The organism is Streptomyces actinomycinicus, assembly GCF_016741775.1.
Taxonomy (GTDB): Bacteria; Actinomycetota; Actinomycetes; order Streptomycetales; family Streptomycetaceae; genus Streptomyces; species Streptomyces actinomycinicus.
Map to the genome: position 1 here is coordinate 451,026 of NZ_JAERRK010000003.1, position 115,343 is coordinate 566,368.

At 71.9% G+C, this 115,343-nt stretch carries 92 protein-coding genes, 1 tRNA gene, 3 pseudogenes and 1 riboswitch (2 of these 97 cut by a window edge); of the genes and pseudogenes, 65 read left to right on the top strand and 31 right to left on the bottom strand.

The genetic code is table 11. From position 1 onward, the window contains the following. The 12 genes from JK359_RS09025 to JK359_RS09080 form a co-directional block, all read left to right on the top strand. Positions 1-258: the 3' portion of a SurA N-terminal domain-containing protein gene (locus tag JK359_RS09025; protein WP_201833726.1), read on the top strand. The gene continues 393 nt to the left of window position 1, outside the view; the window shows 258 of its 651 coding nt (coding positions 394-651); its start codon lies beyond the left edge, outside the window; its stop codon occupies positions 256-258. A 159-nt stretch (positions 259-417) separates the two neighbouring features. Beyond that, the gene (locus tag JK359_RS09030) at positions 418-1,425 is read left to right on the top strand and encodes a nucleoside triphosphate pyrophosphohydrolase (protein ID WP_201833728.1); all 1,008 of its coding nucleotides are present in this window, start codon (positions 418-420) and stop codon (positions 1,423-1,425) included. A gap of 42 nt (positions 1,426-1,467) precedes the next feature. Further along, positions 1,468-4,179: a tetratricopeptide repeat protein gene (locus tag JK359_RS09035; RefSeq protein WP_201833730.1), complete on the top strand. Its 2,712-nt coding sequence runs from the start codon at positions 1,468-1,470 to the stop codon at positions 4,177-4,179. Next, positions 4,176-5,456: a cytochrome P450 family protein gene (locus JK359_RS09040; protein WP_201833732.1), complete on the top strand. Its 1,281-nt coding sequence runs from the start codon at positions 4,176-4,178 to the stop codon at positions 5,454-5,456. Before JK359_RS09035 ends, JK359_RS09040 begins: the two co-directional genes overlap by 4 nt. A 167-nt stretch (positions 5,457-5,623) precedes the next feature. Further along, positions 5,624-6,694 carry a LysM peptidoglycan-binding domain-containing protein gene (locus JK359_RS09045; protein WP_201833734.1) on the top strand — a complete coding sequence of 357 codons (1,071 nt, stop codon included), beginning with the start codon at positions 5,624-5,626 and terminating at the stop codon, positions 6,692-6,694. Positions 6,695-6,877: 183 nt separating this feature from the next. After that, positions 6,878-7,053, top strand: a riboswitch (cyclic di-AMP (ydaO/yuaA leader). A gap of 4 nt (positions 7,054-7,057) precedes the next feature. Beyond that, positions 7,058-7,753 (top strand): LysM peptidoglycan-binding domain-containing protein, encoded by a 696-nt coding sequence (locus JK359_RS09050; protein ID WP_201833736.1) that lies wholly within the window; start codon positions 7,058-7,060, stop codon positions 7,751-7,753. 308 nt (positions 7,754-8,061) lie between these two features. Beyond that, positions 8,062-9,369: a phosphopyruvate hydratase gene (gene eno / locus JK359_RS09055; protein WP_201833738.1), complete on the top strand. Its 1,308-nt coding sequence runs from the start codon at positions 8,062-8,064 to the stop codon at positions 9,367-9,369. Between the two features lie 193 nt (positions 9,370-9,562). Further along, positions 9,563-10,033, top strand: a complete 471-nt coding sequence (locus JK359_RS09060) for an FtsB family cell division protein (protein WP_201833740.1) — start codon at positions 9,563-9,565, stop codon at positions 10,031-10,033. A gap of 29 nt (positions 10,034-10,062) precedes the next feature. Continuing rightward, a complete protein-coding gene (locus tag JK359_RS09065; RefSeq protein ID WP_201833741.1) occupies positions 10,063-10,599 on the top strand; it encodes a DUF501 domain-containing protein in 537 nt (178 codons plus the stop codon). Beyond that, positions 10,596-11,537, top strand: coding sequence for a Ppx/GppA phosphatase family protein (locus tag JK359_RS09070; RefSeq protein WP_201833743.1), 942 nt, complete (start codon positions 10,596-10,598; stop codon positions 11,535-11,537). The genes JK359_RS09065 and JK359_RS09070 overlap by 4 nt, the downstream gene beginning before the upstream one ends. Before the next feature lie 445 nt (positions 11,538-11,982). Then, positions 11,983-13,365 carry an NAD(P)/FAD-dependent oxidoreductase gene (locus tag JK359_RS09075; protein ID WP_201833745.1) on the top strand — a complete coding sequence of 461 codons (1,383 nt, stop codon included), beginning with the start codon at positions 11,983-11,985 and terminating at the stop codon, positions 13,363-13,365. 215 nt (positions 13,366-13,580) lie between these two features. Beyond that, complete coding sequence (locus tag JK359_RS09080; protein ID WP_201833748.1) at positions 13,581-14,351, top strand: hypothetical protein; 771 nt, start codon at positions 13,581-13,583, stop codon at positions 14,349-14,351. 53 nt (positions 14,352-14,404) lie between these two features. Here JK359_RS09080 and JK359_RS09085 read toward each other — a convergent pair whose 3' ends face one another. Next, entirely contained in the window at positions 14,405-15,265 is an 861-nt protein-coding gene (locus tag JK359_RS09085; RefSeq protein ID WP_201833750.1) for a hypothetical protein, read from the bottom strand. 287 nt (positions 15,266-15,552) lie between these two features. Here JK359_RS09085 and JK359_RS09090 point away from each other — a divergent pair, with 287 nt between their 5' ends. Continuing rightward, on the top strand, positions 15,553-16,845 hold the full coding sequence (locus JK359_RS09090; protein ID WP_201833752.1) for an SAM-dependent methyltransferase: 1,293 nt from the start codon (positions 15,553-15,555) through the stop codon (positions 16,843-16,845). A 55-nt stretch (positions 16,846-16,900) separates the two neighbouring features. Here the strand turns inward: JK359_RS09090 and JK359_RS09095 are convergent, their stop codons facing one another. Together JK359_RS09095 and JK359_RS09100 are read right to left on the bottom strand one after the other, a co-directional pair. Next, positions 16,901-19,429, bottom strand: a complete 2,529-nt coding sequence (locus JK359_RS09095; RefSeq protein WP_201833754.1) for an ABC transporter permease — start codon at positions 19,427-19,429, stop codon at positions 16,901-16,903. Beyond that, positions 19,429-20,256, bottom strand: a complete 828-nt coding sequence (locus tag JK359_RS09100; RefSeq protein ID WP_372445371.1) for an ABC transporter ATP-binding protein — start codon at positions 20,254-20,256, stop codon at positions 19,429-19,431. The genes JK359_RS09095 and JK359_RS09100 overlap by 1 nt, the downstream gene beginning before the upstream one ends. 380 nt (positions 20,257-20,636) lie before the next feature. Here JK359_RS09100 and JK359_RS09105 point away from each other — a divergent pair. The 3 genes and pseudogenes from JK359_RS09105 to JK359_RS09115 all read left to right on the top strand — a co-directional run bounded on the left by JK359_RS09105 (position 20,637) and on the right by JK359_RS09115 (position 22,437). Next, positions 20,637-20,720 (top strand) — tRNA-Leu (locus JK359_RS09105). Between the two features lie 233 nt (positions 20,721-20,953). Continuing rightward, a pseudogene (locus tag JK359_RS09110) lies at positions 20,954-21,425 on the top strand (FAD-dependent monooxygenase); the annotation flags it as partial. Between the two features lie 151 nt (positions 21,426-21,576). Next, a complete protein-coding gene (locus tag JK359_RS09115) occupies positions 21,577-22,437 on the top strand; it encodes a Bax inhibitor-1/YccA family protein (RefSeq protein WP_201833756.1) in 861 nt (286 codons plus the stop codon). Between the two features lie 80 nt (positions 22,438-22,517). Here the strand turns inward: JK359_RS09115 and JK359_RS09120 are convergent, their stop codons facing one another. After that, positions 22,518-22,748 (bottom strand): DUF4287 domain-containing protein, encoded by a 231-nt coding sequence (locus tag JK359_RS09120; protein WP_201833758.1) that lies wholly within the window; start codon positions 22,746-22,748, stop codon positions 22,518-22,520. 99 nt (positions 22,749-22,847) lie between these two features. On the opposite strand from JK359_RS09120, the gene JK359_RS09125 reads away from it, so the two are divergent. Then, positions 22,848-23,159, top strand: a complete 312-nt coding sequence (locus JK359_RS09125; protein ID WP_201833760.1) for a hypothetical protein — start codon at positions 22,848-22,850, stop codon at positions 23,157-23,159. Between the two features lie 13 nt (positions 23,160-23,172). Here the strand turns inward: JK359_RS09125 and JK359_RS09130 are convergent, their stop codons facing one another. The 3 genes from JK359_RS09130 to JK359_RS09140 form a co-directional block, all read right to left on the bottom strand. Beyond that, positions 23,173-23,985: a hypothetical protein gene (locus tag JK359_RS09130; RefSeq protein ID WP_201833993.1), complete on the bottom strand. Its 813-nt coding sequence runs from the start codon at positions 23,983-23,985 to the stop codon at positions 23,173-23,175. A gap of 292 nt (positions 23,986-24,277) precedes the next feature. Continuing rightward, complete coding sequence (locus JK359_RS09135) at positions 24,278-25,498, bottom strand: acetyl-CoA C-acetyltransferase (protein WP_201833762.1); 1,221 nt, start codon at positions 25,496-25,498, stop codon at positions 24,278-24,280. A 257-nt stretch (positions 25,499-25,755) separates the two neighbouring features. Continuing rightward, on the bottom strand, positions 25,756-26,775 hold the full coding sequence (locus JK359_RS09140; RefSeq protein WP_201833764.1) for an SGNH/GDSL hydrolase family protein: 1,020 nt from the start codon (positions 26,773-26,775) through the stop codon (positions 25,756-25,758). Between the two features lie 159 nt (positions 26,776-26,934). Between JK359_RS09140 and JK359_RS09145 the strand changes: the two genes are divergently transcribed. Then, positions 26,935-28,326: a cystathionine beta-synthase gene (locus JK359_RS09145; RefSeq protein ID WP_201833766.1), complete on the top strand. Its 1,392-nt coding sequence runs from the start codon at positions 26,935-26,937 to the stop codon at positions 28,324-28,326. Positions 28,327-28,814: 488 nt separating this feature from the next. On the opposite strand, the gene JK359_RS09150 is transcribed toward JK359_RS09145, so the two are convergent. After that, positions 28,815-29,246 carry a hypothetical protein gene (locus JK359_RS09150; protein ID WP_201833768.1) on the bottom strand — a complete coding sequence of 144 codons (432 nt, stop codon included), beginning with the start codon at positions 29,244-29,246 and terminating at the stop codon, positions 28,815-28,817. Between the two features lie 237 nt (positions 29,247-29,483). Here JK359_RS09150 and JK359_RS09155 point away from each other — a divergent pair, with 237 nt between their 5' ends. Further along, positions 29,484-29,636, top strand: coding sequence for a hypothetical protein (locus JK359_RS09155; protein WP_201833770.1), 153 nt, complete (start codon positions 29,484-29,486; stop codon positions 29,634-29,636). An 8-nt stretch (positions 29,637-29,644) separates the two neighbouring features. On the opposite strand, the gene JK359_RS09160 is transcribed toward JK359_RS09155, so the two are convergent. After that, positions 29,645-32,746, bottom strand: coding sequence for an AfsR/SARP family transcriptional regulator (locus JK359_RS09160; protein WP_201833772.1), 3,102 nt, complete (start codon positions 32,744-32,746; stop codon positions 29,645-29,647). 281 nt (positions 32,747-33,027) lie between these two features. On the opposite strand from JK359_RS09160, the gene JK359_RS09165 reads away from it, so the two are divergent. The 17 genes from JK359_RS09165 to JK359_RS09245 all read left to right on the top strand — a co-directional run bounded on the left by JK359_RS09165 (position 33,028) and on the right by JK359_RS09245 (position 65,726). Beyond that, entirely contained in the window at positions 33,028-33,216 is a 189-nt protein-coding gene (locus JK359_RS09165) for a lysine biosynthesis protein LysW (RefSeq protein WP_372445372.1), read from the top strand. Beyond that, positions 33,213-34,082, top strand: coding sequence for a RimK family alpha-L-glutamate ligase (locus JK359_RS09170; RefSeq protein WP_201833776.1), 870 nt, complete (start codon positions 33,213-33,215; stop codon positions 34,080-34,082). Before JK359_RS09165 ends, JK359_RS09170 begins: the two co-directional genes overlap by 4 nt. Before the next feature lie 14 nt (positions 34,083-34,096). Continuing rightward, positions 34,097-34,726 (top strand): degT/DnrJ/EryC1/StrS aminotransferase, encoded by a 630-nt coding sequence (locus JK359_RS09175; protein ID WP_201833778.1) that lies wholly within the window; start codon positions 34,097-34,099, stop codon positions 34,724-34,726. Beyond that, complete coding sequence (locus JK359_RS09180; RefSeq protein ID WP_201833780.1) at positions 34,723-36,042, top strand: DegT/DnrJ/EryC1/StrS aminotransferase family protein; 1,320 nt, start codon at positions 34,723-34,725, stop codon at positions 36,040-36,042. The genes JK359_RS09175 and JK359_RS09180 overlap by 4 nt, the downstream gene beginning before the upstream one ends. After that, complete coding sequence (gene argC / locus JK359_RS09185; protein ID WP_236677483.1) at positions 36,035-37,102, top strand: N-acetyl-gamma-glutamyl-phosphate reductase; 1,068 nt, start codon at positions 36,035-36,037, stop codon at positions 37,100-37,102. Before JK359_RS09180 ends, argC begins: the two co-directional genes overlap by 8 nt. After that, positions 37,099-38,955, top strand: a complete 1,857-nt coding sequence (locus JK359_RS09190; RefSeq protein WP_201833782.1) for a M20/M25/M40 family metallo-hydrolase — start codon at positions 37,099-37,101, stop codon at positions 38,953-38,955. The genes argC and JK359_RS09190 overlap by 4 nt, the downstream gene beginning before the upstream one ends. Continuing rightward, entirely contained in the window at positions 38,952-39,770 is an 819-nt protein-coding gene (locus tag JK359_RS09195) for a thiamine pyrophosphate-binding protein (RefSeq protein ID WP_201833784.1), read from the top strand. Before JK359_RS09190 ends, JK359_RS09195 begins: the two co-directional genes overlap by 4 nt. Beyond that, positions 39,767-40,720, top strand: coding sequence for a transketolase family protein (locus tag JK359_RS09200; protein ID WP_201833786.1), 954 nt, complete (start codon positions 39,767-39,769; stop codon positions 40,718-40,720). The genes JK359_RS09195 and JK359_RS09200 overlap by 4 nt, the downstream gene beginning before the upstream one ends. A gap of 54 nt (positions 40,721-40,774) precedes the next feature. Beyond that, positions 40,775-42,028: an ATP-grasp domain-containing protein gene (locus JK359_RS09205; RefSeq protein WP_201833788.1), complete on the top strand. Its 1,254-nt coding sequence runs from the start codon at positions 40,775-40,777 to the stop codon at positions 42,026-42,028. Next, a complete protein-coding gene (locus JK359_RS09210) occupies positions 42,025-43,338 on the top strand; it encodes an amidohydrolase family protein (RefSeq protein WP_307788021.1) in 1,314 nt (437 codons plus the stop codon). The genes JK359_RS09205 and JK359_RS09210 overlap by 4 nt, the downstream gene beginning before the upstream one ends. Continuing rightward, complete coding sequence (locus tag JK359_RS09215) at positions 43,335-44,594, top strand: MFS transporter (RefSeq protein ID WP_201833790.1); 1,260 nt, start codon at positions 43,335-43,337, stop codon at positions 44,592-44,594. The genes JK359_RS09210 and JK359_RS09215 overlap by 4 nt, the downstream gene beginning before the upstream one ends. Then, positions 44,587-45,555, top strand: a complete 969-nt coding sequence (locus JK359_RS09220; protein WP_201833792.1) for an NAD-dependent epimerase/dehydratase family protein — start codon at positions 44,587-44,589, stop codon at positions 45,553-45,555. The genes JK359_RS09215 and JK359_RS09220 overlap by 8 nt, the downstream gene beginning before the upstream one ends. Further along, a complete protein-coding gene (locus tag JK359_RS09225; RefSeq protein WP_201833794.1) occupies positions 45,555-45,851 on the top strand; it encodes a putative quinol monooxygenase in 297 nt (98 codons plus the stop codon). The genes JK359_RS09220 and JK359_RS09225 overlap by 1 nt, the downstream gene beginning before the upstream one ends. A gap of 119 nt (positions 45,852-45,970) precedes the next feature. Then, positions 45,971-55,867, top strand: a complete 9,897-nt coding sequence (locus JK359_RS09230) for a type I polyketide synthase (protein WP_201833796.1) — start codon at positions 45,971-45,973, stop codon at positions 55,865-55,867. Between the two features lie 25 nt (positions 55,868-55,892). Then, on the top strand, positions 55,893-63,338 hold the full coding sequence (locus JK359_RS09235; protein WP_201833798.1) for a non-ribosomal peptide synthetase/type I polyketide synthase: 7,446 nt from the start codon (positions 55,893-55,895) through the stop codon (positions 63,336-63,338). A 217-nt stretch (positions 63,339-63,555) separates the two neighbouring features. After that, on the top strand, positions 63,556-64,686 hold the full coding sequence (locus JK359_RS09240; RefSeq protein WP_201833800.1) for an acyl-CoA dehydrogenase family protein: 1,131 nt from the start codon (positions 63,556-63,558) through the stop codon (positions 64,684-64,686). A 197-nt stretch (positions 64,687-64,883) separates the two neighbouring features. Continuing rightward, entirely contained in the window at positions 64,884-65,726 is an 843-nt protein-coding gene (locus JK359_RS09245; protein ID WP_201833802.1) for a MurR/RpiR family transcriptional regulator, read from the top strand. Positions 65,727-65,844: 118 nt separating this feature from the next. Here the strand turns inward: JK359_RS09245 and JK359_RS09250 are convergent, their stop codons facing one another. From JK359_RS09250 to JK359_RS09270, 5 genes are all read right to left on the bottom strand, one after another. Next, positions 65,845-66,219 carry a roadblock/LC7 domain-containing protein gene (locus tag JK359_RS09250; RefSeq protein ID WP_201833804.1) on the bottom strand — a complete coding sequence of 125 codons (375 nt, stop codon included), beginning with the start codon at positions 66,217-66,219 and terminating at the stop codon, positions 65,845-65,847. Positions 66,220-66,229: 10 nt separating this feature from the next. After that, a complete protein-coding gene (locus tag JK359_RS09255) occupies positions 66,230-66,733 on the bottom strand; it encodes a roadblock/LC7 domain-containing protein (RefSeq protein WP_201833806.1) in 504 nt (167 codons plus the stop codon). 31 nt (positions 66,734-66,764) lie between these two features. Then, positions 66,765-67,571, bottom strand: a complete 807-nt coding sequence (locus tag JK359_RS09260; protein ID WP_201833808.1) for a transcriptional regulator — start codon at positions 67,569-67,571, stop codon at positions 66,765-66,767. Then, on the bottom strand, positions 67,568-67,951 hold the full coding sequence (locus JK359_RS09265; protein WP_201833810.1) for a hypothetical protein: 384 nt from the start codon (positions 67,949-67,951) through the stop codon (positions 67,568-67,570). The genes JK359_RS09260 and JK359_RS09265 overlap by 4 nt, the downstream gene beginning before the upstream one ends. Before the next feature lie 181 nt (positions 67,952-68,132). Then, positions 68,133-69,506: a type III PLP-dependent enzyme domain-containing protein gene (locus JK359_RS09270; RefSeq protein ID WP_201833812.1), complete on the bottom strand. Its 1,374-nt coding sequence runs from the start codon at positions 69,504-69,506 to the stop codon at positions 68,133-68,135. 139 nt (positions 69,507-69,645) lie between these two features. On the opposite strand from JK359_RS09270, the gene hutU reads away from it, so the two are divergent. The 4 genes from hutU to hutI are packed head-to-tail and all read left to right on the top strand — an operon-like array spanning position 69,646 to position 75,063. Then, the gene (hutU, locus tag JK359_RS09275) at positions 69,646-71,310 is read left to right on the top strand and encodes a urocanate hydratase (protein WP_201833814.1); all 1,665 of its coding nucleotides are present in this window, start codon (positions 69,646-69,648) and stop codon (positions 71,308-71,310) included. Further along, positions 71,307-72,524 (top strand): allantoate amidohydrolase, encoded by a 1,218-nt coding sequence (locus JK359_RS09280; RefSeq protein WP_201833816.1) that lies wholly within the window; start codon positions 71,307-71,309, stop codon positions 72,522-72,524. The genes hutU and JK359_RS09280 overlap by 4 nt, the downstream gene beginning before the upstream one ends. Then, positions 72,521-73,858 (top strand): formimidoylglutamate deiminase, encoded by a 1,338-nt coding sequence (locus tag JK359_RS09285; RefSeq protein ID WP_201833818.1) that lies wholly within the window; start codon positions 72,521-72,523, stop codon positions 73,856-73,858. Before JK359_RS09280 ends, JK359_RS09285 begins: the two co-directional genes overlap by 4 nt. A 29-nt stretch (positions 73,859-73,887) precedes the next feature. Further along, positions 73,888-75,063 (top strand): imidazolonepropionase, encoded by a 1,176-nt coding sequence (hutI, locus tag JK359_RS09290; RefSeq protein WP_201833819.1) that lies wholly within the window; start codon positions 73,888-73,890, stop codon positions 75,061-75,063. 237 nt (positions 75,064-75,300) lie between these two features. Here hutI and JK359_RS09295 read toward each other — a convergent pair whose 3' ends face one another. Beyond that, positions 75,301-76,317, bottom strand: coding sequence for a hypothetical protein (locus JK359_RS09295; RefSeq protein WP_201833821.1), 1,017 nt, complete (start codon positions 76,315-76,317; stop codon positions 75,301-75,303). A 5-nt stretch (positions 76,318-76,322) separates the two neighbouring features. Next, positions 76,323-76,658, bottom strand: a complete 336-nt coding sequence (locus tag JK359_RS09300; protein WP_201833823.1) for a hypothetical protein — start codon at positions 76,656-76,658, stop codon at positions 76,323-76,325. A gap of 248 nt (positions 76,659-76,906) precedes the next feature. On the opposite strand from JK359_RS09300, the gene JK359_RS09305 reads away from it, so the two are divergent. Further along, a complete protein-coding gene (locus JK359_RS09305; protein WP_201833825.1) occupies positions 76,907-77,896 on the top strand; it encodes a helix-turn-helix transcriptional regulator in 990 nt (329 codons plus the stop codon). Between the two features lie 243 nt (positions 77,897-78,139). Here the strand turns inward: JK359_RS09305 and JK359_RS09310 are convergent. The 5 genes and pseudogenes from JK359_RS09310 to JK359_RS09330 all read right to left on the bottom strand — a co-directional run. Then, positions 78,140-79,027, bottom strand: a pseudogene (locus tag JK359_RS09310) (DMT family transporter); the annotation flags it as partial. A gap of 130 nt (positions 79,028-79,157) precedes the next feature. Next, positions 79,158-79,886 carry a 2OG-Fe dioxygenase family protein gene (locus tag JK359_RS09315; protein WP_201833827.1) on the bottom strand — a complete coding sequence of 243 codons (729 nt, stop codon included), beginning with the start codon at positions 79,884-79,886 and terminating at the stop codon, positions 79,158-79,160. Between the two features lie 33 nt (positions 79,887-79,919). Then, positions 79,920-81,161, bottom strand: coding sequence for an argininosuccinate synthase-related protein (locus JK359_RS09320; protein WP_201833829.1), 1,242 nt, complete (start codon positions 81,159-81,161; stop codon positions 79,920-79,922). Positions 81,162-81,380: 219 nt separating this feature from the next. Further along, the gene (locus JK359_RS09325; protein ID WP_201833831.1) at positions 81,381-82,940 is read right to left on the bottom strand and encodes an RICIN domain-containing protein; all 1,560 of its coding nucleotides are present in this window, start codon (positions 82,938-82,940) and stop codon (positions 81,381-81,383) included. Positions 82,941-83,152: 212 nt separating this feature from the next. Beyond that, complete coding sequence (locus tag JK359_RS09330) at positions 83,153-84,049, bottom strand: RNA polymerase sigma factor SigF (protein WP_201833832.1); 897 nt, start codon at positions 84,047-84,049, stop codon at positions 83,153-83,155. Positions 84,050-84,295: 246 nt separating this feature from the next. Between JK359_RS09330 and JK359_RS09335 the strand changes: the two genes are divergently transcribed. The 6 genes from JK359_RS09335 (at position 84,296) to JK359_RS09360 (ending at position 90,508) form a co-directional block, all read left to right on the top strand. Beyond that, positions 84,296-84,673: an STAS domain-containing protein gene (locus JK359_RS09335; RefSeq protein WP_201833834.1), complete on the top strand. Its 378-nt coding sequence runs from the start codon at positions 84,296-84,298 to the stop codon at positions 84,671-84,673. A gap of 324 nt (positions 84,674-84,997) precedes the next feature. Then, complete coding sequence (locus tag JK359_RS09340; protein ID WP_201833836.1) at positions 84,998-85,576, top strand: ATP-binding protein; 579 nt, start codon at positions 84,998-85,000, stop codon at positions 85,574-85,576. 400 nt (positions 85,577-85,976) lie between these two features. Beyond that, positions 85,977-86,723, top strand: coding sequence for an LPXTG cell wall anchor domain-containing protein (locus JK359_RS09345; RefSeq protein WP_201833838.1), 747 nt, complete (start codon positions 85,977-85,979; stop codon positions 86,721-86,723). A gap of 37 nt (positions 86,724-86,760) precedes the next feature. Then, entirely contained in the window at positions 86,761-88,086 is a 1,326-nt protein-coding gene (locus JK359_RS40345) for a COG1470 family protein (protein ID WP_201833840.1), read from the top strand. Positions 88,087-88,094: 8 nt separating this feature from the next. Next, complete coding sequence (locus JK359_RS09355; protein WP_372445376.1) at positions 88,095-89,207, top strand: hypothetical protein; 1,113 nt, start codon at positions 88,095-88,097, stop codon at positions 89,205-89,207. 2 nt (positions 89,208-89,209) lie between these two features. Then, the gene (locus JK359_RS09360) at positions 89,210-90,508 is read left to right on the top strand and encodes a hypothetical protein (protein WP_201833844.1); all 1,299 of its coding nucleotides are present in this window, start codon (positions 89,210-89,212) and stop codon (positions 90,506-90,508) included. 288 nt (positions 90,509-90,796) lie between these two features. On the opposite strand, the gene JK359_RS09365 is transcribed toward JK359_RS09360, so the two are convergent. Continuing rightward, positions 90,797-92,335 (bottom strand): peptide MFS transporter, encoded by a 1,539-nt coding sequence (locus JK359_RS09365; protein WP_201833846.1) that lies wholly within the window; start codon positions 92,333-92,335, stop codon positions 90,797-90,799. A 490-nt stretch (positions 92,336-92,825) separates the two neighbouring features. Here JK359_RS09365 and JK359_RS09370 point away from each other — a divergent pair, with 490 nt between their 5' ends. After that, complete coding sequence (locus tag JK359_RS09370) at positions 92,826-93,503, top strand: response regulator transcription factor (RefSeq protein WP_030653180.1); 678 nt, start codon at positions 92,826-92,828, stop codon at positions 93,501-93,503. 35 nt (positions 93,504-93,538) lie between these two features. Further along, the gene (locus JK359_RS09375) at positions 93,539-94,810 is read left to right on the top strand and encodes a sensor histidine kinase (RefSeq protein WP_201833848.1); all 1,272 of its coding nucleotides are present in this window, start codon (positions 93,539-93,541) and stop codon (positions 94,808-94,810) included. 143 nt (positions 94,811-94,953) lie between these two features. Here JK359_RS09375 and JK359_RS09380 read toward each other — a convergent pair whose 3' ends face one another. Then, on the bottom strand, positions 94,954-95,475 hold the full coding sequence (locus JK359_RS09380) for a GtrA family protein (protein WP_201833850.1): 522 nt from the start codon (positions 95,473-95,475) through the stop codon (positions 94,954-94,956). A gap of 183 nt (positions 95,476-95,658) precedes the next feature. Between JK359_RS09380 and JK359_RS09385 the strand changes: the two genes are divergently transcribed. From JK359_RS09385 to JK359_RS09405, 5 genes are all read left to right on the top strand, one after another. Next, the gene (locus JK359_RS09385) at positions 95,659-96,798 is read left to right on the top strand and encodes a 5-(carboxyamino)imidazole ribonucleotide synthase (RefSeq protein ID WP_201833852.1); all 1,140 of its coding nucleotides are present in this window, start codon (positions 95,659-95,661) and stop codon (positions 96,796-96,798) included. Then, positions 96,795-97,319: a 5-(carboxyamino)imidazole ribonucleotide mutase gene (gene purE / locus JK359_RS09390; RefSeq protein WP_201833854.1), complete on the top strand. Its 525-nt coding sequence runs from the start codon at positions 96,795-96,797 to the stop codon at positions 97,317-97,319. Before JK359_RS09385 ends, purE begins: the two co-directional genes overlap by 4 nt. Before the next feature lie 5 nt (positions 97,320-97,324). Continuing rightward, on the top strand, positions 97,325-98,503 hold the full coding sequence (locus JK359_RS09395; RefSeq protein ID WP_372445377.1) for a dipeptidase: 1,179 nt from the start codon (positions 97,325-97,327) through the stop codon (positions 98,501-98,503). A gap of 272 nt (positions 98,504-98,775) precedes the next feature. Next, a complete protein-coding gene (locus JK359_RS09400) occupies positions 98,776-99,135 on the top strand; it encodes a MerR family transcriptional regulator (protein WP_201833858.1) in 360 nt (119 codons plus the stop codon). A 128-nt stretch (positions 99,136-99,263) separates the two neighbouring features. Continuing rightward, positions 99,264-100,388, top strand: coding sequence for a dipeptidase (locus JK359_RS09405; protein ID WP_201833860.1), 1,125 nt, complete (start codon positions 99,264-99,266; stop codon positions 100,386-100,388). A 146-nt stretch (positions 100,389-100,534) separates the two neighbouring features. Here the strand turns inward: JK359_RS09405 and JK359_RS09410 are convergent, their stop codons facing one another. From JK359_RS09410 to JK359_RS09415, 3 genes and pseudogenes are all read right to left on the bottom strand, one after another. After that, entirely contained in the window at positions 100,535-100,927 is a 393-nt protein-coding gene (locus JK359_RS09410; RefSeq protein WP_201833862.1) for a VOC family protein, read from the bottom strand. 26 nt (positions 100,928-100,953) lie between these two features. Next, a pseudogene (locus JK359_RS38855) lies at positions 100,954-101,040 on the bottom strand (VOC family protein); the annotation flags it as partial. A 289-nt stretch (positions 101,041-101,329) separates the two neighbouring features. Continuing rightward, positions 101,330-102,673, bottom strand: a complete 1,344-nt coding sequence (locus JK359_RS09415) for a UDP-glucose dehydrogenase family protein (protein ID WP_201833864.1) — start codon at positions 102,671-102,673, stop codon at positions 101,330-101,332. A 192-nt stretch (positions 102,674-102,865) separates the two neighbouring features. Here JK359_RS09415 and JK359_RS09420 point away from each other — a divergent pair, with 192 nt between their 5' ends. Beyond that, the gene (locus JK359_RS09420; protein WP_201833866.1) at positions 102,866-104,023 is read left to right on the top strand and encodes an acyl-CoA dehydrogenase family protein; all 1,158 of its coding nucleotides are present in this window, start codon (positions 102,866-102,868) and stop codon (positions 104,021-104,023) included. Between the two features lie 199 nt (positions 104,024-104,222). Here JK359_RS09420 and JK359_RS09425 read toward each other — a convergent pair whose 3' ends face one another. Beyond that, positions 104,223-105,398 carry a tyrosine-type recombinase/integrase gene (locus tag JK359_RS09425; protein WP_201833868.1) on the bottom strand — a complete coding sequence of 392 codons (1,176 nt, stop codon included), beginning with the start codon at positions 105,396-105,398 and terminating at the stop codon, positions 104,223-104,225. A 145-nt stretch (positions 105,399-105,543) separates the two neighbouring features. Here JK359_RS09425 and JK359_RS09430 point away from each other — a divergent pair, with 145 nt between their 5' ends. The 9 genes from JK359_RS09430 (at position 105,544) to JK359_RS09470 (ending at position 112,714) form a co-directional block, all read left to right on the top strand. Next, complete coding sequence (locus tag JK359_RS09430) at positions 105,544-106,095, top strand: hypothetical protein (RefSeq protein ID WP_201833870.1); 552 nt, start codon at positions 105,544-105,546, stop codon at positions 106,093-106,095. Between the two features lie 69 nt (positions 106,096-106,164). Then, a complete protein-coding gene (locus JK359_RS09435) occupies positions 106,165-106,335 on the top strand; it encodes a helix-turn-helix domain-containing protein (protein ID WP_201833872.1) in 171 nt (56 codons plus the stop codon). 1,163 nt (positions 106,336-107,498) lie between these two features. Further along, a complete protein-coding gene (locus JK359_RS09440; RefSeq protein ID WP_201833874.1) occupies positions 107,499-107,774 on the top strand; it encodes a helix-turn-helix domain-containing protein in 276 nt (91 codons plus the stop codon). After that, positions 107,764-107,934, top strand: a complete 171-nt coding sequence (locus tag JK359_RS09445; protein WP_201833876.1) for a hypothetical protein — start codon at positions 107,764-107,766, stop codon at positions 107,932-107,934. The genes JK359_RS09440 and JK359_RS09445 overlap by 11 nt, the downstream gene beginning before the upstream one ends. Positions 107,935-107,950: 16 nt before the next feature. Further along, positions 107,951-108,661 carry a hypothetical protein gene (locus JK359_RS09450; protein WP_201833877.1) on the top strand — a complete coding sequence of 237 codons (711 nt, stop codon included), beginning with the start codon at positions 107,951-107,953 and terminating at the stop codon, positions 108,659-108,661. Between the two features lie 117 nt (positions 108,662-108,778). Further along, positions 108,779-109,072: a phage terminase small subunit gene (locus JK359_RS09455; RefSeq protein WP_201833879.1), complete on the top strand. Its 294-nt coding sequence runs from the start codon at positions 108,779-108,781 to the stop codon at positions 109,070-109,072. 306 nt (positions 109,073-109,378) lie between these two features. Next, positions 109,379-110,059 carry an HNH endonuclease gene (locus JK359_RS40350; RefSeq protein ID WP_372445378.1) on the top strand — a complete coding sequence of 227 codons (681 nt, stop codon included), beginning with the start codon at positions 109,379-109,381 and terminating at the stop codon, positions 110,057-110,059. A 77-nt stretch (positions 110,060-110,136) separates the two neighbouring features. Next, on the top strand, positions 110,137-110,877 hold the full coding sequence (locus tag JK359_RS09465; RefSeq protein ID WP_201833883.1) for an Lsr2 family DNA-binding protein: 741 nt from the start codon (positions 110,137-110,139) through the stop codon (positions 110,875-110,877). 397 nt (positions 110,878-111,274) lie between these two features. Continuing rightward, on the top strand, positions 111,275-112,714 hold the full coding sequence (locus tag JK359_RS09470; RefSeq protein WP_201833885.1) for a DUF3987 domain-containing protein: 1,440 nt from the start codon (positions 111,275-111,277) through the stop codon (positions 112,712-112,714). Between the two features lie 331 nt (positions 112,715-113,045). Here the strand turns inward: JK359_RS09470 and JK359_RS38860 are convergent, their stop codons facing one another. The 4 genes from JK359_RS38860 to JK359_RS09490 form a co-directional block, all read right to left on the bottom strand. Next, positions 113,046-113,282: a hypothetical protein gene (locus JK359_RS38860; protein ID WP_236677484.1), complete on the bottom strand. Its 237-nt coding sequence runs from the start codon at positions 113,280-113,282 to the stop codon at positions 113,046-113,048. 269 nt (positions 113,283-113,551) lie between these two features. Then, positions 113,552-113,989 (bottom strand): glycine-rich domain-containing protein, encoded by a 438-nt coding sequence (locus JK359_RS09480; protein ID WP_201833889.1) that lies wholly within the window; start codon positions 113,987-113,989, stop codon positions 113,552-113,554. A 325-nt stretch (positions 113,990-114,314) separates the two neighbouring features. Then, positions 114,315-114,554 (bottom strand): DUF7848 domain-containing protein, encoded by a 240-nt coding sequence (locus JK359_RS09485; RefSeq protein WP_201833891.1) that lies wholly within the window; start codon positions 114,552-114,554, stop codon positions 114,315-114,317. Further along, on the bottom strand, positions 114,551-114,913 hold the full coding sequence (locus JK359_RS09490) for a hypothetical protein (RefSeq protein ID WP_201833892.1): 363 nt from the start codon (positions 114,911-114,913) through the stop codon (positions 114,551-114,553). Before JK359_RS09490 ends, JK359_RS09485 begins: the two co-directional genes overlap by 4 nt. 182 nt (positions 114,914-115,095) lie before the next feature. Between JK359_RS09490 and JK359_RS09495 the strand changes: the two genes are divergently transcribed. Next, positions 115,096-115,343, top strand: the 5' portion of a protein-coding gene (locus tag JK359_RS09495; RefSeq protein ID WP_201833894.1) for a hypothetical protein. The gene runs 160 nt beyond the window's last position; the window shows 248 of its 408 coding nt (coding positions 1-248); the start codon lies at positions 115,096-115,098; the stop codon falls past the right edge of the window.

Genomic DNA, 115,343 nt, shown 5'->3' on the forward strand with positions numbered 1-115,343 from the left:
AAGTACGGCATCGCGCCGGCCCACCTGGACGACAACCTCCGGCTGCAGCTGGAGGCACAGAAGCTCGCCGAGAAGCTGGGCACCGACACCAGCCAGCCCGCCTTCTGGAAGGCCCTGTCCAAGGCCTCGGAGGAACTCCACGTCGACCTCAACCCGCGCTACGGAGCCTGGGACGTGCAGAAGAGCAGCCGGGTGGACGCCGGCACACCGTGGGTGCGGGAAGTCACGGCGGCGGGCGGACAGCCGGCGACGGCGTAGCGCGGCCGAGGGCGCGGGCCGAGAGACGGGGCGCGGGCCGACGGTGCGTGGCGGTGGCGGAACGGTACGGCAACGACCTATCGGTCATACGATCACACGACCACCTCGTCCTGTGGACAACGGAATCCGCTCTCTCGCGCCGTGGGTTACGTTCGGATCGTGAACGAAACCAGTCCCGAGTCCCGTCCCGGAACCGGCCCCGAGGCCGGTGCCGCGCCCGGCCGCATCGTCCTGCTCACCACCAGCCACCGCGTCGCCCCCGGCCTGCTCTCCTGGCCCGCCTGGCAGGCCCTGCGTGCCGCCGACGCCGTGCTGTGCGCGGACGGCGCGCATCCGCAGCTGCCCTATCTGCGGGAGGCCGGCATAACGGTGGCGGAGGCGTCCCCCACCGCGCAGGACCTGGTCGACGCCTGCGCCGGCGGACGGACGGTGGTGGTCGTCGCCACCGGTGAGGGCGAGCCCGCCCTCACCGACGGCCTGGCCCGGCTGGCCGGCTCCGGCCGGGTGGCCATGCCCGAACTGGAACTGCTGCCCGCCTCCTACGACCTGCCCGGGGCCCGCCTGCTGGACCTGGTGCAGGTCATGGACCGCATCCGCGCCGAGTGCCCGTGGTCCTCCCGGCAGACCCACGAGGGTCTCGCGAAGTACGGCATCGAGGAGGCCTACGAACTGGTCGAGGCGATCGAGGCCGGCGACCGCACGGAACTGCGCGAGGAACTGGGCGACGTCCTCCTCCAGGTCGTGTTCCACTCCCGGATCGCCGAGGAGGACCCGGAGGAGCCGTTCTCCGTCGACGACGTGGCCGGCGGCATCGTCGCCAAGCTCATCCACCGGCACCCGCACGTCTTCGGCGACGAGCGGGCCGAGACCCCGGAGGACGTCAAGGAGCACTGGCTGCGCACCAAGGCTGAGGAGAAGCGGCGCACGTCGGTCACGGAGGGCGTCCCGCTCGGCCAGCCCGGCCTGGCCCTCGCCGCCAAGCTCGCCTCCCGCACCCGCACGGCCGGTCTGGACGTACCCCTGCCGCAGGGCGAGGGCATCGGGTACGAGCTGCTGGCGCTGGCGGCCCGCGCCGAGGCGGACGGCGTCGACCCGGAGGCGGCGCTGCGCGCAGCGGCCCGGGTGTACCGGGACGCGATACGGGCTGCTGAGGGCCTGTCCGCTTAGTACCGTTGCCCCGACGGGCGGGTGCGAGGCGTGGGGGCCGACGTGGCAAGGGAGTTGGAGGAGCTGCGGGAAGCGCTGCTGCGGGCGATCCACAGCTCGCCGACCGCGGCACAGCGGGTGGCGGAGGTGCTGTCGCGGACGGGCATGCCGTACGCGGCGCTGGCTTGGACCAAGTTGAACGGCAACCGCTCCACGAGCGATCACCAGCTCGCTTCCCTGGTGCTGTTACGGGTCGAACACCCGGCGGAGTTCGCCGACCTCGAGCGGGTCGCCGCGACCACGTGGACACCCCGCCGGGCCGACACCAGTCCCGCCCCGACCGGCCACGGCGCCACCGCCTCCGCCGGCACGAGCCCCGGCGACCGAGGCCGGGTCGGCACGGGTCGCGCGGCCGGCGGTCCGGGCTCCGCGAAGGCGGGCGGCCCGGGCGGCACCGAACCGGGCCACCACCCTGCTCGCCCCACGGAACCTCCTGCCGCCGAACCCCGTGCCGGCGAACCGGGTGTCGCCGAAGCGGGTGTCGCCAAAGCCCGTACCACCGAACCTCCTGCCGCCGAAGCAGGTGTCGCCGAACCCCCTGCCGCTGAACCGGGTGTCGCCGAAGCCCTTGCCACCGAACTCCCTGTCGCCGAGGCCCCTGCCGCTGAACCCTCTGCCGCCGAACCCCCTGCCGCTGAACCCCGGGTCGCCGGTGACCATGTCGACCTGCGGGACGGCACCTTCCTCGACCAGGTGGTGGCGGTGCAGCACCTCCACTACGGCAACGTTCCCGCGCCCGCGGACTGGCGGCCGGCCGGTTCCGTACGGCCGCTGGAGTTCGGCGTGCAGCCGACCCGGCCCGTGCCAGGGCTGCCCGACGTGCCGCCGTACGTGCCGCGTGACTGCGACGCCGACCTGAGCGCCAGGCTGGCCCGCACCAGCCTTGTCCTGATCCTGGGCGAACGGCTCGCGGGGACGTCGTACACCGCGTGGCACGCCGTGCACTGCCTGGACGGCCACCGGGTGTACATCCCGGTGCCGGGCGAGGACCTGCGGCCCCTGGCCGCCGCGCTCAGGGGCAACCGGGGCCGGTACGTCGTATGGCTGGACGACCTGACCGGCCACCTCGGTCCGGGCGGGCTCGACCTGCCGCTGCTGGGACGGCTGGCCGACCTCGGTGCCGTCGTGCTGGCCACGATGAGTCCCGCCGAGTACTACCGGCGCCGTACCGGGACCGCTCCGGGCGACCGGGTCGTCGCCGCCGCCCGCACGGTGACGCTGCCGCGGGACTGGAGCAAGGCCGAGCTGGCCCGGCTGTCGGCGTGCGACGACCCACGGGCCTACCCGGCCTACATGTGGAGCGGCACCGAGGGGGTGGCCTCGTACTTCGCGGTCGGACACCTGCTGTTCGACGAGTGGCGCCGGCCGGGGACGCGGCAGGACCATCCGCTCGGGGGGTTGCTGGTGCGGACGGCGGTCGACGTGGCGCGTTCCGGGGTCACGGCGGGGATACCGGACGAACTGTTCGTGAAGGTGCTGGACCAGTACGGGCAAGAGCGCGACGAGGCGCTGCGCACGGAGTCGTACGAGGAGGCGATCACCTGGGCCACCGCGCCCATGTTCGGCGTCTCGGGGCTGCTCGTGGAGGGGGAGGAAAGGGGCACCTGGCGGGCGTACGGCGCGCTGGTCGCCGAGGCGCTGGCGTCGGAGGACCTGGAACCGGTGCCGGACGGGGTGTGGTGGACGCTGCTGGACGCGGCGGAGTCCGCGGCGCTGGACCACGGGGCGATTCTCGGCGCGGCCCGTGCGGCGCTGAGCGCACGCGTCGAGGCGGGGGACACCGAGCTGATGTTCGGTCTCGCACTGCGCACGGAAGGCGAGGAGAGCGAGGCCCTGCTGCGCCGCGCGGCCGACGCGGGGCACGCGGGGGCGACGGCCGCGATGGCCCTGACGTTGTCGAGGAAGGGGAACGAGGAGGAGGCGCTGCCGTACCTGGAGGCGGCTGCGGAACAGGGGTACGCCTGGGCGGCGCGGGAACTCGGCCGTGTGCACCGGGCCCACGCCGAACGCTGGCTGCGCAAGGCCGCGGAGGCGGGGGACGGCGCGGCGGCGCACGAGCTGGGCGACATGCTGGTGGGACCCGGACGGGACGGGGAGGCGTTGCGGTGGTACCGCAAGGCCGCGGCCGCGGGCCACCGCGAGGTCGCGGGCAGCCTCGGCACCCTCCTGGCCAACTGGAACGAGGCGGAGGCGGAGGAGTGGCTGCGTTACGGGACCGCATGGGGTGACCCGCGCGCCACGAACGAGTTCGGCCTCTTCCTGGAGCAGGCGAGGAAAGCCACCGAGGCCGAGACGGAGGCCCTGTACCGGCGGGCGGCGGAGGGTGGCGACACCTCGGCGATGATCAACCTCGGCATCACGCTGGAGCACCTCGGCCGTAACGAGGAGGCGCGTTCCTGGTACCTCAAGGGGCACGAGTGCGCGGCCCCCTACGCGGAGCGGCACCTGGCCCGGCTGCTGCGCAAGCAGGGCGAGGTGGCGGAGGCCGAGGAATGGGAGCGCAAGGCGGCCGTCGCGGACCCGCGCGGCCTCCCCGGAACGCTCCCGCCACCCCCTCCCGTCACGTCCCCTGCGGACACGTCCCCTGCGGACACGTCCCCTGCGGACACGTCCCCTGCGGCCACGCCGCCCCCGGCCGCGGCTGCCCGCCCCGCGCCCGGGACGCCCCCGCCCCACGTCACGCCCCCCACCCCTCCGGATACCGTCGAGGAGTGACCGACCAGCCCCACCCCCCGACGGCCCCGGCCCCCGCTCCCGCACTCTTCACCTGGGAGTTCGCCACCGACCCCTACCCCGCCTACGCCTGGCTGCGCGAGCACGCGCCCGTGCACCGGACACGGTTGCCGAGCGGGGTCGAGGCCTGGCTGGTCACCCGGTACGCCGATGCCCGGCAGGCCCTGGCCGACCAGCGGCTGAGCAAGAACCCGGCGCATCACGACGAGCCCGCGCACGCCAAGGGCAAGACCGGCATCCCGGGCGAACGCAAGGCCGATCTGATGACGCACCTGCTCAACATCGACCCGCCGGACCACACCCGGCTGCGCCGCCTGGTGAGCAAGGCCTTCACACCGCGCCGGGTCGCCGAGTTCGCGCCCCGGGTGCAGGAGCTGACCGACCGGCTCATCGACCGGTTCGCCGAGCGCGGATCCGCCGACCTCATCCACGAGTTCGCGTTCCCGCTGCCCATCTACGCCATCTGCGACCTGCTCGGTGTCCCGCGCGAGGACCAGGACGACTTCCGGGACTGGGCGGGCATGATGATCCGGCACGGCGGAGGCCCCCGCGGCGGGGTCGCCCGGTCGGTGAAGAAGATGCGCGGCTACCTCGCCGAGCTGATCCACAAGAAGCGCGAGGCGCTGCCCGCCGCGCCCGAGCCCGGCGAGGACCTGATCTCGGGCCTGATCCGCGCCTCCGACCACGGCGAGCACCTCACCGAGAACGAGGCCGCCGCAATGGCCTTCATCCTCCTCTTCGCCGGTTTCGAGACGACGGTCAACCTCATCGGCAACGGCATCTACGCCCTGCTGACCCACCCCGAGCAGCGCCGGCGGCTGCAGGAGTCCGTGGCGCGCGGGGAGCGGGACCTCCTGGGGACGGGTGTGGAGGAACTCCTCCGCTACGACGGCCCCGTGGAGCTGGCCACCTGGCGGTTCGCCACCGAGCCGCTCACCATCGGCGGGCAGGACATCGCGCCGGGCGATCCGGTGCTCGTCGTGCTCGCCGCGGCGGACCGGGACCCGGAGCGGTTCGCCGAGCCGGACGTCCTCGACCTCACCCGCCGGGACAACCAGCACCTCGGCTACGGCCACGGCATCCACTACTGCCTCGGCGCGCCGCTCGCCCGGCTGGAGGGCCAGACCGCGCTCGCCACGCTGCTCACCCGCCTGCCCGACCTGAGGCTGGCCGCGGACCCGGCCGAGCTGCGCTGGCGCGGCGGACTCATCATGCGAGGCCTGCGCACCCTGCCCGTGGAGTTCACGCCCACGGCCTGAACACACTTCCGGCAGCGGGACCTGACGGACCTTCATTCTGTGATCTTCACGTGATCTGCGCGGCATGAACTTGTGACAAGTGATCGTCTGCCTATACGTTCACCCATCAGCGTGGCGAAGGGTTTCCTGTGCCGCGCCGGTACTGCTGTCGCTCGAAAGGCTTCTGCATGCTCTCCGGGAACGGTCGACACCGTCGCCCCCGTCAGGCTCCGGCTCTCCTCGTAGCGGCCGGAGTGACCGGCTCGGCCATCGCCATCCCGCTCCTCGGGGCCGCGAGCGCCAACGCGGCGGACGGCACCACTTGGGACAAGGTGGCCGAGTGCGAGAGCGGGGGTTCCTGGAGCGCCGACCCCGGCAACGGCTACTACGGCGGCCTGCAGATCTCGCAGGCGGACTGGGCCGCGTACGGCGGGACCCAGTACGCGGCCAGCGCCGACCAGGCCAGCCGCTCCCAGCAGATCGCCGTCGCCGAGAAGATCCTCGCGGACAAGGGCACCGCCCCCTGGGCCACCTGTGCCCTGCTGTCCGGGCTGACCTCGGACTCGGGCTCGGCGGACGTCGACACGGGTGTCGGCGGGTCCGGGGACACCGATGGCTCGGGCGACACGTCCGGTTCGACCGGGAGTTCCGATGATTCCGGAAACTCCGACAGCTCCGACTCGTCCGGTCTGCCGGATTCGTCGCACTCGGATGACGCCGGCTCCGACGGCAACTCCGGCTCCGGCGCCGGCTCCTCCTCCGGCAAGGACGCCGGGCCGGCCGGGAAGCCGGGCGCGGGCCACGGCGAGCACGACGGCGAGGCGGCCGGCTCCGGCGGGACCGACACTCCCAAGTCCGACAAGTCCGTCTCGCCGGAGCCGGGGAGCACGCAGGGCGCCGACGACTCCGCCACGGTCGCCCCGGAGCCCGGCCGTGAGGACAACCCCCAGCAGGCCGCGGGTTCTTGGAGTCTGGTCGACACCGGCACCCTCGGCGGTGGCGGACGTCACCGCGGGGCGAGTGCGGACGAGAGCGCGGCGAGCGGTCAGGGTGCCGCCTCCGGCCGGCACGCCTCCCGGGAGCCGGGCACCTACACCGTCCGCGACGGCGACTCCCTCGCCTCCATCGCCGACTCCCTTGAGGTCGACGGCGGATGGCGTGCGCTCTACGCCGGCAACAAGAAGGCGATCGGGGCCGACCCGAACCACATCACTGCCGGTCAGACCCTGGAAGTCGGGGACGAAACGGACGTCGACTAGCGGGAGTTGGCGCCCCACTTAACGCCCTAATGTCCGGTTTGGCGAAAGTGTGGGATGAGTCTCAGAAGCCCTGATCGTCTTTGAAATTCCGCCGGCCGCGTGTCTACGGTCGAGGCCGCTCGTCACCACGAGCCCCGGCAGTCGCAACGCCGAATCCTGCCAGCGGTTGCCCGGGAACAGTCGTCGCGTCAAGCGCCGTAGGCAGGAGCGGGGGACCCAAGGTAAGTGCCGGGCCCGGCAGTTGATGCCGGACCTGGCTTGGGGTGGAGCCGCGTCTCGCGCACAGCGGGAGATGCGGCCGGGCAACTCAACCGGCCCGAACCCGACAGCTCACCTCGCAGGCGTCGGTGAGGGGATCGATCCATGCTGTTTACCGGCAAGGGCAAGCACCGCCGTCCGTCCAAGGCCGTCCGCGCCATCACGCTCGCCGGTGTCACCGGCGCCGCCGTCGCCGCCCCGCTGATGGCGGCCGGCAACGCCTCCGCCGCCACCGCCTCCGAGTGGGACGCGGTCGCCCAGTGCGAGTCCGGCGGCAACTGGTCCATCAACACCGGCAACGGCTACTACGGCGGCCTGCAGTTCTCCGCCTCCACCTGGGCCGCGTACGGCGGCACCGCCTACGCCCCGCAGGCCAACCAGGCCGGCAAGGCGCAGCAGATCGCCGTCGCCGAGAAGGTCCTCGCCGCGCAGGGCAAGGGCGCCTGGCCGGTCTGCGGCACGGGCCTGTCCAGCACCCCCTACGGCGGCGCCGCCCCGAGCACCCCCTCGGACTCGGGCAGCACCACCACCCGCTCCACCGACCAGCAGGCCGCCTCCCGCTCCGCCGAGCGCCCGGCCGCGTCCACGAGCAAGAGCACGAGCAAGACCGTCACCACCCCGACCGGCAAGAAGGTCAAGAAGGGCGACGGCGAGTACAAGGTCGTCGCGGGCGACACCCTCAGCACCATCGCCGAGAAGCACAAGGTCGCGGGTGGCTGGCAGAAGCTGTTCGAGCTGAACAAGGACGTCGTCGAGGACGCGAACCTCATCTACCCGGGCCAGCAGCTCCACCTGAAGTGACGTCCGGCCCCGAGCAGGACCACAGCGCCCTCGCATCCCCAGGGGTCGTACCCACGACCTCGTGAGGGCCACCCCCCGTCCCCACGGGCTCCCCGCCCCGGTGCGTGTTCCCCCGTACGCACCGGGGCGGGGTTTTTTCCGTGCGGTCACCACCGGTCTTTGTTTCGGTCGAAAACAAAAGGTACCGTCGGCGTGTCCACGGGACGGTCGGTCGGTGGCCGACGCCCCCGGGACGGTTAGGCTCTAGTCGCAAGGCACAGCCGTAAGGCACACCGCCCCGCACTTCCAGCGTCACATCCAAGAAGGAGATGCTCGTGCCGTCCATCGACGTCGTCGTAGCCCGGGAAATCCTGGACTCCCGAGGCAACCCCACGGTCGAGGTCGAGGTCGGCCTCGACGACGGCAGCACGGGTCGTGCCGCCGTTCCGTCCGGCGCCTCGACCGGCGCCTTCGAGGCCATCGAGCTGCGTGACGGCGACCCGAACCGCTACCAGGGCAAGGGTGTCGAGAAGGCCGTCCTCGCCGTCATCGAGCAGATCGGCCCGGAGCTGGTCGGCTACGACGCCACCGAGCAGCGCCTGATCGACCAGGCCATGTTCGACCTGGACGCCACCGACAACAAGGGCTCCCTCGGCGCCAACGCCATCCTCGGTGTCTCGCTCGCCGTCGCCCACGCCGCCTCCGAGGCCAGCGACCTCCCCCTCTTCCGCTACCTGGGCGGCCCCAACGCGCACCTGCTGCCGGTGCCGATGATGAACATCCTGAACGGCGGCTCGCACGCCGACTCCAACGTGGACATCCAGGAGTTCATGATCGCCCCGATCGGCGCGGAGTCCTTCTCCGAGGCCCTGCGCTGGGGCACCGAGGTCTACCACACGCTGAAGAAGGTCCTGAAGAACAAGGGCCTGTCCACCGGCCTCGGCGACGAGGGCGGCTTCGCCCCGAACCTCGGCTCCAACCGTGAGGCCCTCGACCTCATCCTGGAAGCGATCAAGGAAGCCGGCTACACGCCCGGCGAGCAGATCGCCCTCGCGCTCGACGTCGCCGCCTCCGAGTTCTACAAGGACGGCAAGTACCTCTTCGAGGGCAAGGAGCGCTCCGCCGCCGAGATGACGGAGTACTACGAGGAGCTGGTCGCGGCCTACCCGCTCGTCTCCATCGAGGACCCGCTGTTCGAGGACGACTGGGCCGGCTGGAAGGTCATCACCGACAAGCTCGGCGACAAGGTCCAGCTGGTCGGCGACGACCTGTTCGTCACCAACCCCGAGCGCCTGGCCCGCGGCATCGAGGACGGCGCCGCCAACGCCCTGCTGGTCAAGGTCAACCAGATCGGCTCGCTGACCGAGACCCTGGACGCCGTCGAGCTGGCCCAGCGCAGCGGCTTCAAGTGCATGATGTCCCACCGCTCCGGCGAGACCGAGGACGTCACCATCGCCGACCTGGCCGTCGCCACCAACTGCGGCCAGATCAAGACCGGCGCCCCGGCCCGCTCCGAGCGCGTCGCCAAGTACAACCAGCTGCTGCGCATCGAGGAGATCCTCGACGACGCGGCGGTGTACGCCGGCCGCAGCGCCTTCCCGCGCTTCCGCGGCCACGGCGAGGTCTCCAAGGGCTGAGCCTTCCCGGGCTAAGTCCTAGCCAGTCGTACGTACGTCCCCGTACTCGGTCCCGTACCGTGTCCGGGGACGTACGCACGTTGAAAGGGGAGGCGGAGAGCCAGATGGCCGTGCTGTGCTTTCCCGGGGGGCGCCCCCCGGACCCCCGGCCGGCGGGACGGCTGACCGGAACTGCGAGGCGAGGTGGGATGCCGTGAGCGGCCGGGACCGTTTCTCCACCGCGACCAGGCTGCGGCTGCTCGGCGAGCAGACGGCGGCCCGGGTCTACCGTTCCCAGACCAGACGGCAGGCCCGCCGCTCCCGGCTCACCGGCCGGGCGGCGCTGCTCGCGCTGGTGCTGTGCTCGCTCGTGGTGGCCCTCGCCTATCCCATGCGGCAGTACGTGTCCCAGCGCGCGGAGATCGCCGACGTCCAGCGCCGGCAGAAGCAGGCCCGCGAACGCGTCGAACAGCTGCGTGACCTCAAGGCGCGCTGGCAGGACGACGCCTACGCCGAGCAGCAGATCCGCCGCCGGCTGCACTACGTCAAGCCCGGCGAGACGGGGTACGTCGTCGTCGACCCGGGCGCGGCCAAGCAGGCCCGCGCCGATGTCAGGGCCGCCCACCGGCCCTGGTACGCGAACGTCTGGGACGGCGTCGACAAGTCCGACGCCTCCGACCAGTGAACCCAGAGAAAGCCACCCTGAAAGCAGTCATGGAAACCCCTCCGCCGCACACTCCGCGCACCGAGCCCACCGACGCGGACGTCGAGGCCTTCAAGCAACAGCTGGGCCGCCCGCCGCGGGGCCTGAGGGCCATCGCGCACCGCTGCCCGTGCGGTCAGCCGGATGTCGTGGAGACGGCACCGCGCCTGCCCGACGGCACGCCCTTCCCGACGCTGTACTACCTGACGTGCCCGAAGGCGTCCTCGGCCATCGGCACGCTGGAGGCGAACGGCGTGATGAAGGAGATGACCGAGCGGCTGCAGAGCGACCCCGAACTGGCCGCCGCCTACCGGGCCGCGCACGAGGACTACGTCCGGCGCCGGGACGAGATCGAGGTCCTGCAGGGCTTCCCGAGCGCGGGCGGCATGCCGGACCGGGTGAAGTGCCTGCACGTGCTGGTCGCCCACTCCCTGGCCGCCGGACCGGGCGTGAACCCGCTCGGCGACGAGGCCCTGGCGATGCTGCCGGAGTGGTGGCGCAAGGGCGCCTGCGTGACGCTCGACGACAGCGAGGGGGAGGAGCAGTGACCCGGGTCGCCGCCATCGACTGCGGTACCAACTCCATCCGTCTGCTGGTCGCCGACGCCGACCCGGACACCGGCGAACTCACCGATCTGGACCGGCGGATGACGATCGTGCGGCTCGGCCAGGGCGTCGACCGGACCGGCCGGCTCGCCCCCGAGGCGCTGGAGCGCACCTTCGCCGCCTGCCGTGAGTACGCGGAGATCATCAAGAGGCACGGCGCCGAGCGGCTCCGCTTCGTGGCCACCTCCGCCTCCCGCGACGCGGAGAACCGGGACGACTTCGTCCGGGGCGTCCTGGACATCCTCGGCGTCGAGCCGGAGGTCATCACCGGCGACCAGGAGGCCGAGTTCTCCTTCACCGGCGCCACCAGGGAGCTGACCGGCCGGGACGACCTCACCGGGCCCTACCTGGTGGTGGACATCGGCGGCGGCTCCACCGAGTTCGTCGTCGGCGACGACCACGTGCGCGCGGCGCGGTCCGTGGACGTCGGCTGCGTGCGGATGACCGAGCGGCACCTGGTGCACGACGGCACGGTGAGCGACCCGCCCACCGAGGAGCAGATCGCCGCCATACGGGCCGACGTCGAGGCCGCCCTGGACCTCGCCGAGCAGACGGTCCCGCTGCGGGAGGCGCACACCCTGGTGGGCCTGGCCGGGTCCGTCACCACGGTCTCCGCGATCGCCCAGGAGCTGCCCGAGTACGACTCCGCGCGCATCCACCACTCGGTGATCTCGCACGACCGCGTCCGCGAGATCACCGACTGGCTGCTGCGCTCCACGCACGCCGAGCGGGCGGCGGTGCCCTCCATGCACCCGGGCCGGGTCGACGTCATCGGCGCGGGCGCCCTCGTGCTGCTGGCGATCATGGAGCGGATCGGCGCCGAGGAGGTCGTGGTGAGCGAGCACGACATCCTCGACGGCATCGCGTGGTCGGTGGCGTAGCTCTCTTTGGTTACTCATCGGTAGCCATCTGCTGAGCAGGTTGGATAACGTCTGAGCGTGCTTCGAGGGCCCCTTGAGGGGCCCTCGTTCGCGAGCGGGTGGAAAAGTTCGTGAAGTTCTTCACAAGGAATTGCCCCGCGAGGGCACTCTGAAGGGGACCGGTTGGCCCTTCCCGGGGCCCAAGGGCCGTTTGAACATGTTCAGATGGGGAGTGCAAAGGGCCCCTGAAGCGGGGTGTTCCGGGGGTGTCACGGCGCCCTCACCGACGCCCCGCCGACCCGGAGAGGCAGCTCACGCGGCCTTGACAACGGGTCGTACCGCCTCGGGGTTCCGTCCCGGTTCCATGACCTGCGTCACGCGGGCCGCGGAGTTTAACACAGGCCCTGCCGGAGCTTGTGAAGGGGCGCACGAGCAGCCCCCCTGCGGCAGGTGGATACTCGATGGCATGAGCACCACGGAGCGTCCCAGGATCCTCGTAGTAGGCGGTGGGTACGTAGGCCTGTACGCAGCTCGGCGCATTCTCAAGAAGATGCGCTACGGCGAGGCGACCGTCACGGTCGTCGACCCCCGGTCGTACATGACCTACCAGCCCTTCCTCCCCGAAGCCGCCGCCGGCAGCATCTCCCCTCGCCACGTCGTCGTCCCGCTGCGACGCGTGCTGCCGAAGGCGGAGGTTCTCACCGGTCGGGTCACCACCATCGACCAGGACCGCAAGGTCGCCACGATCGCCCCGCTGGTCGGCGAGGCGTACGAGCTGCCCTTCGACTACCTGGTCATCGCCATGGGCGCGGTCTCCCGCACCTTCCCGATCCCCGGCCTCGCCGAGCAGGGCATCGGCATGAAGGGCATCGAGGAGTCCATCGGCCTGCGCAACCACGTCCTGGAGCAGCTGGACAAGGCCGACTCCACGACCGACGAGGAGATCCGCCGCAGGGCGCTCACCTTCGTCTTCATCGGCGGTGGCTTCGCGGGTGCGGAGACCATCGGCGAGGTCGAGGACATGGCCCGTGACGCGGCGAAGTACTACAAGAACGTGTCCCGCGAGGACATGCGCTTCGTCCTCGTCGACGCCGCCGACAAGATCCTCCCCGAGGTCGGCCCGAAGCTCGGCCAGTACGGCAAGGAGCACCTGGAGAGCCGGGGCGTGGAGATCTACCTCTCCACCTCCATGGACTCCTGCGTCGACGGCCACGTCGTGCTGAAGAACGGCCTCGAGGTCGACTCCAACACCATCGTGTGGACCGCCGGCGTCAAGCCGAACCCGGCCCTCGCCCGCTTCGGCCTGCCGCTCGGCCCCCGCGGTCACGTCGACTGCGAGCCGACCCTCCAGGTCAAGGGCACGGACTACATCTGGGCCGCCGGCGACAACGCCCAGGTCCCGGACCTCGTCGGCCGCAAGGCGGGCAACGAGAACGCCTGGTGCCCGCCGAACGCCCAGCACGCGCTGCGCCAGGCCAAGGTCCTCGGCGACAACGTCATCTCCGGCATGCGGGGCTTCCCGCAGAAGGAGTACGAGCACGCCAACAAGGGTGCGGTCGCCGGTCTCGGCCTGCACAAGGGCGTGGCGATGATCGTCATGGGCAAGATGAAGATCAAGCTCAAGGGCCGCCTCGCCTGGTACATGCACCGTGGCTACCACGGCATGGCGATGCCGACCTGGAACCGCAAGATCCGCGTCTTCGCCGACTGGACCCTCGCCATGTTCCTCAAGCGCGAGGTCGTCTCCCTCGGCGCCATGGAGAACCCGCGCGACGAGTTCTACGAGGCCGCCAAGCCGGCGCCGGTCGCCGCCGCGCCGAAGACCGAGGAGAAGGCCAAGGCCTCCTGACCCGAGTCGCCTCAGCACAGCCCGAAGGGGCCGCCTGCCATCCGTGGTGCGGGCGGCCCCTTCGGCGTGTGCGGGCGCCCGGCCGGACGGATCGTGGGCGGTCCCCGTGCGGACGGATCCCGGCCGGGCGCCCGAGCAGACGGATTTCGCCGTCGTGAGGGTGATCTCCGTGCCCGCCGCCATGGCGGTGCGACGCCGGGTGGTAGACGACGCACGTGAGCATCCCACCGCCACCCGGCCAGCCGTCCGGTCCGCCGTCCGGCCCGCTCGGACCGCCCACCGTCGTCTCGCCGTCCCCCCGGCGCCCCTGGTGGCGCAGGCCCGGCGTGCTCATCGGCGCGGCAGCGGCGGCGGTCGTGGCGGCGGTGGTGGTCGCGCTGGTGCTGACGCGGCGCGGCGGGGAGAGCACCCCGGCCGTCGACACGGCCTCCCAGGCCCGTGAGGTCGCCAAGCGGGTGGCGCTGACGCCCCCGGACTGGGGGACCGACTACGTCCGCAGCAGCCCGTACGAGGACGACGACAAGTCGGTGCTGTTCGCCGACGCCGACTGCCAGCTGGTACGTCAGCCGGGCGTCAACATGCTGGCCTACCTGGACCGCACCGTCCACACCCCGGAGAAGTCGGTGTACGCCACCTCCACGGTCATCGTCTACCGCAACGACGGCTCCGCCCAGGCCGACGCCGCCCGGTTCCAGTCGGACGCGCAACGGTGCGAGAAGGAGACCAAGGCGAACAGCAAAGTGCAGTGGGAGGACATCCGGCAGACCGACATCACGTCGGTGAAGGGCTTCGACGACACGGTGTCCGCCGAGGAGGGGCACACGGTCACCAGTACGACCGGGCAGAAGGCGGACAGCTACTACACGACCGTCATGGGCCGCAAAGGACAGTTCGTGCTGCTGGCGTCCGTGCAGCGCAAGTCGTCCGCGGGGCAGAACCGGGAGGACGCGCTGAACGCCCTCTCCCTCATGCTGAGCCGCCTGTAGACAGCGGTCGGGCCCGGTCCACCGCGTGGACCGGGCCCCGGATCGCTCCTGGGTCAGGTGGCCTGCTCGCCGTAGGCCGGGGCCGCGTCGGCGGACTGGCTGTCGCCGGACTGGCCGTCGGCGGACTGGCTGTCGCCGGCCTGGCTGTCGCCGGACTGGGTGTCGCCGCTCCCGGTCGTGGAGCCGCCCGGCACCTGGATGCTCTCCATGAGCTGATCGAAGTCGGCCTGCATGGCGTCCGTCTGGTCCTCCGTGCCGAACAGCGCGATCATGAGCAGGTGACCGTCGACGGTGGCGTACAGGACGTGACCGTAGGTCCCGTCGTCCGCCGTCAGGTCCGCCTCGAGCTGGGCGCCGTCGTTCGTGCGGGTCTGATTGACGTTGCTGGTGCTGAACTGCTGGTCGGCGGACTGGGCGTTCTCGTTCAGGAGCTGCAGGTGCTGCTGGAGCATCTCCTCGGGATCGAGGTCGTCGCCGTCGTAGACCGCGAAGCCGATGCTCCCGTAGTCGGTCTCCACCCAGTGGTCGCGGCCGTCGAGCTGGTCGACCTGCGTCTCGGCCTGCCCGGGCAGGTCCATCGAGATGCCGCTCTCCTCATCGGTGGCCGTGGTCCACTGCGCCGTGGAGCCCACGGAGTCGGTGCCCGAGGTGTCCGTGTTGCTGGTGTTGCTGCTGTTGCTGGTGCTGGTATCAGCGCCGCCGGGGTCGATGCCGTTGGAGTCGGCGCCGCCGTCGTCGCCGCCGGCATCGGCGCCACCGGTGTCGGCGCCGTTGGGGTCTATCGCGGAGGCGGCCGCGGCGGCCGCGGCGGGCGGGGCCGGCGGGGCGGCGAAGGCGGCCGTGGGAAGCAGCGCGCCTCCGGTGATCACGGTGGTCGAGGCGGCGAGCAGGGCCAGGCGCTGGAGACGGGTCATGGTGATGCACATCCTGAGAAGTAGGAAGTAGGGGGTGTGGGCGAGTGCCTTGCATCCATTAGGGCCCGGCCCAGGTATCAGGTCATGCCAGGAGATTTCGGGACTTGACCGGCGGCAGTGCCTCGCGCACACTGCGCCGGTTCCGGCGGGTCCCTCGTTCGGGTGGGGTGCCGGCTGCGTGTCGGGCGGGCCGCGTGGCGGGGAATGACGTCGGTGTGCGCGATCGTTTTCCCGCAAGCACGGAAGCAGACGGTTCGGGCCGATCTACCTTCACGGAGGTGTGCGCCATGGCCGACGCCGCGTCGCGGCTGAGGAGTCTTGCCGAGCAGATGCTGGGAGCCCCGCTCACGCTACGGGTGCGGGCCTGGGACGGTTCGACGGCCGGGCCGCCGGGCGCGCCGGCGCTCGTCGTGCACAACCGCCGGGCCCTGCGCCGCATGCTGTTCAAGCCGGGCGAGCTGGGCCTCGCCCGCGCCTGGGTCTCCGGCGACCTGGGCATCGAGGGGGACCTGTACACCGCGCTCGACGCGATGGCGGGCCTCGTCTGGGAGCGCGGCGAGGACGGCCGGGGCCTCGCCGAGGCCCTGCGCGACCCGAAGGTCCGGGCCGCCGCGGTGGACCTGCTGAAACTGGCGGGCCCGCCGATCCCGCCCGCCCCGCCGCGCGAGGAGGTCCGCCGACCGCGCCGGCGCCTGCACACCCGGCACACCGACAGGCGCGCCATCAGCCACCACTACGACGTCGGCAACGACTTCTACGAGATCGTCCTCGGCCCCTCCATGGTGTACTCCTGCGCCTACTGGGAGGAGGGCGGCACCCTGGAGTCCGCGCAGCGCGACAAGCTCGAACTCGTCTGCGTCAAACTGGGCCTGAGGGAGGGTCAGCGGCTGCTGGACGTCGGCTGCGGCTGGGGCTCCCTGGCCATCCACGCGGCCCGCGAGCACGGGGTGGGCGTCGTCGGCGTCACGCTGTCGCAGGAGCAGGCGGCGTACACCCGCAAGCGGGTCGCCGAGGAGGGCCTGACCGACCGGGTGGAGATCAGGGTCCAGGACTACCGGGACGTCACGGACGGTCCCTTCGACGCGGTCTCCTCCATCGGCATGGCCGAGCACGTCGGTGCCGAGCGGTACCTGGAGTACGCCCGTCAGCTGCACGCCCTGCTCAAGCCCGGCGGCCGGCTGCTCAACCACCAGATCGCCCGCCGCCCGCACCGGGACGAGTCGGAATACCGGGTGGACGAGTTCATCGACGCCTACGTCTTCCCCGACGGCGAGCTGGCCCCCCTCGGCACCACCGTCACCCAGCTGGAGCGGGCCGGTTTCGAGGTCCGGGACGTGGAGTCGATCCGCGAGCACTACGCCCGCACCCTGCGCCGCTGGGTCACGAACCTGGAGGCCGACTGGGACCGGGCGGTCCGGCTCACCAGCCCGGGCCGTGCCCGCGTCTGGCAGCTGTACATGGCCGCCTCCGCGCTCGCCTTCGAACGCAACCGCATCGGCGTGAACCAGGTCCTGGCCGTCCGCACCCCCGAGTCCGGCACGTCCGGGCTCCCGCTGCGCGCCCGCACCTGGCACGGCTGACACGGCGAGGGCCCCGCCCTGCACCAGGCAGAGCGGGGCCCTTCGCGGCGCGGCGCTACTCGGCCTTGATGGCCGACAGCATGTTCAGCCGGGCCGCGCGGCGGGCCGGCCACAGGGCGGCCAGGACGCCGACGGTGCCAGCCAGCAGCAGGAAGACCGTCATCCGGCCCCAGGGCAGGACCAGTTCGTAGGTCGGCATCTTCGTGCCGAGCAGCTCGCCGGCCGCCCAGCCGAAGAACACGCCCAGGCCGATGCCGAGCACCCCGCCGAACAGCGAGATCACCAGCGACTCCAGGCGGACCATCCGCTTGACCGCCCTGCGGTCCAGGCCGATCGCCCGGAGCATGCCGATCTCCTGCGCCCGCTCGAAGACGGACATGGCCAGCGTGTTGATGACACCGAGCACGGCGACGATCACCGCCATGCCGAGCAGGCCGTAGACCATGTTCAGCACCTGCGTGAACATCTTCCCGATCTCGTCGGAGACGTCCTGCTTGTCCTGGATCTTGATCGCGGGGTTGGTGCCGAGCGCCTTCTCCAGCGTGTGCTTGGCCGTCTCGGACGCGCCGTCCGCGGTCTTGACCATGACCTGCATGTCGGCGGGGTCGGACAGGTGCGGGGTGAGGACCTTGTCGTCGAGGATGATCCCGTTGAGCATGTCGTTGCCCTCGTACACCCCGGCGACCGTCAGCCGCTGCGCCTTGCCGTCCTCGAAGTGCGCGGTGAACTGCGAGCCGGCCTTCCAGCCGTGCTCCTCGGCCCGGTCCTCGTCCACGACGATCCGCGTGCCGTCCACCGTGAAGGAGCCGTCGGTCACCTTGAGGTCGGTCAGCTCGCCGATCGCGGAGCCGTCGACGCCGGTCAGGAACTCGGTGTCGCCGTCGATGCGGGACTCGCCGTTGCGCAGCGGGCTGCTGAGCGTGACCCCGTCGGCGGACGCGACCTTCCGCGCCACATCGGGGGAGAGCGGGCCGCGGTTGGCCATCGAGACGACGTAGTCCGCGCGGATCGCCGCGCTGGCCATCTTGTCGATGGACATCTGCAGGCTGGCCGCCATCACGGTCATGCCGGTGATCAGGGTCAGGCCGATCATCAGCGCCGAGGCGGTGGCCGCCGTACGGCGCGGGTTGCGCAGCGAGTTCTGGCGGGCCAGCTTGCCCGACACACCGAAGACGCGCAGCACCGGGGAGGCGGCGGCGATCAGCGGGCGGGACAGCAGCGGGGTCAGGACGAACACACCGACGATGAGCAGGACCGCGCCGATGCCCATCAGACCCTGGCCGGTGTCGGCGTTCATCCTCGTGGCCGCGAGGATCACCGTGATGCCGGCCGCCGTGAGCAGGGCGCCGAGCGTGTTGCGCAGGACCAGGGACCTGGTGGTGGCCTTGGCGTGGACGCTGCTCATCGCGGCCACCGGCGGGATCTTCGCGGCCCGGCGGCCGGGCAGCCAGGCGGCCAGCATGGTGATGACGATGCCCACGGCCAGGGCGGTCGCCACCGTGCCGGGGCTGATCACGAGCGGCCCGCCGGGCAGGGTCGCGCCGAAGGAGCTGAGCAGGGAGCGCAGGCCCGCACCGATGCCGATGCCGGCGGCCAGACCGGTGACGCCGGCGACCGTGCCGACCGCGAACGCCTCGATGAGCACCGAGCGGGTGACCTGGCGGCGGGAGGCGCCGACCGCACGCAGCAGGGCGAGTTCCCTGGTGCGCTGGGCGACCAGCATGGTGAAGGTGTTGGCGATGATGAAGGTGCCGACGAAGAGCGCGATGCCGGCGAAGACCAGCAGGCCCTGCTTCAGGCCGCTCATCGACGCGGAGATCATCCTCGCCTGGTCGTCGGCGAGCTGCTTGCCGGTGGTGGTCTCGACGAGCTTCGCGGGCAGGGCCTTGTCGAGCGCGGCCTTGAGCGTGCTCTGGCCGGTGCCGGCCTCGGCCTGCACGTCGATCTCGTCGTACGTGCCCTTCTTGCCGAACAGGGCCTGCGCGGTGGGCGTGTCGAACAGGGTGAGGCTGCCGCCCGCGGCGACGTTGCCGTCGTCGGTGGTGAAGATGCCGCTGACGGTCGGCGTGAGGACCGGGCCGTCGACGGAGAGGCGCACGGTGTCGCCGACCCGGTAGCCGGCGCGCTTCGCGGTCCCGGAGTCGATCAGCACCTCGCCCTTGCCGCGCGGTGCGTGGCCGCTGACCAGCGGGTAGCGGGGGTCCTTGGTGCCCCAGTAGTTGCCGCCGGCGGACTGCCAGTCGCCGCCGACGAGCTTGCCGTCCTTGTCGGCGACGGCGGTGAAGCCGGAGAGGACACCGGTGGCGGAGGCGGCCCCGGGGACCCGGGCGGCCTTGTCGAGCAGGGCCTGGGTCAGCTCGGGGGTCTTGCCGACCTCGTTCCCCTCGGAGTCCTGGTACTCGGGCCGTACGGCGACGTCGACCCGTTCGAAGCCCTTGGCGGAACTCTTCTGGAGGGCGTCGGAGACGGTGTTGGTGAAGACCAGGGTGCCGGAGACGAACGCCACGCCGAGCATGACGGCGAGCACGGTCATCAGGAGCCGGGCCTTGTGCGCGAGGACGTTACGCAGGGCTGTGCGGAACATCAGCTGGTACGACCCTTCGCGTCGAACCCGGGGGTCTGGGGGTTGCCCCCGGGGAAACTGCGCATGAGGTCGAGCACGGAGTCGGCGGTGGGGTCGTACATCTCGTCGACGATCCGGCCGTCGGCGAGGAAGATCACCCGGTCCGCGTAGGCGGCGGCCACCGGGTCGTGGGTCACCATGACCACCGTCTGGCCCAGCTCGCGCACGGAGTTGCGCAGGAAGCCGAGGACCTCGGCGCCGGAGCGCGAGTCCAGGTTGCCGGTCGGTTCGTCGCCGAAGATGATCTCGGGCTTGGAGGCGAGGGCACGGGCGACGGCCACGCGCTGCTGCTGGCCGCCGGAGAGCTGGGAGGGCCGGTGGCTCAGCCGCTCGGACAGCCCGACCATCCGGATGACGTGGTCCACCCACGTCCTGTCGGCCTTCCGGCCCGCGATGTCCATCGGGAGGGTGATGTTCTCCAGCGCGGTCAGCGTCGGCAGCAGGTTGAACGCCTGGAAGATGAAGCCGATCTTGTCCCGGCGCAACCGGGTGAGCTGCCTGTCCTTGAGGGAGCCCAGCTCGGTGTCGCCGATGCGCACCGACCCGGAGGAGAAGGTGTCCAGCCCGGCCACGCAGTGCATCAGAGTGGACTTGCCGGAGCCGGACGGCCCCATGATCGCGGTGAACTCGGCCTGCCGGAAGTCGACCGAGACCCGGTCCAGGGCGACCACCCGGGTCTCGCCCTGCCCGTAGATCTTCGACAACTCCGTGGCGCGTGCGGCCACGGCGGTGGTCCGGCCGGCCGGGGGCACTCCCGGACGAAGTTCGGGGGAGGGTGTGGTGGTCACGGGGCGGTGCTCCTGTCGGGACGACGTGTCTTCGGGGGACTGCTCCATCGTCTCGGCGCGGGGCGCGCGTGTAGTCAGTCGCTGCTCCGGTTCCGGGGGCCGACTCGGGTCGGACGGACGGCCGTCATGTCATACCTGGGGTGGACGGGCGACCCTGAGTCGAGAACAGGTGGAACGCCCTCGTTCAGACGGTGAAATTCCGTCATTTCGCGGACGCGCGCACACGTGTCACGTCACGCTGATGGCAAGTGCGGATGGCGTGTTCCGTGGGCTGATGCACCCTCAGACGTCAATAAAATAAGACAACATCAGTCCGCCGTTCCGCTGTTCGGGGGATGGGTCCCGATAGGCTCGGATCCTCGAAGCGGAGCCCATGGCCTGCCCGGATGGTGGAATGCAGACACGGCGAGCTTAAACCTCGCTGCCCCTTCGCGGGCGTGCCGGTTCAAGTCCGGCTCCGGGCACCTCTTCGTCTCTGACGCCCCCTCGGCTCCGCCGTGCGACCGTCGACAGCGGGTCCGTGCGGTCGGAGACTCGCGCGCAGCTCGTGGTGAAGGAAACTTCACCGCGAGAACAGCGGCACCATCGCCGGGAGCCGCGTGCCACCGCCGCGGAGCCAGGGGAGGGGGCCGCCGATGCGGACCACCGCCGGGGTCGTCGGAGCCGGGCCGGCCGGCTGCTCGCCCGGCTGCTGCCCATCGCCCTCCAGCTGAAGGAGGGCGGGCCGCTGCTGTTCGGGGTGCGGGCGCTGGCCGTGGAGGGAGCCGAGAGCGACCGCCCGCGCATCACCTTCCGGCACCAGGGGCGTACGGACCTGCTGGAGTGCGACTACGTCGTGGGCTGCGACGGCTTCCGGGGCATGACCCGAACGGCCTTCCCGGCCGCGTCCTCGCGCGTGTTCGAGCGGTCGTACCCGTACGACCGGCGACGGCTGGCGGCTGGAGCGCGGGCCGGTCACCCAGAAGTCGGTCACGCCGAGGCGTTCCTTCGTGCACGAGCCGATGCGGCACCGCGCCCCGGACGCCACCCCCTTCGATGCCCGCCTCCAGCGGGCCCGGCTGGAACGCATCGCCTCCTCGCGCGCGGCCGGGACCGGCCTGGCGGAGGCGCACACCGGGTTTCCTCCGGGTGAGGACCAGGTCTCGACCCTGTACCGGCTTCGTCAGTGAAGGCGTTCCTCCGTGGCCGGGAATGAGTGCTGCGCGTAGCGTGTTGCGCAGCACGGCAGGGGAAAGATCCTCCTCAAGTAGCATGGTCGATCCTTTGCCAATCCATTACCCTTGAGGCCAAGGCTGCGCACGGCAGCCATGGAGGAGTGAAATGAGGAGCAGCAACCCGGTCTTCTCGCGACGGGGGTTCAGCCGCGACAACGGCTACGCCGGCTTCAACACCGCACCGCAGGCCGGGTACGCACAGGGCAACCCCTACGCGCAGAATCCGTACGCCCAGAACCCGTACGCGCAGGGCGACCTGCAGTACGGCGCACCGCCCCAGGCCCCGGCCACCACCGACCGGATGACCATGGACGACGTCGTCGTCCGTTCGGCCCTCACGCTCGGCACCGTCGCCGTCGGCGCCGTCCTCGCCTGGGCGTTGCTGCCGGTCTCGGGTACCAGCTACGGCCTGGCGGTCGGCTCCGCGCTGATCGCGTTCGTCCTCGCGATGGTCCAGAGCTTCAAGCGGACCCCGTCGCCCGCGCTGATCCTCGGGTACGCGGCCTTCGAGGGCGTCTTCCTCGGCGTCTTCAGCGAGATGTTCAACGCCAGGTGGAGCGGCGCCCCGTTCCAGGCGGTGCTCGGCACCATGGCGGTCTCGGGCGCGACCCTGCTGGTCTACAAGGCCGGCTGGATCCGCGTCACCGCCCGCTACGCCCGCATCGGTCTCGCCATCGCGATGGCCTTCCTCGTCGTCACGGCGGTCAACCTGCTGCTGGTCGTCTTCGGCGTCGCCGAGAACGGCGGACTGCGCAGCTTCGGCCCGCTCGGCGCGATCGTCGGTATCTTCGCGATCCTGCTCGGCGCGTTCTTCCTGACCCTCGACTTCAAGCAGATCGAGGACGGCATCGCCTACGGCGCCCCGCGCAACGAGTCCTGGCTCGCCGCGTTCGGCCTCACCATGACCCTGGTGTGGATCTACGTGGAGATGCTGCGGCTGGTGGCGATCTTCAGCAGCAACGACTAGCACGACGCCTGATCGCACGAAGGGTCCCGGATGCGTTCCGGGGCCCTTCGTCGTCTTCTTCGCCGGGTGCTGCACACCGGCTAGAGCAGCTTGCGGGCCGCCCTGCGCAGGTCGTACTCGTGCACGAGCGCCTTGGCGTGGCCGTACGCCAGGTCGTACTCGTGCCGGAGCCAGCTGACCTTCTCCTCGAAGCGGAAGAGGGCGGGACCGTCCTCGACGGTGCGCAGCCAGTCGGAGACTTCACGACCGGTGCACTGCGGAATGCGGGCGAGCAGATTGCGGTGGGTCTCCTCGGAGAAGACGTGGGACATCGGCGCCTCCGAACGCAAAGGGGATGTAAGCCGGTCCTTCACGTCACCGTGCCTGAGCGTTCGCGTATTGGCAACAGTGCGGCACGTTACGCTCGGCGCGTGGTTGATACGACGCCCTTGACCCGAGCAGTGGATCACTTCGCCGACCGGTTGCGGGCCGCTCCGCAGAGCCGGCTCCAACGAGGCGCTGCCGCGGAGGCCTTGGCCGTGGCGCGGGAACTCTCCCGGCGGGCCCAGCTGATGGAGGAACCCGCGGGCGAGCCCCGGGAGATGCCGGACGCGGGGATGTTCGCCGCGGCCGACCAGATCCTCGTGGCCGCGCACGACCTCGCCGTGGTGCTGCAGAGCGACGATCAGGTCGCCGAGGCCGTGCGGTTGGTGGAGGAGGCGCGGGCGCGGGCGGGGGTGTGAGGCGGGCGCCGCGCTACAGGGACGCGATGACCCGGTCGGCCAGGATGTAGACCATGTCGTCGCCGCAGGCGAAGGTCAGGGTGTACGCGCCGGAGACACCCGAACCGCCCAGCAGGTACGCGGTCTCACCGGACTCCAGGGCCGCGGCAAGGCGTTCCGCCGTCTCGCGGTGGCCCGGGGTCATGCACAGGGTGGTGCCGTCGGCGAAGACGTAGACGTCGAGCGTGCCGAGCGGACCCGGGCGGACGTCGGAGAGTGCCACGCGCTCGGCGGTCAGCTGCTCCAGGGCGTCGACCGTACGCTCGTGGTCGTTCACGGCCGGGGACTGCACCGGGACGAAGTCGGGGTGCGAGGGATGCCGGCGGCGGGCCGCGGCCAGCTCCGGCGACTCCGTGGGGGCGCTGCCCTGGACGAAGTCCTTCGCGGAGAACTCCTCGGCCTCGGCGGCCGGCTCGGACACCGGCTCCAGCGGCTCCAGACCCACGAAGTCGGTCTGCCGGGGCAGGAACAGATCGGCCTCCGGCAGGCCCAGCAGGGTCGGTGCGTCGGAGGCGTCACGGGCCTCCTGCGCGGCCCAGAAGGCACGGGCCTCGGCCAGCTCCCGCTCCCGCTCCTCGGCGAGCGCCTCGGCCACGGCCGCACGTATCTGCTCGGCGTCCGCGTGGGTGCGGGCGTGGGGCAGCAGGGCGCGCGTGGTCGCCGCCTGGTTCTCGCCGAGCTGGCGCTGCAACTCGGTGAGCTGGCGGCGCAGCTTGAGGACGGTGCGCAGGACGGCGACGCCCACGGCGCCCGTGGCAGCCGTGGTGAGCAGCAGGGCGATCGGCATGGCGCTCACTGACATACTCCCGGTTCAAAGTCGACCCCCGACTTCCTACATCAGCTTGAAGGGCGGACTAACCAGCTGTCAGTGCGTAACGTCACGAAACGGACAGGACTTTGTCCTTGCGCTTTCGTGTCGCACCGTGCTGACCTGGGCTGACCTGCGCCGATGTGTCCGGCGAGCGAGATAGGTCACATCCTGGGGGAGATTGGATCACGGAAAGGCCCAGAACCTTGGATTCCCCTCGGTTCCGGGCCTTCGTGCGACGTACCGTGTGTGGCTCGCTACGGACGGTGGCTCAGCTGAGGCGCTCGATGACCATCGCCATGCCCTGGCCGCCGCCGACGCACATGGTCTCCAGGCCGAACTGCTTGTCGTGCCACTGCAGGGAGTTGATCAGCGTGCCGGTGATGCGGGCGCCGGTCATGCCGAAGGGGTGGCCGACGGCGATGGCGCCGCCGTTGACGTTCAGCTTGTCGATGTCGATGCCGAGGTCCCGGTAGGAGGGGATCACCTGGGCGGCGAAGGCCTCGTTGATCTCGACCAGGTCGATGTCGTCGATGGTCAGACCCGCGCGCCGCAGCGCCTGCCTGCTCGCCTCGACCGGGCCGAGACCCATGATCTCGGGGGAGAGCCCGGAGACGCCGGTGGACACGATCCGGGCGAGCGGGGTGAGGCCCAGCTCGCGGGCCTTGGTGTCGGACATGATGACGAGTGCGGCGGCGCCGTCGTTGAGCGGGCAGCAGTTGCCGGCGGTGACGAGACCGTCGGGGCGGAAGACCGGCTTGAGGCCCTGGACGCCCTCCAGGGTGACGCCGGCGCGCGGGCCGTCGTCCTTGCTGACCACCGTGCCGTCGGGGAGGGTCACCGGGGTGATCTCGCGCTCCCAGAAGCCGTTCTTGATGGCTTCCTCGGCGAGGTTCTGGGAGCGGACGCCGAACTCGTCCATCGCCTGGCGGGTGACGCCCTTCCAGCGGGCCAGGTTCTCGGCGGTCTGGCCCATCGCGATGTACGCGTCCGGGACCAGGCCGTCCTCACGCGGGTCGTGCCACGTGGTGCCCTCCTGCTGGGCGACGGCGGCGGTGCGGGCCTCGGCCTCGGCGAAGAGGGGGTTGTGCGTGTCCGGGAGACCGTCGGAGCTGCCCTTGCTGAAACGGGAGACCGTCTCGACGCCGGCCGAGATGAAGACGTCGCCCTCGCCGGCCTTGATGGCGTGCAGGGCCATGCGGGAGGTCTGCAGGGAGGAGGAGCAGTACCGGGTGACCGTGCAGCCCGGCAGGTGGTCCATTCCCATCTGCACGGCGACGATCCGGCCGAGGTTGTGGCCCTGCTCGCCGCCGGGGAGGCCGCAGCCGAGCATCAGGTCGTCGATGTCCTTGGGGTCCAGCTCGGGGACCTTGGCGAGTGCGGCCTGGACGATCGTGGCGGTCAGGTCGTCGGGGCGCAGGTCCTTGAGGGAACCCTTGCCGGCGCGTCCGATGGGGGAGCGGGCGGTCGAGACGATGACGGCTTCGGGCATCACGGCTCCAGTGGCGGAAGTTTTCGGGCAGGGCACGACGGAAGTTACCCGGCCGTAGTGGAGAGGTCACCGGTGTCGGGGTGTGACACTGACCGCAATTGTCTAAGCGCTTGCTTGGCCCGCGCCGGCCGGCTCACCCACCTCCGACCCGGTAGGCCGAAAAGCCCGGTCCGAAACCACGGCCTCTCGCAGGCGCGCGCGTCCTCCGCCCCCTCTCCCGTCTCTCGTCCGGGGGCGGCGGGCGGCCGGTGGGGTCGTCAGAGGGCGGGGGTTGCCGGTTCCGCTTCCGGGACCCGGCGGCGGCGCCGGCGTTTCAGCAGGGCCCACGGTCCCCGCGGCCCCGTCGGCATCGCCGCCGTGACCTCCGTGCCCGCCTCGGACGCGGCCTCCGCGGCAGCCCGCGCCACCGGCAGGAAACCCTCGCGCCGTGACACGTCCGGCCGTTCCTCCTCCGCCGGCCACAGGCCCAGCGCCGCGCACACCGTGGGCAGCACGGCCATGGCCGCCGTGGCGTACCCCTCCGCCGAGGGGTGGTAGTTGTCCGGGCCGAACAGCTCCCGCGGATTCGCCTCGAACTCCGGCCCCAGCAGGTCGCCCAGCGACACCGTGCGCCCGCCCTGCTCCACCACCCCGATCGTCTGCGCCGCCGCCAGCTGCCGCGAGGCCCGCCGGGCCAGCCAGCGCAGCGGCTGCTGCACCGGCTCGATGGTGCCGAGGTCGGGACACGTGCCGACCACCACCTCGGCACCGGCCGTGCGCAACCGCCGTACCGCCGCGGACAGATGCCGTACGGAGCGCGTCGGCGGCATCCGGTGCGTCACGTCGTTCGCGCCGATCATGATCACGCACACGTCGGGCACGGGGGCCGCCCCGGACAGCACCAGGGCCACCTGGCGGTCCAGGTCGTCGGACTGGGCCCCGGGCAGCGCCACGTTCCGCAGCTCCACCGGCCGTTCCGCCACCGCGGCCAGCCCCGACGCCAGCAGGGCGCCCGGTGTCTGGCCCGCCCGGTGCACGCCCTGCCCCGCGGCCGTGGAGTCGCCGAGCATGGTCAGGCGCAGGGGCGGCTCCCCGGGGATGTCGTACGCGTGGCCGTACACCCCGTCGGCCATCGGCACCCGGCCGCCGCTGCCGTTGCCCACGTGGCGCCTCGCCAGCCGTACCTCCGCCAGCAGCAGACCCACGGCGGCGGCGCCGACCAGCCCGGCCCCGCCACCCCCGTACGCCGCTCCGGCCGCGATGCGCCGGGCCACTCTCGCCCTCGACATGCTCGTCATGCGTCGCCGCCACCTCCTCGTAGCCGTACACCCACTCATTGCCCCGTACAGCCCGTGCGTCAATCTCAACGGGGAGTGAACGGCCACGCCGGTCGCACGGGTGGCCTTAGGCTGGCGGCACCACTACGAACACACCTTTTGCAGCGACCGGAGACAACGGTGCAATTCCACGACTCGATGATCAGCCTCGTCGGCAACACCCCGCTGGTGAGGCTCAACAGCGTGACCAAGGGCATCCAGGCCACCGTCCTGGCCAAGGTCGAGTACTTCAACCCGGGCGGCTCCGTCAAGGACCGCATCGCCCTGCGCATGATCGAGGCCGCCGAGGAGAGCGGCGCGCTGAAGCCGGGCGGCACGATCGTCGAGCCGACCAGTGGGAACACCGGTGTGGGTCTGGCCATCGTCGCCCAGCAGAAGGGCTACAAGTGCATCTTCGTCTGCCCTGACAAGGTGAGCACGGACAAGATCAACGTGCTGCGGGCGTACGGCGCTGAGGTCGTGGTCTGCCCGACCGCCGTGGATCCGGAGCACCCGGACTCCTACTACAACGTCTCCGACCGGCTCGTCCGCGAGACCCCCGGCGCCTGGAAGCCCGACCAGTACTCCAACCCCAACAACCCGCTCTCGCACTATCACTCGACCGGCCCCGAGCTGTGGGAGCAGACCGAGGGGAAGATCACCCACTTCGTGGCGGGCGTCGGCACCGGCGGAACCATCTCCGGCACCGGCCGCTACCTGAAGGACGCCAGCAAGGGCCAGGTCAAGGTCATCGGCGCCGACCCCGAGGGCTCGGTGTACTCCGGCGGTTCCGGGCGGCCGTACCTGATCGAGGGCGTCGGCGAGGACTTCTGGCCGACCGCCTACGACCGCACCGTGGCGGACGAGATCGTGGCCGTCTCCGACAAGGACGCCTTCCAGATGACCCGCCGGCTGGCCAAGGAGGAGGGCCTGCTGGTGGGCGGCTCCTGCGGCATGGCCGTCGTCGCCGCCCTGGAGGTCGCCGAACGGCTCGGCCCGGACGACGTCGTGGTGGTCCTGCTGCCGGACAGCGGCCGCGGCTACCTCAGCAAGATCTTCAACGACGAGTGGATGGCCGACTACGGCTTCCTCGAGGACGAGGGCCCCAGCGCCCGCGTCGGTGACGTCCTCGAGGACAAGGCGGGCGGCTCCATCCCGTCCCTGGTGCACATGCACCCCGAGGAGACCGTCGGCCAGGCCATCGAGGTGCTGCGCGAGTACGGCGTCTCGCAGATGCCCGTCGTCAAGCCGGGCGCCGGTCACCCGGACGTCATGGCCGCCGAGGTCGTCGGGTCCGTGGTGGAACGCGAGCTGCTGGACGCCCTGTTCAGCAAGCGCGCCTCGCTGGAGGACCCGCTGGAGAAGCACATGTGCGCCCCGCTGCCCCAGGTCGGCTCCGGCGAGCCCGTCGGCGACCTGATGCAGGTGCTGGGCACCGCCGACGCGGCGATCGTCCTGGTCGAGGGCAAGCCGACCGGTGTGGTCAGCCGGCAGGACCTGCTGGCCTTCCTGGCCAAGGGCGGCAACAAGTAGCGAACGCCGGGTGAACCGCCCGTGACCGCAGCGAACTTGAGGTGGGACGGGGTTCGCGGAAGTGGTACGAGCGTGTCACGTGCGCGCAGCACCCGCTTAACACGGGTCCGGCAGATTGGTGGGTGTCGGCAGGGCGATGGAGGCACCTCCCGGGCGTCACGCACGCAGGGAGGCTCCCCGCCCAGGCCGGCCCCGATCGGCGCCAAGGACCTCCGGAGCGGCTCCCGGACCTCCATGGACGCCACGGACGCGCCAGCCCGGCCCTGACCCGGCCCGCGTCCCTCGCGGGGACCGCCGTCGTCCCGCCCCCCGGTCTCCGGGGGTGCGGCGGTCCCCGCGCATTCTTCCCCGCCGGTACGGGCGCCCACGAACGCCGCACGACCGCCCGAGGGGTGGCGAGAACCTGTCCGGCCGGCACGGCCGTCCTGTCGGCCGCGGAGGGCCGGGCGGTCGTCGCGGCGCTCGGGCCGGTCGTCGTGGTGGTCGCGTCAGCCGTCGGAGGTGGGCCGGTCACGGCCGCGGCGGCCGGCGAGCAGCTCCGGGTTGAGCCTGATCGCCTGCATCGCGTTGACGCCGACGATGCCGAGCCAGGTGACCACCATCCCGGACAGTCCGGTGAGGGCCGCGGCGATCGAGGACAGCGGGATCGCCAGCACCAGCGTGATCAGGGCGAAGCCGTAGCGCTCGGCCCAGGAGTCGGCCGGCTTCGGCTGCCGGGACCCGCGCACGGCCGCCATCTGCTGCTCGGCCAGCCGGCGCCGCACCCCGCGGTCCACCGCGTCGTCGATCCGCCGCTCGACCTTCTCCAGGAAGGAGTCCACGAGGGCGGAGTCGTAGTCCTCGCCCAGCTCCCTGCGGGCCCGCACCGTGGCGTCCAGGTCCTTCCCGAGGTCGGCGTCACGTGGATCGAGTGTGTTCATGCCGGTCAGCCTAGAAAGTACCCGGCCCCGGTGCACTGGGGCTAACCCCCCGGTCAGAGCCCTGGACCCCGCGAGCGGCGCAGGAGCCGCGCACCGCCGTGGCCTTCCCCCGAGACGGTCCTCTCCTGAGGCCGGCGGCCTGAGGTAACGCACAGGTATCCAGACGGAACAGAAACGGACCAAGCCTGCTCGAAGATCGCTCGTGTCTGAGAAGATCTTGCGGATTGAGGGGGAATCATGCGCAGTAAGCTGGCAGGCCTGATCGGTATTGTCGCTCTGGCCATTGCTTTCGGTACCGGAGTGGCGGTGCACAACCTCGGGGCCGACGGGCCCGGGAAGGGTGTGCACACGCTGGCCACCAATGAAGGGCCGGGTTTCAGCCACGTATAACGGTCCGGCTACCGGCCAATGTCCGGAGTCTGTGTGCTGCAGCAGAAGGAACCGAGGGTGCAGCACACGGACGCACGGTCGGGCGAGTTGAGAATGGCCCGGGGGATGTTCATCGCGGTGAACAGTTCTTCCGCATTGCGCAAGTGCTCCCGGGCGGCTTCCTGCTTTCCCAGTGACTGCTCGGCTTTTGCCATGCCGTGCAGTCCGTGCGCCATACCCATGCGGTATCCGATGCCCAGTGCCCGTTGATGGGCACTGCGGTGCAGCTCGAGCGCCTTGTCGTGATTACCGCCGTGCCGGTGGACCAGTCCCGCGATGTTCTCGACCTCGCACTGCCAGGTCACGGTACCCAGCGGGCTGACCAGCGCGAGTGCCTGGTCGATGTACGTCATCACCTCGTCGCTCTGTCCGTTCCGCTGGTGGACGACGGCTCGCAGAGCCAGCGACACGGCCCGGTTCCTTGGCATCGCCGAGTCCTCGCCGAGCGCCAGCGCCCGGTCGAGGTACCTCTGCGCCGACGCGTCGTCGCCGGCGTCCAGGTGCGCGATGACCAGGTCGTTGAGGGCGGCCACCTCGTGCTCCTGCTCCCCGACCTCCCGGCAGAGCATGACGGCCCGTTCGGCGGCGGCGATCGCCTCCGTGGTCCGGCCCTGCCACAGGTGCAGGGTGCTGAGGTTGCACAGCGCGATGGATTCCCGCCTGAGGTTCCCGAACTCGCGGTGCAGCCCGATGCCGCGCAGCAGGAGGTCGTATCCCTCGGACAGGCTGCCGAGCACGATGTGGGCCCAGCCGAGCAGGTCGAGGAAGGCCGCCTCGCTGACGGAGTCCCCGTGCGAGCGGGACACCCTCAGGCCTTCCTCCGCCGCCTCCGTCGCCGACCGGAACTCGCCGAGTATCTGGTGGGCGGAGGCCAGGTTGGCCAGGCTCAGGCACAGGGCCTGGGTGTCCGCCGCCCGGCGGGCCGCGGTCACGGCGACCTCCGCCAGCTCCCGGAAGTCCCGGATGGCTCCCTGCGCATGCAGGTGGAGCACCGTGTTCCTGGCCAGATAGCTGGCCAGGCGGTGGAAGTCGTGTCTCTGGGCCAGCCGGACGGTGGCCTGGAGAGCCCTGCTCTCCCGGTCGTACCAGCGGCGGGCGGTCTGGGCGTCGCCGAACGCGGGCAGCCCCGTGGCGTTGCCGGTCGGAGCGGACGCCCACTGGCGCAGTCCGGGAAACAGGATCCGGCACGCCTCGTTGGTCGCACCCAGGTAGTGGTTGAGCAGTCTGCCGACCGCCGTGTCCTTCTGGTGCCTGACGGAGTCGTCCCAGAGGCTGCGGGCGAAGCTGCGGATGAGGTCGTGGAAGGAGTACCGCCCCGCCTCGTGCTGCTGCAGCAGCTGCGAGTCGAGCAGGTCCTCCAGCATCTGCTCGGCGTTCCTGGGCGTCATGTCCGTGAGCGCCGCGGCCGCGTGCGGGTCGAAGTTCGGCCCGGGGTGCACGCCGAGGAGCATGAACGCCCGGCGGTGCTCCTCGCCCAGGGCCTCGTAGGAGAGCTGGATGGTCGTGGCGACGCTGCGTTCGGTGGAGCGCAGCTCCGTGAGCAGGGCGTCCTCCTCGCGGAGCCGGTCGACGAAGTACTGCAGCGTCCAGCGGGGGCGGTTGTGGAGCCGGGCGGTGGCGATGCGCAGGGCGAGCGGCAGGTGCCCGCAGAGCGTGGCCAGTGACCTGGCGGCTTCGGGGTCGGCGGCCACGCGGTCTTCGCCGAGGGTCCGGGCGAGCAGTGCCGCGCTCTCCTGCGGCGCCAGGGTGCCCAGTGATATCCAGTGCGCCCCGTCGAGGTCGAGCAGCCGGCCACGGCTCGCCACGAGGACCAGGCACTCGGACGTAACGGGCAGGAGCGGGCGGATCTGAGCGGCGTCGGCCGCGTTGTCGAGGACGAGGAGCAGTCGCCGCGAGGCGGAGGCGGCCCCCCACATCGCGAGCCGGCTCTCGGTGTCGTCGGGGATGGCGTTGTCGGGTGTCCCGAGGGCGCGCAGCAGGATGCGCGTCGCCTCCTCGGGTGCGAGCGGGTGTTCCCCCGGGGTGAAGCCGCGCAGGTCGAGGTAGAGCTGACCGTCCGGGTACGAGGCGGCCAGGCGGTGTGCCGCGCGCACGATGAGGGTGGTCTTGCCGGCGCCGCCCATCCCGTCGACGGCGATGATCCGCACGCCGTCGCCCGGCTGCCCCCGGTCGAGCAGGTAGCCGAGTTCCTGGTGACGGCCGGTGAAGTCCGGAAGTTCGTACGGCAGGGTGCACGGGGCGTTCTCGGCGGCCCGCGCCCCTTCGGACGGCCGCAGGGCGGGGGCCGCGGGCGCCGGCGCGGGCGCGTCCAGTTCCGGGCTGGCCCGGAGGATCTTCTCGAACAGGTTGGTCAGGTCGGGGCAGGGGCTGATCCCGAGTTCCTCCGCCAGCAACTCGCGCACGGCGGCGTACTCGTGGAGTGCCTCGGCCTGCCGGCCGGCGCGGTACAGGGCGAGCATCAGCTGGGCCCGCAGCCCTTCGCGCAGCGGGTAGGCGTCGGCGAACTCGCGTATCTCGCTGACGATGTCGCTGTCCTCGCCCAACTGGAGCCGCAGCGCGAAGAGTTCCTCCACCGCGGCCAGGCGCCGTTCCTCCAGCACGGTGGAGGCCGCGTCGAGGACCGGCCCGCCGGTTCCGTTCAGCACCGGGCCCCGCCACAGCGCGAGGGCCTTGCGCAGTTCCCCGGCCGCCGCCGAGAGCTGACCCGCGGAGCGGCCGGACGCGGCCGCCTGGACGTGGTGCGAGAAGAGGTGCAGGTCGACCTGGAGCGGCTGCACGGACACGCGGTACCCGGCGTCCTCGGTCACGATCAGCGCCGGACCGTCGGGTATGCGCCGCCGGAGGTCGGCAATGGCTTTGCGTACTTGCTGCTTGGCGGTATCCGGCGAGGATTCCCCCCAGGCCGTCTCGATGAGGCGCTCGATGGGCACCGTCCGCCCGGACTCCAGGAGCAGTGACGTCAGAATGCGGTCCTGAAGCGGTCCCCCGAGCTTGATCCGATCGCCGTCGGCCAGGCATTCCAGAGAACCAAGAACGTTGAACCGCAGCCCGCGATTTTCTGTACCCGTCATGCGCACCCCCCCGTGTGCTCCCCGCAAAATACCAGGTCAAACGCGTAAGGGCACAGCCTAGGCGACTACCGCGGCGAGCGGTACCGGACCGGTAGGTGAGTGGTATCACCGCCAGGCAGGCTCCTTCCAGCCACCGAAAGGGGGCCGCGGTTCCGTTTCCCCCGGGGCATCCACAGGTGCCCGCAGGAGGCGGACCCGGAATGCGCTCGGGCCGAAATCCCGGCGCACGTAACGGTGTCGGCAAATCCCGCGACGCCATTCCACGTAAAGGAGCCATGATCATGACACTTGCGGCAACTGTCGCCAGCTGTCTCGTATGCGACACCGAATTCGAGGTGCGCGAGGACTGGGAGAAGGGCGAGATCACCGAGTGCGGGGCCTGCGGCCAGGAGCACGAGGTCGTCGAGAAGTCCGCTGCCGGCGTACGCCTGGACCTCGCCCCCGAGGTGGAAGAGGACTGGGGCGAGTGACGGCCTCCGACCAGGTCCTGCTCTCGGTCACGATGCTGCGCCCCGAGGAGAAGCTGCTCCTCGGCGCACTGCGTGACGAGGGTCTGACGGCGCGACCGCTGCTCATGGAGGATCTGGCCGAGATCGTGGCGGGCCACTCCGGCCCGCCCGCTCTCGCCCTGATCAGGAACCTCTCCCACCGGGACGCGATCAACGTCTCCCGTCGCCTGGAACACGCCGGAGTCCCCACCCTCAACCGTGCGGCGACGATCGAGACCTGCAACGACAAGGGACTGCAGGCGCTGCTCTTCGCGCGGCACGGCATCCCCCACCCCACCACCCGGCACGCCTTCAGCTTCGACCAGGTCCGCAGGACCGTCGCCGACCTGGGCATGCCCGCCGTGGTCAAGCCGGTCAGCGGCTCCTGGGGACGCGGGGTCAGCAAGATGACCCACGCCGACTGCGTGGAGGCGTGGGCCGCGGGCCGCGAGTCCGCCGACGTGACGGGCAAGCAGTTCCCCGTCGTCGTGCAGGAGTACATCGACAAGCCCGGTCACGATCTGCGGGTCGTGGTCGTCGGCCGGACCCCGGTGGTGGCCATCCAGCGGGTGTCGGACGACTGGCGCACCAACACCCACCTGGGTGCCGAGGTGCGGCGCGTCGAGGTCTCCACGGAGATGGAGAAGCTCTGCGGGCAGGTCGTCGACGTCCTCGGCCCCGGCTTCTACGGGGTGGACCTGGTCGAGGACCGGTCCACGGGCGAGCTGCTCGTGCTCGAAGTGAACGCCAACCCGGAATTCGCCCGTTCCTCCGCCCAGCACGGAGTGAACGTGGCCGGCCACCTCGCCGCCTACGTCGCGGAGACCCTCACGGCCTCGGCCGTGTGACACGGAGAAGATCCATGGAACTGTTCGACACCGCAACGGTGCTCGCCCGCGTCCTCACCACGGGCGTGGTCATGAGCATCGAGAAGAGCGACCGGGAACTGCCCGGCCTCGAACGACTGCTCACCAAGCAGACCGGACGCGCGCGGGCCGTCCTCGTCAACAGCCGTACCGCCGCCGTCCACGCGGCGCTCGCCGGCCAGGGCATCGGGCACGGCGACACCATCGCCCTGTCCGAGCCGGACGCGGCGACCGGCCGCTTCCTCGACTGGCTCGGCGTCGGCGTCGAGGAGCAGGGCCGGGCCGCGTACGACTACGTGTCCCTGGACTCCGCCAACGCCGACCGGCTGGGCGAGCTGACCCGGACCGCCACCGCCCCCGCCCTCGTCGTGGACCTCACCGGACTCGGCTTCGGGCCGGCCGCCGCCGTCCTCACCGACGACGACGCCGTCTGGGCCCGTGCCGAGCGACTGAAGATCTTCGGCGCCTACGACCTGCGCACCATGTGGACGCAGGAGGAGGCCGACGCCTCCCTGGTGCCCGGGGTCCAGTTCAACTACCGGCTCAGCCCCCTCGTGGCCGCCTGCGTGCGGATGGCCCTGACCCAGGCGGCACGTCCCGCCACTCCCACCGGAGCGCGCTCATGATCACCGATTTCCCGGCAACCCCGCTGCCCCTGCCCGACCCCGCCGAACTCGACTCCGAACTCGCCGCGCTCGGCGGCGGGGCCATGATTCCCAAGGCGGCGCGTCGCACGCTCTTCCCGGTCATCACCAAGGAAGACGTCTTCAACCTGATGCTCGCCCAGCGTCAGGCGCCCGAGAAGGTCGTCGCCGACTTCGCCGAGGCCTACCGCTCCTACGTCGGTGCGGCGCACGCGCTGCCCACCGCCAGCGGCACCTCCAGCCTGCACATGGCCCTCGTCGGCGCCGGTGTGCGGCCCGGTGACGAGGTCATCGTGCCGGCGTTCACCTTCATCGCGACCGCGCAGGCCGTCGTCGCCGCGCACGCGATCCCCGTGTTCGTCGACATCGACCCGGTCACGTACTGCATGGACCCCCAGGCCGCGGCCGCCGCGATCACCGATCGCACCCGCGCGCTGATGCCCGTGCACGTGCACGGCCTGCCCGCCGACGTGTCCGCCCTGCGCGCCCTCGCCGACCGGCACGGCATCGCCCTCGTCGAGGACGCCTCGCACGCCCATTCCGCGAAGGTCGGCGAGCAGGTGGCCGGCTCCCTCGGGGACGCCGCCGGCCAGAGCCTGATGGCCGACAAGAACTTCCCCCTCGGCGGCGAGGGCGGCATCGCGTTCTTCGCCACCGAGGAGAGCTACGACCGGGCCCGCGCCTACCTGGAGCGGCACGCCATCGACTACGGCATGTCCTGGGTCGCGGCGGCCTTCGGCGCCAGCCAGCTCAAGCGGCTGCCGTACTACGACGAGATCCGGGCCCGCAATGCCGCGCTGCTCGGCGAGGCCCTGCACGGCACCGGCCTGTTCACCCCGCCGCACGTCCCCGACGGGCACGTCCACGCGTACAACATGTACCGCATCACCCTGCACCCCGAGGCCGTCGGCCTGGGCGACATCCCGGTGTTCGCGGTCAAGGAAGCCGTGCACGAGCTGCTGGTCGCCGAGGGCGTCCCGGCCCGCGAGTGGCAGAACACCCCGATCCCGTGCCACCTGCCCTTCCAGCACCGGGACGGCTTCGGGAACGGCTACCCGTTCACCCTCAACCCCGGTGCCGTGCGCGACCACCGGCCCGAGGACTTCCCGGTCACCCTCGGCATGCTCGACAGCACCCTCGTCCTCTGCCGCGAGCTGCGCTCCCCGGTGGAGTACGAGCGCATCCTGCGCTACGCCGACGCCTTCCGGAAGGTCGCCCGCCGGCCGGACGCCATCCGCAAGCTCGTCGAGACCCGCGACTACCGCCGTCCCTACGACAAGGCGGCCCGCCTTGGCTGACGCAGTGAACGAGAAGATACGCGTCGCCGTCCTCGGAGCCAGCGGCTACACCGGCGGCGAGGTGATCCGGCTGCTCCTGGAGCACCCGCAGGTGGAACTCGCGTTCCTCTCGGCGGAGCGCGCCGCGGGCACCGCCGTCGGCAACAGCCACCCCTGGCTGCGCAACCACCCCAAGGCGTCCGGCCTCACGTTCCGGCCGCTGGCCGAACTCGCCGACGCCGACACCGTCGACGTCGCCTTCGGCTGCCTGCCCACCGGAGCCCTGCCCGAGCAGCTGCCGCTGGTCGCCGACCGGGCCAAGCGCGTGCTGAACCTGGGCGGCGACTTCCGGCTGCGCGACGAGAAGGAGGTCAGCCGGCACTACCCGGGGACCGCGGCCCACCCGCCGCTGGACGAGTTCGCCTACTACGTCCCGGAGCTGAGCCCCAACATCCCCGACAGCCGGTTCGTCAGCCTGCCCGGGTGCATGGCCGTCACCACGATCTACGCCCTGTACCCGCTGTTCGCCGGCGACGGCCCGCTGGTCGCCGACCGGGTGGTCGTCGACGCCAAGACCGGCTCCACCGGCGGCGGCCGCGGCAGCGACGAGCAGCCGGCCGAGCGCAGCGGCAACTTCCGGGTGCACAAGCTGCACGGCCACCGGCACGCGCCGGAGGTCCAGCAGGCCATCGCCGACTTCACGGGCGCCGCCGTCGACCTGCGGTTCTCCACGCACAGCCTGGACGTGTCGCGCGGCATCATGGTGACCGCCTACTCCGAGCTGCGGCCCGGGGTCACCGCCCTCGACGTCAAGCGCGCCTACGCCAAGGCGTACGTCGGCAAGCCCTTCGTACGGGTCCGCCCGGCGCCCAAGGCGCCGCAGGACTTCCCCATGCTCAAGGCCGTCACCGGCTCCAACGTCGCCGAGGTGGCGGTGTCCGTCCGCGACGGCCAGTGCGTCACGGTGGCCGCCCTCGACAACCTGATCAAGGGTGCGGCGGGCCAGGCCATCCAGGCCATGAACCTCATCCACGGCTTCGACGAGGCGGCCGGGCTGCCGATCACGGCGGTGTCCCCATGAGCCGACCGCTGTACGTCATCAAGGTCGGCAGCGCGACGCTCGACCGCGAGGCCATCCACAAGGAGATCGCAGACGTCGTCGCCCGCGGCGCCCGGGTGCTCCTGGTGGCGGGCGGGGCCACCGGCATCGAACGCCACTACGCGGCGATCGACCGCCCGGTCCCCACGCTCCGGCTGGCCAACGGCGACGTGGTGCGCTACTGCCCTCCCGAGGAGATGGACCACCTCGTCGACGCCTACGAGCGGGTCACCCTGCCCGCCGTGGAACACGGCCTGCGCGCCCAGGGCCTGCGGACGTTCACGGCCGTCGCCGCGCGCAGCGGCCTGGTCGTCGGCCGGGCCAACCGCCCGCTGAAGGCGCTGTCGGCCGAAGGCCGCCCCGTCGTGGTACGCGACCACCGGGCGGGCGTGCCCGCCGACGCCGACACCGAGGCGCTGAACGCCCTGCTCGACGCGTACGACGTGGTCTGCCTGTCCCCGCCGGTCGCGGACCGGGACGGCGGCGCCCCGCTGAACGTGGACGCCGACGTACTGGCCGCGGTCCTCGCGGTCGCCCTGGACGCCGACCACCTCCGGCTGGTCACCGGCACCGCGGGACTGCTGACCGATCCGGCCGACCCGGACTCGACGCTGCGCGACGCCTACCCGGGCGACGGTGCGCGCTACGCCGGCGGACGCATGCGCCAGAAGGTGCGCGCGGCCGAGATCGCCCTGGCGGGCAGCGGCGCCGACGTGGCCATCACCGGCCCGCACACCATGAGCGAGCCCTCGGGATGGACCCGGTTCTGGCGCACCAGGGGCCCCGCCGAGGACCTCGACCTGCTGACCCGCGCCGTCTCGGTGTCCTCGGTCTCCGGCGACGAGGCGGAACTCGCCTCCTGCCTCGCCGAATGGTGCCGGGAACGGGGCATCGAGGCCCGCATCGACCCGGCCGGCAACCTCGTGGCCTCCCGCGGCACCGGTTCCCGCCGGCTGCTGCTCCTGGGCCACCTCGACACGGTCCCGCACCGCTGGCCCGTCGAGTGGCGCGGAGGCGAGCTGTGGGGACGCGGCAGCGTGGACGCCAAGGGCAGCCTCGCCGCCTTCCTCGAGGTGCTGGCGGACGCGGCGGTACCGGAGGACGGCCAACTGGTCGTGGTCGGCGCGGTCGAGGAGGAGATCTCCTCCTCGAAGGGCGCGTTCCACGTACGGGACAACTACCCGGCCGACGCCGTCGTCATCGGCGAACCCAGCGGCTCGGGGAAGCTGACCCTCGGCTACTTCGGTCTCTTCAAGCTCGCGGTGACCGCCTCGGTGCCCACCGGCCACTCGGCCGGCATGGACGCGGTGTCGGCCCCGGACCGGCTGATCCGGGTCCTCGGCGAGATCCGCGCGTCGGTGCTCGAGCAGGCGCCCGAGGCGCTCAGCGCGGTCATCGACATCCGGTGCGAGCGCGGCCGGGAGCGCGACCGGGCGCACGGGACCCTCAACTTCCGGGTGCCGCCGGGCGCCGACCTGGAGGCGCTGCGCACCGCCGCGCTCCGGCACGCCGGTGACGGTGTCGGCATCGAGGCGCTGCGCGCCACCCCGGGCCACCAGGGCGGCCGTTCGGGCCCGCTGGCCACGGCCTTCGTCCGCGCCTTCGCCGGGGCCGGGATCAGGCCCCGCTTCGTGGTGAAGAAGGGGACGTCGGACATGAACACCCTGGCGACCACCTGGCACGACGTGCCGATGGTGGCGTACGGGCCGGGCGACTCCGCCCTCGACCACACCGACGAGGAGCGCATCGGGGGCGAGGAGTACCGCGCCGCCCGCGCGCTGCTCGCCGACGCGGTGAACCGCTGGTTCGCCCTCGCGGAAGGGAGCCGCCGATGACCGCCGTGCTCGAAGGTCCCACGAGCGCCGAGGCACCGGCGTCCCCGCTGGCCGAGCGGGCCGTGCAGGCCCGCCGGCTGGTGGTCGACATGGCGGCGTCGGAACGCGGCTGCCACCTGGGCGGCAGCCTGTCGGTGCTCGACATCCTGATCGCCGCGCTGGACCGGGCCTCCGCCGGGGACGGCACGGAGGTCGTGCTGAGCAAGGGGCACGCCGCAGCGGGCCTGTACGCCGCGCTGTACGTCAGCGGCATGCTGCCGCAGAACCCCGCGCCGCTGTACGGCCGGGCGGGCCAGCCCTACACCGGTCACCCGGGCCCCAAGGTGCCCGGGGTCCGGTTCCCCACCGGCAGCCTCGGGCACGGCGTCCCGTACGCGGCGGGCTGGGCCCTGTCCCGCCGGATCGGCGGGCAGAGCGGTCTGGGCATCGCGGTCGCGGGCGACGGCGAACTCCAGGAAGGGCTGGTCTGGGAGACCTGCCAGGTGGCTGCGGCGCAGGAACTGGGCAACTTCGTGCTCGTCGTGGACCGCAACGGCGGCCAGAACGACGGGCTCGTCGCGGACATCTCGCCGCTGCCCGCTCTCACCGAGCGGTTCGCCGCCTTCGGGTTCGAGGTCGCGGAGACCGACGGGCACGATCTGGCCGCGCTCACCGGGCTGTTCGCCAGGGACCGGTCGGCCGCACGCCGTCCGCTCGCCGTCGTCGCCCACACCGTCAAGGGCAAGGGGGTGCCGGCCGTGGAAGGCAAGGCGGGTTCCCACTACGTGACCATCGACGCCACGCGCGCCGCGAAGTGGAAGCGAGCGATCCGATGACTCTCTCCGGCCGTGACGCCTACCGCGACGAGCTGACCTCCCTCGCCGCGGAGGACCCCACCCTCGTCTGCCTCGAGGCGGACCTGGGCGGCAAGAACCACCCGTTCCAGACCGCGCACCCGGACCGGTTCTTCAACGTCGGCATCGCCGAGGGCGCCATGGTCGACATGGCGGCCGGACTGGCCGCCGGCGGCTACAAGCCCTTCGTCAGCACCTTCGCCCCCTTCGCGGCGCTGCGGGCCGCGGAGAGCCTGAAGCTGACACTGGGCTACCTCAACGCCGGGGTCACCGTCGTGGCTCCGTACGCGGGGGTGTCCGGCGCCTGGTTCGGCACCACCCACCACTGCCTGGAGGACCTCGCGGTGCTCCGCAGCGTCCCCGGCGTGACCATCGCGGCCCCCTACGGCGAGGCCGAGATGCGTGCCGTGGTCCGCAACGCGGCACGCAGCGGCAGGCCGCACTACATCCGCACCGGCCGGAACGCCACCTACGAGTCGCTCCCGCTGCCGGACGGCGAACTGCCCCTGGTGAACTGGGAGTACCAGGCGGACCCCGAGGACGTCTGCCTGGTCTCGGTGGGCGAGGAGGGCACCCGCCTGGCGCTGGCCGCCCGCGCCGCCACCGGCGCCTCGCACGCGCACCTGGTCCACCTGGACCACGAGCACCTCTCCGCGGCGGCCGCGGAACTGGCGGGGCGGCACACCCGGTTCGTCGTCGTCGAGGAGCACCGCAGCCAGGGCGGAGTGGCCGAGGCGCTCGCGCTGCTGCTGCCCCGGTGCGAGGTCACGGGCGTGGGGGCCGGCCAGGAATGGCCCTCCACCGGTGGCGACCACCAGGAGGTCATGGCGGCGCTCGGCCTCGATCTGCCCGCCGTGCTCGCGGCCGTGGCCAGGGCGCGCGACGGCCGGCCCACGGCCGCGGCCGGGCACGCCCACGCCTGCGTCCGCTGAGACCACCGTCCCGGGCACCTTCTCATCCAACTCCAGGAAGACGGAGCGCTGAACATGCACATCCTGATGATCGAATGCAACCCCAACGGCATCGCCGGCATCGCCAATGCCCTGGACCTGGGCCACGACGTCACGCTGGTGTCGGTGGACCCCGACTTCTACCTCGCCGCCTCGCCGCTGGCCGAGGCGGCCTACGCCCACCCGAACTGCCAGGTGGTCAAGAGCGCCCAGGCCTTCTTCATCGACGAGCTGACCGCCCTGGCCCGCAAGCTGCACTCCGAGAAGCCGATCCACGGCGTGACCACCTACAGCGAGTACCACACCGTGCACACGGCGGCGGTCGCGGAGGCACTGGGGCTGCCGGGCATGAGCGTGGACGGCGCCCGCAACGCCCGCCACAAGCACCTGACCCGGCTCACCCTGGACGGCAAGGGCGTCCGCCAGCCCCGCTTCGTCCACGTGGCCGACCCGAAGGACGTCGAGGCGGCCGTGCGCGAGATCGGCTTCCCCTGCGTGGTCAAGCCGTCCGACGGCACGGCCAGCCTGCACGTCCTGCACCTCAAGGACGAGGAGGACCTGCGCGCCTACCTCGCGGAACTCGCCGACGTGGCCGACTACGGCCGCGGCGTGGTCCGCGTGCCGGACCTGCTGATCGAGGAGTTCGTCACCGGCGAGCTGATCTCGGTGGAGTCCTGCGTCCTCGGCAAGGGCGAGGTGGTCAACCTCGGCCTCACCGACCGCCCGCTGAGCGGCTTCCCGTACTTCATCGAGATGGGCGCCACCTACTTCAGCGGACACCCGCTCCAGGACGAGCTGTTCGACCTGACCACGCGCCTGCTGAACGAACTGGGCGTGGACTTCGGCTTCATCCACACCGAGTTCCTCCTCGGCCCCGACGGCCCGGTGCTGTGCGAGGTCAACGGCCGGCTGGTCGGCGGCATCGTGCCGAGCCTGATGGAGCTGTCCTCCGGCGTCGACCCGTACCTGGAGGTCATCCGGCAGGCGCTCGGCGAGCGCCCCGAGCTGCCCCGCCCCGGCGAGACCACCGCCGGCGGCCGCTGGTTCGGCGCCCCGATCGGCGGGACCGTCGAGTCCATCGGCTTCGACGGCCTGAAGGAGCTGCCCGGCTTCCACAGCGCCCTCGCCTACAAGAAGCCCGGCACCGAGGTGAACCGGCTCTCCAAGAGCAACTTCGACTGGATCGGGCACACCATCTTCACCGGCGCCGACCGCACCGAGGTCAACAAGCGCTGCGTGGAGGCCCTGGACCGGATCGACCTGCGGATGAAGGTCGAGGTGGCCCGGTGACCGCGGATCCGCGGCGTCAGCACCTGCACGGGGTGGCGATCCCCTCCCTCGACGCCGGGACCGTGTTCGACGTCACCGTCGAGGACGGCGTCTTCTCCCGCATCGAGCCCTCGGGCGGCCGCAGCGGCGGCGAGACGGAGCTGTGGCCCGGCTACACCGAGACCCACGCCCACGTCTCACTGCCCGCCAACTGGGACGACACCGCCGACGACCCGCGGATCGTCGCGCTGCAGTACGTCTACCACGGCGTCACCCATGTGGTGGACATGTTCGGCTTCCCGCTGGTGGCCGATGCCTGGGCGGCCGGCCGCGAGGCCTCCACGGTGCCGTACCCCGAGATCGTCCACTGCGGCTACGCGGTCACCGCGATGACGAACGCGGCCGGCCTGACCGGCCACGGAGTCGAGTTCCCGGCCCCGGTGCACATGATCGCCACCGAGACCGACCTGGAACACGCGATCCGTTCCAACGTCGAGCGCGGCGGCACCTTCCTCAAGGTGATGTTCACCGACGGCACCGAACAGCCGGACAGCCCGGTGAAGTTCTCCCGGCTGTCCCGCCGGGTGCTCGAGTTCTCCGCCCGGATCGCCGCCGAGCGCGGCATCACCGCGGTCATCGACTGCAACACCCTCCAGGAGACCCGCTGGGCGTACGAGTGCGGCTTCCGCCTCTTCGCCCACAGCGTGCGCGACCGGACGCTCGACGCGGCCGACTGGAAGGAGTTCGAGGGTGCCCGCTTCGTCTCCACACTGGCCGGCCTGCGCCCCATGATCATGACGGGGGAGGAGTTCCGGGCCGAGTACGGGCGCGAGGGCTTCGCCGAGACCCAGGACATCCGCAACCTGGAGTTCGCCCAGGGCATCGAGAAGCCGTACGGCATCGAGTTCGGCTGCCAGGAGACCCGCACGGCGGCGCTGGCCGACATGCGCCGCAACGCGCTGGCCACCCTGCGCGAGGGCAAGCTGCTGATCGGAACCGACTCGGGCAACACGGGCGCTTACCACGGCTACTCGTTCCTGAGCGAACTCGACCTGCTGCGCGGCGACGACGCCTCGCTGGAGGAGCGGCTGCGCCACCAGGCGACGATCGGGGGCCGCCGCTACTTCGACGAACTGAGCGGCGACACCCGGGACGCCCATCCGCTGAGCGCCGGCGAGACCGCCACCTACAACCTGCACGCCCCGGGCCGGCCGCTGTCCGCCCTTCCGCTGCAGACCGTCGTCCGGGGCGTGCCGATCGACCGGCAGGCCGTCGCGCGCACCATCGCCGGGCTGCGTGCCGCGGGGACGGACCCGGAGGGGGAACTTTGATCAGGGAGCGCAAGCGCGCACTCGTCGGCGTGGTCGGCGGCATCCTCCTCGCCAACACGGGCAGTTACATCTGGTTCCCCGTGCTCGTCGCCACCCTGGGCGGGTCCGACAGCGGGTTCTGGGCGGGCGTCGTCATGTGTATGACGTACGTCGGCCGGCTGCTGGCCACCTTCTGCTACGAGGGGGTCGCGGCACGCGCCGGGGTCCGCGGCGGCGTGTTCCTCGGCACCGCTCTGGAGGCCGTGGCGCTCGGGCTCATGGGCTTCACCGACGGCGTGCTCGCCTACAGCGTGCTCGCGTTCTTCATCGGCTTCGGCTCGGGAACCTCCTTCCCGGGGCTGAAGAACGTCCTGGTCTCCTTCCCGGAGGACGAACGGCCCAAGGCGTTCTCGGCGTTCCAGATGGCGGGCCAGGTCGGTCTCTTCGGCGGCGCACTGCTGGGCGCCGTACTGGCGGACGTGGAGCTGCGGACCCTCTTCACCGTGGTGTTCGTGTTCTTCACCGGCTTCTGCCTGATCACCTCGGCGCTGATCCCCCGAGGCGGTTTTGGCGGCGCGCCGGACGCGGCGGACGGCCGTGTGCCGCTGTTCAGCCTGACGGCGTTCAAGGGCATCGAGGTGCGCGGAGCCACCCGCTACTTCCTGCTGTCCGCGGCGTTCTGGTTCCTGTCCCTGGGCTTCGTGGTCGGCATCCCGCTGCACATGGACGAGTACGTCCCGGGGTGGGCGCCGTCCGCGCCGTTCTGGATCACCGGCCTCAGCATCCTGGTGCTCCAGTACCCGCTGTTCAAGCTGTTCAACAAGCGGTTCAGCCCGGGCGCGGTCATGGCCGTCGGCCTGGCCGGGATGACCGTCGCGTTCCTCGCCTTCGGGGCCGGGCGCACCGCCCCCTGGGTGGTGGTCGGCTGTCTGACGGTGGTGCTCGGCGAGATCCTCTTCGTGCCGTCGTTCGACCTCTGGATCGCCCGCAGGGTCCCCGAGGACCGGCTGGCCCGGGCCATGGGCGCGATGCACTTCTTCCGCAGCGCCGGGAACATGGCCGGCTCCCTGGCCGCGGGAATCCTGTTCGACCTGTCGCGCTCCCTCGGTGTGGCGGGCGGCAACTGGTACGTCGCGGCCCTGCTGGCGGCGGGCTGCGCACTCGCCTGCCTGAGCGGCCGGCACTCCGGCACGGCCACCGGGACCGACGCCGCCGGGGTCGACGTCACCGAGAACGATGTCACGCAGAGTGAAGAAGCAGTGAGGGAAAATGTCTGACATTTGCGTCATCGGGGGCACCCGGTTCTTCGGCAAGGTGCTGGTGCAACGGCTCCTGGGCGACGGTCACCGGGTCACCCTGGTCAACCGCGGGCAGACCCCCGACCCGTTCGGTGACGCGGTGCGGCGGTTGCGCGCCGACGTCCACGTCCCCGGAGAGCTGGCCGCCGCGGTCGCGGGGGAACGGTTCGACGCGGTGATCCACCAGATGTGCTACACGCCGAACGCCGCCGTGGAGGCCTGCGAGGCGTTCGGCGAGCGGGCCGGGAAGATCATCATGACCAGCACCATCGAGGTGTACAACAAGGACACCTTCCGCTGGCGGTTCCCGGCCCCGGAGTTCAGCACCCGCGCCCGCGAGGAGGAACTCGACCCGGCGGACTACGACTTCGACACCACCCTGCCCTGGTACGCGGACGGCTACCTGGACGCCCACTACGGCGAGGGGAAGCGCCAGGCCGAGGCCGCGCTGACCCGCTGCGCGAAGGTGCCGGTGCTGCTGGCCCGGGTCGCCCACGTCCTGGCCGCGCAGGGCGACTTCACCGGCCGGCTCCAGTTCCACCTCGACCGTGTCACGGCCGGACAGCCCGTCGTCGCCCACGCGGCGCCCGGCCGGACGTCGCTGGTACAGGCCGAGGAGGCCGCCGGCTTCCTCGCCTGGGCGGCCCAGTCCGACGCCACCGGAGCGGTCAACGTCGCCTCTCCGGACACCGCAGACGTCTACGACGTCTGCGCCGCCGTGGAGAGCGCCACCGGGTTCACGGCCGACGTGATCGAGAAGGAAGACCCCGCCGGCGACCCCGGCCTGTCCCCGTTCTCCTGCCCGGCCGACTTCGGCATGGCGAACGACCGGGCGGCTGCCCTGGGTTACCGCTTCACCCCGATCGCCCAGTGGCTTCCCGCGGTCGCCCGTGCCGCCGCGGCCGGCCCCACCGACACCCCCCACCCCAAGGAGCAGTGATGTTCGACCTCATCGTCATCGTCCGGGTCCCCGAGTCCGACGACATCGCGCCGGTGGCCGACGCCCTGGCCCGGATGCGACCCCTGTGTCTCACCGAGGACGGCTGCGTCAGCTGGGAGGCGTACCAGTCGCAGGACGACCCGGGCCGCTTCGTCCTCGTCGAGCGCTGGGCGAGCCGCGCCCACTGGGAGGCGCACGACTCCGGCGACGCCATCCAGAAGATCTACCTGCGGGAGATCATGCCGCGCATCGAGCGCGAGGTGCACCCGAGCAGCCCGGTGAGCAGCGCGCGGTAGCCGGCGAGCGGCGCGCAGCGGCAGACGACAGGGCGCCGGGACGGGGGCCGCATACGGCGACGGCCCCCACCCCGTCGCGGGAACCACCGATTCGGCACGGACACTGGGGTGCATCAACGATGGAAAATGCTGGTCACGGCAGGCGTGATCTCCCTTCGCACGCGGTCGCGGTCGTCGGGATCGGCTGCCGGTTCCCGCAGGCCGACGGACCGGGCGCGTTCTGGCGGCTGCTGCGCGGCGGCGGTGAGGCGATCACCGGCCGGCAGGGCGGCCGGGGCCCGGCGCGCGGCGGGTTCCTCGACCGGGTCGACGCCTTCGACCCCGACTTCTTCGGCATCTCACAGCGTGAAGCCACGGCCATGGACCCGCAGCAGCGGCTGGCCCTCGAACTGGCCTGGGAGGCCCTCGAGGACGCCAGGACCCTGCCGGGCGGCCTCGCCGGCAGCCGGACGGGTGTGTTCCTCGGTGCGATCGCCGACGACTTCGCGACGCTGCTGCACCGCCTCGGTCCCGACGCGGTGACCGGGCACACGCTGACCGGACTGCAGCGCGGTGTGATCGCCAACCGGATCTCCTACGCGCTGGGCCTGAACGGGCCGAGTCTCGTGGTGGACTGCGGGCAGTCGTCTTCGCTGGCCGCCGTGCACCTGGCGTGCGCGAGCCTGCGGTCCGGCGAGTCCGACCTGGCCCTGGCCGGCGGTGTGAACCTGATCCTCGCCCCGGAGAGCACCCTGGCGCTGGAGCGGGCCGGGACCCTGTCGGCCGCGGGGCGCTGCTTCACCTTCGACGCCCGGGCCGACGGTTACGTCCGGGGCGAGGGCGGCGGGGTCGTCGTACTCAAACTCCTGGAAGCCGCCGTACGGGACGGCGACCGCATCCATGCCGTGATCCGCGGCAGTGCCCTGAACAACGACGGCGCGACCGCGACGCTGCCGACACCCGGCCGTGCGTCGCAGGAGCGGGTGCTTCTCGCCGCCTGTGCCGACGCGGGCGTCGAGCCGGGCGAGGTCCGGTACGTCGAGCTGCACGGGTCGGGGACCCGGGTCGGGGACCCGGTCGAGGCCGCCGCGCTCGGGGCGACGCTGGGCGCGGCCCGCACGGCGGAGGCACCGCTCCTGGTCGGTTCGGTGAAGACGAACATCGGTCATCTGGAGGGCGCGGCCGGCATCGCCGGGTTCATCAAGGCCGTCCTGTGCGTCGCCGCACGCGAACTCGTTCCGAGCCTGAACCACGCCGGTCCCGGTGACCGGATCCCGCTCGACGAACTCCGTCTGCGGGTGAACACCGAGACCCGGTCCTGGCCGGCGCCGGACGGGCTGCTGGTCGCCGGAGTCAGCTCGTTCGGGATCGGCGGCACCAACTGCCACGTCGTCCTCTCGGACTGGCAGGACGCGGAGATCGCCGGCGGTGCGGGTGAAGCCGGGTTGTTCTCCCGGGGCGTGGAGTGTGCTGGTGGTGCGGGTGGAGGCGGGGCGCTGCCCTGGATTCTGTCGGGGCGTGACGAACCCGCGCTGCGGGACCAGGCCGCCCGGCTGCGCGCCCACGTCCAGGCGCGTCCCGGACTCGGTGTGGCCTCGGTGGCCCGGTCGCTGGCCGTCACGCGCACCACTTTCGAACACCGTGCCGTCGTAGTCGCGGACGACCGGGACGGCCTCCTCGCCGGACTCGCCGCACGGTCGGCCGGGCAGCCGTCGGCGGCCGTGGTGGAGGGCCGGCACGAAGGGCCGCCGGTCCAGCCGGTCTTCGTCTTCCCCGGCCAGGGCTCGCAGTGGACGGGCATGGCGGCGGAGCTGCTCGACACCTCCCCTGTCTTCGCCGGGCGGATCGGCGACTGCGCCGACGCGCTGCGCCCGCACGTCGACTGGTCGCTGCCCGATGTCCTGCGCGGTGTCCCCGGTGCGCCGCCGCTGGAGACCGACGAGGTGATCCAGCCCGCGCTGTGGGCGGTGATGGTGTCACTGGCCGCGCTGTGGCGCTCGGCCGGGGTCGAGCCCGCCGCCGTGGTGGCCCACTCGCAGGGCGAGATCGCCGCCGCCACCGCCACGGGCGCCCTCTCGCTCGAGGACGGCGCGCGGATCGTGGCCCTGCGCAGCAGCGTGCTGAACCGGATCGCGGGCCGCGGCGGACTGCTGTCGGTGGAACTACCGGCCGGACAGGTGCGGCGGGACCTCGCGACGGTGGCGGACTCGCTGTCGGTCGCGGCGGTCAACGGCCCCGCGCACACGGTGGTCGCGGGTCCGGGCGCCGCGCTCGAGGCGCTCGCCGCCCACTACGGGCAGGCCGTGCGGACCCGGCGTCTCCGGATCGACTACGCCTCGCACAGCGCGGGGGTCGAGGAACTGCGAGAGGAGCTGCTCACCGCCTTCGCGGGGATCACCCCGCGCTCCGTCGACGTGCCGTTCCACTCGACCGTCACCGCCGGACCGTTCGACACCGCCGGGCTGGACGCCGGCTACTGGTTCCGCAACCTGCGCGAGCCGGTGCGGTTCCACCCGGCCGTCGAGGAGCTGCTGAACTCGGGCCACTCGACGTTCCTCGAGGTCAGCCCCCATCCGGTGCTGACGATGGGCATCCGGCAGACGATCGAGAGCCGCGGCGGTGACGGCACCGCGCTGAGCACGCTGCGGCGCGGCCACGGCGACCGCCGGCGGTTCCTCACGGCGGCGGCCGAGGCCTTCGTGCACGGCGTCGCGGTGGACTGGGCGGCGCTGCTGCCCGGCCACGCACCGCTGACCGACCTGCCGACGTACCCGTTCCAACGCCGCTCCTGCTGGCCGCCCGGGATGCCCGGAGCCCCCGAGCAGCACCCTGACACGACATCAACCCCGCCCCCACCCGAGACCACGACCCCCGCCCCGGCCCCCACCCTGACCCAGGCCGAGACCCCGCCCCCGTCCGAGACCACGGCCTCCGCCCCGGCCCCCGCCCCGACTCCGTCCGAGACCCCGATCCCGGCCCTGGGCGCCGCCATGACTCCGACCCCGGCCCCGCCCGAGACTGCGGCCCCCACCCCCGCCCCGGCCTCCACCGCGGCCCCCACCCCCGCCCCGGCCTCCACCGCGGCCCCCACCCCCGCCCCGGCCTCCACCGCGGCTTCCGCCCCCGCCGCGGCCTCCACCGCGGCTTCCGCCCCCGCCGCGGGTCGGGGAGCGGTGCTGGAGTTGGTGCGGAGTCACACGGCGGTCGTGCTGGGCGTCGGGGCGGCCGGCGACGTCCGGCCCGGCCGGACCTTCCGCGAGATGGGCCTGGACTCGGCCATGACCCTCGAATTGCGCGACCGGCTGTCGGCCGCCACGGGTCTGAACCTGGAGAGCACCCTCCTGTACGACCGTCCGAGCCCGGCCGCCCTGGCCGCCGCGATCGCCGAACTCCAGGCGGGCATGGCCACCGGCGGCTCCCCGACGGCCGTGCGGGAGCCTGCGCGGCCCGACGACGCCGACGACGCCGCCGACGACGCCGACGACGACCCCGTGGTCATCGTCGGCATGGCCTGCCGGTACCCCGGCGGAGTGCGCTCGCCCGAGGACCTGTGGCGCCTGGTCGACAGCCGAACCGACGCCACCGGTGACTTCCCCGACGACCGCGGCTGGGACCTGGCGACGCTCCACCACCCGGATCCGGAACGGACCGGCACCTCCTACGTCCGCCGCGGCGGCTTCGTGCGGGACGTGACGGACTTCGACGCGGAGTTCTTCGGGATCAGCCCACGCGAATCCCTCGCCATGGACCCGCAGCAACGGCTCCTCCTGGAAGTCGCATGGGAGGCGCTGGAGCACGCTGGGATCGACCCGGTCACCCTGGAGGGCAGCCGGACCGGCGTGTTCGCCGGGGCGATGCACTCCGGCTACGGGCCGACCATGGAGGCCGCCGGACACGGCGTCGCCGGACACCTGCTGACCGGCACCAGCGCGAGCGTCATCTCCGGGCGGATCGCCTACGTCCTCGGCCTGAACGGGCCCGCGCTGACCGTCGACACCGCCTGCTCGGCCTCGCTCGTCGCGCTGCACCAGGCGGTGCGGTCCGTGCGGGCCGGAGAATGCTCCCTCGCCCTGGCCGGCGGGGTCACGGTCATGGCGACCCCGGGCATGTTCGTGGAACTCTCCCGGCAGCGGGTGCTGGCCGCCGACGGCCGCTGCAAGGCCTTCTCCGCCCAGGCGGACGGCACCGGATGGGGCGAGGGCGCGGGCATGCTCGTCGTCGAACGGCTCTCGGACGCCCGCCGCCACGGCCACGGCGTACTGGCGGTCGTCGCCGGCAGCGCCATCAACTCCGACGGCGCCTCCAACGGGCTGTCCGCGCCGAGCGGTCAGGCCCAGCAGCGCGTCATCGCGGACGCACTCGCCGACGCCGGGCTCACCCCGCGGCAGGTCGACGCCGTGGAGGCGCACGGGACGGGCACCGCACTCGGCGACCCGATCGAGGCGGGCGCCCTGCTGGCCGCCTACGGGCAGGACCGGGACCGGCCGCTGTGGCTGGGGTCCCTCAAGTCCAACATCGGACACGCGCAGGCTGCGGCGGGCGTCGGCGGCGTCATCAAGATGGTCCAGGCCATCCGCTACGCGACCCTGCCCGCCACGCTGCACGCCGACGAGCCGTCCCCGCACGTGGACTGGGCGGCCGGGTCGGTGGCCCTGCTGCAGGAGGCACGTCCCTGGCCGCGAACCGGCGAGCCCCGGCGTGGTGGCGTCTCCTCGTTCGGGATCAGCGGCACCAACGCGCACGTGATCCTCGCGGAGCCGCCGGCCGGGACCGGACCCGCGGAGGAGCCGGTACGGCCGCCCGTGGTGCCGGTCGTCCTGTCGGCCCGTTGCCCCGAGGCGCTGCGGGAACGGGCCCGGGCACTGGCCGCCGGACCACTCGACCCGGTCGTCGCGGCACCGGCCCTGACCGCCAGGGCGTCCCTCGACGAGCGGGCCGTGGTGATCGCCCGGGACGGGCAGGAGGCCGGCCGGGCCCTGGACGCGCTGTCCCGTACCGAGGACGCCCCCGACGTCGTCACCGGCCGCGCGGGCGAACCCGGCCGGACCGTTCTGGTCTTCCCCGGACAGGGCGGCCAGTGGCGGGGCATGGCATCGGCGCTCGCCGCCGAGAGCCCCGTCTTCGCCGCCCGCCTGGCCGAGTGCGAGCGCGCGCTCGCGCCCCACATCGACTGGTCGCTGGCCGACGTCCTCGACGGGGCGCCCCTGCTCGACCGGATCGACGTCGTACAGCCCGCCCTGTGGGCCGTGATGGTGTCGCTGGCCGAGCTGTGGCGGTACGCCGGGGTCGTCCCGGACGCCGTGGTCGGCCACTCCCAGGGCGAGATCGCCGCCGCCGTCGTGGCCGGGGCGCTCTCCCTCGACGACGGCGCCCGTGCCATCGCGTCGCGCAGCAGGATGGCCCTCGACCTGATGGGCACGGGGGCGATGGCCGTGATCCCGCTCCCCGCGGAGCGGATACGGGAACGGCTCGGCACGCTGAGCGTCGCCGCGGTGAACGGACCGGCCACCACCGTCGTGGCCGGCGCAGCGGACACGATCGCCGAACTCGTCGCCGCCTACCAGGCCGAGGGCGTCAACGCCCGCGTGGTCCCGGCCGCCTTCGCCTCGCACTCCCCGTCCGTCGAACCCCTCCGCGAGCGGATACTGGCCGGGCTGGCATCCCTGACCCCGCGCGCCGGCGCGATACCGCTGATGTCCTCGGTGACCGCCGACTGGCAGGACGGCGGCGAACTGGACGCCTCCTACTGGTACCGGAACCTGCGGCACACGGTGCGCTTCCAGGAGGCGGTCGAAGCGCTCGTCGCGTCCGGCCACACCACGTTCGTCGAGGTCGGCCCGCATCCGGTGCTGACCGGCAGCATCGGCCAGATCCTCGAGGGAATCGGCGCCGACGGGATCGTGACCGGCTCCCTGCGCCGCGACGAGGGAGGCCTGCGGCGGTTCCTCACCTCCGCCGCCGAGGCATACGTACGGGGCCTGCCCCTCGCGTGGGACCGGCTCACCGGCACGGCCACCGGCCATGTCGACCTGCCCACGTACCCCTTCCGCCGGCAGCGCTACTGGCTCACGGGCACGGCCGGGCCGTCCGGCACGGCCGACCTCGGCCAGGCCCCGGCCGGGCACCCCCTGCTCGGCGCGGCCGTCGATCTCGGCGACGGCGAGACGGTCTTCACCGGGCGGCTCTCCACCCGTACCCACCCCTGGCTGGCCGACCACGCCCTCTCGGGGACGGTCGTCGTACCTGGCACCGCGTTCCTGGAGATCGCACTGCACGCGGGTACGAAGGCCGGTACGGCACGGATCGAGGAACTGACGGTCTCCACGCCGATGGAACTCCCGGAGGACGGCGCCGTCGACCTGCGCGTCCGGGTCTCGGGCGAGGACGGCAACGGGCAGCGGACCTGCCGGATATCGGGCCGGGCGACCGGCGGGGAGTGGATCGAGCACGCCACCGGCACCCTCGGCCCCGACCCGGCCCCGGCCGCCGCGCCCCGGCCGCCGGCCGCCCTGACGCCGGCTGCCCGGCCGCCGGCCGGCCTTCTGCCGGCCGGCCCGACGCCAGCTGCCTCGGACCGGCTGTCGGCCGACGTGGTGCCGGCCGCCCCGGTCCGGTCGTCGGCCGATGCCGGGCCGGTCCCCTCGGACTGGCCGCCGGCCGGCGCGACGCCGGTGTCGCCGGCCCGCACGTACGAGGACCTCGGTCTGCACGGATACGAGCACGGGCCGGTGTTCCAGGGGCTGCGCGCCGCCTGGCGACGCGACTCCGAGCAGTTCACCGAGGCCGCCCTGCCCGAACCGGAGGCCGCGAACGCCGGGGCCTACCACCTGCACCCCGCCCTGCTCGACGCGTCCCTGCACGGTCTGATCGCCGACGCCAGCGGCCGTGGCGGGCAGCGCGTGCAGCCGCTGCGCTGGCGCGGCGTGTCCCTTTCCGGCACGGGCGGCCGGGCAGCCCTGCGCCTGCACGCGGCGCCCGCCGTGGACGGAGGTCTCGCCCTGACCCTGCTCGACTCCTCGGGAGCCCCGGCGGGGCTCGTCGAGTCGCTGGAGCTGTGCCCGGTCGGGGCGGGCCGCCCGGCCGATCCCGCGGTCGCGGCACGCGGTTCCCTGTTCGCGCTGGACTGGGAACCACTGTCCGAGCCGCCGACTGGAGCGCTGACCGGATCGCCGGCCGGGGCGCCGACCGGATCGCCGGCCGGACAGGTGCCCGTGCCGTGGGACGCCTTCCGCCCGGACACGCTGCTCACGGCGGCCGAGGCACCCACGCACACCGTCGTCTCCGACCCCACCGTTGTCTCCGACCCCGCCGTCGTCTCCGACCCCGCCGTCGTCTCTGGTCCTGCCGTCGTCTCTGGTCCTGCCGTCGTCTCCGGCCCCGCCGTCGTCTTCTGCCCGGCCGGTGAGGACGGAACCGATGCGGCGACGGCGGCCAGGAGCGCGGTCTGCCGGACCCGGGACCTGCTCGGCCGGTGGCTCGCCGAGGACCGGCTCGCCGGGACCCGGCTGGTGCTGGTGACCCGCGGAGCCGTTGCCGTACGGCCCGGCGAGACCGTCCGGGACCTTGCCCAGGCGGCGGTCTGGGGCCTGGTGCGGACGGCACAGGTCGAGCACCCGGGCCGGTTCGCCCTGGTCGACCTCGCCCCCGACGCCCCCGACACCACCGAGGTGCCGGCCGCGGCACTGGCGTCGGACGAGAACCAGGCGGCGGTGCGTGGCGGTACCGTCCTGGTGCCCCGCCTCGTGCCCGCGGTGGGCGACCCGGCGCTCCGGGTCCCCGAGGACGCGACCGCCTGGCGCCTGGACATCCCCGAACGCGGCACCCTCAGCGCCCTGGAGATCCGGCCCTGCCACGAGGCCGCCGCCGCACCCGGCCCCGGCCGGGTCCGGATCGCGGTGCGCGCCGCCGGCCTGAACTTCCACGACGTCCTGGGCGCCCTCGACATGCACCCGGGCGATCCCGGACCGCTCGGCCTGGAAGGCGCCGGCGTGGTCACCGCGACCGGACCCGGTGTCACCGGCCTGGCCGTCGGCGACCGGGTGATGGGCCTGTTCCCCGCCGCGTTCGGCACCGTGGCCCACGCCGACCACCGCACCCTCGTCAAGATCCCCGACGGCTGGTCGTACACCCGGGCCGCCGCCGTACCGGTCGCCCACATGACCGCCCTGCACGCGCTGACCGAGCTGGGCGGCGTCCGCCCGGGCGACCCCGTCCTGGTCCACGCCGGGGCGGGCGGCGTCGGCATGGCCGCCGTCCAGCTGGCCCGGTACCTGGGCGCGGAGGTCTACGCGACCGCGAGTCCCGCCAAGTGGCCCACACTGCGTGCCCTCGGCATCGACGACGCCCACCTCGCCTCGTCCCGCGAGCCCGGCTTCGGGAACCGTTTCGGCGCGGACGGCCGGCGCATGGCGCTCGTCCTGAACTCGCTGACCGGTGAACTCGTCGACGAGTCGCTGCGGCTGCTGCGTCCCGGCGGGCTCCTCGTCGAACTGGGCAGGACCGACCCGCGCGATCCGGCCGAGGTGGCCGCCGTCCGTCCCGGCGCCCGCTACCAGGCGTCCAACCTCCTCCAGTTGCCGCCCGAGCACCTCGCCCGCCTCCTGAACCGCGTGGTCGAGCTGTTCGCCGAGGGTGCGTTCGGCTGGCCCGCCGTCACCGACCTGGACGTCCGGCACGCACCCGAAGCCTTCGGGCTGCTGCGCCAGGGAACCCACGTCGGCAAGGTCGTGCTCACCGTCCCGCCGCTCCTCGACCCGGACGGAACCGTCCTGATCACCGGCGGCACCGGCGCCATCGGCCGGGCCCTCGCCCGGCACCTGGTCACCGAACACGGCGCACGACGGCTGCTGCTGGCCGGACGCCGCGGCGGTGACGCGCCCGGATCGGCCGCGCTGGCGTCCGAACTGCACGGGCTCGGCGCCGAGGTGAGCTTCGCTGCCGTGGACGTGGCCGACCGGGACGCCGTCGCCGCGATGATCGACGACGTCCCCACCCGGCATCCTCTGACCGCCGTGATCCACGCCGCGGGCGTGGTCGACGACGCACCCGTCACCTCGCTCACCGCCGGACAGATCGACCGGGTCATGCGTGCGAAGGCCGACGGCGCCTGGCACCTGCACGAGCTGACCGCGGGCCACCCGCTCACCGCGTTCGTCCTGGTCTCCTCGGTCATGGGCACGCTCGGCGGCGCCGGGCAGGGCGGCTACACCGCCGCCAACGCGTTCCTCGACGCGCTCGCCCGGCACCGCCGCGCGCAGGGACTGCCCGCCCTCGCGCTGGCCTGGGGCCTGTGGGACGACCCGGACGGCATGATCGGCGGCCTCACCGCAGCCGACCGCGCCCGCTTCGCCCGGGCCGGCCTCGTGGAGATCGCCCCCGAGCACGGCCTGGCCCTGCTCGAGGCGGCATTGCCGTCACCGCACGCCGTCCTGGTGCCCGCCCGGCTCGACCGGGAGGCCCTGCGCGACCTCGGCACGGACCTCCCGCCGGTCCTCCGCGAGGTCGTGGCGGCCGCAGGAACGGGTCGGCCCGGAAACGTCCACGGACAGCGCACGCACCGGCCGCTGCGCGAGGAACTCACCGGGCGGAGCGCCGGTGAACGCGCCTCGATCCTGGCCGACCTGATCCGGACCCACATGGCGGCCGTACTGGGCTCCCGGCCCGAGGCGATCCCTGACGACAGGCCGTTCGGCGAGCTGGGGTTCGACTCGCTCACCTCGGTCGAGTTCCGCAACCGCCTCAACACGGCGACGGGCCTCAAACTCCCCCTCACCCTGCTGTTCGAGGCACCGGTGCTGCCCGAGCTGGTCACCGTCCTGGACACCGGACTCGTACCGCCCGAGGAGGCACCGGCCGCCCCGGAGCCCCCCTTCGGGGTCGCCCCGGAACCCTCCTTCGGGGACGCCCCGGAACCCCCCTTCGGGGACGCCCCGGAGACCTCCTTCCGGGACATCGAGGCGGACGTGACGGCGCTCGTCGAGGCCGCGACCGCCGAGGAACTGCTCGACTTCATCGACCGCGAGCTCTCGGGCTCCTGACCCGCCTACGGAGGAACGATCCGTCATGGGATCAGAAACGAACGAGAAGCTGCTCGGATACCTCAAGCGGCTCACCCTCGACCTGCACCAGGCCCGCGAGCGCCTGCGCGAACTGGAGGACGGTGACCGCGAGCCGATCGCGATCGTCGGCATGGCCTGCCGGTATCCCGGCGGGATCGACTCACCGGACGCGCTGTGGCGGCTGCTCGACGCGGGCGGGGAGACGGTCGGCCCGTTCCCCCGCGACCGGGGCTGGGACGACGGCCTGTACGAGCCCGGGAGCGGCGGCCGCAGCGTGACGGGCTCCGGCGGCTTCCTCTACGACGCGGCCGACTTCGACGCGGGCTTCTTCGGTATCAGCCCGCGCGAGGCCCTGGCCATGGACCCGCAGCAGCGGCTGCTGCTGGAGACCGCCTGGCGGGCCTTCGAGGACGCCGGGATCGACCCGGAGTCGGTGCGCGACACCGAGACCGGCGTGTTCACCGGGCTGTCCTGCAACGACTACGGGCTGGGGAGCGGCGAGGTGCCGGAGGAAGCCGAGGGCTTCCTGACGACCGGGACGGCGGGCGGCGTCGCGTCCGGCCGGATCTCCTACACGTTCGGCCTGCGCGGCCCGGCGCTCACCGTGGAGACGGCCTGCTCGTCCTCGCTGGTCGCGCTGCACCTGGCCGTCCAGTCGCTGCGTCGCGGCGAGTGCACGATGGCGCTGGCCGGCGGCGCGACGATCATGGCCACGCCGCAGCTGTTCACCGAGTTCACCCGCATGCAGGGCGTGTCGCCGGACGGCCGGTGCCGGCCGTTCTCGGCCGCCGCCGCGGGCAGCGGGTTCTCCGAGGGTGTGGGCCTGCTGCTGGTGGAACGGCTGTCGGACGCGAGGCGGCTCGGCCACCCCGTGCTGGCGGTGGTGCGTGGCAGCGCGGTCAACCAGGACGGCACCAGCAACGGCTTCACCGCACCGAGCGGATCCGCACAACAGCGGGTCATCCGGCAGGCGCTGAAGGACGCGCGGCTGTCGCCCGGTGACATCCAGGTGGTGGAGGCGAGCAGCACCGGGACCCCGCTCGGCGACCCGATCGAGGCGCGTGCCCTGCTCGCCGCGTACGGGGGTGACCGGGAGCAGCCGCTGCGGCTCGGCTCGCTGAAGCCCAACATCGGTCACTCCCAGGCGGCGGCGGGTGTCGCCGGGGTCATCAAGACGGTGCTGTCGATGCGGCACGGCCGGCTCCCCGCGACCCTGCACGTGAACGAGCCCACCCCGCACGTCGACTGGACGGCGGGCGCGGTCGAGCTGGTCGCCGCGCCGGCCGTGTGGCCGAGGACGCCAGGGCCGAAGCGCGCCGCGGTGTCCTCACAGGGCATCAGCGGCACCAACGCACACGTGATCATCGAAGAGGCCCCGGCCGACCTCGAAAAGCCCCCGGCCACGCACACAGGAGCCCCGGCCGTGCTTACAGGGACCCCGGCCGTCGGTGGAGCGGCTGCGGTCGTCGGTGGTGCGGCTGCGGCGGTTGACGGAGCGGCTGCGGCCGCCGGTGGAGCGGCTCCGCTGGCCCCGGCCGTCGGTGGAGCGACCTCGGTCGTCGGTGGTGCGGCTGCGGTGGTTGGCGGTGCGGCTGCGGCCGTCGGTGGTGCGGCTCCGCTGGCCCCGGCCGTCGGTGGAGCGACCCCGGCCGTGCTCGAAGGTGCTTCGTCCGGTGGGGAGTTCCGGTCCGCCGGGCAGGGCGGCCCCCGTCTGCTGACCCTGTCGGCCAAGACACCGGCCGCGCTCGCCGACCTCACCGCGCGCTACGCCGAGTTGCTCGCCGACGGTGCCGAGGGTGCCGGCGGCGCCCCGCTCGCGTCGATCTGCCGGACCACGAGCCTCGGACGGGCGCACTTCACGCACCGGCTCACGGCCGTCGCGTCATCGAGCGCCGAACTGCGGGACCTCCTCACCCGGACGCGGCAGGGCGAGGCGCCGCCGCCCGGCGTCCGCGTCGGCGCCCGGACCCCGCAGACCACCCGGGGCCCGGTGTTCCTCTGTACCGGCCGCCCGGACGCGCGGTACATCGACGCGGCCGCCGAACTAGCCGCATCCGAACCGGTCTTCCGCGCCGCCCTGGACCGGTGTGCCGAGGCGGCCGACGAACTGGCCGAGTCGGATCCCGTCTTCCGCCGCGCCTCGGACCAGTGGGTCGAGGCGGGCACGGAACCGGCCGGCTCCGGGCCGGTCTTCCGCGCCGCCCTGGACCGGTGCGCCGAGGTGGCCGACGGCCGGCTCTCGGCGTTCGCCGTGGCGTACGCGTTCGCCGAGCTGTGGCGGTCGTGGGGCGTGGAGCCCGCCGCCGTACTCGGCCACGGCACCGGCGAGTCGGTGGCCGCGTGCCTCGCCGGCACCATGCCCCTGGAGGACGCGCTGCGGGCGGCGGCACGGACGCCGGCGGACGCCGCCGGGCCGGAGCGGTTCACCGGCGAGGTCGCCGCGCTGCTGCGCGACGGACACCGGACCTTCGTGGAGATCGGGCCCGCCTCGCCGCTCCTCGACCACCTCCGGACGACCGAGCACACCGCGTTCCTGCCGTCGCTGCGCGAGGGGGAGGACCCCCGCCGCACGCTGCTCGACAGCCTCGGCGCGCTCTACACCCGAGGCGCCCGGATCGACTGGGCCCGTGTGCACGGCGAGCCCGCCGGGCCGCCCGTCCCGCTGCCCGGATACCCGTTCCAGCGCGAGCGCTACTGGCTCTGGACGGGAGCCCCCCGCAGGGAACAGGCACCGGCGCACGGCGGTTCGCTGGTCGCGCAGGTACGGCTGGTCAGCGCCGACGGCACGCCCGTGGCGCAGGCCGACGGCGTACGCCTGGAACCGGCGCCCGTCACCGCCGGGACCGCCGCACCCCTCAGCGCGCCGCCCGTCGAACCCGTACCGCACGCCTCCGCCACCCCCCTCGCCGGAGCGTCCACCGCACCCGTACCGCAAGCGCCCGCCACCCCCCTCGCCGGAGCGTCCACCGCACCCGTACCGCAAGCGCCCCCCGCACTCCTCCCCGGAGCACCCGCCGCCCCCGGAGCACAGGCGCCCACCGCCCCCTTCAGCGCGGTGGCCGGCGCCCCCTTCGCCGGAGCGACCACCGCACCCACACCGCAAGCACCCACCGCCCCCTTCGCCGCGGTGCCCGGCGCCCCCGGAGCACAAGCACCCACCGCCCCCTTCGCCGCGGTGCCCGGCGCCCCCGGAGCACACGCGCCCACCGCCCCCGGAACCGAGGACGCCGCCGAGCTGGTGGTGGGGATCGTCGGCCGGGCGCGTGGCGCGGCCGTCGTCGGTGACGACCTGCACCTGCCGCTGCGCGGCCTCGGCATCGACTCGCTGATCGCGATGGACATCCGGCAGACCCTCGCCCGGCGGCTCGGCGTCGACGTCCCGCTGCCGGACCTGCTGGACGGCCGGAGCACCGCCGAGATCGCGCGCACCGTCCGGGCGGCCCGCGGCGGCGCGGACCGGACCGGGGAGCCCGGGGCGACGCTGGTCGCCGACCCGGCCGCCCGCCACGAGCCGTTCCCGCTCACCGACCTCCAGCAGGCCTACCTGGTCGGCCGGACCGACGCCTTCGAACTCGGCAACGTCTCCACCTCCTTCCTCGTCGAGATCGACCTCGAGGAGACCGACCTCGACCGGCTCACCGCCTCCTTCCGGCACCTCGTCGGCCGGCACGACATGCTCCGCGCGGTCGTGTCCAGGGACGGGCACCAGCGGGTGCTCGCCGAGGTCCCCGCCTACCGGATCGCCACGGTCGACCTGCGGACGTGCGACGACGCCGAACGGGCCCGCCGCCTCGCGGAGATCCACGAGGAGATGCGGCACCAGGTCTTCGACACCGAGGCCTGGCCGCTGTTCGACGTCCGGGCCACCCTGCTCGACGCCCGCACCACCCGCCTGCACCTCAACTTCGACGCGCTGATCGTGGACGGCCGCAGCTCCGGGCTGCTGTTCCGGGAATGGGCACAGGCCTACCGCCACGGGACACCCACGGCGCCCGCCCCCGCCGTCACGTACCGCGACTACGTACTCGCCGCAGCCCGCACGGACACCGCGCAGCGCGCGAAGTCGCTCGCCTACTGGCAGGCACGCGTGCCCTCACTGCCACCCGCGCCGCGCCTGCCGCTGCGACCGGGACCCGCGCCGCGGCAGCCGGTGTTCACCCACCGCACCGGCCGGATCGAGCCCGGGGCGTGGCAGCGCTTCAAGGACCGGGCCGCCGCGGCGGGCGTCTCGCCCTCGGCGGCCCTGTGCACCGCGTACGCGCAGGTGCTGGGCGCCTGGAGCGCCTCGCCGCGCTTCACGCTCAACCTGCTGGCGTTCAACCGGCGGCCGCTGCACGACGACGTAGGCAGGATCGTCGGAAACCTCAGCGCGACCACCCTGCTGGAGGTCGACGCCGCCCCCGCCGAGAACTTCACCTCGGGCGCCACGCGCTTGCAGAACCAGCTGCTGGCCGACCTCGAACACGGACACGTCAGCGGTGTCGAGGTGCTGCGTGAGCTGAACCGTGCCCGGGGCGGGACCGGCCTGGCGAGCATGCCCGTGGTGTTCACCAGCACGATCGGTTTCTCGGGGCAGGGCGAGGACGAACGCGGCGCGCTGACGGCCCTGACCACGCTGGGCGCCGCCGGCAGGCTGGCGTCCAGCTCGGTACGGACGCCGCAGGTGTGGCTCGACCACCAGGCCCTGGAGGAGGACGGCGAACTGGTCCTCAACTGGGACGTGGTGGAAGAGGTGTTCCCCGACGGCGTCGTCGACGGGATGTGGGACGCCTACCTGGACCTGGTGCGGGACCTGTGCGGCGAGGAGGCGTGGCGTCGCCCGCCGTCCGTGCTCCCGCCGGAGGCCGACCTGGCGGTCCGGCACGCGGTCAACGCCACCGGCGCCCCCGTCCCCACCGAGCTGCTGCACGACGGCTTCCTGCGCCGGGTCGGCAGCCGGCCGGACGCGCCCGCCGTGATCACCGCCGCCCGGACCCTCGACTACGGCGAGGTGGACCGCCGCTCCGACCGGATCGCCCGGTGGCTGCTCGACCGCGGGGCGGGCCCCGGCGTGCTCGTCGGCATCGTGATGGACAAGAGCTGGGAGCAGGTGGTCGCCGCGCTGGGCATCCTCAAGACCGGTGCCGCCTACGTGCCGGTGGACGCCGCCGTGCCCGGCCGCCGACTCCGGATGATCATGGAGACCGCGGGCATCGACCTGGTGCTCACCCGGTCGGCGGTCGCCGGCGAACTCGACCTGCCGGCGGGCACCCGCTCGCTGCACGTCGACACCGAGCCGGAGGACACCGGTGCGAGCGGCCCCCTGCCGCCCTCGCCGGCCCGGCCCGACGACCTCGCCTACGTCATCTTCACCTCCGGGTCCACCGGCGTCCCGAAGGGCGTGATGATCGAGCACGCCGGCGCGGTCAACACGATCCAGGACGTCAACGACCGGTTCGGCGTGACCGCACGCGACCGCGTCCTGGCCCTGTCCGCGCTCAACTTCGACCTCTCGGTCTACGACGTGTTCGGCCTGCTCTCGGCCGGCGGAGCCCTGGTCCTGCCCGACGCGTCGACGCAGCGCGAACCGGCCGCCTGGCTGAACTTGGTGAGCCGGCACCGGGTGACGATCTGGAACAGCGTCCCCGCGCTGATGGACATGTTCGTCGAACACGTCCGGGCCCTCGGCGGACCGCCGTCGCTGCGGGTGGTGATGATGAGCGGCGACTGGATCCCGGTCACCCTTCCCGGAGCCATCGCCGCGGCCCTGCCGGACGCCCAGGTCTGGAGCCTGGGCGGCGCGACCGAGGCGTCCATCTGGTCGATCGGGTACCCGATCACCGGCGTGGACCCGGACTGGACGAGCATCCCGTACGGCAGGCCGATGCGGAACCAGCGTTTCCACGTGCTGGACCGGGCGATGCGGCCCTGTCCGACCTGGGTCCCCGGCGACCTGTACATCGCCGGCGCCGGCCTGGCCCGCGGTTACCTCGGCGACGAGGCGAAGACCCGCGCTGCGTTCCTGCGCCACCCGATGACGGGAGAGCGGCTCTACCGGACCGGCGACCTCGGGCGGTACCTGCCGGACGGCGACATCGAGTTCCTGGGACGCGAGGACTCCCAGGTGAAGATCCAGGGGCACCGCATCGAGCTGGGCGAGGTCGAGGCGGCACTGCTGCACCGGCCGGACGTCCGGGCGGCGGCCGCGGTCGCCGAGGGCGAGCGGGGCGGCCCCAGGCGGCTCGTCGGGTACGCCGTGTCGGGTACCCCGGAGGCCGAGCTGCGCGAGGCCCTCGGCCGGGAACTGCCCGGGTACATGGTGCCCGCCCGCATCGTCCTGCTGGACGAGCTGCCGCTGACCGACAACGGCAAGGTGGACCGCCGTCGCCTGCCGTCCCCCGGGGAGACGGCCCCGCGCTCCGCCGCGGCGGTGGCCCCGCGCGATGCGACCGAACGGCTCCTCGCCGGGATCTGGGCCGAGTTCTTCGAGCCCTCCGGCGGCCCCGTCGACGTCACCGCGAACTTCTTCGACCTCGGCGGCGACTCGATGCTCGCGGTGCGGCTGATGGCCCGGATCCGGCAGCGCACCGGCCGGTCGCTGCCCGTGGCCACGCTGCTCGCCCGGCCGACCGTCGCCTCGCTCGCCGAGGTGCTGCGCGACCGGCCCGGTGACGAGGGCCGCGCGGCCCTGGTCACGCTCCGGGACACCGGGACCCGGCCCCCGCTGTTCCTCGTCCACCCGGTCGGCGGCGACGTGCTCTGCTACGCCGGGCTCGCCGCCCTGCTGGACGACGACCAGCCGCTGCACGCCCTGCAGTACCCCGACACCGAACCGGCGCCGCGGACCGTGCCCGACCTGGCCGCGCACTACGCCGACGCGATCACCGCACGGTTCCCGGACGGCCCGTACCGGCTCGGCGGCTGGTCCATGGGCGGCGTGATCGCGCTGGAGACCGCGCGCCTGCTCGCCGGGCGGGGCAAGACCGTCGAACTCGTCGCGGCCGTGGACCTGCTCGAACCGCCCGCCCGCACCGCACCCCCCTCCGACGCGGCGCTGCTGGCCCGGTTCGCCCGCGACCTGGCCGGGCTGGCGGGAAGCGACTGGAACCCCGCGCCGGCCGAGTTCGAGCCCACGGGAGACCGGTCCCCGATCGGGGAACTGCTGACGCGCGCCCGGCTCGCCGCCGTCCTGCCGGACGACATCGACGCCGCGACCCTGGAACGACTCGCCGACCGCTTCCTGCGCCTCAGCCGCGCACTGGCCGACCACGAGCCCGTCGCGTACGAGGGCAGGGTCCGGCTCCTGCGGGCCATGGACGGGGCCACCGCCTCGACCACCCGGCAGTGGCTGGAGCTGCTCGGCGACCAGGCCGAGAGCATCGACGTACCCGGCGACCACTACAGCGTCATGCGCTCCCCGCACCTTCGGACGCTGGCCGCCGAACTGGGCAAGGCGCTGGAAGACCTGTGACCCGACCCCGCCGAACCCGCCACCCGGGCCGCCAGGGCCGCCAGGGCCGCCCGGGCGGCACGAGTCGCACGAGTCGCGCCGGCCATAGCAGCGGCATCAGAAGAAGCAGCCGTACCGACAGAACCAGAAGTACCGACAGAAGCAGCGGTACCGACAGAAACAGCCGTACCGACAGAAACAGCCGTACCGACAGAAACAGCGGTACCAGGAGGACCGGATGACCGTCATGGAACTGCCCGCCCGGGCCGGGGCGGACCGCACCGCCGCCTCGGTCATGGACCGGGTACGGGTGTACGCCGCGGGCCTCCCGGCGTACGCGCCGGAGATCGAGCGGACGGGCCGGATCCCCGGTGAGGTCCTCGACGGCCTGAAGGCCACCGGGCTGCTGCGTGCCGCCCTGCCGCCGGCGCTGGGCGGCGTCGAGATGACCGTCCCGGAGATCACGCGTGCCGTCGATCTGCTGGCGCAGGCAGACGCCTCGGTCGCCTGGTGCGCGGCGGTCGCGCTGAACGCCGCGCTGGCCGTGGTCTCGCTGCCCGGGGAGGTGTTCACCGAGCTGTTCCCGGACCCGGACCTGATCACCGCGACGGTGCTGCCGCCGGCCGGGCGGGCGGTCCGGCGGGACGGCGGCTACCTCCTGTCGGGTCGCTGGACGTACGGCAGCGGGATCGCCCACGCCGACCGGGTGATGGCCGGGTTCCAGACCCCGGAGGGCACCCCGCGGATCGCCGTCTTCGACGCCGCCCACGTGCGGGTGCTCGACACCTGGCACACCACCGGGCTGCGCGGCACCGGTTCCCACGACTTCGAGGTCGCCGATCTGTTCGTCCCGCAGCGGCACACGTTCGCGCTCGTGCCGTCCGGCACCCGGCAGGAGCCGCTCCACCTGCGCGCCGACAACCTCGCCCTCAAGATGGCGGGCGTGCCGCTGGGCATCGGCAGGTCCGCGCTGAACGCCGCCAAGGAGATCCTCGCCGCCAGGCGTTCCGCGCTGCCCCGGCCGGGCGTCCCGGCGGACCTCGCGCACGCCGAGTCGCTGATCGGGGCTGCGGACGCCTACGTGTACTCGACGCTGCAGGACGCCTGGGCGGCACAGGCGGCGGGCCTGGAGCCCGAACGCGGGACGGCCGCGCTGGCCCGCCAGTTCGCGCACCGGGCCTGCCGGGAGGCGGTCCAGATGCTGTACGACGCCGTGGGAGCGTCCGCGGTCTACACCGAGCAGACCCCGCTCGACCGGTGTCTGCGCGACATCATCACCGCCGGCCGTCATGTCGCGTCCTCGGAGAAGATCCTCGACGGGGTCGGGGACCTGCGGCTCGGCGGCGATCCCGCCTCGCCCCACTTCTGATCCGGACGGGCCGCGGGCGGTGTCCCCGCGGCCCCCGCCCGGACCGCCGCCGCCAGGCCGGCACGTGGAGCCGTACCCGCACCCGGTTGTATAACGGTATGCAGGTACGCGCCTCCTGAATAGGCGGCCCGTGTCGGTCCATGCCTCGGCGCTGTACTCTCCCGGGGCGTCGAGCACTCGCAGAGGGGGAGTACGTCATGAGCGTGACCGACAGCCCGGCCAACCGGCTGCAGACGCTGTTCGAAGGCCACCGGCTCACGCCGACCCAGCGCCGGATCGCGCACAGCATGGTGCGCCGGGCCGCCGACGTGCCCTTCCTGTCCAGCGTGGAGCTGGCCGAGCTGGCGGGGGTCAGCCAGCCGTCGGTGACCCGGTTCGCGGTCGCCCTCGGCTTCGACGGCTACCCCGCCCTGCGCAAGCACCTGCGCGAGGTCGTCCCCGCCGAGCCGGCCGCCGGGGCCGGGGCGTTCAACGAGTACCAGCAGGCCGTCGAGGCCGAGATCGAGAACCTCAGGCACCTCGCCGAGCTGCTGGCCGACCCGCGCCCGGTGCAGAAGGCCGGCCGGATACTCGCCGCCTCCCGTCCGCTGCCGGTGCTCGGCCTGCGGGCCGCGGCCTCCCAGGCGTACGGCTTCGCCTACTTCGCCGCCAAGGTCCACCCGGACGTCCGGCTGCTGAACGAGGGCGGCACGATGATCCACGACCGCATCGACGCCGCCGTCCGTGCGGGCGCCACCGCCCTGCTCTGCTTCGCCCTGCCCCGGCATCCCCGCGAGGTCGTGGACACCCTCGCCTACGCCAAGGACGCGGGCCTGACCGTTGTCACGGTCGCCGATTCCGCGTTCGCGCCGGTCGCCAAGTACTCCGACCTGCTGCTGCCCGCCGCCGTCGGCACCGGCCTGGCCTTCGACACCGCGTGCGCGCCGATGCTGCTCGGCCGGGTGCTGCTGGAGGCCGTCTGCGACGACCTGCCGGACGCGCAGGCCCGGCTGGAGGAGTTCGACACGCACGCGGCGGCCCGCGGGCTGTTCGTGGAGTGACCCTCCAGGACGCGCCCGCCGATCCCGCATCCGCCGCACCGACTGCCCCTGCTCGCGGCCGGCGACGCGGCCCCGGGCCGGGGCCGCGTCGCCGTACCGCGGCGCCGGGGTGGTCCCGTCAGACCTCCAGCTCCGCCTCGATCTTCTTCAGCTGGTGCCGGGCCATCGCCAGGTTGGCCCGGCTCGCGTCCAGGACCAGGTAGAGGAAGAGGCCGTTGCCGCCACGGCTGCTGAGCAGGCGGATCAGGTGGTACTGGTCGGACAGGGTGATGAGGATGTCCTCGATGCCTGCTTTGAGCCCCAGCATCTCCATCGTGCGCATCTTGGCGCGGATCACGTCCGTGTTGCCGGCGGCGGCCACGTTCAGGTCGAAGCTCTTGCTGCCGCCCATCGTGCCCAGCGCCATCCCGCTGGTGTAGTCGACGAGCGCGACGCCGGTGGCACCCTCGATGGAGGTGAGGGCTTCCTTCAGTGCGGTCTCGGTGTTGGCCATGGTGGTCCTCTCAGCTGTCGGTTACGGTGCGCGCTTCGGCACTCGTCGTGCGGGGCGTGCGGGGTCGGACGGGGGGCGCCGTACTGACGGAGCCCAGGGGGCGTGGGGCGGGCCGGACGGCCCGGGCGGCGGCCTCGGCGGCGTCCAGCAGCTCCCCGATGCGGGCGCCGGCCCGGCGGCCCTCCAGGTGCAGCCGGCCGACGTTGACCCGGTCCTGCGCGAGCAGGGTCAGCACGGCGGTGCGGCCTGCCGCGTAGGTGGCGATGTAGCCGCGCTCGCCGCGCACCAGCAGCTCCCGGAAGCCACCGTGCCCGGTGGCGTCCGTGACCCGCACGGCCACGCCGAGTTCGGCGGCGGTGAGGGCGGCGAGGCCCTCCGGATCGACACCGGGGGTGTCGTGGGCGACGACGAGACCGTCGACGCCGGCCGCGAGGGCGCCGGTGAGCTGTGGCACGCGGGTGCGCAGCCGGCGCAGCTCGTCCAGGACGGCCTCCAGGTCCTGTTCGGGCACCATCAGTTCTCTCCTCTCGGCGGGGCGGTGCCGTTCAAAGCGCCTCCAGCGCATCCCTGAGCCTCTTCAGCAGCGCGATGTCGGGGTCGGTGGTGACCTGGTGGGCCGGGGGTGGCGGGGCCGGGGCCGGGGGCACCGGCATGACGTGCCCGGCCGCGGCGAGCCGGCGGATGTCGACCAGCGTGTGGAACGCCTGCCGGCCCAGGTCCCGGGCGATGTCGGTGGCCGTGCGGACGCCGTCCACGCGGTCCAGGACGGCCCGCTGCCGGGGCGTGACCGGCGCCGCGCCGGCCGGTCCGGCGGGGTCCGCACGGATCAGCGGGGTGCTGTCGGCGGCCGGGTCGGACCAGAGCCGGTGCAGCAGGAGTCTGCGGCGCAGCGTCTCGCGTTCCAGTGCGACCACCGGGACGGAGGGGAGCGGACCGAGCCGGGGCGTGTTGTCGTACCGGAACCGGCCCGGGGTGCTGCTCGGCGCCAGCGCGAAGTACCCGGCGTCGTACAGCGCGTCCAGGTGGCACAGTTCCAGCGCTCCGGTGGGCAGCACCCCGGAGTGCAGCAGGAGTTCGGCGGCGTGCAGCGGGCCCGGGGTCCGGACCGCGGCCCGCCGCCAGGCGGCGCCCGCGAGCGTGCCGTGGGCCGTGAGGAGCACGTCGAGGCCGGGGGCGAGGGGGCTCTCGGCGTGCACCACCCGGCCCTCGGCGAGGTGCAGGGTGCCGTGCTCGCGTATCAGGACCCCGGTGGCCCGCTCCTCGGCGAGGCGGGTCAGCATCGGGGACAGGGCGCGGGTGGCCCGCTTGTCCCGCACGGGCAGGGCCGGCGGAGGCGTGTCGACCACGGTCATCCCAGCACCAGCCTGGCGGCCATCTCACCGAGCCGGATCCGGGCGAGCGCGAGGTTGCCCTCCTCGCGGCCGAGCCACAGGTGCAGGAACACGCTGCTGTCGAAGGACGTGTCCACGAAGCGCAGCAGGTGGTAGCTGTCGCCGTTGCTGACGATCAGATCCTCCACCGGCGGCAGTTCGTCCCCGCGGGCCGCGAAGGTGCCGTGCTCGGCGGCCATCCGGGCCAGTTCGGCGGCCTCGGCGGCGGTCGTCTCGTGGTCGCCGCCCGGCGCATCGCCGACCGTGCCGAGGGCCAGTCCGCTCGTCCAGTCCACCAGCGCGGCTCCCCGGGCACCGGGCAGCCGCATCGCTTCGAGTAGGCACTCGTCTATTCCGGGCACCGTGGCTCCCCTCCCGCGCCTGGGACTCCGGTTGAGTGACGCCGACACTACGCATCGTGTGCGCGGGAGGTGAGGCCTTTGGCATTTTCCGGTGGAACGTGCGTCCGGCGTACTAGTGTGGGTCAACTGACGTGTCCCGCACGCCCGTTGATCCATTTGTTCGAGAGTCTGCGGGGGTGTGTCAACGGCTCCCGGGTGCGCGCAGGGTGGTGAGCGCCGAGGCCTGCGCCCCTCCGGATTCCGCCACGACCTCGGCGACCGTCTGCGGCCGGCGCACGGTCGCGAAGGCCGTGCCGCCGCCGGCGTCCGGCGCGAAGCCGTAGATGCCGGGCCGGACCAGGGAGTTGTAGGCGTAGTGGTGGGCGAAGTAGTACGCGCCCGTGTCCAGCGCCGCCGCGTAGTCGCCCTGCTCCAGCAGCGGCAGCGCACGGCCCTCGGCCAGCAGGTCGCCCGAGAAACAGGCCGGGCCGGCCACGTCCTGCACCACGTCCGGCCCCGGCTTGGGCCGCCCCTCGGCGTCGTACGCCGCGATCCGCAGCGGCCACGCCCCCGGCGCGTACACCGTCCGGGTCGCCACCTGCACGCCCGCGTGCGTCACCGCGATCCGCCGCCCGCCCGCGCTCTTGGCGTACTCCACCCGGGCCACCACCGTCCCGTGCTTGGCCAGCAGCGACCGCCCGAACTCGGTCACCAGCCCGTACCGCCCGTCGAACAGCCCCGGTACCTCGGCCGCCAGTAGCCGCGCGTACTGCGCGTACGACGGTGTCGTCTCCTCGGACGCGAAGTTCACCGGCAGCCCCCCGCCGATGTCCACGGTGTCGACCTGGCGCCGCCCGGCCCGTTCGTTGATCTCCTCCGCCAGTCCGTACGCCTCCGCCACGCCCTGGACCAGCAGGGACAGCGGGATGCCCTGCGAACCGGTGTGGGCGTGCAGCCGGGTCAGCCACGGCCGCTCCGCGTACGCCCGTACCACCCAGGCGCGCGCCCCCTCGTCCCGCAGCGCCACCCCGAACTTCGAGGTCGCCGTGGCCGTCGAGGTCGCCCCGATGGTGCCGCCGCCGATCTGCGGGTTCACCCGGAGGCCCAGCGGGGACCGGGGGGCCGTGGAGCCGACCAGGGCGTCCAGGCGCTCCAGCTCCTGCGGGTTGTCGGCGTTCAGGGCGATGCCCAGGTCCAGCGCCTCGCGCAGCTCGGCCGGGGTCTTCGCCGGGGCGTCCAGCACCGTCCGGCCGGCCGGCACACCCGCCGCCCGGGCCAGTGCCAGCTCCCCGGGGCTGGCCACCTCCGCGCCGATGCCCGCCTCGTGCAGCAGCCGCAGCACCGGCACCAGTGGGGTCGCCTTCACGGCGAAGGCGTGCAGCACCGGTGTGCCGGCGGGCAGCACCGCCTCGAACGCCGCCCGGAGGGCCGCGGCCGACTCCCGGATGCCGGTGACGTCCAGCAGGCCCAGCACGGCCGCGTCCGGCCCCAGCAGGCCCTGCTCGACCGCTGCCCGCACCGCCAGGTCGCGCCGGGCGGCGCGGGCCTGTGCCCCGCTGTCGATGTCGTGGTCCACGGCGTCCCCGTCCTGTCTCGGCTCCCGGTCCTTCCAGCCAAACACCCGTCGCGCGCCGACGTGGGTCTCCCGATGTATTGACTAGTTCTATTCAGGAAGACAGGATGTGAATAGACGTAGGCACAGGAGGAGGCAGACGATGTCGGGACCCCGCCCCGTACGAGCACCGCGCGGCACGGAACTGAGCACCCTGGGATGGCAGCAGGAAGCCGCCCTGCGGATGCTCCAGAACAACCTCGACCCCGAGGTCGCCGAGCACCCGGACAAGCTCGTCGTCTACGGCGGCACCGGCAAGGCGGCCCGTGACTGGCGCTCCTTCGACGCCATGGTCCGCACCCTGCGCACCCTCAAGCAGGACGAGACCATGCTGGTCCAGTCCGGCCGCCCGGTCGGCGTGATGCAGACCCACGAATGGGCCCCGCGCGTCCTCATCGCCAACTCCAACCTGGTCGGCGACTGGGCCAACTGGGAGGAGTTCCGCCGCCTGGAGGCCCTCGGCCTGACCATGTACGGTCAGATGACCGCCGGCTCCTGGATCTACATCGGCACCCAGGGCATCCTCCAGGGCACCTACGAGACCTTCGCCGCCGTCGCCGCGAAGAAGTTCAACGGCACCCTCGCCGGGACGATCACCCTGACGGCCGGCCTCGGCGGCATGGGCGGCGCCCAGCCGCTCGCCGTCACCATGAACGACGGCGTCGCCATCTGCATCGACTGCGACCCGCGCGCCATCGAGCGCCGCATCGAGCACCGCTACCTGGATGTGAAGGCCGACTCGCTCGACCACGCGCTCCAGCTCGCCACCGAGGCCCGCGACCAGCGCAAGCCGCTGTCCATCGGCGTCCTCGGCAACGCCGCCGAGCTGGTCCCGCAGCTGCTGGCGATGAACGCGCCCATCGACATCGTCACCGACCAGACCTCCGCGCACGACCCGCTGGCGTACCTGCCCGTCGGCGTCGCCTTCGAGGACATGGCCGACGCGGCCGCCAAGGACCCGGCCGGCTTCACCACCCGCGCCCGCGAGTCCATGGCCAGGCACGTCGAGGCCATGGTCGGCTTCATGGACGCCGGCGCCGAGGTCTTCGACTACGGCAACTCCATCCGCGGCGAGGCCCAGCTGGCCGGCTACGACCGCGCGTTCGCCTTCCCCGGCTTCGTCCCGGCCTACATCCGCCCCCTCTTCTGCGAGGGCAAGGGCCCCTTCCGCTGGGCGGCCCTGTCCGGCGACCCGGCCGACATCGCCAAGACCGACAAGGCGATCCTGGAGCTGTTCCCGGAGAACGAGTCCCTCGCCCGCTGGATCAAGATGGCCGGCGAGCGCGTCCACTTCCAGGGCCTGCCCGCCCGCATCTGCTGGCTCGGATACGGCGAGCGCGACAAGGCCGGCGAGCGCTTCAACGACATGGTGGCCTCCGGCGAGCTGGCGGCTCCGCTGGCCATCGGCCGTGACCACCTCGACTGCGGCTCCGTCGCCTCCCCGTACCGCGAGACCGAGGCCATGCTGGACGGCTCCGACGCGATCGCCGACTGGCCGCTGCTGAACGCCATGGTCAACGTGGCCTCCGGCGCGTCGTGGGTCTCCCTCCACCACGGCGGCGGCGTCGGCATGGGCCGTTCCATCCACGCCGGCCAGGTGACCGTGGCCGACGGCACCAAGCTGGGCGGCGAGAAGATCCGGCGCGTCCTCACCAACGACCCCGGCATGGGCGTCATCCGGCACGTGGACGCCGGCTACGACATCGCCGAGTCCGTCGCGCAGGAACGCGGGGTCCGGGTGCCCATGCGCGAGGGTGACCAGGCGTGACCTTCCACAGCATGTGGGCGGAGCTGCTGCCGATCGGCCGCAGCTCCGCCTCCGGCGGCTACCGCCGTTACGCCTGGACCGGCGCCGACGCCGACTGCCGGGCCTGGTTCCGGGAGCAGGCCGAGGCGCGCGGGCTCGCCCACGAGGTCGACCGCAACGGCAACCAGTGGGCCTGGCTCGGCGACCCGGCCGCCGGCGACGCCGTCGTCACCGGCTCGCACCTGGACTCCGTGCCGGACGGCGGCGCCTTCGACGGCCCCCTCGGCGTCGTGTCGTCCTTCGCCGCGCTGGACGAACTGCGCAGCAGGGGCGTACAGCCGGACAAGCCCCTCGCCATCGTCAACTTCGGCGACGAGGAGGGCGCCCGCTTCGGGCTCGCCTGCGTCGGCTCCCGGCTCACCGCGGGGCAGCTGACCGTCGAGCAGGCCCACCGGCTCACCGACGGCGACGGGATCAGCCTGCCCCGGGCCATGGAGGCCGCCGGGTACGACCCCGACGCCATCGGCCCCGACCCCGAGCGGCTGGCCCGCATCGGAGCCTTCGTGGAGCTGCACGTCGAACAGGGCCGCGCGCTGGACCTGTCCGGCGACCGGGTCGGCATCGCCAGCGCCATCTGGCCGCACGGGCGGTGGCGGTTCGACTTCCGGGGCGAGGCCAACCACGCCGGCACCACCCGGCTGGTGGACCGGCGCGACCCGATGCTGTCGTACGCCGAGACCGTACTCGCCGCCCGCCGCGAGGCCGAACTCGCCGGTGCGGTCGCCACCTTCGGCAAGATCTCCGTCGAGCCGAACGGCGTCAACGCGATCCCCTCGCTGGTGCGCGGCTGGCTCGACTCCCGCGCGGCCGACCAGGACACCCTGGACACGGTCGTCGGCGGCATCGAGAAGGCGGCACGGGAGTACGCGGACGCCCACGGCGTCGACCTCGACGTCGTCCGGGAGTCCTTCACCCCGGTCGTCGAGTTCGACCACGCGCTGCGCGACGAACTCGGCCGCATCCTGGGCCGGGACACCGGCCTGACGGTGCCCGTCCTCGGCACCGGTGCCGGACACGACGCCGGGATCCTGTCCGGGAGCATCCCGACCGCCATGCTGTTCGTACGCAACCCCACCGGTGTCTCGCACTCCCCGGCCGAGTTCGCGGCCGAGGACGACTGCGTGGCCGGTGTGCACGCACTCGCCGACGTACTGGAAGGGCTGGCCTGCAGGTGACCACACGGACCTACTGGCTGGAGTACGCCTGGCTCGACCCGACCGTCGAGCCGGGCGTGGCCGTCACCACGGAGGACGGCCGGATCACCGCCGTCCGCACCGACGTACCCACTCCGCCGCCCGGTGCCGAGGTGCTGCGCGGCCTCACCCTGCCGGGCCTGGCCAACGCCCACTCCCACGCCTTCCACCGCGCACTGCGCGGCACCGTCCAGGTCGGCAGCGGCACCTTCTGGACCTGGCGCGAGGTGATGTACTCCGTCGCCGACCACCTGACCCCGGAGACCTACCACGCCCTGGCCCGCGCGGTGTACGCCGAGATGGCGCTCGCCGGCGTCACCTGCGTCGGCGAGTTCCACTACGTGCACCACGCCCCCGGCGGCACCCGCTACGCCGACCCCAACGCCATGGGCGAGGCGCTGATCGCCGCCGCGGCCGAGGCCGGCATCCGGATCACCCTCCTCGACACCTGCTACCTCTCCTCCGGCTTCGGCGAGCCGCCCAACGCCCACCAGCTTCGGTTCTCCGACGGCAGCGCGGAGGCCTGGGCCGAACGCTGTGCAGTTCTCAAGGAACGGGATCACGCACGGATCGGGGCGGCCATCCACTCCGTACGGGCCGTGCCTGCCGGGCAACTGGCCACCGTGGCGGGGTGGGCCGAGGAACGCCGGGCCCCCCTTCACGTGCACCTGTCCGAGCAGACCGCCGAGAACGAGGCCTGCCTCGCCGCGCACGGCTGCACGCCCACCCGGCTGCTCGCCGACCACGGTGTCCTCGGACCGCGCAGCACCGGCGTGCACAGCACCCACCTCACCGACGAGGACATCGCCCTGCTCGGCGACTCGGGCACCGGCACCTGCATGTGCCCCACCACCGAACGCGACCTGGCCGACGGCATCGGCCCGGCCGTCGCCCTGCAGCGGGCGGGCTCCCCGCTGTCCCTCGGCTCCGACAGCCACGCCGTCATCGACCTGCTCGAAGAGGCCCGCGCCATGGAGCTGAACGAACGGCTGCGCACCCGCACCCGCGGTCACTGGACGGCCGCCGCACTGCTGCGGGCCGCCGGCGCCGACGGCCACGCCGCCCTCGGCTGGGACGAGGCCGGAACCATCGAGTCCGGTGCGCTCGCCGATCTGACCACCGTCGCCCTGGACTCGGTCAGGACGGCAGGGACACTGCCCAGGCTGGGCGCCGAGACAGCCGTATTCGCGGCGAGCGCGGCGGACGTACGGCACACGGTCGTGGGCGGCCGGCACGTCGTACGCGACGGCGTGCACACGCTCGTACCCGATGTGCCGCAGGCGCTGGCCGCCGCAGTAGAAGCCCTGCGCGGCTGACGAACGCCGACCCCCACGAGGACGACACCATGAGCAGCAGCACACTCATCACCAACATCGCCGCACTGGTCACCAACGACCCCTCCCTGGGTGACGGCTCCCCCCTCGGTCTGATCCAGGACGCGGCCGTCGTCGTCGACGGCGACCGCATCGCGTGGACCGGTGAATCCAGCAAAGCACCCGCCACTGACAACCGGGTCGACGCGGGCGGCCGGGCGGTGCTGCCGGGCTTCGTGGACTCCCACTCCCACCTGGTGTTCGCGGGCGACCGGACGCAGGAGTTCAACGCCCGCATGTCCGGCCGCTCCTACACCGCCGGCGGCATCCGCACCACGGTCGCGGCGACCCGGGCCGCGAGCGACGCGGAACTGGAGGCGAACCTCACCCGTTACCTCGCCGAGGCGCTCCGCCAGGGCACGACCACCTTCGAGACCAAGTCGGGCTACGGCCTCACCGTCGGGGACGAGTCCCGCGCCCTGCGCATCGCGGCACAGCACACCGACGAGGTGACCTACCTCGGTGCGCACATCGTCCCGCCGGACCACGCCGACGACCCGGCGGCCTATGTCGCCCTGGTCACCGGCGAGATGCTGGACGCCTGTGCGCCGCACGCCCGCTGGATCGACGTCTTCTGCGAGAAGGGCGCCTTCGACGGCGACCAGGCCCGCGCGATCCTCACGGCGGGCAAGGCGAAGGGCCTGCACCCGCGCGTCCACGCCAACCAGCTCTCCTACGGCCCCGGCGTCCAGCTGGCCGTCGAGCTGGACGCGGCCAGCGCCGACCACTGCACCCACCTCACGGACGCGGACGTGGACGCCCTGGCCGGCGGCAACACGGTCGCCACCCTGCTCCCCGGTGCCGAGTTCTCCACCCGGGCGGAGTGGCCGGACGCCCGCCGGCTGCTGGACGCGGGCGTCACGGTCGCCCTCTCCACGGACTGCAACCCGGGCTCGTCGTTCACCTCGTCCGTGCCGTTCTGCATCGCGCTCGCCGTCCGGGACATGCGGATGACCCCCGACGAGGCGGTCTGGTCGGCCACGGCCGGCGGCGCCGCCGCCCTGCGCCGCACCGACATCGGCCGTCTCACCCCGGGCAGCTACGCGGACCTGACGCTCCTGGACGCCCCGAGCCACGTCCACCTGGCCTACCGGCCCGGCGTGCCGCTGGTCAGCGGAGTGTGGCGCAGGGGCGTACGGGTCGTCTGAGGTCACGCACGGGCCGTCCGAAGCCTCGTCAGAAGGCGTGGGCGGGCGCGCTGTCCGGCCTCGTCAGGGGGCGTGGTCAGGCGTGCAGTCCGGTCTCGTCAGGGGGCGTGGTCGGGCGCCTGTCCGGTCTCGTCAGAGGGCGTGGGCGGGGCGCGCTGTCAGGCCTCGTCAGGGGGCGTGGTCAGGCGTGCAGTCCGGTCTCGTCAGACGGCTTGGGCGGGCGCCTGTCCGGTCTCGTCAGAGGGCGTGGGCGGGCGCGCTGTCCGGCGTGTCCTCCCGGGCCGCGGCCCGGACCGGGCACACCGCGTCCAGCCGGGACACCCGCCGTCCCTCGCCGAGCACCCCGCCGCCCCCGCCGAGCAGCAGCCCCGAGCGGGACGTGACGCGCGCGGCGAGCCGTGCGCCCCGCAACGCGGGATCCTCGGCCAGGGCGGCGGTCAGCGAGGTCACGGCCGACCGGGTACGGCGGACCAGGCACAGCTCCGGATGGACGGCCCACACCGGCAGCCCCGCCGCCTCCGCCAGCGCGTCGAACGAGGGCAGTCCGCAGTCCGCCACGACCAGTACGGCCTGCCAGGAACCCGTGTCGGCGCCGCCCGCCCGGCCCAGGACGCCCAGCAGCGCCGGCAGCCGGTGCTGCGGCGCGAGCAGGGCGAGCACACCGGGCCGTGCCGGCGACGGCACGGAGGGCCACCCGCCCGCACCCACCGCCCGCGTACACGCCGCCAGCCCCGCCGCCCGGGCCTCCTCCACGACCTCCCCGACCAGCCCAGCGGACCAGCCCCGCCCGGTCACTCCGGACCAGCCCCGCCCGGCCACTTCGGACCAGCCCCGCCCGGCCACTCCGGTGAGCCCGGCGGCACCGCCGTGGGCGTCGTCGTACACCACCGTCAGCGCGGCGGCGCCGAGCGCGAGCGCGCTCTCGGCCAGCGCACGGGCCAGGCCGGTGTCGTCGGGTGCCCAGCTCACGGCGGGCGGGCGGCCCGGCAGCAGTGGCAGCAGACAGGTGAGACCGGCCTGCCGGTAGACCTCCAACGCCCCCTCGGTGACCACCGGGTCGGTATGCCCGACGACCGCAGCGAAGTCTCCGGCCACCACGGACCGCGCGACACCGCGGGCCTCGTGGAAGACCTGCCAGTCGGCCGCCCACGGCGTACCGGTGCGGATCCGGTTCACCTCGGCGAGCAGGACCGTGCCCGCCGCCGTACCCGGTCCCGTGAGCGGGGCGACGACGGCGACGGCCGGTACCGGCACGGCGGTCAGCCCCAGATGAGGGAGTCGGAGCCGGCGGCCACGGCCGTGTCCCCGCCCGCCGGCGCGGCGGCGGCGACGGCCGGCACGGCCGCACCGGCCGCCAGCAGCGCGGTGAGCGCGACGGCGGACGCGAACCGCCGGGCCGGACGCCGCACGGGCCCGGCGGGCTCGGCGTGAGCGACCGAAGCACCGGCCGAGACGGACGCGACGGAGAAGGCGGACTCGGCGGAGAAGGCGCTGCCGGCCGGGAAGGCGGGCTCGGCGGAGAAGACGGCGGTGGCCGGGAAGGCGGGCTCGGGGGAGAAGGCGGGCCCGGTCGGGAAGGCGGGGTGGAGCGGCATGGTGAACCTCCGGGAAAGGTGCGGAAGGGGTGCGTGGCAGGTCGTCAGCATGTGCCGGTGCGTTCACCCACGGCTACCGCTGCGGTGGTTCCGGGACCGGCCATGGCCAGGCCCGGACGGCTCGCCACAGCACCCGCCGCGTCCGCATGCCGGACCTTGCCTGGCCAGCTGAGCTGGGCGTTCCTAAGATCCGGACGGCGTCGGGTGCGACTGGCGGTCGCGCCGGGGGGACGACATGAGGAGGCCCGATGGACGTGAAAGAGCGTGCCCAGGAGCTGTACCGCATCGCGCTCGAGGACGCGGCCTGGCACCCGGCGAGCGTGCTCGGCGAACACGGCTGGAGCGACGGGGAGTTCGCCGACGCGCTCCAACTCCTCACCCGGCTAAGGCTGTTCGTGCCCGCCCCGGACAGCGGGAACGGCTGGACGGCACTGTCGCCGGACACCGCGCTGCGCAACCTCCTGCTGGAGGAGGAGCAGCACACGTCCGCGCTGCTCAGTTCCGTACAGCGCACGCGGTCCGCGCTGACCCGGATCCTCACGGACTTCCAGCCGGTGCACGCACGGGAGTTGCTGCCGGTGCGGATGGAGGTGGTGACCGGCGCCGCGAACGTGTCAGCGGCACTGGAGGACGTCTCGCGGCGCGTGGAGGACGAGGTGCTGTCGCTGCACCCCGGGCGCGCGCTGCCTGCCGTGATGGTCGAGGCGGGCCTGGACCGGGACCTCGCGGTGATCGGGCGCGGGGTGCGGATGCGCACCATCCATCTCGGCTCGGCGGCGGCCGTCCCGCACATGGCGTCGTACCTGCGCCGGCTGAGCGCGGCCGGGGCGCAGGTGCGCACCGCGCACACGCTGCCGCTGCGGATGATCGTGGTGGACAGCTCGACCGCGCTGGTGCCGGCGCCGCCGTCGGCGATCGGCGAGATCACGGCGGTGATCCTGCGGGGCGAGACGCTGGTCGGGGTGTTCCGGGAGATCTTCGAGCACTGCTGGGCGGCGGCGAACGTGCTGACCGACGCGGTGGCCGGGCCGGACGGGGAATGGCGCCCCGAAGGACGCCATCTGGAACTGCTGCGGATGCTCGCGGGCGGGCTCACCGACGAGGCCATGGCCCGCAAGCTGGGGGTCTCCGAGCGCACGGTCCGCCGTCTCGTCTCCGAGCTGACCGAGCGCCTCGGCGCCGCCAGCCGCTTCCAGGCCGGCGCCTGCGCCCAGCGGCTCGGCTGGCTCGACGGCTGACGCCACGCCTGCCCGCGCTCAGGCCCCTTCGGCCCCCGCGCGTTCCGGCACCGGGTCCCCTGCGGGAGCGGCCACATCGGCGACAGCGGTGCCCTCAACCGGACCGGAGGCCTCACCGTCCGCGCCCCCGGCCGGAGCAGGACCGTTTCCGCCGGTGTCCCCGGAGCCGGCGGTGCCCTCGGCCGGAGCCGTGTGCCGGTCCCGGTCCGCGTGCCGGTCCCGGTCCGTGTCCCGGCCCCGGTCCGCCACCGTCCGTCCCCACGCCGTGCCCGCGAGCACCAGGACCGCGCCGAGCAGCCCGAGCACCCCCGGGCGGTCGCCGCCCACGGCGATGCCGACGGCCGCGGCCCACACCGGCTCGGTGCCGAGCAGCAGGCTGACCCGGGACGGGGAGGTACGGCGGACCGCCCACATCTGCACGAAGAACGCGAACAGCGTGCAGAACGCGGACAGGTACACCAGCCCCAGCCAGTCCCCGGCGCCGAAGCCGGCCGCGGCCGACCAGGGCGAGGCGCCGGTGCCCGGCAGCGCCACCAGAACGGCGAACACCAGCACCGCGCCGCCCAGTTGCACGGTGGTCAGCGACAGCGCGTCCGCCCCGCGCACCGACTCCATGCGGGACATGGCGAGGACGTGCACGGTACGGGCCACGGCGGCGCCGAGCATCAGCAGGTCGCCGCCGGTCGGGGCGGTGAACCCGGCGCCCTGGGTCAGCAGGGCCACGCCCAGCACCGACAGTCCGGCCGCCGCCATGAAGGACCCGGGCAGCCGGGTGCCGCGCACCCTGCTCTCGGCGAGCGGGGTGAACACCATCGTGAGGCTGATGATCAGCCCCGCGTTCGTCGCCGAGGTGTGCACCACCCCGTACGTCTCCAGCAGGAAGATCCCGGCGAGGATCAGCCCCAGCAGTCCGGCGCCGCGCAGCTGCACGGCGCTCAGCGCACGCAGCCGCCGCCACCCCGCGGCTATCAGCACCGGCAGCGCCACGGCGAACCGCAGCACCAGCACGGCCAGCACGGTCCGTTCCGTGGTGACGCCCTTGGCGGCCAGGTAACTGGAGCCCCAGACCACCGCGACCAGCAGAACGGGAAGATCGGTCAGCCGGCCGCTGCGGGCCGCGGTGACAGTCATGGACACTCCTCGGGGGTGCACGGAAGCAGGCGTACGGAAGCGGACGCGCAGAAGGAGACGTACGCGCGGAGGGACCCGTACGCACGGGGAGACGGACGGAAGGCGGGCAGGACGAGCCGACGGCCGGTGGTCAGGCCGCCGTGTACGCGATCACCAGGACGTCACGGTGCGCGGGCAGTGCGGGGTCCACCGGGCGCACCGGGGTCACCGAGTGCAGCGTGCGGCGGTCGTCGCCCAGCAGCAGGTCACCGGGCTCGGACAGCGTAGTCGTCAGCAGGTGGCCGCCCGCGTCGGTGTACACCCCGCTCTCGCCGCCGCTGACGTTGGTGCGGCCGATCAGCAGCGAGGTGATGAAGGTGACCCCGTCGCGGTGCCGGCCCTCGGGAGCCGGCTGGCCCTCCTGGTCGGCGGAGGCATGGATGCGGTACGGGTGCAGCTTGACGTTCCACCGCGGGGTGCCGTCGACCTCGCTGAAGATCCGGCCGAGCGCGACGAGCACCGCGCGCAGCAGCGGGTCGTTCACGAACGACTCCGTCAGCGGTTCGAAGACCCGCTCCACGCCGCCGTTGAGCGGGTTGACCTCGGTCTCCTGCCGGTACGGCGCGTGCGGCAGCAGGGTCGCCTCCCCGGCGGCCGGGTCCAGGTCGAACTGGCCGTAGCGGCGGTAGCGGTACGTGCCCCCGTCCGCCATGCAGGTGTCCAGCGTCAGCTCGTCCCAGTGCGCGGCGAACCGTGCCCAGTCGGCGGCACCGACGCCGAGCAGCGAGGACAGCGCGGCCGACGGCAGCAGGTGCCCGCCGGGGCCGGACAGGGCGGTGACGGCGTCGACGGCGGCCGGGTGGGCGAGTGCGGTGGTCATGGGTGGCTCCGTGGGTCTCGTGGGTGGTCGGGGTCAGGCGGCGGCGGGCAGCAGGGCGGGGACGGTGGACGGTGTGAACGGCGCCGACTCGGCGGCGATGGCCCGCTCCTCCCAGTCCTCCCGGTCCCGCAGGTACAGCGGCCGGACGGCGGTGATGGCGCGGGTGTCGGCGCCACCCGTGCGCAGCCGCCAGGCGACGGTGCCGCTGGTCCGCGCCGCGCAGTTGTCGACGAACGACTGGACCGCCAGCCGCAGTTCGCCGAACCACCGGCCCTCCAGCGCCTCGCGCACCCAGATCTGCTCCAGGTGCCGCTTCTCGCGGACGAGTTCGGCGTCGAGGCAGGCGCTCTCGATGTGCCGGTAGGTGCGCAGCAGGAGCCAGGCGGCCGGCATCTCGCGGATCTCCAGGACCTTCTCGCCGTGGTCCAGGTGCTCCAGGCCCGAGTAGCGGCCCAGTCCGTACGCACCGACGCGCCGGTTGAGCCGGTCGATCAGCTCGGTGAGCGGCATCCGGGTGCCGTCCAGCGCGACCGGGCGGCCGTTCTCGACGGTGACCGTCAGCAGGTCCTCCGCACCGGGCGCGGCGGTGGGCCGGCTCCAGCTGTACATCTCCTCGGGCACCTCGTGCCGTTCGGGGTCGTCGAGGATCCCCGACTCGAACTCCCGGCACCACAGGTTGGAGTCGCCGCTCACGATCCGTCCGGCGAGCAGGTCGACACCGGCGGCGCGCAGGGCGGCCAGCTTGTCGTCGCGGGTCACGGGGTCGAGGTCGTACGGGCTGCCGTACGCCCCCTCGTAATCGAGCAGCGCCAGCGCTCCGTTGAGCCGGCGCAGGGTGTTCTGCGAGCGGTTGGCGGTGTGCAGGACGGCCTGCGCGCCGAGCGAGCGGGCCAGCCGTACGGCCGACTCGGCGATGAGCGGGCGGCTGAGCGTGGAGCTGACGGGGTGGATGCCCAGGTACTCGGCCTGGGCGGCGATGGCCGGCGCGACGAAGCGGTCGGCGAACTCCTCGCGGCGGTCGAGGAGATGGATCCGTGCGCCGAGCGCCTCGGCCACCTGGCGTTTGTAGGGGCCCGACTCGTCCTCGCCGATGTCCACGCTCACGGCGTGCACCTCCCGCAGGCCCATGCGGCGCAGCCGGAGCAGCAGGTACGAGCTGTCCAGCCCGCCGCTGAACAGCGTCACGACCGGGCGGTCGGGGTCCAGGTTCGCGAGCTGGGCGAAGGAACGGACGAGCGGGGACGGTGCGGTCTTCGCAGCCTCTGTTGTGGTCACGGGCAGCAGACTTCTCGTCCGGCACCGCCCCGGACAATGCTTTCCCGCCGTCCGAGCCCGGCCATGACCGGACCCGGACGCCCCCGTGCCCGCCGCCCCCGGACCCGGACGCCCCCGTGCCCGCCGTCCCTGCGCCCGCCGCCCCCGGACCCGGACGCCCCCGCGCCCGCCGTCTGCGCGCCCGCCACCGCGCGCCCCGCTGCCGGCCGCCCGGTCAGATCAGGCGGCTCCCGCCCGCCACCGCTGGTCCTGATCGTCGTCCAGCGGCCGCAGGGACACCCCGTAGCGGCCGTCCGGGGTCACCGCCGTCTCGATGGCGATGTGCGGGCGGATCGTGCCGTCGGGATCCACGTCGAAACGGAGGTTCTCGCCGTTGCGGCTGTACACCGCGTCGCACTCCCAGATGCCCACCCCACGCTCCACCGACCCGCGGCTGTCCAGGCAGAAGTCGTCGTCGGCCGCCGAGCGCAGCACGCCGAGGTAGGTGTCGACGCGCCAGCGCTGGGTGGCGGAGGAGGAACAGGGGGCGGTGACGACATCGTTGCCCTGGTACAGGTCGCCGTCGCGGATGTCCAGGCAGCGGCCCGTGGCGAGGTTCACCACCTGCGCGAAGGAGGTGCCCGGGGGGACGGGCGGCGGGGGAGCGGGCTTCGCGGTGGGCCGGCGGGACGGGCGCGGCGACGGGCTCGCAGGACGGTGCGACGTCGCCGAGGGCGAGGGCGAGGGGGGCGTGGACGTCCGTGACGGGGACGGCGAGGCGGAGTGCGAGGGCGCGACGGAGACCGTGGCCGTCACCGTCACCGCGGGGGGCGCGGGGGTGGCCGCCGCCGGCTGCCGGTCGTCGCCGTGCCCCGGCAGGAGCAGGAACACCAGCAGCGGCGTGAGGGCCACGCCCAGGGCCGCCGAGCCCAGCACCAGCCGGCGCCCGGACGGCGGGCCGGCCTTCTCCGCCGCGCTCGCCGGCAGGAAGGGCCGGGCGGGCGGCTCCTCCTGGCGCAGGTACGCCGTGCCCTGCCAGGGCAGCAGCCCCTCGGCCAGGGTCTGCCGCGGCGCGTCCCGCAGCGCCCGCAGATCCTCGAAGGCGGCCGTGCAGTGCGGGCAGCGAGTCATGTGGGCGTCCAGGTCGGTGCTGTAGCGCGGGCCGTCCGGCCGTACCGCTTCCTCGATCAGCCGCCGGAAGTCGGCGCAGCGCGGGTCGTCGGAGGCGGCCAGCCGGCTGCCCAGGCAGGCCTGGGCCAGTGCCTTCAGGGCCTGCGGGGTGCCGTAGGCGACGTCCGCGCGGCTCAGGCCGAGGAAGGCGGCGGTCCGTTCGACGGGTTCCTCGTCGAGGACGCCGTACCAGAGCAGCCCCTGGGTGCGGGACGGCAGCGACTGGAACGCGGGGAGCATGGGCGGGGTCGGGCCCTCGGGCAGGCCGGCCGCGTTCAGCACCAGCAGCAGGCCCGGGTCGACGCCCGCGGAGCGCCCGTCGAGCGACCAGTCGGCCGCCAGCCGCGCGGTGAGCAGCAGCAGCCGGTGCCGCAGCGGGACGGCGGGGTCGATGCCGCGGGCGGTCTCGCGGGCGGCCGCGGTGATCGCCTCCGCCGCCAGCCGGCGGGCCACGGGCTCGCTCGCCGCGCACAGCCGGGCGTAGGCGAGGACCGCGGGGTGGTGCCGGCGGCGCAGTTCCTGCAGCGCCGGATACGCCTTCGACGTGGACAGGCGCAGCAGTTCGGTCAACCGTGCGTCCGGCTCGTCCTCATGGTCCCCGGCCGTCCCGGACCGGTCCCCCTGAGCCATGTGACATCCTCCGTCCCCGGCAACCGGTCGGCATACCAGCCGGTACGGGGGCTCATAGTGGAGGAGAGGGTGGGCCGGGGAAAGGTGTTTCCGCCGGTAACAGGATAACGGTTGGGGTGTCGGGTACCCACCAGTCGGAGTGGCAGGTCCCCGGATGCGGCGAAGCGGCCCGAGCCATGGGCCGGGCCGCTCACCGCAAGTACGGGCGGAGGTCACTCCTCCAGGGTCAGCCCCTTGCGCAGCCGCACCAGCGTGCGCGAGAGCAGCCGGGACACGTGCATCTGGGAGATGCCCAGTTCCTCGCCGATCTCCGACTGGGTCATGTTGGCCACGAACCGCAGTGAAAGGATCTTCCGGTCCCGCGGCGGGAGTTCGGCGATCAGGGGCTTGAGCGACTCGATGTACTCGATGCCCTCGAGCCCGTGGTCCTCGTACCCGATGCGGTCCGCGAGGGCGCCCTCGGTCTCGTCCTCCTCCGGCTGGGCGTCCAGCGAGGAGGCGGTGTAGGCGTTCGAGGCGGCCATGCCCTCGACGACCTCGTCCTTCGAGATGCCGAGCCGCTCGGCGAGTTCCGCGACCGTGGGGGCGCGGTCCAGCTTCTGGGCCAGCTCGTCCCCGGCCTTCGCGAGGTCCAGGCGCAGCTCCTGCAGCCGGCGCGGGACGCGCACGGACCACGAGGTGTCACGGAAGAAGCGCTTGATCTCGCCGATGATCGTCGGCATCGCGAAGGTGGGGAACTCGACGCCGCGGGTCAGTTCGAAGCGGTCGATCGCCTTGATCAGGCCGATCGTGCCGACCTGGATGATGTCCTCCATCGGCTCGCTGCGGGAGCGGAAGCGGGAGGCGGCGAACTTGACGAGCGCGAGGTTCAGCTCGACGAGGGTGTTGCGGACGTACGAGTACTCGTGCGTCCCTTCCTCCAGCGACTCCAGGCGCTCGAAGAGGGTCTTGGACAGAGCCCGCGCGTCTACCGGGCCGATCTCGTCGTACGGGGGGATCTCCGGGAGTCCCTCGAACAGGTCGAGGGCGTCGATGGGATGATCCAGTTTTTCCGGTGGGGGTGTCGACGTCGCGATCGGGGTATGCGATGCGTCGAGCCGGGGTGACATGGGTGTCCTCCATCGTTCTCGGCATATGGCTGCCGAAGCCAGTACGTGCACAGCGGTGTGCGGCGCCTCCGAAGCCGGCGTGTAGGGATGTGTGTCCTACTAGCCCTACCCGCTGTACCGACGGAGTGGCAAGTGCGTTATGTGCCGCTATGTCCGTTTGTGTGCGGTTGTTCGGGTGTCGGAGTGCGCAAGGAAGGCGTAATGTTCGAGGGCATCAGGCAGCCACGACCTCGGGAGAGAGACGGCATGGACCACGGGACGGTCGGCAGCGCACAGTCGGGCCGGCTTCTGGTGGAGGTGCGGGAAGAGGGCTCCAGCGCCGTTGTGACACCCGCGGGTGAGCTGGACCACCACACCGCCGATCTACTGCGCGAGCCCCTCGACGACCTGCTCGCCAAGGGCTTCTCGCGGCTCGTGGTGGACTGTTCGCGCCTGGAGTTCTGCGACTCCACGGGGCTGAACGTCCTGCTCGGGGCCCGGCTCAAGGCGGAGGCCGCCGGTGGCGGGGTCCATCTGGCCGGAATGCAGCCGGTGGTGGCCCGTGTGTTCGAGATCACGGGGGCCGAGGCGGTCTTCACCATCCACGACTCCGTGGAGGCGGCCCTGGCCGAAGGTGCCGACTGACCATCGCCCTGGCCCTGCCCCGCCCGGCGCCCCCGCCCTCGGTTGCGGACGTTGCATCCGTCACGCCGAACACGGGGGTGTTCCGCCGGATCGGTCGGGCAGGAGGGCAGAAGAAGCAGGAGGCGACCTGCCGGCCGCCCGGCCTCCCGGGACCGGTGGACCTCCTGGACGGGACGCATCCCCGGCGGACGGGCGGGCACGGGACCCCGCACGGACGACGGCGGACGACGGCCGGACGGCACAGCGGCCGGCCGGCGTCGGCGGCCCGACCGTCCGACCGACCTTTTGAATCGTGAACTGGTGAATCGGTGAGGTGAAGCGCTGATGAGCACCACCCGGCCTTACTCGCCGGGCGACCGCGGCCCGGAGCCGAGCGGCGCTTCCGGGGCGTCCGGAGGGGGTGCGCCGGCTCCCGGCGCAGCCGCGGGGGCAGCCGTGCCGTCCGTGCCGTCCGTGCCGTCCGGCCCGCCCGAGGGAACCCGGCAGGCCCGGGGCCGGCAGGTACGCAGACTCCGCCTGGAAGGCGAGAGCGGGGTCGTCCCGCTGGCCCGTGACTTCACCCGCCAGGCGCTGTACGCATGGGGCTGGCTGCCCGCCGCCTCCGCCGACCAGCGGGCGGCGGCCGAGGACGTGCTGCTCGTCGTCTCCGAACTGGTCACCAACGCCTGCCTGCACGCCGAGGGCCCCGACGAACTGATCCTCGCCTGCGACAACAAGGTGATCCGGCTCGAGGTCTCCGACCGGGGCGCCGGCCAGCCGGCCCCGCGCACCCCGCACCGCGCCGGCCGCCCCGGCGGACACGGCATGTTCATCGTGCAGCGGCTCTGCCTGGACTGGGGCGTCGTCCGCGCCACCGGCACCCCGGGCAAGACGGTCTGGGCGGAACTGGGCGCACCGGCGTAACCCGCCGGGCCCCGCCGCGCGACGGTCCGCCTTGCCACGCCGCAGGGCCGTTCGTCTTTCCTGTGCCGGCAGGGCTGTTCGTCCCTCCTGTGTCGGCAGGGCCGTTCGTCCCTCCTGTGCCGGCAGGGCCGTTCGTCCCTCCTGTGTCGGCAGGGCCCGCTCGTCCCTCCTGTGCCGGTACGGCCTTCCGTCTCCCCGTGCCCGTACGGCCCGTCCGGCGGAGCCTCCCGAGCCCCCGTCTCCACTCCGGCCCCCCGTCGCACGCGCCGGATCGACACAACTCCGGCGTGTGACGCGTCTTCCTTCCTCACGACCCCGGGCGTACCTTGACGGCCGAATCTGATGTGCCGTCAGGAAACTCCCCGATACCGAAGCCGTGAACGAATGGGGTGGACCGACCGTGTCGTACCCGAAACGAACCGCCGCGCTCGCGTCCGCCGCGGCCCTGGCCGGCTCGGCGGTGCTGCTGACCGCGCCGGCGGCCCACGCAGAGGTCGTCGACGTCAACTACCGCTGTCAGACACCGATCGGCGTCAAGAGCGCCGTTTCGCCCATCGACATCAAGGGCGTCAAGAGCGGCAGCGGCTACAAGATCACCATGTCGTGGCAGAAGGGCGTCTCCTCCAGCCCGGTCGAGCTGGGCAAGGGGGCGATGAGCCCGAGCGCCACCATCAGGCTGGGCGGTGCCGACAGCGGCACGCTCGCGGTCAGCGGTCCCGCGAACGCCGCCGCGATCCCCGCCAACACCCCCATCAAGATCAGCGACTTGAGCGGCACCTACACGCCGGGGAAGGCCGGCAAGGTGACCTTCACACCGGGCACGCTCACCATCAAGGCGCTCGGTACGACGACGACCTGCTCGCCGACCAACAGCCCCAAGCCGTCCCTGACTCTGGACGTGACGGCGGCCGGCGGTTCGTCCACCGGCGGTTCCTCGTCGTCGGGCGGCTCGTCGTCCTCGGGGTCCTCGGGCGGCTCGTCGTCGTCCTCGGGGTCCTCGGGCGGTTCCACCTCCGGCGGGCAGCTTCCGCAGACCGGCCCCGAGGACTCCGCCGTGGCCCTCGGCACGCTCGGCGGCACGGTGCTCCTCGCCGGTGCGGCGGGTGTCCTGTGGCTGACCCGGCGCGGCCAGACCGTGCGCCGCTGACCGAACCGCCGTCCGGCCACCACCGCTGGAGCCGCCCATGCCGCCCGCCGCATCCGCACCCGTCCCCGGACCGAGCCCACGTCTCCCGCTCGCACCGCTCGCAGCGGTCACCCTGCTCCTGCCGCTCCTGCTGCTGACCGCCGCCCCCGCGGCCGCCGCACACCCGGTCACCCAGCCCGCCGCCCACCCCTCCGCCCACGTCTCCGCCCACGTCTCCGCACAGCCCGCCGTCCGCCTTGCCGGCCAGTCCGGCGTCCGCCTTGCTGGTCAGTCCGGCGTCCGCCTCGCTGGTCAGCCCGCCGTTCGCTTCGCCGGACAGTTTTCCGCCCGCCCCTCCACCCACCCCGCCGGACAGCCCTCGGCCCGCACGACCTCCGCGGGCTCCGCCGGCTGGGCTCTCGCGCCCGTGGGTGGCGGGCGCCCCGCGTTCTACGCCGAGGGCGCACCCGGGGCGGTGCTGCAGGACACGGTGTCCGTCACCAACCGGGGCCGGAGCCCTCTCGCGGTCCGCCTGCACGGCACCGGCGTGCAGGCCACCCTCGCCCGCACCGCCCTCACCGTCCCCGCCCGCACCCGGGCCGAGGTGCCGTTCACGGTGACCGTGCCGCGGGGAACCCCGCCCGGCGACCGCTCCGGTGCGATCGTCGCGCGGGACGCACACGGCCGTACCGCCTCCGTGCCGGTCCGGCTGCGCGTGCGCGGTCCGGCACTGGCCGCGCTGACCGTCGAACACCTCGCCGTGCACGCCGACCGGATCACGTACGAGCTGGTCAACCGCGGTACGACGGTGCTCGTGCCGAGGCTCGCGGTGCGTGCCGACGGGCTCTTCGGGCGGGTCCTGGACCGCGGCCCGCGCACCTTGCCGGTCCGGCTGCCGCCGGGCGCCCGGCGCACCCTCAGCGAGCCGTGGTCCGACCGGCCGGTCCTGGACGAGGTGCGGATACGGCTGACGGTGACGGCGGCCGGCGGCGCGCACGACACCGCGGCCACCTCCGCCGCGTACGTGCCATGGGGAGCCCTGGCAGCGGCGACCGCAGCGGCGGCGGGCACGGCCACCCTTCTCCGCCGGCGCCACACCCGCCGGACAACGCCCGCATCCGCCCCGGCCACCCGCGCGCCGGTCCTGGTCGAGTCGAGGGGAGCGGCGGTGGGCATGGACACCTTTCTCCGCCGGCGCCGCACCCGCCGGACAACGCCCGCATCCGCCCCGGCCACCCGCGCGCCGGTCCTGGTCGAGTCGAGGGGAGCGGCGGTGGGCATGGCCACCTTTCTCCGCCGGCGCCATACCCGCCGGACAACGCCCGCATCCGCCGCGGGCACCCGCGCGCCGGTCCTGGTCGAGTCGACGGGAGCGGGGGCGTGAGGCGGGGTGTGTTGGCGGTGGCCGTCGTGTTGTTGGCGGTTCTTGCCGGGCCGGCCGGGGCGGTCGACGGGCCGGTCGTGAAGCTGTCGGTGTCCGAGGCCGGCACCGGAGGGTCCGTCACGGTCAGCGGCACCGGCTGGCGGCCCCGCACGCTGCTCATGATGCTGGTGTGCGGGCGGGCCACCCCGGCCCGCGGTGTCATCGGCGGCACCAACTCCTGTGCCAACGGCGACGGGCGGGCGGTGACCACCGACTCGGGCGGCGCCTTCAGCCGCGCGCTGCCGGTCGCCGAACCGCCCGTGCCCTGTCCCTGCGTGGTGCACGTCGCCACCGTCACCGGTGCCCGGGCCGAGGCGGACGCCGCCCTGAAGGTCGCCGGGCATCCCGTGTCCCCGTTGCCCGCCGAGCGCTCCGCCGGCCGTCTCGCGGTGCTCTCCGACACCCGGCTCACGGGCTCGGGCGGTCTGCTGACCTGGTTCGGGGCGCCACCCAGCCGCACGCTCGTCCTCACCGTCGGCAACACCGGCACGAGCCCGATCGAGAACCCGGTGTTCCAGGTGGGCACCGCGCACGGCGTCTTCGCCCCCCAGTGGGACGAGCAGCAGTGGCACGGCACCCTCGCGCCCGGCAAGAAGGCGCAGATCAAACTGCCGGTCGAACTGTCGGCGGGAGCCCATGGGGAGTACACCGTGACGCTGAAGCACGCCGGCCGGGTGCTCGCCGAGCAGCCCTGGGGCGTGGGCCGCCCGTGGGGCGTGACGCTGTTCTGGATCCTGCTCTGCCTGGTCGTCCCGTCCGCCCTGTTCCGCACCGGCATGGCGGTGGTGGACCGGGTCCGGCCCCGCCGGCCCGCCGCGGCGGCCCACCGGCGGCTGCCCCGGCCGGTGTTGCGGCTGCCCCGGCCGGTGCTGCGCCTGGCCCGGCCCGTGCTGCGCCTGCCCCTGCCGCGCTCCCGCACCGCCGGGCCCCCGGCCCCCGCGGCCGGCCCGGCCACCACGACTCCGACCCTGCCGTGGTTCAGCCCGGACTCCGCTCCGGACGCCTCGGCCGGCCGGTCCTCCGCACCGCACGACGACAGCCCGACGAGTCCTACGACTCCCACCACGAAGGGACCCACGTGAGCATGCGAAGGAGAGGCACAGCGGCCGGGGGACGCAGACTGGCGGCCGCGGGGGCCGCGCTGGTGCTGAGCGGTGCGGGCGTTGTGCTGGGCCTGGCCGCGGCACCCGCGCAGGCGGCCGAGGTGTCGTACGCCACCCACTGCGTGCCGCCCGCGGGCATCGACCCCGTCGACGGCACCACCAAGGTGGAGATCACCGCGCCGGCCACGGCGAAGGTCGGCGACACCGTGGACATCGTCTGGAAGTTCGTCCAGGCCGCCTCGAAGAACCCGGACATCATCGACCTGCCCGCGAACTCGGTCCAGCCCTCCGGCGTGCTGAGGGCGGCCGGCGCGCAGACCGCCGACGTCGCGTTGCGGGGCCCGCGGGAGAACCCCGCGATCCCCAAGGGCGGGGCCATGGTGCTGTCCGACATGAAGGGCAGCCTGAAGCTGACGACGGCCGGCGAGGTGACGCTCACACCGGACGCGTACACCGTCAACGCGATGTCGACCGACACCAAGTGCACGCCCAAGGAGACCGTGCAGAAGGCGGCCACGATCCAGGTGACGGCCGGCGGCGGCACGTCCACGCCCACGCCCACTCCCACCCCGACCCGTACGGCGACCCCGACGCACACGGCGACCCCCACCGCGACCGGCGGCACCGGCCAGACCGACTTCACCGGCAAGGAGGTGCAGATCCCGTACGCCTGCAAGACCCCGATCGGCGACAAGAACGCCACCTCGCCGGTGCAGATCAACGCGAGGAAGACCGGCGGGAGTTACGGCCTGACCGTGCAGTTCAAGAAGTCCGTGATGGACAGCCCCGCCGAGATCCCCAAGGACTCCGTGAAGCCGTCCATGGAGGTGGCGCTGGGCGGCGCCGACAAGGGCACCGTGCACGTGGAGGGTCCGGCGAACGCGAGCCCCGTCAAGGCAGGCGACCCGATCGAGATCCCCGACCTCACCGGTACCTACAAGCCCGGTGCGAGCGGCTCCTCGACGCTGTCCCCGGGCGTGCTGACGGTCAAGGCGCTCGGCACGACCACGACCTGCACGCCGGTGAAGACGGAGGTCTCGCTCACCCTGGACACCACGGAGCAGCCCGGCGGCGCGGCGGGCGGCACCTCGACCTCCGGCGGTTCGGCGTCCGGCGGTTCGGCGTCCGGGACCTCCGGTACCACCGGTGACGACGGTGGCCTCGCCGAGACCGGCGCGAGCGGCCACGGAGCGCTGAAGGCCCTGGGCCTGGTGGCGGGCACGGCGATCCTGCTGGGCGGCGCGGTGTTCACGTTCCTGCCGGGACGCAGGACGCGGTAGCCGGCCCACGCGCGCGGGGGCGGCGGTCTCCGGTGCCGTCTCGCACACATCGGACCCCCGCCCCCGGCGGGGCACCTCGCCCCCGGCGGGGCACCTCGCCCCCGGCGAGTCACCCCGCCCCCGGCGAGCCCCGCCGCACACGACGAGAGGGCCGCCGCACCCGTGTGGGTGCGGCGGCCCTCTTCCGGCCGAGGCTGAGGCCGAGCGCCCGGCTGAGGCCGAACGACCGGCGGACGTCGGGCAATCAGCGGACGCCGAGCGACCAGCGGACGTCGGACGTTTAAGCGATTAGTGGACGTCGCCCATCAGCGACTTGACCTTCCGGCGGTACATCCACACCGCGAATCCGGCGAGGGCCGCGAGCAGCGCCTCACCGAAGACGGCGCCCTTGCCACCGAGGTCGACACCGGCGACGGCCGGGTTGGACAGCAGGCTGGTGACGGAGTCGCCCGCGGTGACCGCGAGGAACCACACGCCCATCATCTGGCTGGCGTACTTGGCCGGGGCCATCTTCGTCGTCACCGACAGGCCGACCGGCGACAGGCACAGCTCACCGACGGTCTGGATGAAGTAGATGCCGACCAGCCACATCGGGCTGACCGCGGTGCCGTTCGCCGCCATGGCCAGCGGGACCAGGAAGAAGAAGAACGACACACCGATCAGGACCAGGCCCATCGAGAACTTCACGATGGTGCTGGGCTCCTTGCCCTTGCGGTTCAGCCACACCCAGACCCAGGCGAAGACCGGCGCCAGCGCCATGATGAACAGCGGGTTCAGCGACTGGTACCAGGAGGTCGGGAAGTCGAAGCCGAGCATCGTGTGGGCGGCCTTGCCCTCACCGAACGCCTGGACCGTGGACGCGCCCTGGTCGTAGATCATCCAGAACACGGCGGCCGCGACGAAGAACCAGATGTAGCCGGTCATCTTCGACTGCTCGGTGTCCGACAGGTCCTTGTCCCGCTTGATGCGCAGCAGCACGCCCGCCGGGATGACCAGACCGATGACGGTCAGCGGGATCATCGCCCAGTTCAGGGTGAAGTGGCCGGTGGCACCGACGACACCGTAGAAGACGGTGGCGATGATCAGCCAGGTCAGGCCCTTGCGCAGCCAGGAGGTGCGCTCCTCGGCCGTCAGCGGCTTGGGGACGACGTCGCTCTTCGGGTTCAGGTGGCGGGTGCCGAGCAGGAACGCGGCGAGGCCGATCGCCATGCCGACCGCGGCCATGCCGAAGCCGAGGTGCCAGTTGACCTTCTGGCCGACGGTGCCGATGGCCAGCGGGGCGAAGAAGGCACCCGCGTTGATGCCCATGTAGAAGATCGTGAAGCCACCGTCACGGCGCGGGTCGTCCGGACCGTCGTACAGGTGGCCGACCATCGTGGAGATGTTGGCCTTCAGCAGACCCGAACCGGCCGCGACCAGCGCGAGACCGGCGAAGAACGGCGCCTGGCCGCCGGGCAGCGCCAGCACGACGTGACCGGACATGATCGTGACGGCCGCGATGGCCACCGTCTTGCGCGGGCCCCAGACACGGTCGCCGAGCCAGCCGCCGGGCATGGCGAGCAGGTACACCATCGCCGAGTAGACGGAGACGATCACCGTGGTGGTGGCCACGTCCATGGCCAGGCCGCCGCCCATGCTGTGCTTGCCGGCGTCAGGGCCACCGGAGAGCAGGTAGACGGTGAGCAGGGCCTTCATGCCGTAGTAGGAGAACCGCTCCCACATCTCCGTCATGAAGAGGGTGGCCAGTCCGCGGGGGTGGCCGAAGAAGGACTTCTCGGAACCGGGGGTGCCCGGGCGGACCGAGGCCTTCGTCAGGCTGGACGCCATGGTCGTTCCTTGCTGGTCGGGACGCGCGGTTGGAGCGTCGCGCGCCCGGTGGGGGTGCGGCCGGCACCGGCAAGGTCGGTCGTCCACCCCACGCCCAGGGGGAGTCCGCTCCGGATCGCGGAGCGGTGGACGGCGACCACCGGGATCCACGCCCAGGACGCGTCACTGCGTCCGGAGCCCGGCCAGAGGTCATTCCTTTCAAGGCTGATCTTGGTCAGCCCGCACACAAAAGAGACCTTCAGCGTCCACTGCCCGCCAAAGGTCCCCGGTGTACTACAGGCGTTCAGGTCACCATACGGCAGGACACTGCCGGATATGGAAGGACTTGAGACGGGGATCACAGGTGTCGCGGGAACCGCGCAACGGGATTCGAAGGTCCCCCCTACGATCGCATCCCCAGGTCAATGGTTCGTACCAGCAGGGGCGAAGGTAAGAATCCGCGCAACCGATCACACCCCGGCACCGCGCACGGGCGGACTACCATCACCTCATGACCCGTGTACTGCTCGCCGAGGACGACGCGTCCATCTCGGAGCCGCTGGCCCGCGCCCTGCGCCGCGAAGGTTACGAGGTCGAGGTGCGCGAGGACGGACCCGCCGCGCTCGACGCCGGAATGCAGGGCGGCGTCGATCTGGTCGTGCTGGACCTGGGCCTGCCCGGCATGGACGGCCTGGAGGTCGCCCGCCGGCTGCGTGCCGACGGCCACACCGTGCCGATCCTCATCCTGACCGCGCGGGCCGACGAGGTGGACACCGTCGTCGGTCTGGACGCGGGCGCCGACGACTACGTCACCAAGCCCTTCCGGCTCGCCGAACTGCTCGCCCGGGTCCGGGCCCTGCTCCGGCGCGGCGCCGCGGAGCCGCAGCAGCCGCCGGCCACCCACGGGGTGCGGATCGACGTCGAGTCGCACCGGGCCTGGATGGGCGACGAGGAACTCCAGCTCACGGCCAAGGAGTTCGACCTGCTGCGGGTGCTGGTGCGGGACGCCGGCCGTGTGGTGACCCGGGACCAGCTGATGCGCGAGGTCTGGGACACCACATGGTGGTCGTCGACCAAGACCCTCGACATGCACATCTCCTGGCTCCGCAAGAAGCTGGGCGACGACGCGGCGAACCCCCGGTACATCGCGACGGTACGCGGCGTGGGCTTCCGCTTCGAGAAGAGCTGAGTCCGGCTCCCGGCACGCACCTCAGGTAACAACCCATGCGCCGACGTCTCATCCAGTCCACCCTCGCCGTCGTCCTCGTGGTGATCGCCGTCTTCGGCGTCTCCCTGGTGATCGTCGAGTCACGGACGATCAGCAACAGCGCCCAGGAACGGGTGGATTCCGAGGCGGTGCGGCTGGCCAGCATCGTGGACAGCCGGATCATCGCCGCCGAGAACGTCAACGCGGACGTGCTGCGCAACCCGGTCAGCAAGGATCAGTACGCGGTGATCCGCATGCCCGGCCGCGCCCCCATCGAGATCGGCTCCAAGCCGGAGGGCGACGTCATCCACGCCACCCAGAGGGGCGAGGAGGGTGAGACCGTCACCGTGCAGGAGCCCCGCTCCGCGGTGACCCGCGAGGTCGGCCGCACCCTGCTGATCATCGGCCTGGTGGCCCTGCTCGCCGTGGTCGCCGCCGTGCTGCTCGCCGTACGGCAGGCCAACCGCCTGGCCTCCCCGCTGACCGACCTCGCGGAGACCGCGGAGCGGCTCGGCTCAGGCGACCCGCGCCCGCGGCACAAGCGGTACGGCGTACCCGAGCTGGACCGGGTCGCCGACGTGCTGGACTCCTCGGCCGAGCGGATCGGCCGCATGCTGACCGCCGAGCGGCGCCTCGCGGCCGACGCCTCCCACCAGCTGCGCACGCCGCTGACCGCGCTGTCCATGCGGCTGGAGGAGATCACCCTCACCGACGACCCGGACACGGTGAAGGAGGAGGCGACCATCGCGCTGACGCAGGTCGAGCGGCTGACGGACGTCGTGCAGCGGCTGCTGACCAACTCCCGCGACCCGCGCACCGGCTCCGCCGTCACCTTCGACCTCGACGAGGTCATCCAGCAGCAGCTCGCCGAGTGGCGGCCCGCCTACCGCAACGTCGGCCGGGCGATCGTCAGCTCCGGCAAACGGCACCTGACGGCCGTGGGCACGCCGGGCGCGGTCGCCCAGGTGCTGGCCGCGCTGATCGAGAACTCGCTCATGCACGGCGGCGGCACCGTCGCCCTGCGCACCCGGGTCACCGGCAACCAGGCCGTGATCGAGGTCACCGACGAGGGCGCCGGGGTGCCGGCCGACCTCGGTGCGCGGATCTTCGAGCGCACGATCAGCGGACGGAACTCCACGGGCATCGGCCTGGCCGTCGCCCGTGACCTCGCGGAGGCCGACGGCGGCCGGCTGGAACTGCTCCAGGCCCAGCCCCCGGTCTTCGGCCTGTTCCTCTCGCGCACGGCCCCGGCCCGCAAGTCGGACGAGAGCCGGCCGACGGTCCGCTGAGCGCCCGGCCCGGCCCGGTTCCGACCGACCGGCCGCCCGGTGCGGGACCGGCGGGAAGGGGACTGGCGGGGTGGGACCGGCAGGGGCAGAACCGGTGGGGCCGGGACGGGCAGGGTCAGGACCGGTGGGCCGGAACCGGCAGGTCAGGGCACGCGCTGCTTCGGCGCCGGCTGCTTGCGCTCCGGCTGCTTCCGCTCCGGCTTCTTCGCCTCGGCCGCGAGGATCGACTCCGCCTCCCGGGCGGGCAGCGCCCGGAACACCCAGCTGCGGTACGACCAGAACCGGAACAGGGTCGCGACGCCGATGCCGACGAACTTGAAGACGTTGCTCTGCAGCGGGCTGTCCCAGCCGAAGCCGTAGGTCGCCAGGTACAGCACACCGTTCTCGATCACCAGACCGACCGCGCTGAACAGCAGGAACAGCGTGAGTTCCTTGGTGCGCCCGCTCTTGTCGCGGTCCCGGTACGTCCAGTAACGGAAGCCGACGTAGTTGAAGACGATGGCCACGACGGTCGCGATGATGCTGGCGCGCACCACCGGCAGGTCGGAGACGTGCCGGACCAGGTTGAACACGCCGAGATTGACGAGGACGCCCGCGCCGCCGACGGCTCCGAATTTGGCCACCTCGCGAACGAGCCGTTGCAGCCCCGAGGAACGAGGTTCCATGGCTGTGCAGCTCCCGTCGGTAGGTTTCCGTCAACCCCGCCATGCTAGCCGCGCCGGGCCGCCGCTGCCTGTGGACCTGGCCACGGCCGGGAAACGGGTCGGAAAGAGCCGGGAAAGCGCTGGGTAAGAGAGTGCGAGAGGGCGGCGATCCGGCCGCCCCGGCGTGGCCGATACGCTAGGGGTGTGACGTTCCCGGTAGTCGGCATGGTCGGCGGGGGGCAGCTCGCGCGTATGACGCACGAAGCGGGCATCCCGTTGGGCATCAGGTTCAAGCTCCTCAGTGACACCCCTCAGGATTCCGCGGCGCAGGTCGTGAGCGATGTCGTCATCGGCGACTATCGCGATCTGGACACGCTGCGTGAATTCGCGCGCGGTTGCGATGTGATCACCTTCGATCACGAACATGTACCCACCGAGCACCTCAGGGCTCTGGAAGCGGACGGCATCCCCGTCCGTCCCGGGCCCGACGCCCTGGTGCACGCCCAGGACAAGGGCGTGATGCGGGCGAAGCTCGACGCGATCGGCATCCCGTGCCCGCGGCACCGGATCGTCGCCGATCCGCAGGACGTCGCCGCGTTCGCGGCCGAGGGCGAGGGCTTCCCGGTCGTCCTCAAGACCGTCCGCGGCGGCTACGACGGCAAGGGCGTCTGGGTCGTCGAATCCGTCGAGGAGGCCGCCGAGCCGTTCAGGGCGGGCGTCCCGGTCCTCGCCGAGGAGAAGGTCGACTACGTCCGCGAGCTGGCGGCCAACGTCGTACGCTCCCCGCACGGCCAGGCCGTCGCCTACCCGGTGGTCGAGTCCCAGCAGGTCGGCGGCGTCTGCGACACCGTGATAGCCCCCGCGCCCGGACTCTCCGAGGACCTGGCCCTGCACGCCGAGCAGATGGCCCTGACCATCGCCAAGGAACTGGGCGTCGTCGGCCACCTCGCCGTGGAGCTGTTCCAGACCCGCGACGGCCGCGTCCTCGTCAACGAGCTGGCGATGCGCCCGCACAACTCCGGCCACTGGACCATGGACGGCGCGATCACCTCGCAGTTCGCCAACCACGTCCGCGCGGTCCTGGACCTGCCCCTGGGCGACCCGCGCCCGCGCGCCAGGTGGACCGTCATGGTGAACGTCCTCGGCGGCGACTACCCGGACATGTACTCCGCCTACTTGCACTGCATGGCCCGCGACCCCAAGCTCAAGATCCACATGTATGGCAAGGACGTCAAGCCCGGCCGCAAGGTCGGACACGTCAACACCTACGGCGACGACCTGGACGACGTGCTGGAGCGCGCCCGTCACGCAGCCGGCTACCTGAGAGGCACGATCACCGAATGAGCCCTGTTGTTGGCATCGTCATGGGGTCGGACTCCGACTGGCCCGTCATGGAGGCCGCCGCCAAGGCCCTGGACGAGTTCGAGATCCCCTACGAGGTCGACGTCGTCTCCGCGCACCGCATGCCGCGCGAGATGATCACGTACGGGGAGCAGGCCGCCGACCGCGGCCTGAAGGTGATCATCGCCGGTGCGGGCGGCGCCGCCCACCTGCCCGGCATGCTCGCCTCCGTCACCCCGCTGCCCGTCATCGGCGTGCCCGTGCCGCTGAAGTACCTCGACGGCATGGACTCCCTGCTGTCGATCGTGCAGATGCCGGCCGGCGTCCCGGTCGCCACGGTCTCCGTCGCCGGCGCCCGCAACGCAGGTCTCCTCGCGGCCCGGATGCTCGCCGCGCACGACGAGGACCTGTCGCACCGGATGCGCGACTTCCTGCAGGACCTCAACGACCAGGCCACCGAGAAGGGCAAGCGGCTGCGCTCCAAGGTCGAGGGCGCGGGCAGCGGCTTCGGCTTCGGGAAGTGACCGCCGTGGCCGACCTGGACGAAGCACGCGCACTGCTGCGCGAGTTCCCGGTGGTCGACGGGCACAACGACCTGCCCTGGGCGCTGCGCAAGCAGGCCGGCTACGACCTGGACGCGCTGGACATCGCCGGGGACCGGCACGAGCACCTGCACACCGACATCCCGCGCCTGCGCGAGGGCGGCGTGGGCGCCCAGTACTGGTCGGTGTACGTGCCCTGCGAGCAGCCGGATCCGGTCGCGGCCACCCTGGAACAGATCGACTGCGTCCGGCGGCTGCTGACCCGCTACGCCGCGGACCTGGCGCCCGCCCTGACCGCCGCCGGCATGGAGGCGGCCCGCCGGGACGGCCGCATCGCCTCCCTGATGGGCGCCGAGGGCGGCCACTCCATCGCCAACTCCCTCGGCACCCTGCGCGGCCTGCACGCGCTCGGCGTGCGCTACATGACGCTCACCCACAACTCCAACGTGGACTGGGCCGACTCCGCGACCGACGAGCCGAGCACGGGCGGCCTGTCCGCCTTCGGCCGCGAGGTCGTGGCGGAGATGAACCGCCTCGGCATGCTCGTCGACCTCTCGCACGTGGCGGCCACGACGATGCGGGACGCGCTGGACGCCACCTCCGCGCCGGTGATCTTCTCGCACTCCTCCGCGCGGGCGGTGTGCGACCACCCCCGCAACATCCCCGACGACGTCCTGGAGCGGCTGCCCGCCAACGGCGGCGTCGCGATGGTGACGTTCGTGCCGAAGTTCGTGCTCCAGGCGGCGGTGGAGTGGACGGCCGCGGCGGACGAGAACATGCGCGCCCACGGCCTGCACCACCTGGACACCAGCCCCGAGGCCATGAAGATCCACCGGGCCTTCGAGGAGCGCACCCCGCGCCCCGTCGCCACGGTGTCCACGGTCGCGGACCACCTGGACCACATGCGCGAGGCGGCCGGCATCGACCACCTGGGCATAGGCGGCGACTACGACGGCACCGCGTTCACCCCGGACGGCCTGAACGACGTCTCCGGCTACCCCAACCTCCTCGCCGAGCTGCTCGACCGCGGCTGGTCCAGGACCGACCTGGCCAAGCTGACCTGGCAGAACGCGGTACGGGTGCTGGGCGCCGCGGAGGACGTGGCCCGGGACCTCCAGGCCACCCGCGCCCCGTCCCTCGCCACCATCGAGGCACTCGACGGCTGATCAACGGGGGCGGGGTGCCCGGCTCAGCCGTACGCCCCGCCCACGCAGCAGCCCCGCGAACGGCACGGCGCCCCGCCCAGGTGGCAGCCCCGCGAACGGCACGACGCCCGCCCACGTGGCAGCCGTAGTGCGCCCCGCCCACGTACCGGGCACACCGCGGGCCCCACGCCCCCCGGGGCGACGACCGCCGGCGGTGAGGCCGGCGGTCGTCGCCCCGTCATGTCCGTACGGTAGAACGTGACCCCGGTGTCGGATTCAACTCCGGAGGTCGCATGAGAATCGGTGAACTGGCCCGGCGCACCGCCGTCAGCGAGCGCTCCCTGCGCTACTACGAGACGCAAGGGCTGCTGACCAGCGACCGCACCCCCGGCGGACACCGCGACTACCCCGAAGCGGCCGTCGACCGGGTCGTCCGGATCCAGGAACTGTACGCGGCCGGGCTCAACAGCGACCGGATCCGCCAGTTGCTGCCCTGCATGCGGGACCAGGACGGCGGCCCCTCCGCGATCGCCACCCCCCGGCTCGTCGACGTGCTCGCCGCCGAACGCGACCGCATCGACCGCATGATCGCCGATCTCGTGCGTTCCCGGGACACGCTGGACGAGGTGATCCGCACCGCCCGCCGGCCCTGACCGGTGTACCCCGAACGCACCGTTCACCAGGAACCGTCCCCCGCTCCGTGCGAACGTTTTCGGTACGCCAGCCACAGCCCGCCGTAGCTCACGACCGACGTAGCCCACGACGACGTACGGAGCCCGCCATGGCCGACCTCCAGGACCACATCCCCCCGACGACCGAGGTCGGCGAGGACGACGGCCTGCGGGACGGCTCTCCCCCCGTACCGGCGCCGTTCGACCGGGGGTACGAACCCCCGGGCGAACTCCTGGAGCGGGCGCACACCCTCCTCGCCGCCCACCCGGTCGCCGACGGCTACAGCGGCCTGCCCTGGGCCCTGGGCAATCTGCCCTGGTACGACCTGGAGCTGGGCGAGGCCGCCGTCGACACGGACCTGCCCCGGATGCGCCAGGGCCACGTCGGCGCGCTGTTCTGGTCGCTGCACCTGCCCGACAAGGCGCAGGACGGGCGCACGACGGCGGCGACCCTGGAACAGCTCGACACGGCCCGTACGGTCATCGAGAACCACCAGGAGGGGCTGCGTCTGGTGCGCACCTCCGGACAGGTCGTCGACTCCCACAACTGCGGCCGGGTCGCCGTGGTGCTCGGCCCCGCGCACGCCGCCGCCCTCGACGACTCCCTCGGCATCCTGCGCATCCTGCACGCCCTCGGCCTGCGCGTCCTGACCCTCGCGGGCACCACCTGGGCCGGCCTGTCCGGCCTCAGCCGGTTCGGCGAGGAGGTGGTCCGCGAGATGAACCGGCTCGGTGTACTCGCCGACCTCTCCGGAGCCTCGCCGGCCACCGCGGAGCGGACCCTCGTCCTGTCCAGGACGCCGGTGCTCTGCACCCGCTCGGCCGCCCGGGACCTGCGGCCGCACCCGGCCAACCTGCCCGACGACCTGCTCGCCGCGCTGGGCGCGGCCAAGGGCCTGTGCATGGTCCCGCTGACCGCGGAGCAGACCGGCCCGACCGTCCCGGACGTCGCCGACCACCTCGACCACGTCCGGGACGTCGCCGGCCCCGAGTGCGTCGGCCTGTCCGGCACGTACGACTCCGGCGCCGTCCACCCCCGCGAACTCACCGACGCCTCCCGCTATCCCCACCTGATCGCCGAACTGCTCCGGCGCGGCTGGTCCGAGACCGAGCTGTCCCTGCTGACCTGGGGCAACGTGCAGCGCGTACTGCGCAGCGCGGACTTCATGGCCAGGGCCGCACAGCAGCGCCGGGAGGCCTCGACGGCACGCATCACCGACCTGGACGCGCCCTAGCCCGACGCCCGGCCACCTGGCAGCCCGGCAGCCCGGCTGCGACGGCACGCTGGCCACCCGGCCACCCGGCAGCCCGGCTGCGACGGCACGCTGGCAGCCCGGCTTCCCGGCAGCCGGCCGCCTCGCGGGCCGTTCCCCTCCGTGCGTCACGGCTGCTCGATCCGGCACAGGCAGAACGGGTGCCCGGCCGGATCGGCGTACACCTGGAAGTCCTTCTTGTCGCGGTCCTCCAGATCCAGCGGGCGGGCGCCGAGCGCGAGCACCCGCTCGTGCGCCGCGTCGACCTCCGCCCAGGTCCGGCCCGCGTCGAAGTCCAGATGGAACTGCTGGCCGTTGCGGTCCGCGCGCGGCCACTCCGGCGGGGTGTGCCCCGCGGCCCGCTGGAACGCCAGCCGCGGCCCTCCCGGCACCTGCAGGACGACCCAGTCGTCGTCCTCGGCCTGCGGGCTGCCGCCGGCCACCGCCGCGTAGAAGGCGGCCAGCGCCCGCGGGTCGGGACAGTCGAGCACGACGGAACGGAAACGGGCGACGGACGCCATGGTGTCCTCCTCGGAGCGGGTCGGCCGGCACAGAGGCAGAACGGGTGCCCCGCCGGGGCGGCGTAGACACGGAGGAAGCGCGAGCATCCCGGCGCGTCCAGCGGCCGTGCGCCCGGCTCCAGGTGTGCGGGGCCCGCGCCGGGATGCGCCGTTACCGGGCGAAGGGGACGTGACCCGGCCCGCCGTGGTGCACAATGCGGGATGACGCCGGTTCGGCCGACTGAGCCTCGGCCGAACCGGCGTCACCGTTCGCTTCCGCCCGCGTGCCTTCCGCCCGCGTGCCTTCCGCCCGCGTGCCTTCCGCCCACGCGTCTCCCGCCCGCGTGGTCTCCCGCCCGTATGCCTTCCGCCCGCGTTCCTCCTGCGCGGGCGTCTGCTCCTCCGCAGCGGAGCGTGCTCCCCCTAGGCGGTGGGCCGGCCCATCGCCCGGTACGTCCAGCCCGCCCGCCGCCACACCTCCGGGTCGAGGGCGTTACGGCCGTCCAGCACCAGCCGGGCGGCCGCCACCTCGCCGAGCACCGCCGGGTCCAGCTCGCGGAACTCGCGCCACTCGGTGAGGTGCAGCACCGCGTCGGCGCCCCGCACGGCGTCCAGTGCCGAGTCGGCGTAGCCCAGGGTCGGGAAGACCCTGCGGGCGTTGTCCATGCCCTTCGGGTCGTACACGGTCACCTGGCCGCCCTGCAGGTGGATCTGGCCGGCCACGTTCAGTGCGGGCGAGTCACGGACGTCGTCCGAGTCGGGCTTGAAGGTGGCGCCCAGCACCGCTACCCGCTTGCCGAGGAAGGAGCCGCCGCCCAGCGCCTCCCGGGTCATCTCGACCATCTGGCCGCGCCGGCGCATGTTGATGGAGTCGATCTCGCGCAGGAAGGTGAGCGCCTGGTCGGCGCCCAGCTCGCCGGCCCGGGCCATGAACGCCCGGATGTCCTTGGGCAGGCAGCCGCCGCCGAAGCCGATTCCCGCGCGCAGGAACTTGCGGCCGATCCGGTCGTCGTACCCGATGGCCTCCGCGAGCTTCGCCACGTCACCGCCGGCGGCCTCGCACACCTCCGCCATCGCGTTGATGAAGGAGATCTTCGTGGCGAGGAAGGAGTTCGCGGCCGTCTTCACCAGCTCGGCGGTCGGGAAGTCGGTGACCACGAACGGCGTGCCGTCGCCGACCGGGGTCGCGTACACCTCGCGCAGCAGCTTCTCAGCACGCTCGCTGCGCACCCCGACCACGATCCGGTCCGGGCGCAGGGTGTCCTGGACGGCGAAGCCCTCCCGCAGGAACTCCGGGTTCCAGGCCAGCTCGGCGTCCCCGCCGGCCGGGGAGTGCTCGGCGAGGTACGCGGCCAGCCGGTCGGCCGAGCCCACCGGCACGGTCGACTTGCCCACGACAAGGGCCGGACCGCGCAGATGCGGGGCGAGCGAGGCGATCGCGGCATTGACGTACGACATGTCGCACGCGTACTCACCGTGCTTCTGCGGGGTGTTCACACACACGAAGTGCACATCGCCGAAGGCGCCGACCTCGGCGAAGTCCGTGGTGAACCGCAGCCGCCCCGAGGACCCCTCGATGCCGGCCACGTGCCTGCGCAGCAGCTCCTCCAGACCCGGCTCGTACATCGGGGTCTCGCCGCGCTCCAGCATGGCGATCTTCTCCGGCACCACGTCCAGGCCCAGCACCTCGAAGCCCAGCTCGGCCATGGCCGCGGCGTGTGTGGCGCCGAGGTAGCCGGTGCCGATCACGGTGATCTTCAGGCTCATGGGTGTGCTCCAGCTCGGGGTCCGTCGACGGTGCTCGGTCATGCGGAGCCCGAGCATAGTCGGGCCCTTCGCCGGGCAACTTTCCCGCTGTCGCGTACCTCACGTAGGCGTGCTCGGGCCGGGCCTCTAAAATTTGAGTTACTTAACGGTAATTAGCGTCAGTATCACTGCGTCTTTGGAGCGTGAGAGACCGTGGCCGGATCGGCTGACTTCGACCTGTACCGCCCGTCCGAGGAGCACGACATGCTCCGTGACGCCGTCCGCTCCCTGGTCGAGGCGAAGATCGCGCCGCACGCCGCGGCGGTGGACGAGGAGGCCCGCTTCCCGCAGGAGGCCCACGACGCCCTCGTCGCCAACGACCTGCACGCCGTGCACGTCCCCGAGGAGTACGGCGGCGCCGGCGCCGACGCGCTCGCCACGGTCATCGTGATCGAGGAGGTGGCCCGCGCCTGCGTCTCCTCCTCCCTCATCCCGGCCGTGAACAAGCTCGGCTCGCTCCCGGTGATCCTCTCCGGCTCCGAGGAGCTGAAGAAGAAGTACCTGGGCCCGCTCGCCAAGGGCGAGGGGATGTTCTCGTACTGCCTCTCCGAGCCGGAGGCGGGCTCGGACGCGGGCGGCATGAAGACGAAGGCGGTCCGCGACGGCGACCACTGGGTCCTCAACGGCGTCAAGCGCTGGATCACCAACGCCGGCGTCTCCGAGTACTACACGGTCATGGCCGTCACGGACCCGGAGAAGCGCACCAAGGGCATCTCCGCCTTCGTCGTCGAGAAGTCGGACGAGGGTGTGTCCTTCGGCGCTCCGGAGAAGAAGCTCGGCATCAAGGGCTCCCCGACCCGCGAGGTCTACTTCGACAACGTCCGCATCCCCGCCGACCGCATGATCGGCGCCGAGGGCACCGGCTTCATGACGGCCATGAAGACCCTGGACCACACCCGCATCACCATCGCCGCCCAGGCCCTCGGCGTCGCCCAGGGCGCCTTCGACTACGCCAAGGGCTACGTGCAGGAGCGCAAGCAGTTCGGCAAGCCGATCGCCGACTTCCAGGGCATCCAGTTCATGCTCGCCGACATGTCCATGAAGATCTCGGCGGCCCGCGCCCTCACCTACCAGGCCGCCGCCGCCTCCGAGCGCGGCGACGCCGACCTCACCTACCTGGGCGCCGCCGCCAAGTGCTTCGCCTCGGACATCGCGATGGAGGTCACCACCGACGCCGTCCAGCTCCTCGGCGGCTACGGCTACACCCGCGACTACCCGGTCGAGCGCATGATGCGCGACGCCAAGATCACCCAGATTTATGAAGGCACGAACCAAGTTCAGCGGATCGTGATGGCAAGGAACCTTCCCTAGCAGGGTTTTTGCAGGTCAGGAGCTGTTTAGAGGGTCCGCAGGGACACCTTCGGCTTTCTGCCCGTTGCGGCCCGATCAGGGGCGTTCCTGGGCATCATACTGGGGGAATCCTGGGCGGAAGCCGGACTGCAAACAGCCACTGACCTGCACAAACAACACAGCCCCCGGCGCGACGCCGGGGGCTGTCGTCGTACGCGTATCAGGCGACCTCTGATGCCTCCGTCGGGTCGTCGGCGCCGGGCGTCAACATCGTCGCGATGGCGGCCCGACCGCGCTGCTCGGCCCCTTCGAAGATGTAGTGGTAGTGCTCCCTCAGCACGTCCGTACTGCTGTGGCCCATCCAGTCGGCCACATCGTTCTCGGGGACTCCGGCGTACAGCAGCCGCGATCCGTAGTAGTGCCGGAGTGAGTGGGCCTTGCAGTACTTCACCTGTCCCTTGCCCAGAGCCTCCATCCAAATCTTCGGGTAGAAGTACGACGCGTAGAGGTAGCCGGTCCGCGTCACGTTGGGGAAGAGAAGCCGCTCCGGCCCCCATACGCCGTGGTTCTTGATGTGCCGCCGAAGCTCGAAGGCGACGTTCGGCGGGAGGGGGACGGAACGCCCTGGCTCGCCTTCGTCACGAGCCTTGATGTGCCGACGCTGGATGGCGCTGTTCTTGCCCGACTCGGTGTCTCCGTCCTCCGCAATCTGGAAGTCGACCCGAAGCGTCTCGGCCTTGAAGTCGATCTGATCGCGGGACACCGCCATGGCCTCACCCAGCCGCAGGCCGCACCCGGCCATGAGCCACAGCATCGCGCGGTATCGCGGAGGAGCGGCATCCAGCATCGCCAGAACTTCCCTCGTCGTGAGTCGCCTTGCGGTGCTCTTCTGCTCCCGGATCTCCTTGGCGCGACTGCCCGCGCCCTTGACCTTTTTGCACGGGTTCCGGCCGATGATCTCGTTGACGACAGCCCAGTCCATCATCCCGGAGAAGAACGAGAACCGCTGACGGCGTGTGCGGGCGGAGAGCTTCCGGTCCTGCTCCATCCACAAGAGCCACTGCTCAACGTCTGCGACCTTCAGGGACACGATGGAACGGGCCTTGAAGAACGGCTCAATGGTCGTGTTGAGGATGGACCGGTACTGCTTCTTGGTGCTGTTCTCCAGCTTCCTTTGATTGGTCCACTGCTCCCACACGGCCGTCACGGGCTGCTTGCCCAAGCGGTCGTCCAGGTAGGTCCCGGCGTCGAGTTCCTGCTCCTTGCGCTTGCGCTGGTCGTCAGCCCGCTTCTTGGTCTCGAACGTCTTCTGTCGCTGCTTGCCGTCCGGGTCATACCAGAACGTCGTCCACTTCTTCGGGTCGTCCTTTGACCGCGCGACCCATGCCCTTGCCACTGAAGCGGCCCCCTCCTGCTGCTGTCGACGTACGGGCCCACCCCGCCGTCGCGCCGGTCACTCCCCGGCGTTTCAAGTTTGCGCACTGACCACCCAGGGTTGTCAACACGGGGTGGAACCCCCTGGGTGTGCTAAGTTGAGTGATATGGAAGCGGATGACAGTGGGTTCGAGATCACTCAGCAGCAAGGCGCCTGGGTGGTCCGCATGTGGTGGCCCGTGGGGCCGATCAACGGGGGACCACAACGGATCACCATCGAGCCGGCCGAAGATGCCCCTGCTCGTGAGGTGGCGCGGGGCATCTCGACCACTGTCCTGCGCAGGCTCGATGTAGCCGCAGCCCTGGAGTTGGCCAAGCAGGCTCCCGAAGCCCAGCGGACGTTGGAGGAGGTGGCAGGGAAGCTAAATGGGATGGGAGAGGCGGCGGGGCTCGCCCTGGAGGGCGAGGGCGTCTCAGAGCGGTACTTGGCCTTGCTTGTTGCCACGTACACCGCCATGGCGGATTTTGGGGCTCCTGCGCCCATTCCGTGGCTGGCACGGCTCATCGGCCGCCGACCTGAGACGGTGAAGGATCATCTGAAGCGGGCCAGAAGGGACGGATTCCTGACCACAATTGCCGGTAAGGCGGGTGGAGAGTTGACGGACAAGGCCAAAGCAGTACTTGAGGAAATGGCTGAAGCAGGTAGCCAAGGCGGCTGAATTACCTAGCACTTCATACGCATGAGCCCCCGAGGGTCTTCGGGGGCTTTCTTGTTTCTTGGAGGACGGATGGCGCTAGCCAAGCTGATGACCGTTGACGAAGTAGCTGACTATCTGAACAAGCCCCGTTCCTGGGTGTACGGGAACTGGAAGGATGAACAGATCCCGTTCCGCAAGGTGGGCCAGTCCCTCCGCTGCCGTCCGGCCGACTTGGAAAAATGGCTGGACGATCAGAACTGAAGAGCTGCAATATGCGAACGCCCCCGAGGTAATTCGGGGGCCTTTTGTTTGCTGAGAGGACTACGTGACCAGAACAATCCCGCCAAATAACGAGTCGGGCAGACGGAAACTGGAGAGTCAGGCGGACGCACTTCTGGAAGCGGCCGGAGATGAGAACTGGGGGGCGTGGCCGACACCCTGGCGCCAGCGGGAGGAAACAGAGCTTGAGCGAATAGCGGCGGCGCATATAGGGACGGTTCCTTTGCGGTGGGCTCCCGTGGTCGCGGCATTGCCCACCTTCGACCCAGAGCTGAAACGTCGAGACCTGGAATTCCTCATGCAGGAACGCCCAGGCGCGGAGGAACCCGACCACTACGGCGAACTGCTCTCACTTCTCTCCCAAGCCGAGGAGGCCGGTGCACAATACGGTTCAGGCTTCACTGTGGAGCGCCGGAACGATCCCCCTGATTCCTGTCAATGGCCCGGATGCCGAGAGCCGCTGTACGCCTCTCAGGCGCCACGAAAGCGCGGGCGCCCACGTAGGTACTGCCAGGTTCACCAGAAGGCCGCCAAGGCCCGTACACGTCGTTTGCGGTATGCGGGAATCCAAGTGGGGAAAAACAGGAACCTTGTGTACGACTTTGACGGCTTGGAGGAGCAGGACCTATCCGGTTACCAGGAGCTGTGGGGCCGGATGAACACCACCCGAAGGTGACAGCAGGGGGCCGCACCAGGGCGGCCCCCGTTTGTGTCGCATTTATTCAGAACAGTGGAGGAGCGATCCTCTGGGGCCATGCACACTCGGCGGTGTGCCTCTGGCACGGCCTAGCGGCCGGGCAGTTCCCAAGTCGTTACGGGGCTCTGCGGAAACCTCCCTGTGAGATAACAACGTAGAGAAACACTCCTCCTCTTGCTTCCTGCTGATCCAATTCACAGTGGGGGGTAAGGGGGGCAGTGTCTTCTCTTACGTTGTCCTCTTGTGAGGTGTAGGGCCGCCCCAAAGCGGCCCTCTTCACTGAAGAATTCTCAGTCAATAAGCAGAACCTCAGACCCAGTAGAGGGATAGTCGTTGATCCGACTGACAAGCATTCCTCTGCCATGGTTCTGACTTTCTTCACCTCCCAGCCGGCCAGGGCCCCGCTCTTTTGCTCTTCCTGTTACTCACTCGAATGCTTGGAGGAATCATGTATGACCCTGAGAAGGGGAAAGCTCGACGCCTGAGTCTGGGGATTACCGTCAAGGAGCTAGCCGATCGAATCGGGTGCAGCACACAGGCTGTCTACCAGTGGGAGCGTGGCGAACGTAGGCCGAGCCTGACTACGTTCGTGGTCATTGCCCATCACCTCGGGATTCCGATCGCTTCCCTGGTCGAACAAGCCGGAGGGGATGAGAACTCCGCGCGAGCGATTCAGCTTGCCGAGATTCACCGCATAGCCAAGGAGAAGAACGATGAACGATGACCCGATGCGCGCAATGATCCGCGACGAAATCCTGAAGGCCATGCAGGAGGCCAGGCCCGCGCAGTACACGCGGGCCGATCTCGAGCACATGTCGCCGGAGCAGATAGCCCATGCCCGACGGGCTGGCCATTTTGACGACCTGATGTTCGGCCGTAACTGAAATCCGAGGAGACCCTATGCCCATCGTTCATAATGGATTTGACCTGAATGCATTCCAGCTCTCTGATGAGACTCTGGAACTGATTCGCAAGCGTGACGAGCTGGAGGAGCGCCACCGCAAGTACAGGATGGAGAACGCGGACTGTGCTCGCCAGTACATCGATGACAGCCACGGCCGCGCGTCACGTGATTACTACGTTCCCGCATTGCGCAAGGCAGATAAGGAACTCAGGGAGCAGGAGATGCAGGCCGTAGCCGACGGCCGACCGCTTGCTGATCGGGATGAGTATCTGGCCGAGGTCCGTTCGAGAGTCAAGGAGTATGAGCGGGTAGAGCCTGCCCTAGCCCGTGCTGTGGAGCAGGCCGAGTCCGCAGTAACAGACTCCATCGTGAAGGAGTTGCCGGAGCTGGCCCGCCAGGGGTTCGAGCAGTCTGAGCGTGCACTGAAGCAGTACCGGGCCGTAATCGCCAAGGCAGAAGCGGCACGCGCCCAGTTGGCAGGCAGCGTCAGCCGCTTCCTGTGGGCTACAACCGGGGGAGAGCTGACCCGGCCCAAGTGGCGCGGATTCTCTGGCGCCCTGGGCGAAGAGGTGAACGCCTGGCGGACCACTTCGGATGGCCGACTCACTTTCGACAGCGCCAAGGACCTGGGCCTGATCGACCAGTACCGAGGCAACCGGGCTGAGTTCGGAGACTTCGTCGCACCGCCTGAGGAAGATGCCGTCTGACAACCGCTGTCGAACCGGCCCCCTGCACGTAGCAGGGGGCCATTGTTTTGCTTGAGAGGTGATGAGATGCCGAAGTTCCGAAACCCGAATAGTCCCCATTCCAGATATAGGGGTGTGGTGGAGCTGCCCTCCGACCACGGGCTTCCCATGCCGGACATGCCGGCCGTCCGGGACTGGACGGAGGCTGAACGGGATCAGTGGCAGCAGTGGTGGGAGTCTCCGCAAGCCGCCATGTGGGACGAGTCGTTCATCCCGACCGTGGCCGTGATGCTCACCTACTTCGGCAAGATCCTTGATGGCACTGCCACCAGCACTCATCAGATGGAGTTCCGTCACCTTGCCGGGGCCCTGGGCCTCACCGCAGAGGGCATGAAGCGCCTCGGCTGGGCCTTCGAGGGAGATGCCCAGTGAGTGCCCGGCGAGCCACCAAGGCTGGGGCAGCCACCGCGCACGACGGCCAGCACAAGCCCGGTGTCCAGTGCCCTTGGGACGACCCTCAGTGCCCTAGCTGCCTCCTGGAGTTCTCCGTGCACATCGCCTGGCTGGCGACCGGCAAGCACCGCCCGTGGGACGACGACCATCACCACGCGCCCTCTCGGTGCTTCGAGTGTCAGAGGGAGTAGCCAACTGAGTGTCAGTGCCCAGAGATAGGGTCCGCTCCGAGATCGTGGGAGGGGAAAAGTGGCACGGAAGTCGTTCTATCTCTGGGTACACATGATGGTTCTCACAGCCCACAACGGCCGCTGTGTCTACTGCGGCGCAGAGTCCGAAGTGATGGACCATGTGATCCCGCTCGCAGGCGGGGGCATGCACAGCACGCAGAACCTCGTGCCAGCCTGCGACGACTGCAACCAGAGCAAGTCAGATGCCCCCTCCCACAATGGATCATGCGTAGGGAGTTTCAGAAGATCACCTACTGGAGGGGAACTCCGCTCGGAGAGATACGGCTTCTGGAGAGCTACCAGGACGCACACTAGGAGTGTGTCAGGACCATTCGGCGCGTTGAAGCCGTCTGCCAAGAGCTGGCCACTCCGGAACGCCGCCGATGGTTTGTCCAATCCTTCCCGGGTAAGCGCGCCCCCGACAATCGAGAGCAAATTCGTGATTTGCGGCTGTCATACGCCGATCAGCTCCGAGAAGCTCACAGTCGAGACTTCACCACGGATCCAATCCGTTGGACTCGACCATCGAGTGACTTCGATGACATCATGGATGCCTTCTTTGGCAAATCTAGCACATCAAGCCCCACATTTTGATTGGCAAACGTGGTCGAAGGCTGGCACCCCCGGTGGGTCCTTTCTGAATGAATTTAGGTATTACCCCCACGGTGATAAACAATTGAGTAATGTGTCAGATATCTGGCAGTTACCGTTCCGTGATAGGGGTACGGAAGAATAGAGGCAAGCGGGAAAGCCGTCAGAGCAAGGCTCCGGACACCCGCTGAGACTTCCGCCCTACCGAAGGAATGCAGAGCTATGCGTAAAACGGTTCTTGTCCCCGTTACCAAGATGTTCTGTGACGCCCATATCGCTCGTGACGGGTCAGAGGTTGAGGCCACGTCATCGCTGACGCTGGGCAAGGACACGTGGCATCTCTGCCTTGAACATGATGTCTCGTTCGGCAGGTACCTCTGTGACGCGCTGGGCGCTCCTGAGAATGAGGTCACGCCGACTGAGCCTGAGCCCGTGCCGGTTGAGCCTGTCTCGGAGCCGGAGCCGGAGCCGGAGCCGGAGCCGGAAGCGGCGCCTGTGGTGGAGTCCTACCCTGAGCCGGTCCCGTCCGTGATGATCGCGGGAGAGATTCCGGGATATGACTGGACGGATGCCCGCGAAGCCGTTCGCCGCATGGGCTATGAGGTAGTGGGACGGGGCGATGAGGGCACGGTCCTGCTCATCATTGGTGACGGTGGCGACCGGAATGCGACCAAGCTGCGCGACGCTTCCGAGCATGCCATCCCTGTGATGGACGCGCGGAAGCCGGGCCGGTTCCGTGACGCGATTCGGGCCGGTGAGCTGGTCGGTGGCGACGCGCTTCCGGAGCCTGCCAGGGTCGACCGTTCCGGAATGAGCGAGCGTGAGCGCAACCGGGCCGTACGCGCGTGGGCACGAGAGAACGGCTACGTAGTCCCTACGAAGGGACGCATCCCCATGCACGTGCGGCACGCCTACGAACTGACGCACAGGGACGCGTCGGAGGGAAAAGCGGCGGCGGCGTAAGCGCCGCGCCCACTGTGACGGCCGCTGACTGCGGCCGTCACCCCCGGCCTACTGATCTGAGCGTGTGGAAGAGCGCCACGGGATACGGGGCAGGGAGCAAGCCTTCCAAGGGCGACTGCACGCCTGGTTCCTGGGTCACCTGGACCACGCCCAAGGGCAAGCGCCGTACCGGCGTCGTGAGCAACGACCCGCTGTCGGTGGCCGCTGTACGCCGCCATGTCCCGATGGACAAGGTGTCCCGCTGTACCTCTGTGATCGTTCCGGCGGACGGGGGAGACGCGCTTCCCCTGCTGCGGAAGTCAGCCAAGGAACCGAACTTTCAGACCAAGGACGGGGGACGGTGGCGACCCGTCGTCTCCCTCCGCAACCAAACCAACTCCCAGAAAGCGCAGGCAGCATGAGCACCCCCGTTATGTACGGTCCGATCGGGCGCGCGGTTCGCAGGATCGCCCCGTTTCTGGAAGCGGACCCCTTGGGGGTGTATGTGGCCGCCCTGTCGTTTTGGTCGGCCGCCATCGGTGGCACAGTCAAGGTGTCATCCCGTGGAAACGCCCGCCCCGTGCTGCTGTGGTCCGCCCTGGTGGCCGGGACGGGTAGGGGTAAGGGAACTGCGCTGCGGGCCGCGCATCACGTCGTAGACAAGGCGCTGGGCCGGTTCTTGACCACCAACACAACCAGCGGGATCACTTCCGGGGCGAGTCTCGTGCAACACCTGTGGGACCAGCAGGAAGCCACTTCCGAGACTGAACACGGTCGGGACGTGAGGACGTTCGTTTGCGAGGAGGAGTGGACCGAGATTCTGAAGCGGGTCAAGCGTGACCCCTCGTTCACGACCAAGCTCCGCACTGCCTGGGACGGCGCAACTCTCCGCAACACCACCAAGGATGAGGCCCAGGAAGTCCGCGATCCCGCCATGGTCCTGCACGCGCACATCACCCCGTCCGACTGGGCCAAGTACGTGGGCGAGTCGGAAGCGGCCGGAGGCTCGTACAACCGCATCCTGCCGTTCCTGCTCGGCTCCGTGCCGATGCTCGATGACGACCGGGTAACCCTGCCGAAGGTGGACGGGCGGGAGCTGTCCGACGCCTACGGCTGGGCCACTGCACGGCCCCGTGTGATCACGCTCGGGGAGGACGCCCGGCCCTTGTGGTGGATCGTACGGCGCTATGCGCGCATCCTCGGTGAGGCACTGCCCGAAGCTCAGGCCGTATTCATCGAACGGACGGCAGAACAGACGCTGAGGGTTGCGGCCTGTCTCGCCGCTTCTGAGTGCTCCGAGACGATTACGGCAGAGATGCTGTCTGCCGCGTTCACTCTGGTTCGACGTTCCGTGCAGGACGCCGTACGGATCACGAAGGGAGCCACCTCACCGAAGGTGAAGCGTCAGCCGCTCAGTCTCGCGGACAAGGTCCGGGCCCGAATCGAGATGCACGGCGGTCGGGCCACGTCCTCTCAGGTTCTCCCGTTCGTCGGGGCAACGGCCGCTGATGTCAAGGCGCTGCCGGGAATCGTCGTGACTGTGGAGCGGTCGGGGAGGACGGGCCGACCGGCCACCGTTTTCTCACTCCGCGGTGACAGTTCCGATGACTCTGCGGCACAGCCGGCCAGCACGGACAGCAACAGGAACCGGGACACTTCCCGTCACGCTGAGCCGCAGCCGGCCAGCGCGGAGCGTGAACAGAACCGCGCAACGGTTGTCCGTCTGGACGCCTATCGTCCGGAACCGACGCAGGTCCCGGAGCCAGCGCCAGAACCGAAGAGGTTGGTTCGCACGCCGGTTTCCGTGACCGAGCGGCCCAAACCCCTCGAAGAGAACCCGTTCCGCGCACTGCTCTAGCAAGCAAAGCGTTCCTGACTTCTGGCAGGCGTCACGATGGAGAAACCCCCCGCATCCGAACTGCGGGGGGTTTCTGGCCTCCGGGACACGGCGGCGTCCCGTTGGCAGTCATGGAGCCTAATTCACTCCTTCCGAGGCTGATGCCCAGAGGGCGGCTCAGCGGGGCTTGTGCCGGGTACTTTGCGGTCCGGCCGGACCGCCCGGCGGATCAGGCCCCGGCGTTGTCGCCGGGGAGGTCTACCCTCATAGGTGAGTTCCCTTCATCTGATGGTGGTGGGGAGCCAGGCGCCTCGGCCACTTGACCTTTGCGAGAGCGAGAGTGGTCGGGGCGTCATCCCGCGTACTGCGGGTAGTAGGTGAACTTCGGGGCGATCTGCTCGGCGGTGAGTTCCGGCACCGTGAGATTGCCGGTGACCAAAACGTCCTGGTTGCACCAGGGGGCGCTGAGTTCCACGAGTCGACCACCAGGCTCCATCTCCCAATCGGAGTCGGAGAGCTTTACGACGACGTCACTGCCGCAGATGAACGCGCGGTTCGCCTGGGTGATGATCCACCGGGCGTGTGCCACTTCCCCTTCTCCCGCCCGACAGCACCTCTCTGCCACTCGCCAGAGCAGGCGCCACTCGATTCCGGGGGTCAGGGGACCGACGTAGGCAACCTGTTGGTCATCTACAAGAGTGCTCGCGTAGCCGAAGACGGGTCCGAACATGGAGAAGGCCGTGAAACGGCCCCGACCCTTCGTCCCTTCGGCAGTTGCCATGAAAACTCCCCTTTTGTACCTAGAGTCCCGGATCGTGAGGGCCGGACTCTAGCGGCTGGTACTGACAGCGGCCCTCATCAGCAGCACGGGCCGTCGCCGCAGCACGTCGGTTCGTTGCAGTCGGCCTTGGTGCCCCACAGGGACTCGTCCACCTCGTAGCCGTGGGCGCGGATCTTGGCCACGACGTCGACCATCGTGGCCTTGTCCCGGTAGCGGCTCTTCGGGGCGTGGTGGATGAACCGGCCGTACCGCTCGGTGCAGAAGGCGGCGTACTCCTCCGTGTGGAGCATGAAGGTGTGCCAGCCGGGGTCCACGACCTGAGAGGGCGACATGCCCTCACCGGTCTTGCCCATGACGTCGATGAACGCCAGGGCCTCGTTCATGATGCGGTCGGCCATCGACCGCTCGTGCCCGTACTCCTCGGCGCAGAAGTCCACCAGGCGCGCGAACAGCTCGGGCGACACCAGGTCCCTGCCCTGGAGCAGGGAGACGGGCCTTTCAGGTGCCACAGTCATTCGGAAGTCCTCTCTTCCTCTGATCTGATGTGCACTTGCTGACCCACCCCAGGCCCCGACCGTGACGTCCCAGGCCGGGGGTGGGCGTTGAACCCCGCCCATCCGTCGGGGGAGGCAGATGGGCGGGAGCTTTTAGGCCGGTTGCCTGTCTCGACGCCTGTTGTAGTTGCGGACGAAGTTCCGCATGTAGGCGCAGCAGCCTTCACAGGCGTGTACGGGGCTTGCATGCCGTCCGACTCGACCGGGCCTATGAAAACGACCATCGCCCAGTGCCGGCCGAGGACGCACCAGCCCCAACTCATCGGCCTGCTCGGTCGGCTTGCCACTACTCCGCCTTCTCCACCAGGGCGTAATCCTTGTAGGTGCGCTCGAAGCGTGTGTGGCCCGTTTCCTTGGCGTGCTCAGCCATCCAGTCGGTTGGGGCCTGTTCGCTCCCGAGCACCATGGATTCGGCGCCGCACTCCTCTTCGTCACCCGAGACGCAGCGGGCCCGCCAGGTCCTCTCTCCGTCGGGGTCTCGTGTGATCTCGTACTTCACGAAGCGGAGTACGGCTTTGACGCTCACTGGTCCTGGCCCTCGTTCTTCGTCACGTAGACCTTCAGCAGTTCGAAGGTGACAGTCGCCGTGTCTCGCATATAGGCAAATGCCTCGTAGGCGGGGGTGGCCGGCGTCGGACGGCTGGACAGGTCCAGGTGCCTGTAAGCCCGGCGGAACAGCTCCATCACCTCGTCGTCCTGGTCCGCGCCCAGGTCTACGGCCAACAGTTCTTCCAGGTGCTGGATGCACTCGTTCGTCCGAGCGTCGATGTCCGCTCGTGTCGACCGGGAGAGGTCCATGAGCTGAATCACGGTGATGGTGTCCCTGAACCAGTCAACTTCGAGGTGTTCTCTGGTCGTCTCAGGCTCTCGGATCACGCTGGCCACCACGATTCTCCCCTCGGCGCTGCCTCAGCAGGTTGGGTCCGAAGACGAACGTAGAGCGGCTGGTGCCCAAGTCCCAAGGAGATTGCGCCAGTTTGCAGCAAGCCGATTGACGGGCTCGAACGACCTCGCGACCATCGTCTTGTCGCGCAATCCGGCGCAAGGAAGCGGACGGGAGAGCAACCATGCAGCTACGGTTCCTTGGGAAGAACTCCACCCCGGGAGACAGCCCCACCCTGTACGCCAGCGACCAGGACACCTACGTCATCCAAGGCTGGAAGGTGTATGCGAACGAACTCCTCATGCGTCTCGATGTGCCGGACGGTCAGACCGTCATCGAGGTGCCGACCGAGCTGTTCGAGCACCTGACCAAGGACGGACTCCCCACTGGCGAGATCAAGAAGTACAGCGACCCGATCAAGATCGTCACTGA

Excerpts from the sequence above, each read along its gene's own strand:
- JK359_RS09045 (WP_201833734.1), top strand. The coding sequence starts at position 5,624 with ATGCTCTCCGGGAACGGTCGACACCGTCGCCCCCGTCAGGCTCCGGCT.
- JK359_RS09050 (WP_201833736.1), top strand. The coding sequence starts at position 7,058 with ATGCTGTTTACCGGCAAGGGCAAGCACCGCCGTCCGTCCAAGGCCGTC.
- eno (WP_201833738.1), top strand. The coding sequence starts at position 8,062 with ATGCTCGTGCCGTCCATCGACGTCGTCGTAGCCCGGGAAATCCTGGAC.
- JK359_RS09065 (WP_201833741.1), top strand. The coding sequence starts at position 10,063 with ATGGAAACCCCTCCGCCGCACACTCCGCGCACCGAGCCCACCGACGCG.
- JK359_RS09075 (WP_201833745.1), top strand. The coding sequence starts at position 11,983 with ATGAGCACCACGGAGCGTCCCAGGATCCTCGTAGTAGGCGGTGGGTAC.
- JK359_RS09085 (WP_201833750.1), bottom strand. The coding sequence starts at position 15,265 with ATGACCCGTCTCCAGCGCCTGGCCCTGCTCGCCGCCTCGACCACCGTG.
- JK359_RS09090 (WP_201833752.1), top strand. The coding sequence starts at position 15,553 with ATGGCCGACGCCGCGTCGCGGCTGAGGAGTCTTGCCGAGCAGATGCTG.
- JK359_RS09095 (WP_201833754.1), bottom strand. The coding sequence starts at position 19,429 with ATGTTCCGCACAGCCCTGCGTAACGTCCTCGCGCACAAGGCCCGGCTC.
- JK359_RS09115 (WP_201833756.1), top strand. The coding sequence starts at position 21,577 with ATGAGGAGCAGCAACCCGGTCTTCTCGCGACGGGGGTTCAGCCGCGAC.
- JK359_RS09120 (WP_201833758.1), bottom strand. The coding sequence starts at position 22,748 with ATGTCCCACGTCTTCTCCGAGGAGACCCACCGCAATCTGCTCGCCCGC.
- JK359_RS09130 (WP_201833993.1), bottom strand. The coding sequence starts at position 23,985 with ATGCCGATCGCCCTGCTGCTCACCACGGCTGCCACGGGCGCCGTGGGC.
- JK359_RS09135 (WP_201833762.1), bottom strand. The coding sequence starts at position 25,498 with ATGCCCGAAGCCGTCATCGTCTCGACCGCCCGCTCCCCCATCGGACGC.
- JK359_RS09140 (WP_201833764.1), bottom strand. The coding sequence starts at position 26,775 with ATGACGAGCATGTCGAGGGCGAGAGTGGCCCGGCGCATCGCGGCCGGA.
- JK359_RS09150 (WP_201833768.1), bottom strand. The coding sequence starts at position 29,246 with ATGAACACACTCGATCCACGTGACGCCGACCTCGGGAAGGACCTGGAC.
- JK359_RS09155 (WP_201833770.1), top strand. The coding sequence starts at position 29,484 with ATGCGCAGTAAGCTGGCAGGCCTGATCGGTATTGTCGCTCTGGCCATT.
- JK359_RS09160 (WP_201833772.1), bottom strand. The coding sequence starts at position 32,746 with ATGACGGGTACAGAAAATCGCGGGCTGCGGTTCAACGTTCTTGGTTCT.
- JK359_RS09165 (WP_372445372.1), top strand. The coding sequence starts at position 33,028 with ATGACACTTGCGGCAACTGTCGCCAGCTGTCTCGTATGCGACACCGAA.
- JK359_RS09175 (WP_201833778.1), top strand. The coding sequence starts at position 34,097 with ATGGAACTGTTCGACACCGCAACGGTGCTCGCCCGCGTCCTCACCACG.
- JK359_RS09180 (WP_201833780.1), top strand. The coding sequence starts at position 34,723 with ATGATCACCGATTTCCCGGCAACCCCGCTGCCCCTGCCCGACCCCGCC.
- JK359_RS09190 (WP_201833782.1), top strand. The coding sequence starts at position 37,099 with ATGAGCCGACCGCTGTACGTCATCAAGGTCGGCAGCGCGACGCTCGAC.
- JK359_RS09195 (WP_201833784.1), top strand. The coding sequence starts at position 38,952 with ATGACCGCCGTGCTCGAAGGTCCCACGAGCGCCGAGGCACCGGCGTCC.
- JK359_RS09200 (WP_201833786.1), top strand. The coding sequence starts at position 39,767 with ATGACTCTCTCCGGCCGTGACGCCTACCGCGACGAGCTGACCTCCCTC.
- JK359_RS09205 (WP_201833788.1), top strand. The coding sequence starts at position 40,775 with ATGCACATCCTGATGATCGAATGCAACCCCAACGGCATCGCCGGCATC.
- JK359_RS09220 (WP_201833792.1), top strand. The coding sequence starts at position 44,587 with ATGTCTGACATTTGCGTCATCGGGGGCACCCGGTTCTTCGGCAAGGTG.
- JK359_RS09225 (WP_201833794.1), top strand. The coding sequence starts at position 45,555 with ATGTTCGACCTCATCGTCATCGTCCGGGTCCCCGAGTCCGACGACATC.
- JK359_RS09230 (WP_201833796.1), top strand. The coding sequence starts at position 45,971 with ATGGAAAATGCTGGTCACGGCAGGCGTGATCTCCCTTCGCACGCGGTC.
- JK359_RS09235 (WP_201833798.1), top strand. The coding sequence starts at position 55,893 with ATGGGATCAGAAACGAACGAGAAGCTGCTCGGATACCTCAAGCGGCTC.
- JK359_RS09240 (WP_201833800.1), top strand. The coding sequence starts at position 63,556 with ATGACCGTCATGGAACTGCCCGCCCGGGCCGGGGCGGACCGCACCGCC.
- JK359_RS09245 (WP_201833802.1), top strand. The coding sequence starts at position 64,884 with ATGAGCGTGACCGACAGCCCGGCCAACCGGCTGCAGACGCTGTTCGAA.
- JK359_RS09250 (WP_201833804.1), bottom strand. The coding sequence starts at position 66,219 with ATGGCCAACACCGAGACCGCACTGAAGGAAGCCCTCACCTCCATCGAG.
- JK359_RS09255 (WP_201833806.1), bottom strand. The coding sequence starts at position 66,733 with ATGGTGCCCGAACAGGACCTGGAGGCCGTCCTGGACGAGCTGCGCCGG.
- JK359_RS09260 (WP_201833808.1), bottom strand. The coding sequence starts at position 67,571 with ATGACCGTGGTCGACACGCCTCCGCCGGCCCTGCCCGTGCGGGACAAG.
- hutU (WP_201833814.1), top strand. The coding sequence starts at position 69,646 with ATGTCGGGACCCCGCCCCGTACGAGCACCGCGCGGCACGGAACTGAGC.
- hutI (WP_201833819.1), top strand. The coding sequence starts at position 73,888 with ATGAGCAGCAGCACACTCATCACCAACATCGCCGCACTGGTCACCAAC.
- JK359_RS09300 (WP_201833823.1), bottom strand. The coding sequence starts at position 76,658 with ATGCCGCTCCACCCCGCCTTCCCGACCGGGCCCGCCTTCTCCCCCGAG.
- JK359_RS09305 (WP_201833825.1), top strand. The coding sequence starts at position 76,907 with ATGGACGTGAAAGAGCGTGCCCAGGAGCTGTACCGCATCGCGCTCGAG.
- JK359_RS09315 (WP_201833827.1), bottom strand. The coding sequence starts at position 79,886 with ATGACCACCGCACTCGCCCACCCGGCCGCCGTCGACGCCGTCACCGCC.
- JK359_RS09325 (WP_201833831.1), bottom strand. The coding sequence starts at position 82,940 with ATGGCTCAGGGGGACCGGTCCGGGACGGCCGGGGACCATGAGGACGAG.
- JK359_RS09330 (WP_201833832.1), bottom strand. The coding sequence starts at position 84,049 with ATGTCACCCCGGCTCGACGCATCGCATACCCCGATCGCGACGTCGACA.
- JK359_RS09335 (WP_201833834.1), top strand. The coding sequence starts at position 84,296 with ATGGACCACGGGACGGTCGGCAGCGCACAGTCGGGCCGGCTTCTGGTG.
- JK359_RS09340 (WP_201833836.1), top strand. The coding sequence starts at position 84,998 with ATGAGCACCACCCGGCCTTACTCGCCGGGCGACCGCGGCCCGGAGCCG.
- JK359_RS40345 (WP_201833840.1), top strand. The coding sequence starts at position 86,761 with ATGCCGCCCGCCGCATCCGCACCCGTCCCCGGACCGAGCCCACGTCTC.
- JK359_RS09360 (WP_201833844.1), top strand. The coding sequence starts at position 89,210 with ATGCGAAGGAGAGGCACAGCGGCCGGGGGACGCAGACTGGCGGCCGCG.
- JK359_RS09365 (WP_201833846.1), bottom strand. The coding sequence starts at position 92,335 with ATGGCGTCCAGCCTGACGAAGGCCTCGGTCCGCCCGGGCACCCCCGGT.
- JK359_RS09370 (WP_030653180.1), top strand. The coding sequence starts at position 92,826 with ATGACCCGTGTACTGCTCGCCGAGGACGACGCGTCCATCTCGGAGCCG.
- JK359_RS09375 (WP_201833848.1), top strand. The coding sequence starts at position 93,539 with ATGCGCCGACGTCTCATCCAGTCCACCCTCGCCGTCGTCCTCGTGGTG.
- JK359_RS09380 (WP_201833850.1), bottom strand. The coding sequence starts at position 95,475 with ATGGAACCTCGTTCCTCGGGGCTGCAACGGCTCGTTCGCGAGGTGGCC.
- purE (WP_201833854.1), top strand. The coding sequence starts at position 96,795 with ATGAGCCCTGTTGTTGGCATCGTCATGGGGTCGGACTCCGACTGGCCC.
- JK359_RS09400 (WP_201833858.1), top strand. The coding sequence starts at position 98,776 with ATGAGAATCGGTGAACTGGCCCGGCGCACCGCCGTCAGCGAGCGCTCC.
- JK359_RS09405 (WP_201833860.1), top strand. The coding sequence starts at position 99,264 with ATGGCCGACCTCCAGGACCACATCCCCCCGACGACCGAGGTCGGCGAG.
- JK359_RS09410 (WP_201833862.1), bottom strand. The coding sequence starts at position 100,927 with ATGGCGTCCGTCGCCCGTTTCCGTTCCGTCGTGCTCGACTGTCCCGAC.
- JK359_RS09415 (WP_201833864.1), bottom strand. The coding sequence starts at position 102,673 with ATGAGCCTGAAGATCACCGTGATCGGCACCGGCTACCTCGGCGCCACA.
- JK359_RS09430 (WP_201833870.1), top strand. The coding sequence starts at position 105,544 with ATGGAAGCGGATGACAGTGGGTTCGAGATCACTCAGCAGCAAGGCGCC.
- JK359_RS09435 (WP_201833872.1), top strand. The coding sequence starts at position 106,165 with ATGGCGCTAGCCAAGCTGATGACCGTTGACGAAGTAGCTGACTATCTG.
- JK359_RS09440 (WP_201833874.1), top strand. The coding sequence starts at position 107,499 with ATGTATGACCCTGAGAAGGGGAAAGCTCGACGCCTGAGTCTGGGGATT.
- JK359_RS09445 (WP_201833876.1), top strand. The coding sequence starts at position 107,764 with ATGAACGATGACCCGATGCGCGCAATGATCCGCGACGAAATCCTGAAG.
- JK359_RS09450 (WP_201833877.1), top strand. The coding sequence starts at position 107,951 with ATGCCCATCGTTCATAATGGATTTGACCTGAATGCATTCCAGCTCTCT.
- JK359_RS40350 (WP_372445378.1), top strand. The coding sequence starts at position 109,379 with ATGGTTCTCACAGCCCACAACGGCCGCTGTGTCTACTGCGGCGCAGAG.
- JK359_RS09465 (WP_201833883.1), top strand. The coding sequence starts at position 110,137 with ATGCGTAAAACGGTTCTTGTCCCCGTTACCAAGATGTTCTGTGACGCC.
- JK359_RS09470 (WP_201833885.1), top strand. The coding sequence starts at position 111,275 with ATGAGCACCCCCGTTATGTACGGTCCGATCGGGCGCGCGGTTCGCAGG.
- JK359_RS09480 (WP_201833889.1), bottom strand. The coding sequence starts at position 113,989 with ATGACTGTGGCACCTGAAAGGCCCGTCTCCCTGCTCCAGGGCAGGGAC.